Source organism: Clostridium sp. AF36-4 (assembly GCF_003435975.1).
GTDB lineage: Bacteria > Bacillota > Clostridia > Lachnospirales > Lachnospiraceae > Eubacterium_F.
Genome location: NZ_QTVH01000004.1, coordinates 2501 through 117843 on the forward strand (window position 1 = coordinate 2501; position 115343 = coordinate 117843).

The following is a 115343-nucleotide window of genomic DNA, read 5'->3' on the forward strand; positions in this document are numbered from 1 at the left end:
ACCTGATTGCCTTCCGGTGGCTGTTTACCCTCAGCTTCAAGCTGCTCTTTTACATCCTCATAATCCAGAGCATCTACCATAACACCAGGCTGGAAGTCAGAATCCCCATTATTCTCAATGCGAATCTTCTTCAGCATCTGACGTACAATAACCTCGATATGCTTATCATTAATTTCTACACCTTGCAGACGGTATACGCGCTGTACTTCACGGAGCATATAATCCTGAACCGCACGAACACCTTTAATTTTCAAGATGTCATGTGGATTTACACTACCTTCTGTCAACTCATCACCAGCCTCTAATTCCTGTCCTTCCAATACTTTAATACGGGAACCATATGGAATCAGATATGCTTTACTCTGTCCGGTTTCATCATTTGTAATAACCACTTCACGTTTCTTCTTGGTGTCACGAAGCTGAACTTTTCCTGCAAATTCGGAAATAATAGCAAGTCCCTTTGGCTTTCTTGCCTCAAAAAGCTCCTCGACACGAGGAAGACCCTGTGTGATATCGTCGCCGGCTACACCACCGGTATGGAACGTACGCATGGTAAGCTGTGTACCCGGCTCGCCGATGGACTGAGCAGCAATAATACCAACTGCTTCACCAACCTGTACCGGTTCTTTCGTTGCCATGTTTGAACCATAACATTTTGCACAAATACCAATGTGTGATTTACAAGTAAGAATCGTACGAATCTTGACCTGTGCCTTATCACCTGCATCGATAATTTTCTTTGTATTCACAATGCGTGCCGCACGTTTTGGCGTAATCATATGATTTGCCTTAACAATCACTTCACCATCGTCATCAAGAATTGTTTCACAGGAATAACGTCCTGTAATTCTCTCCTCAAGCGTCTCAATTACTTCTTTTCCATCCATGAATGCACTAATCCACATACCCGGAATTTCTGCACGGTTACGGCTCTCGCAGCAATCCGTCTCACGAATAATCAATTCCTGAGACACATCAACAAGACGTCTTGTCAAATATCCAGAATCGGCTGTACGAAGCGCTGTATCGGAAAGACCTTTACGAGCACCATGCGCAGAAATAAAGTACTCCAATACGTCAAGACCTTCACGGAAGTTTGACTTGATTGGAAGTTCGATGGTACGACCGGATGTATCTGCCATCAAACCACGCATTCCGGCAAGCTGTTTAATCTGCTTATCCGAACCACGGGCTCCGGAGTCCGCCATCATGTAGATGTTATTCAATTCATCCAAACCACTCAGCAGGTCATGTGTAATCTGGTCATCGGCAGTTTTCCATGTCTCAACAACAGATTTGTAACGCTCTTCCTCAGTCAACAGACCACGGCGGTATTTCTGGGAAATAACTTCAACCGTATTCTCTGCCTGCTTAAGCAAATCTTTCTTCGTTGCCGGCACTTCCATATCGGAAATGGAAACAGTCATTGCTGCCTTTGTCGAATATTTATAACCAAGTGCTTTAATTGCATCGAGCGTTTCCGCTGTCTTTGTTGCACCTTCATTGTTAATACATTTTTCCAGAATCTGTTTCAACTGCTTTTTGCCAACGTGGAAATCTACTTCCAGTTTAAGGAAGTTATCCGGATTGCTTCGGTCAACAAACCCAAGATTCTGGCTGATAATCTCATTGAAAATAAATCTTCCCAATGTCGATTCAATAATACGAGATTCTTCTTCACCTGCAGCATTTACGCCAAAACGACGAATTTTAATTTTGGCATGAAGTGTAATCTCATGGTTTTCATAGGCAATAATTGCCTCATTCATATCTTTAAAGAAACGTCCGGTTCCTTTTGCTCCCTGCTCCGGAGTTCTCTCCTGTGTCAAATAATAAATACCAAGTACCATATCCTGAGAAGGTACGGCTACGGCACCACCATCGGATGGTTTCAGCAGGTTGTTTGGTGACAACAGAAGGAAGCGGCACTCTGCCTGTGCTTCCACGGAAAGTGGCAAATGCACAGCCATCTGGTCTCCATCGAAGTCGGCGTTGAACGCTGTACATACGAGTGGATGAAGTTTGATTGCCTTACCTTCGACAAGGATTGGCTCAAATGCCTGAATACCCAGACGGTGAAGTGTAGGGGCACGGTTTAACATAACCGGATGCTCGCGAATTACTTCTTCAAGGATATCCCATACAGCAGGCTCTAACTTCTCTACCATTTTCTTTGCATTTTTAATATTATGAGCAGTTCCGTTTGCAACCAATTCTTTCATTACAAATGGTTTGAAAAGCTCAATTGCCATCTCTTTTGGCAGACCGCACTGATAAATCTTAAGTTCCGGTCCTACGACGATTACAGAACGTCCGGAATAGTCAACACGCTTACCAAGAAGGTTCTGACGAAAACGTCCCTGTTTACCTTTAAGCATATCAGACAATGATTTCAATGCACGGTTTCCAGGTCCTGTAACCGGACGGCCACGACGTCCATTATCAATCAATGCATCAACTGCTTCCTGCAGCATACGTTTTTCGTTTCGCACAATGATATCCGGAGCGCCAAGTTCCAAAAGTCTCTTCAAACGGTTGTTACGATTAATGATTCGACGATACAAATCGTTCAAATCGGAAGTTGCAAAACGTCCACCATCCAGCTGTACCATCGGACGAAGATCCGGTGGAATAACAGGAATCACCGTAAGAATCATCCAGTCCGGATGGTTTCCGGATTCACGGAATGCTTCTACAACTTCCAGACGCTTGATAATGCGGGCACGTTTCTGTCCGCTGGCATCCTTCAATTCATCTTTCAATGTTTTGGACTCTTCTTCCAAATCAATTCTCTGCAAAAGTTCCTGAATGGATTCTGCACCCATACCAACACGGAACGTATCACCAAAATCTTCTCTTGCTTTCTGGTATTCCTGCTCGGAAAGAACCTGTTTTACCTGAATTTCCGGTGTCTCAGATTCCAATACAATATAGGAAGCAAAATACAATACTTTTTCCAATACTTTTGGAGAAATATCCAAAATCAAGCCCATGCGGCTCGGAATTCCCTTGAAGTACCAAATATGGGATACCGGAGCAGCCAACTCAATGTGACCCATGCGCTCACGACGAACGCTGGATTTTGTGACTTCCACACCACATCGGTCGCAGACAACACCTTTATAACGTACTTTTTTGTACTTACCGCAATGACATTCCCAGTCTTTGCTCGGTCCAAAAATACGCTCGCAATACAAACCGTCTTTTTCCGGTTTCAGGGTACGATAATTGATGGTCTCCGGCTTCTTTACCTCACCTCTGGACCACTCACGGATTTTTTCCGGAGATGCCAGTCTGATTTTAATTTTATCGTAAGTCAATGTCTTTTCTTCTTCATTACCATACTGTGGCATATTTATAACCCGTCCTTTCTATCAATCTGCGCTGATGCTGCTATCGTCATCAATGCCCTGTACATCCGTTTCGCGGAAACCGGCATCTTCAAAGGATTCTTCTTTGAGTTCAAAGTTTTTGTCATTGATTAATTCATTCACATTTTCATGAGTTCCTTCTTCTATGGACTCATTCATCTGAACTTCGTTTCCTTCTTCATCCAGCACTGCAACATCCAATCCGAGAGCCTGTAACTCTTTCAGCAATACCTTAAAGGACTCAGGTATGCCAGGCTCAGAAATATTGTCGCCTTTGATAATTGCTTCGTATGTCTTAACACGTCCTACTACGTCATCCGACTTCACGGTCAGAATTTCCTGAAGAGTATAAGCTGCACCATACGCCTCAAGAGCCCATACCTCCATCTCTCCGAATCGCTGACCACCAAACTGCGCTTTACCACCAAGTGGCTGTTGGGTAACCAGTGAATAAGGACCAGTGGAACGAGCATGGATTTTATCATCAACCAAGTGATGGAGTTTCAGATAATGCATGAAACCAATCGTAACTTCGCCATCGAAATACTCTCCGGTACGTCCGTCACGAAGCTGAACCTTTCCATCTTCCTTAATCGGCACACCTGCCCATTCTTTTCTATAGTCCTGATTTGTCAGGAGATAATCCATCACTTCCGGATCAAGAACATCTTTGTATTTCTTCTCAAAATCCTCGAGTGGTGTATTTACATAATCATTTGCCAGTTTCAAGGTATCCATGATGTCAATCTCGTTTGCGCCATCAAATACCGGTGTTGCAACATTGAAACCAAGGACTTTCGCTGCCAGACTCAAATGAATCTCAAGCACCTGTCCGATATTCATTCGGGAAGGCACACCCAGAGGATTCAACACGATGTCAAGCGGACGTCCGTTTGGCAAAAATGGCATATCTTCAACCGGCAGTACACGGGAAACGACACCCTTGTTACCATGACGACCAGCCATCTTATCGCCGACCTGAATTTTTCTCTTCTGTGCAATATAAATGCGCACGGTCTGATTTACACCAGGTGACAATTCATCCCCATTTTCACGGGTAAATACTTTCGCATCCACAACGATACCAAATTCACCATGTGGAACGCGAAGAGATGTATCTCTTACTTCTCTTGCCTTCTCTCCGAAAATAGCACGAAGAAGTCTTTCTTCTGCAGTCAGTTCTGTCTCACCTTTTGGTGTTACTTTACCAACTAAGATGTCTCCGGCACGAACTTCTGCACCAATACGGATAATACCGCGCTCATCCAAATCTTTGAGAGCATCATCACCAACGCCCGGTACATCACGTGTAATTTCTTCCGGTCCGAGTTTTGTATCACGTGCTTCTGTCTCATATTCATTAATATGAACAGAAGTATACACATCTTCCTGCACCAGTCTCTCACTGAGCAGTACGGCATCCTCATAGTTATAACCTTCCCATGTCATAAATCCAATCAACGGGTTTTTACCAAGGGCGATTTCGCCGCCGGAAGTAGAAGGTCCATCAGCAATTACCTGACCAGTCTCAACTTCATCACCTTTTGTAACAATCGGTCTCTGGTTCATGCAGGTACCCTGGTTGCTTCGTACAAATTTAGACAATTTATACTCATCCAGATTTCCATCTTTTTTACGAATCAAAATGCGGTTTGTTTCGGCACGTTCTACCACACCGCCTTCTTTTGCTACCACACAGTTTCCGGAGTCAACAGCCGCTTTCATTTCCATACCTGTTCCGACAACCGGCGCCTCTGTTACCAGAAGCGGCACTGCCTGACGCTGCATGTTGGAACCCATCAGAGCACGGTTCGCATCATCATTTTCCAAGAACGGAATCATGGCTGTTGCCACAGAGAATACCATCTTTGGCGATACGTCCATGTAATCAATTTTATTTCTCTCAAACTCCGATGTCTCTTCACGGAAACGACCGGATACATTTTTACGAACGAAATGACCTTCTTCGTCCAGACGCTCATTCGCCTGTGCAACGTGATAACGGTCTTCTTCGTCTGCTGTCATATAAACAACTTCATCTGTTACACGTGGATTCTCCGCATCCGAATGGTCCACTTTACGATATGGAGCCTCAACAAATCCATACTCGTTAATTCTTGCGTAAGATGCCAGTGAGTTAATCAAACCGATGTTTGGTCCCTCAGGCGTCTCAATCGGACACATTCTTCCATAATGGGAATAGTGTACGTCACGCACCTCAAATCCGGCACGGTCACGGGACAAACCACCAGGTCCGAGGGCTGACAGACGACGTTTGTGTGTCAACTCAGAAAGCGGGTTGTTCTGATCCATAAACTGTGACAACTGGGAACTTCCGAAGAATTCCTTAACCGCTGCCGTTACCGGTTTAATATTAATCAACGACTGTGCAGAAATACCTTCGATATCCTGCGTTGTCATTCTTTCACGCACCACACGCTCCATACGGGACAAACCAATACGGTACTGGTTCTGAAGCAGCTCGCCTACTGCACGGATACGACGATTTCCCAAGTGATCGATATCGTCGTCATTTCCCAGACCATATTCCAAATGGATGTTGTAGTTAATGGAAGCAAAAATATCTTCCTTTGTAATATGTTTTGGAATTAACAATGCTACATTGCGGCGGATTGCGTCATAACGCTCTTCATCCGTCTCATTCTCTTCCAAAATCTTTTTCAATTCCGGATAGTAAACATCTTCTGTAATTCCCAATGCTTTTTTATCCGCCTGTGGCAAAAATGCATGTAAATCAACCATCATATTGGACAATACTTTTACAACATGTCCTTCTTCTGTCTGCATCATTACAAACGGAATGGCTGCGTTCTGAATTTCACGAGCAAGCTCTTCGGAAACCATCGTTCCGGCTTCTGCCACTACTTCACCGGTTTCCGGGCTGACTGCATCTTCTGCAAGTGCAAATCCGACAATACGATTTGTGAAGGATAATTTCTTATTAAATTTATAACGTCCAACCTTCGCCAAGTCATAACGTCTTACATCAAAGAACATATTGTTAATGAGGCTTTCCGCACTGTCAACAGCAAGCGGTTCACCCGGACGAAGTTTTTTATACAATTCAAGCAAACCGTCCTGATAGTTCTTGGAAACGTCCTTCTCAATACTTGCCAAAATTTTCGGCTCCTCGCCAAACATGTTCAAAATTTCCTGATCTGTCCCTACACCAAGTGCACGAATCAAAACCGTAATCGGAACTTTTCTATTTCTATCTACACGAACGTAAAATATATCATTGGAGTCTGTCTCATATTCCAACCACGCTCCACGGTTTGGAATAACAGTCGAAGAATACAACTCTTTACCGATTTTATCATGGGCGATACCATAATAAATGCCAGGGGAACGAACCAACTGACTTACAATAACACGCTCTGCTCCGTTAATAATAAACGTACCTGTCGCGGTCATAAGAGGAAGGTCTCCCATGAAAATATCATGTTCACTAATTTCCTCTGTTTCATTATTATGGAGTCTTACTTTAACTTTCAATGGTGCCGCATAAGTTGCATCCCGCTCCTTACACTCTTCGATGGAATATTTCACATCATCCCGGCACAGCTCAAAGCTAACAAATTCCAGACTTAAATTGCCGTTGTAATCCGCAATCGGCGAAATATCGCGGAATACTTCATTCAAGCCCTCTTCCAGAAACCATTTGTACGAATCTGTCTGAACCTCAATGAGGTTTGGCATCTCCAATACTTCTTTCTGTTTCGAGTAACTCATTCTCACACCTTTGCCCACATGGACAGGGCGTATTCTGTTTTTCTCCATTGATGATTTCACTCCTTGTCTTTTCTACAGAACTGTGATATACTACAAATTAGGTAGGGATATTGCGCCTACCATACCACAATAGTGCATTTTCTATCGTACCACAAATGTAGTAAGGTGTCAAGCGTTTATTTGGCACTTTTTTCTATTTTTTTAATATTTTTAAGGAGACGATGTATGGGGAATCAAATCATTATTTCAATCAGCCGTGAATACGGCAGCGAGGGACACACAATTGCGAAACAAATTGCGAAAGATATGGGGCTTCCTTTTTATAATCGCAATATGCTTGACGAAATTGCAAAAGAAAAGGGCTTTGACCCGGCTGCTTTTGCCGGTGTAGATGAAAAGCCGCGCAACAAACTGCTTTCGCGCCGGGTAAAAGGATATTCTAATGCAACCGAAGACAATTTGGCGCAGATGCAGTTCGAATTTCTTCGCAAAAAGGCCGCCTCTGGCGAATCTTTTGTCGTGCTTGGCCGTTGTTCCGAAACTATTCTAAAGGAATATGATAGCTTAGTTTCAATTTTTGTTACCGGAAACAAGGATCGCAAATTAAAACATGTTATGGAGAAGTTTTCACTTTCTGAAACTGCTGCCACAGCTAAAATCGCTAAACATGACGTATACCGCCGCCGATACCATAATCACTATTCGGATTTTAAATGGGGTGACTCGCGTAATTATGATGTTTGTATCAATAGCAGCCGGATTGGTGTAGAAAGAACGGCTAAGTTATTGGAGGAGTTTATTAACAATATCAAGGATGCATAAGCGGTGCCGCGCCGCACTTCGTGCGTCACTACGCGCGCACGCGCGCTTTGCACCTCTCTTTTACCATAAGCGGTGCCGCGCCGCACTTCGTGCGTCACTACGCGCGCACGCGCGCTATAAAATCAAAAATAGACTCAGGAACTCGCAAGCAAGCTTGCAGTTTCTGAGTCTATTTTCAATTTTGCACCGCTTATTGCGAACGCGATTATTTTAATGTTACTTTTGCGCCTTCGGCTTCGAGTTTCTCTTTGATTTCTTCAGCTTCTTCTTTTGTAGCGCCCTCTTTAACTACTTTAGGAGCTCCGTCTACAACTTCTTTAGCTTCTTTCAATCCAAGACCAGTTACTTCACGAACAACTTTGATAACTTTAACCTTAGCTGCTCCAACTTCTGTCAACTCTACGTCGAACTCGTCTTTCTCAGCTGCACCGCCTGCTGCGTCTCCGCCTGCTGCTGCAACGACTACACCTGCTGCTGCAGATACGCCGAACTCTTCCTCACATGCTTTTACTAAATCATTCAATTCCATAACGCTCATCTCTTTGATAGCATCGATAAATTCCTGTGTTGTCATTTTGTTTTCCTCCATTCAAATTTTAAAAAATAATAATAACTTATTCTGCTGCTGTTTCGCCCTGAGCTTCTGCAATCTGTTTTACGACACGAGCAAAGTTCGTGATTGGTGACTGCAGGCTTCCAAGCAACTTGGAAATAAGCTCGTCTTTTGACGGGATTGTAGCAAGAACTTTAACGCCAGCGGCATCATAATACTCACCATCTACAACTCCACTCTTAATCTCAAGAGCCTCTGCTTCTTTCGCAAAATTATTGATAATTCTTGCCGGAGCAGTCTCATCTTCGATACCGAATGCGATTGCTGTAGGACCTTCCAAGTCTTTGTCAAGCTGCGCAAAATCGGTTCCATCAAACGCCAAGTGAAGCATTGTATTTTTGTATACTTTGTATACAACACCAGCTTCTCTTAACTGTTTACGAAGTTTTGTATCCTGCTCAACTGTCAGTCCACGATAATCAACAAGAACTGCAGATTTAGCATCTGATACATAGCCTTTGATTTCATCAACGATAGGCGCTTTTAATTCGACTTTAGCCATGATTTGTTACCTCCTTATTATTGTCAGCTTATGCTGCCATATAATCTGCCGGAGATTTCATCAAAAATGTCATTGACATTTATAAAAAATCCTCTGCCCGCACACGCAGACAGAGGATATAATCTCACTATGATTGTATTCACAATCTTCCTCGGCAAGCGGCATCCGCACTTACATAGCATAACTATACTTGCTGTCTACGGCAGTTATAAACTTTAGTCAGTGTAGCATAGTGCTACACAATTGTCAAGTTTTTTAATTATCCAATTTTCAAAGTATTTACTTTGATTCCAGGACCCATTGTAGAAGTTACGGTAACACTCTTCATATAGGTTCCCTTTGCACTTGCTGGTTTTGCTTTAATAATAGCATCCATCAATGTGTTAAAGTTCTCAGTAAGCTGCTCTTCTGTGAAGGAAGCTTTACCAACTGGACAATGGATAATATTTGCTTTATCCAAACGATACTCGATTTTACCTGCTTTAATATCATTAACAGCCTTTGTAACATCCATTGTAACCGTACCGGCTTTTGGGTTTGGCATCAAGCCTTTTGGTCCGAGGACACGTCCCAAACGACCAACTACGCCCATCATGTCAGGTGTTGCTACTACAACGTCAAAATCGAACCATCCCTCATTCTGGATTCTTGGAATGAGTTCTTCGCCACCAACGAAATCTGCACCTGCTGCTTCTGCTTCTGCCACTTTATCACCTTTAGCGAATACAAGAACACGAACTGTTTTACCAGTACCGTGAGGCAGAACAACGGCACCACGTACCTGCTGGTCAGCATGACGGCCATCTACACCAAGACGGATATGAGCTTCTACGGTTTCATCAAATTTTGCAACTGCTGTTTTCTTAACAAGGCTAATTGCTTCAGCCACATCATACTGTGTTGCACGATCTACTAATTTTGCGGCCTCTGTATATTTTTTACCTCTTTTCATTTTTCAAACCTCCTAGTGGTATTAACGAACATTGTCTCCCACAACGTCCAAATGACATTAGTTCTTTTTTCTGCGATAAATTTTGACTACTCTTCTACTGTGATACCCATACTTCTTGCTGTACCAGCAATCATGCTCATAGCTGCTTCTAAGCTGCCGGCATTTAAGTCAGGCATTTTTGTTTCTGCAATTTTCTGGATATCTTCCTTAGAAATTGTAGCAACTTTCTTTTTGTTCGGCTCGCCGGAACCAGACTGAATCTTGCATGCTTTCTTCAAAAGAACAGCAGCCGGCGGAGTCTTTGTTACAAAACTAAAACTTCTATCTGCATAAACAGTAATTACAACAGGAATAATCATTCCATCCTGTCCCTGTGTTTTAGCGTTAAACTCTTTTGTAAACTGAGCAATATTGATTCCGTGCTGTCCAAGTGCAGGACCAACCGGTGGTGCCGGAGTTGCCTTTCCTGCCGGAATCTGTAATTTAATATATCCTTCGACTTTCTTAGCCATTTTCAATTCCTCCTAAACGATTAAACCAGTTTCAATTCTGAGAAGTCAATCTCAACCGGAGTATCACGGCCAAACATATCAATGACAATGACTGCCATCTGTTTTGCCGGGTGAACTTCCTGAACAACACCGTCAGTATCCTGCCATACTCCCTCTGTAACGATAACATGATCTCCAATGGAAAATGGAGAAGCCTCTGCCTCTGCCAAAAATCCCATGTTGGCAATTTCTTCTTCTGTCAACGGTACCGGTTTGGATCCCGGTCCAACAAATCCTGTTACGCCACGTGTGTTTCGCACAACATACCAAGTCTGGTCATTCATAATCATATTGATTAAAACGTACGCCGGAAACATTTTCTTCTGAACCTGTTTCTTTTCTCCGTTTTTCTCTTCTACGACCGTCTGCAGCGGAATCAGAACTTCTAAAATCTGATCCTGCAGATTACGATTCTCGATTGTTTTCTCAATATCTGCTTTTACCTTATTCTCATAACCGGAATAAGTATGAACTACATACCATTTTGCTTCTTCTGCCATGGCAACCTCCTACGAAACAATGTGAAGCGCAGTCAAGCCCAAACGAATCACCCAGTCAACACCTGCAATCAGTACGCCCAGCAATACGGACACTACAATTACTAATGCAGATTGTTTCACTAAGTCTTCTTTCTTCGGCCAGGTACACTTCTTGAATTCACTCTTTAGATTCTTAAAGAAGCCAGGTTTCGAAGTCTTTTCTGCTTCGCTCATGTGACACACATCCTTTCCGAAACATCACACGGACTACTTAGTCTCCTTGTGTAACGTGTGTTTCTTGCAAAATCTACAATATTTCTTTGTTTCCATTCTGTCCGGATGGTTCTTCTTATCTTTGGTCATGTTGTAATTACGCTGTTTGCATTCTGTACATTCCAAAGTAATTTTAGTACGCATCTTGTCACCTCCGTGAAATTATTTTTTCTGAACCCACGCAATCCTGCGCTTATTCAGCTCTTACACCGCAACTGCGGCTTGGTCAAAATTTTGGCATAAAAAAAAGACCTAATTCATCGCCTATCCACTATACCACAAGCCATAGGTCCACGTCAATAAGTTTTTTTCGCGAAAGCTACAAGCCATGCAAAAAATAAAATTCACGCTGCTTCGTTGGGAGCTTGCTCACATAAGAAGCAGTGGGATTTTTATTTTTTATAGGGCGACAGCCCGCGACCGAGGGAGCTTTGCTCACGAGGTTGGCATGGCTTGTAGCTTCACGAGTTTTTTCCAACATATTTTTTCACTTCATTAATCATCTGCACTGCTGTTTCAATTTGCTTAGCAGCCTCTTCTTTCCCTGCAATATAAAAATCATCATAATCGCTTTTTTCCCGCAACTGCTTCAACATCCCTATTCTTCTTCCTAATTCTTTTGAAAACTTTTCTGTTGCCACATAGGTTTTGTTAAAATATCCAATTGCATCTTTATGCCGTTTAAAATCAATTTCTTCCAACGCCAATACTGCCTTTATCGCGTAAAAAGTAGCATAATACGAACGATTAATGGAATCTTTAAATAACGCATTATCATAACTCATCTGTGCAACTTTAATACTGTCTTCCGCCTGCGAAAGTCGATAACTTGATAAGTCCTGCTTTCTATTATCCATCAATAACCACACCTTCCTTTACAACATTATCATAAAACGGTAAGGCTCCCAACCAATATTTAAAATGCTCTTCATTCTTTACAATAATGCTTATGTCAACTCCATACTCCATTAAAAAATCAAAAGCAACATCATACAATTTATATTCAACTGGTTTTATAACCTCATCAGTAAGCGACGTCAATACCATAACATCCACATCTGAGCCTTCCCTATAATCACCTCTGGCATAGGATCCATACACAATTACCTTTTTTAAATCTTCTCCCAAAACATTTCTTATCTCTTGCACAAACAAATCCACTACATTACGAATTGCCTCTGGCATAACCTCACCTCCTAGTTAATCTGCTCTTTTTTCAATCAAGTTATTTAATAATTATAGTATATCACACCATCCAACTAACATCCACTAATTTTATAACTTCTTTATATTTAGTATAACAGTCTGCAAAATTGGCATGGCTTGTAGCTTTCTATCGCCAACATTCTCTCCTAACAACAAAATAGAGGACAACTACGTGCCCTCTGCTCATAAATCGCTCATTTATAAGGCTGTGCATCACCTATTGTTAAAGCACAATGCTTTTCTTATGTATAGTATATTAATAATCACATGAAACGTCAACATGTTTTTTCAAATATTTTCTATCTCACATCTAGTCACCTTTATTCTTCTCCAAATAACAAACAGGGGCAAAACATATGCCCCTGCCGCAAAATCATGCAGAAAGATAAATTTTTGAAACCTTTCCTTTCACTATTTTAACCCATGTGGAAATACCAGCCCAATTTTTCGTACTTTTAATTCCACGTTGTTTTGTGAACTTTTTAATTGCATAGGAATACTCTTCATTTCCCTCGCATTCTACCACTTTGCAATTAGATGCAACCTTATACTTTCGTGTCTTTGCCTTGATTTTTTTACTTGTATCCCAATCAAACTTTTTCTTCACCTTGCTCATGCCACCCTTAATAATCAATTTTCCACCCCGATAATACATTTTAATACGACATCCAGCTTCGCCGCCCTGACTTTTTGTAAGCCCCGTTCCATAAAGCCAATATGAACTTGCCGCTTTAGCCTTACTTCCTCCGCTCCATTGACTCAATCCTCCAACCAAAAGGGATAACACCAATAACTTTACAATAATCTTCTTTCTCATTTTTCTACCTCCTAAAACATTCTTGATTTCGATATTATATCAAGAAAAAAAAGAAATTTCTTTGGAATTTTTCAATATAATTCTACCAAGCAACTCTTTAACTCATTTTTCCCTTTAATGGTTGCCTTTTTCTGAATTTTAGGAGTGTTCCTCGCCCTTTCGCGATGTTTTACGCCACAAAAACAACTCTTTTAGGTGTAATTTCAAATTAGCGTTGTTTTTGATAGCAAGTTCCATCATTCCGATGCAACGCTTTTCCGCTTTTCAGACAATTTGCGTTGTTTTTCACGTTTTCGTCTCTATCCACACGCAACGCACAACACAGTAACACACAGCACAGCCGCCACGCAACTTAGCCATCACACAACTTAACCGCCATACAACACGAATGCGTCAAATCCAATGATTATACGTTGCCACGGTTCCAATCAGATTAATCGCAAACCCAAACACCAAAATCACCGTATTCCACTGCACAAACTTTTCACCCTTTGGTTTCCAAAGTGCCAGACCAAAGAACAAATATGGCATCATATCAAGCAGGTACCGGTTGCCAAACTGCCAGCCGCCAAGCGTTTTATGGCAGCATATAATCAGCAGATGCAGCACTGCTAAAATCGGAAGCATAACAAGCAGCGTCAAATTTCCCTCTCTCTTTTTCACCAGCGCATATATCCAAACACCAATCATGGTAATAAAAATCGGCGCAATCAGCCAAAACGCCATTCCATCCGATGAGAAAAACGAAAGCGCACCACCGTTTCCCCCTGCTGCCGGCAGACGCAGATAATGCATTAAATTTTCTTTTAAATAAGAAAGATTAAACTGACCAGTCGTAGTTCTCGTAAACTCCGGCAGATAATTATGTCCAAATTCCGTGATATTGCCGAAGCGGGCATAATTAAGCGCCATATACGAAATTGCAATCGCACCACAGCCAATCGCCCAGTACCATTTATCTTTTACAAGCTGCCATACTGTTCCTTCCGGATTTTCCTTTTTGTACCCTTTCACCAAAAGATAACCTAAAAGAATTCCATAGAGTGCAAGCATCGGGCGACACCCAACGGCACACGCCCAAAACGCTAACGACAAACCACCTTTTTGACGCAGCGCATAATACAGTGCCATTAAACTAAGCGTAAAACTCATGCTCTGAGCAATAAACCAGACATAGCCGTTCATCCCGACAAAAAGATAACCGGACGCAAAATAGAGCATAAGCACCCAGAACAATGCATGCTGCTTTTCAAGAGAAACCTCTCGGTAAAGTTTAATCGCGTACACACATCCGGCAATAGTGACCAAAAGAGCAATCAAATGGTCCGGCGTATTGGTACCAAAAATCATAACAAAAGGAATCAACACATAAGAGGGAAATGGAGGAAAACTAACAAAATACTTTCCCTGATAAATAGCAAGTTCAAGCCATGGATAGTCCTGCCCTAAATCAAGCCTTCCTTTTAGCCACGAATCCGTTTGCAATGCATACGAATTGTACGGATTACTCTGCCATGGCCACTGTCCGGTAAATGCCGCAATCACCCAAAACGTACCAAGTAACGCAAGCGGCACAATGACATAAATCCAATCCACTTTTTCAAGCCATTTTTTCATACTCTCTCCTCCTATTTATCCTCGTAATGCTCCAGAAAATGATGTTTTACACCATCTTTTTTATAGGCAATTACCGTATCTAGATTTACATTTTCCACACTCTTAAAAATATTTCCCTCAATAAAAGGATTTGTCTTCTTCAAGTCATGAATCAGATTTTTAATTTCCAGTCGTTTCGAGCGGGTTTCCTCGTTATCGCATGTTGTACAAGTGTCCGTAAATTTGCACGCACACTGAATAAACTTCAAATCATTGTAGTCGCGCCATGCCTTAATGTCATCTTCACGAACAAGATACAACGGACGAATCAACTCCATCCCCTCAAAATTTGTGCTGTGGAGTTTCGGCATCATCGTCTGCACCTGCGCCCCATAGAGCATTCCCATCAAAATCGTTTCGATAACATCGTCGTAATGATGTCCAAGTGCAATCTTATTGCAGCCAAGTTCTCTCGCAAAATTATACAAATGGCCTCTCCGCATACGGGCACACAAATAACACGGCGATTTCTCAATATGATAAACCGAATCAAAAATATTCGATTCAAAAATCGTAATCGGCACATTCAGAATTTTCGCATTGTTCTCAATAACCTTGCGGTTTGCTTCGCTATAGCCGGGGTCCATAACAAGAAATTTTACATCAAATTCAAACTTGCTGAAACGTTTCAAGTCCTGAAAGCATTTCGCCATCAACATCGAATCTTTTCCGCCGGAAATGCAGACCGCAATTTTATCTCCCGGTTTTACCAATTCATACTGCGTAACCGCTTTCGTAAACTTCGACCAGATATTTTTCCGGAATTTTTTATGAAGACTCCGCTCCACTTCTTTCGCCTTGTCAACGGCAGCATCTTGTTCTTCCATTTGACGAAAACGCGCCAAAAGCCACGAAGTGTAACCGCCCTGAAGGCTCACGGCATCGAACCCTTCTTCACAAAGTTTTTCCGCAACACCTACACTGGTCTCGCCTCTGCTGCAGCAAATAACAAGTTTTTTTGTCTTATCCACCTCAGGACTTGCCGAAATTTCATCTTTATCTAAATGCAACGCTCCATCTATGGCACCTCTAGCCACTTCCTGCTCACCGCGAATATCAACAATCTGATAAGTTTCCGGGTTCATTGCAAATAATTCATCTACTGTAATACTCATATTAACGCCGCTCACTTTCCGTCTGACACAAGTCTTTAACCACCTCACCGGCAATAATAAGCCCCGCAGCCGAAGGTACAAATGCTGTACTTCCCGGAATATCCCGGCGCTCCGTGCACTTATGCTTTGCCCCCGGCGGACAGATGCAGTTTGTCCGCCAGCTGATTGCCATGTCCTCAATCGGGCGTTTTGGCTGTTCTTCCGAATACACCACCTTGAGTTTCTTCACACCGCGTTTCTTCAACTCGCGCCGCATTACTTTTGCCAGCGGACACACTTTTGTTTTATAAATATCCGCAACACGGAAACCGCTCGCATCTAACTTATTACCGGCACCCATACTGCTGATAATCGGTGTATTTGTCTCCTTCGCACGCAGGATTAACTCAATCTTTGCCGTCACCGTATCAACCGCATCAATCACGTAGTCATATTCCTCAAACGGAAATTCTGCTGCATTTTCCGGCAAAAAGAAGCACTTATGAACATTTACGACAGCATCCGGGTTGATATCTAAAATTCGTTCTTTCATGACATCCACCTTGTACTGTCCAACTGTTTTCCTCGTAGCAATAATCTGCCGGTTCAGATTCGTCAGACAGACTTTATCATCATCAATCAAATCAAATGTAAACACGCCGCTGCGAACAAGCGCTTCACATACATAGCCACCGACACCGCCAACTCCGAAAACTGCCACTCTGGCATTTTTCAAGCGTTCCATACCTTCTTTTCCCAACAATAATTCCGTTCTTGAAAACTGTGTCAACATCTTAGTTTCATCCTTTTCTTATCGCAACTGTTTCCGCATTTGTAAATACATTATATACCGGGTTAATTCGTACAAAATACTCCGAAAGTCCCAGTTTCTTTCCAATATTTGTTTTTAAATCTTCCTTGTTCTGATCTGTGAGATTATTATAGGTAATCGGGTAAACCGATCCAGGCCCGCTGTTTTTCCATGCAATGCACTGAATTGCGCGTCCCATGCCGCTGAGTGTGTTATTTTTAATCGAAACATTGACACCACCGCTCACCAAAATACCACGGGTATCACTTTTTCCTTTTTGTTTTACATTGGAAATAACATTGTTCTCCAACACAGAATCTGACCAGTTCATCACGCGTACCGGCGAATCCCAGAGCATATTTTCAATGCGGTTATTTCGCAAAACAATGTTCTTATGATAAATCTGCTCTTCACCATTCGCACTATATTTATGAGTTCCAATCGCACGTCCCAGATTCGAGAATTTGCAGTTTGCAATTGTCACATTCTGATTCGGTGTCTTGTCATACGTGGACCAGTCATTGTGGAATCCCTGCGTTTCGCGGTCAGGCGTATCCAGATTGATTGCCTCTTTTACATAATCTGAATTTTTCTTCACATTTTTAAAAGTACATCCGGTAACCGAAACATTTGCAGATGCATCCATTTCAATAAAATGTCCTACATTTACATTTTTAAAATTAATTTTTTCAATTGTCACGCCATCATTATGTGCCACATCAAAAGCAATGCCGTATTTCATGTATTTCATGTCAATTGAAACACCGCCTTTGCCGACAAAGTGAATGTTTTTCTCACCATTATAGGCACTGTAAACACCTTTCTTTTTCGCATTTGATGGGCGAATCAACTGGAACAGCGTAATCGCTGCCGGCATCTTTTTCTTATTCGTCTTCGTTCCTTTTACAATTTTAACGCCCTTTTCAAAAATAATCGTAACATTCGATGGCACATGAATGGTATTGGTAATGGTATACGTTCCCTTTTTCAAAATAAGTGTTCCTTTTCCTTTTTTCTGGAATTTCTCCATATAGGAACGAATGGTAAAATACATCCTTGTTTTTTTATTATATAAGGAAGATTTTGTAAACTTCGATGCTTTCAATGGCTTGCTTTTTGCTGTGATTTTATACACCTTTCCCTGTTTATAATCTTTCGCTTCCGTTTTTACTGCGCAGACGCTCATGGCAAGTACAAAAAAAAGTGCTGCCGTCAGCATATGAAGTCCCATCTTTTTCCCTTTTTGATTTCTCATGTAGTTCATCCTCTCTTTTTGACTTTTTATACAAAATCTGCTATCGTGTAAGATAGTTGCTTAATGTTTTTACGGTTGACAAGGAGATAACAATGTCAAATTTACGCTCACATCTTACCAAAAGCGATTTTATATTAATTTTATTTTTATTATTCATCGGCATCGGCATTACCGTCTGGATTTATTATCCAAAATCCACACCTGCCTCAACCGTTGAAGTTCGTGAAAATGGAAAATTGATTCTATCCTTACCCCTGTCAGAAAACACAAAACAAACGATTCGCTGTACAGACGGAGGAAGCAATCAATTCCTTATTCAGGATGGCGCCGTTACTATGACGGATGCAGACTGTGGTGACAAAACCTGTGTCAAAACCGGCTCAATTAAAGAAGCCGGACAGTCGATTGTCTGTCTGCCGCACCGTCTTGTCATAACCATTACGGATTCTTCTTCGGATTCTGCACCGGATGCTATTGTACGATAATACCAAACAGGAGGCTTATATGAAACCGCACATCCACACAATCACTGAACTTGCTATTTTTACCGCCATCGCTTTCATATTCAGTTATATTGAAAGTCTTTTTCCGCTTCCTATCCCATTTCCGGGAATCAAACTGGGGCTTGCTAATCTGGTTATTGTACTTGTTTTGTACAAAAACGGCTTCTACCAGGCGCTTACCGTAAGCATTGTACGAGGACTGTTAAACGCTTTTACCTTTGGCAGTCTGTTCGGATTTCTATACAGCCTCGCCGGAAGCATACTTAGTCTTATTATTATGAATTTGTTGAAAAATAAAACCCACTTACACATTTCCACTTTCGGAGTTAGTGTTGCAGGCGGAATTACACATAACATCGGGCAGTTTGCCGTAGCCGCATGGCTTGTGGGGCCTTCTGCCATCCTTCCTTATTTTCCTTTTTTGTATTTCTCCGGCTTAATTGCCGGCGGTCTGATTGGTGCCTTTGTTCTGCTTTGCCGACAAAGAATCCCTCTCTTTAACAGTACGAATTAAACAGCATACCGCTAAATGCAGATGCCTGATAAGCAGTTCCAATGTCGCTCTGATATAAATGTGCATAACTATAAACTTTCTTATCCACATACTCCATCGGATTCATACTCATCTGTTCTGCTTTCGATGCCAAATCCGTAATAAATTTCTCCGGTACTTTTATCTCTGCCTCATCTGAAAATGACAAGAAGCCATCAGAATCAATCGCAATTCCGGATTCAAACAATTCTGCCGTGTGTCCTTCTACGAGATAGCGCAGCTCACCACCCGGTCTCGACGGCTTATGATTTTCCTCGCCATACTCGTCACTGCGTTTGAGCAGACCATTGTACAACGACAAGACGCGGTTCATGTTATCCTCCACGTCCTCACTTCGCCCATTAAGCACATCCTGCGAAGCTTCCGAAAGTTCCATCGACATTTCCTTCACATTCAGCGCATACGCCTGCGTGTCCGCAGAAAGTTTCACCATAACAAGCGGATTTGCATTATTCAGGCTGACAATGCTTTTATATTTATTTTTTAATTCTCTTTTGTTGTGAATACTGTTTTTTGGTGACACTTCCGGCAGGAAGCCCCCAAGATATAAATTATATGCCGCTATCATAATCATCACGCCTTCCGTGGCTGTTCAAATTTCTCCTCTTATGTGTAATCATAAGTCTAATGATTCATTATCATTGTAAATCATTTTTCTGCAAAATGCAAATAAAATCTCCTTTTGTCCAAAAGCAGAAAAAGACACCGTTTCAGACCACGATGTCTTTTTCTTTTCGTATATTACACGATATTTGCTTTTTTGCCAAGTCCCTTTCCCTGAAACAATTTCCGGTATTTTTTTAGTTTTTTCTTTGGAACCTGAATTTTTAATTTAACATTTGTTTTTTTGAATGCCTGCTTACCGACCTTTGTTATCTTTGTTGACAAGACCTTTATTTTCTTTAATTTTGACATTTTGTAAAACGCTTTTTTGCAAATTCCGGTTACGGCATATTGATACCCTTTATAAGAAACTGTCTTGGCTATCGTAATACTTTTCTTTGTCTTGTTTGCCACTCCGAGAACGGATACCGTCTTTACCTTTCCGGAAGACGTTGTAATTACATATTTCACCCCACCTTTTTTGATTATGGTTCCTTTTTTCGGAAGTTTTGTCTTTGCGGCAGGTGTACCGGCAACCGGCTGACTGACACCTGGTTCTTCTGTCTGTTTTGGTTCTTCTGTCTGTTTCGGTGCTTCTGTTGGGGCAGCGGTTGGTGTTGCTGTCGGAAGCGGTGTTGGTGTTGCATCCGGCACTGACTTTTCAACAAGTGACGTTTGTGCTGTCATAAGTTCAACCGTACATTTTTGAACCTGTTCCCCAGTTACCGCCGGCGTAATTATCGCTTGTTCACCTGCCAAAATTGCATTTTTTAGTGCAGTTGCCGATACCTCTTCATACTTGGCTGCATCAATTTTTTTCGCCTTATCTAATTCATCCTTTAGAAAACCAACCAGCTCGTCTATTGTCACAAATTCTCCTGTCATAACGGCATTTTCCGCATGCATAACAAATGAAGAACCATCCAGTGCTTCCTGCTTTCCATTTACCTTAAAGGAACCTATTTTCAAATAGTATCCTTCATCTGCCTTTACACTTACCTTTACAATGTCACCAGCATGATATGTGGATTTTTCTCCACTTATCTGACCATGCTTCGTATTTGTATCCATGGAAACTTCATATGCTGTAATCATTTTATTATACACAACATCTGCCCAGCGTTTTCCGTGTTCAATCAAACCAAGTTTGCTCAGATGAAGATTATCCGTGTGTCGATACTCACCCTGTAAATCATCGGTCGTTGGTCCCACAAAAATAGTTTCATCGTTGCAGGCCGCACGCTGGGTCTCTTTCATGGATTCCATTTTCTTCGTATTATTGTAATTGCTCCATGCATAGGAAACCTGCGCAATGCACCAATTCAAATTATATCCGGCATCTTCTCTTGTCTGTGCAATTAACTGCTGTAAAGAAGCCAGATATTTTTCGCGCTTTGTTCCATCCGTATCAGCCTCTCCCTGGTGAAGCAAAAAAGCACGATACCCATATGGCTTCAAGTCATTAATTGCATTTTTAATTGCAAAATAATGTTTTGTACGAAGTTCCTCAATTTTAGCAGAACCAACACCCGTTGATACAAAGCCAACCGGAACACCAGTCTTCTGTGTCAGGGCGTCTCCCATGGAAGGCCATGCGGAGCCACCGCCATTACCGGTATTAAATCCACTTTCACTCGGCTGACTGTCCTCACAATGCTGCCACGTGTTAGTATTCGGATTATATGCTGATACTAAATCTGATTGAGCAGTTGTTTTTTCGCCTCCAAAGTTACAGGAATTTGACTGTCCACCGGTAATAAAAACTTCACCGACTCCAACTTTTTCTACTGTTTTACTCTCACTTCCCGCATTTACAATCAATGTATACCAGCCACCTCCGGGTACATTTGCAATACTTCCTTCATATGTATTACCTTCCCCTTTGGTTAAAACCGCCGTTTTTCCTAATTCTTTATCTCCGTCATAAAGTTTTGCCGACACCTCCCCGGTTCCACTGTACTCAATAGAAACCTTTACGTTGGCATAATTGTTATTGTCCCTTTGATAAATTGCGCGCTCGGTAGGAATTTTAACCTCCAATTTTTCCGCCGCTTTTCCCGACTGCGGCGCAAAACAAATCCCCGCCATCATTGCCATCGTAATCACCGACCATTTCATGATTTTTTTTAATTTCATTAATACTCTCGCTTTCCTTTGATAACGAAAGAGACCTGCAAAAAGAGCAGGTCTCTTTCATCGCAAATACTATTTTACAAATGTTATCTTAGTAATCGTCACAGAGCCTGCGTACCCTGCCTTTCCGGCATTGATTACAACAAACGGTTCTGTACCCTCTTCTTTTTTCACATTGGAAAGATTTACCTCAAAATATCCTTCTGATGTAACACCATACTTAGGATCTGTTACATCTTTACCATTCACTTTATGACCAACAATTCCGTGGAATTCGAAAGTCGGATCGGATGCTGTAAATTCAATCTGGCATTTTGAATATTGCTTAAAATCAATATCACTCGGAAGCATAACTTTTGCTGTTGGAGCCCACTGTGCCAGTCCGCTTTCCACATAACTTACAGCCTTTGGAAGTTCCGACACAAGACTATCTTCTCCTGCTGTTACCGACAGATACGTAAATGTTCCTTTAAATCCGGCAGTTCCTGTGCCTACATGAACATAAACCTTATCATCCGCACCGATTTTCTTCATGTCATCAGCAGTCAATGTTAGATTTACCTCGCCGCCTGTCTTGCCATAGTAATCTTTAATTGCCGGGGAATTCCATTTGTCACCGGTCTTTAATCCAATGTTAAATCTCTGTGTATCTTTTACGTCAGTATCTCCTTCCATCGCTGTGTACTTTATCGAAATAGTTGTTCCTTCTTTACTCAATTTTGACTTATCAATCTCAAAAATTCCCATAGAAGCATACAGAGCAAATCCATTAGGTACATACGTATAAGATGCACCTGCTCCTAAATCATCACCTTCTAAAACAAGGTCAGAAGCGACTACCGTAACATCATATTTGTCATATGTAACAATGCCGGTATCGGTTGTAATTGTTGCTTTAATCGTTGCCGTTCCTTCTCCAACCGCCGTTACTGTTGCCGATGCGCCACTTGCACTAACCGTTGCTACCTCTTCATTGGAGCTTGTCCAAACAATATCACCGGTTACCGCACATCCAGTAGTGCTTACACTGGCATTTAAATCAAGAGTATCTCCCTCTTCCAAATCAAGTCCTGCCGCACTTCCTGTCGCTGTTACCACAACCGCAGCACTTCCGCTTGCCACACCAGGTGTTGGTGTCGGTTCTTCTGTTGGTGTTGCTGTTGGCTCTGGCACATCATCTTTTCCCATAAGAATAATGGAATAAATATTAAAATTGCAATTTGGTAAATCGTCACCATCCGTATGATATGCATTGTATTTCAAGCGAATACCGTAAGCAAGTGTTCCCTCTGCCAAATCAGCTGCCAAATCATCACTAATCTGGAATTCAAACACTTGTGCTTTACCAGCTTCTGTAATAGCATTGTACTCACTGTAGCCATCAAATACGTCGATTCCACCACCCCATACATTTGCCGGATTGCTCTTCAGCAATTCACAAACAACAGGTGTATTTGCTGTATCTGATGACGCTACAATACGAATGGATTTGTATTTGGATAAATCAATTCCGGACTTGTCTGCATTGGTCCAGTATGCTACACCACCACCGCTAAATTCTCCGGTCGATGTATAGCTTACACCATTTCCTTCATAATAAGTAATGGTATCTTCCAATACTGAATTCTGCCCGTATTCGTTTTCTTTTGTCAGGTCAACTTTAACGTCGTTTTTACCAAGATCCGGAAGCGGCATTGGTGTTGGTGTCGCTGTTGGCTCTGCCGATGGTTCTTCTGTCGGCGTTGCTGTTGGCGTTACCGACGGTTCTGTTGTTGATGTTGCAGTCGGTGTCGCTGTTGGCTCTTTTACCGGTTCTTTTGTTGGACCATTCGTTGGACCGTTTGTCGGTTTGTTTGTAGTCTTAGCCGGTTCTGCGGTAACAACAACTTTTTTTGCACTGCTTACTTTCACCGTAAGCGTCTTTTTCACTTTTTTCTTTCCATTCTTCATTTGAACGGAAATTTTTGCAGTTCCTTTTTTTAAGCCTTTAATTGTTGCTCCCTTTTTGGATTTCTTTGTGAGTTTAACAATTTTGGCTGCTTTTTTTGTTACTTTCCAAGTAACTTTTTTTGCATTTTTTACTGTCACCTTTTTTGTTTTCCCCACTGTAACGGAAACCTTTGTTCTACTCAATTTTGGTTTTTTTGCTTTTGCATCAGCAGATACGCCCGACATCTGCGGCACAAGCAGGGCAGCTGTTAATAACAGTGCAAGCCCCTTTGCACGAAATACATTTTTTCTCATGCTCTGATTCCTCCTTTTTGACTTTTCCATCAAAACCCCAAAAAAGCAAAATACTGCCACTGTTTTCACAATGACAGTATTTTTAGTTATAAGAGTTTGTTTTGAGGGAAAGTAAATATTGATTTACTTGAGTATTAGTATAACTCACTTCCTGCAGCAAATCCATGATATATCTTGAACGAAAATTGATTTATCATGCACACTTTACGGCCGAACCAAATGTTCTTTACGATAATGGCTTGGAGAACATCCTTCATGCTTTTTAAATTGGCGGCAAAAATGCTCTACATTGCGATATCCACACTGCATACTAATTTCACCAACATCAAAGGCACTTCGAAGTAAAAGCATCTTTGCCCGAATCATCCGACTCTCAATCACTTCTGAAATACATGAAACATTTGCAAAATTTTTATACACTTTCTGAAGCGAGCGTGGACTTAGATTTATCCGCTCTGCCATCATTTCCAACGTCCAGTCATATTCCGGATGTGCATAAATATCCCCGCGCAGTTTTTCTAAGAGCGGCTGATACCTGGAGCCTTGCTTAGGAAATGCATAATCATGAAACCAGTGGAAAATAATATGCATCAAATTCGAAATAATATATTCTTCGCTTTTACTATGCCAATAATTCTCACAGGCAACCATATGCCAATAAACAAGAAAATAGTCATAATTTGAACAGAAAATAGGAACCCCAAATGGCACATAGCCTTCCGCAAACAATGGTTCATCACAATCAAATCGTATCCATGTGTATGTTAATCTTCCCTCTTTCGCATGATAATGAACTCTCTGTCCGGGCTTATAAATAATCCCGGTATGTGCCGGGTATGGACGCATTTCGCCATCCACTTCAATCATCGTATCGTTTTCAAACAACATCATCTCATACTCACCTTCAGCAAATACAAGATTATCCTCAAACCCCTCCGGCTTACATTCACGTTCGACTGCATATATAATTCGAAACATGTATTAAACACCTCCTCAACTATTAGTGCTATTATAACATGTCATTTTGAATTATAGCAACACAAAAAAGAACAACACACCACAATCTTCTATGGTATGCTGTCCTTTTATACATCTACAAAACAATACTATTACTTTTTAAAGCTCCAAGAATCCATACGAACATCCAGTGTATCAAACTCAAAATAAATGGTATGCTTTCCTGTCAGCTTTTTACCGAGTTTCTTTGTAACCGTCTGGTAAGAATCCGATGTGGAATCACCAAGTTTCATGGTAATTTCAGATGCTCCATCCGTTCCAAAATCAACATCCGCTACACCAATATAAGCACCAATCTTTCCATTGTATACGGAATAATTTACGGCCCAGTCTTCATTGGACGCTTTTTCATTATTAATAACAGTTCCTACCGTATCTGCCATCGCAAATGTTTCTGCCTCAACCGTCTCATAAGGATTGATTGTACCAATCGATGATACACCGGTCTTTGTCATCTTTGTATCGGCAATTGTTCCATCCGCATTTGTAAAATCTCCATTGTCACCAAGATTTAACTCATTTACATAAGTCGTACGGTAATCCTGTTTCGTACCGACTGCTATTGTGTCTTTCTTCGTATGATAAAATGCATACAGTTTACCATTAAACTGTGTAAAACAGTGATGGTTATTACCGGTTACTCCAAAATATGTACCCGGATTTTTCAAAACACAGCCAACATATTTAAAGTCACCCATTGGGCTGTCACTTACCATTACCGCAATGTTTGCCGTCGGGCAGTCTGCACGGTCAATGGTAACACCGTCAATGCTTCCGGTCCAGTTTGTGCAGTAACTGTAATAATACTTATCTCCGATTTTGTTAATACCGGAATCTTCAAACATGAATGGTGCATCAATCGTTTTTGCATCCCCATCTACACTAGTCATATCGTCACTAAGTTTTACAACTCGTGCACATTTAGGATTGCGGATAAAGTCTTCTTTCTTTCCATCGGTATTACCAATACCACCAAAATAAAGGTAGCCGGTTCCATCATCGTCAACCAAAACTGCCGGGTCAAAGAGCCATCCAATTTCAGATTCTGCACAGCCGGTAATAGAGCGGTCAATAATTGGTTTTCCAATCGGATCCGTCCAAGGACCGGTTGGGCTGTCTGCCGTCAATACACCAATACTGCTTGCGTTGTTCGCAAAATACAGGAAGAATTTCTCTTTGCCGTTAATCTTCTTATGACATACTGCAGGTGCCCATGAATTTGCCGACCATTTCGCAGCTCCTTTACTTCCGGATACTGCAATCGTTCCATGATCTGTCCAGTTCACCATATCGGCAGAAGAATAGCAGTTCAATGATTTAATTTTGCTGTAGTTATTATCTGCATTAGCTGCTGCCTCGTACTGCTGAGAATCATTTGTTCCATAAACATACACTCTTCCGTTGTATTCCATAGCCCACGGATCCGCTGTCAAACGGGAGGTCATAATCGGATTACCGATTTTCCCTTTAACAAGTCCTGTACTAAGATCCGGAACGCCTGCATCTTTATCCGCTGTTTTTGCAACTCCTGTCATGGTTACCTCATCCAGGTAAAAGTCCATATCATTATTGGATTGGTACACAGACTGCCAGTAAATCAAGATCGTTCCCGTGTGCTCCGGCACCTTCATAGTTGCCTCACATTTTGTCCATGTAGAATCCGAAAGTTCAACGGACGTAATTGAATCGTAATGAGTGGACTCATCATCCCCAACATACTGCATGGAAAGATCCAGTTTCTGATCCTCTCCTGTTTCCTGCTTTGCATAAAAAGAAATCGCATATTCATTGTCTGTTTCAACCAAAGAAGAAACATCAATTGAAGCACCATGCCAGTCTGCTGTACGTCCTGTTACTTTAGCACTTTTCTTTGTGTTATTTGCTCCATCATCAACGACTGAAATAGAAGCTGAACCACGAGAAGCGATTGGCTCATATTCGCCCTTTTCCATGTCCGCATTAACAAGCACTGCCGGTGTTGGTTCCGGTGTAGCATCTGCTGATTTTGTCGGTTCCGGTGTCGGCATATGTCCAAATCCGTCTGCCTCTGCAACCAAATTAGAATCCTTAATTTCGTCCGTATACACTTTTACCGATGTGCCTTTTACAACAGGTGTCGGTGTTGCTTTTGCCGGATTTGGCTTTTCTGTTGCTTTCGCTGTAGCCTTTGCCGTAGGTTTTGTCGTATTTACTACGTTTTTATCCGGTCCTTTTTTCCTCGTCACTGTTACCTTAACAGTTCCAAGTTTTCTCGTTTTTCCGTTCTTTTTAACTTCTTTTACCGTAATCTTGGCTGTCCCCTTCTTCTGACCGGTCACAACACCCTTTTTCGATACTTTGGCAACCTTTTTCTTGTTACTCTTAAATGTGTACTTGCAGGATTTTTTCTTGTTTGCAATTTTAATTGTTTTCTTCTTTCCTACCGTAACACTAATCTTTTTTGTCTTTAATTTTGCTTTTTTCGCTTTTGCCCCTGCATCCGGCGCTGTCATCCCGCCAAGTGTCATTGACAAAGCTAAAATCCCCGATAAAACAACTCCACTAACTCGTTTCCATTGTTTCATGGCAGTTCCTCCTTTACATTATATAGTTTTTATATTTTGTTTATAATAACACAAAAAGAAGTTCCCTGCCATGATGATAAACGTATTGTTTTTGATATATTCGGCACACTTATTTAAGCAGCAACATCGGATTTACCGTGGTTTTATTCTCCTTCACTTGAAAATAAAGGTTTGTTCCTTCTTCTTTATAATACTTTGTCGGCTCTGCAATTTTCCCGAGGACCTGTCCTTCCGAAACCATATCACCTTTACTTACAGAAACATCTTTTAACTGTCCATAAACAACTGTAAAACCATCACCAATTGATATCGAAACCGTACGACCGGTTTCTTCAGAAGTTTCCACCGATTCCACGATACCATCCGCACTCGCTTTTACATCCATTCCTTCTTTGGCTTCTATAAGAAGTGCCGGATTTGTGCGGTACTGTGCCAGTGTCTTAAAATATACCACTTTGTCTGCGCTGTACTCCATCAGCACATCGCCTTTTATTGGCCAGGAAAGGCCCTCTTCCTGATTAAACGATAATTGCTTTTTCGCAGGTTTTGCATTGGTCTGTACAGATTTTTTCTTACGTTTTTTTGTTTTCTTTTCTTTTACCTCGGAATTTGCATGATTGCTGGACGCTTCTTTCGTCTCCGGTGTTGCCGCCGCGGTCGCCTGCGGGGGATTACTCGCCGAAGCCACCGGCTCCTTTTGTTCACTGCGGTTCATATTGATGCATAACGCCGCAAAGGCGCCAATTGCAGCAATGCCACAGGCTAATGATATATAGAATCCTTTTTGTTTAAAAAACATACTATCACCTCACAAAAATTGTTTGATGATAGTATGTTCGATTTTAAAATAATTTATTCAATTTTATTACAAAGTAACTTTCTCCAAATGCCAAATCTCTTTCGCATATTCTTCGATGGTGCGGTCGGAAGAGAATTTACCGCATTTAGCAGTCTGGAGCATTGCCATCTTCGCCCATCGCTCCTCATCGCGGTATGCTTCTTCTACTTTCTTTTGTGCCGCCTCATAAGAACGGAAGTCTTTCAAAATAAAGTACTGGTCCGCACGCTCATAGCCGTTTGTCTCAAGCAGAGAATTGTAAATCTCACGGAACAAATCAAGATTTTCAGGGGAATATGTTCCATCAATCAACTGGGTAAGCACGGCACGGATATCCGAATCCATGTTGTAAATTTCTTTCGGATCATACTGGTTATTATGCTCGAAATCAATTACTTCCTGTGAGGAAAGGCCGAAGATGAAAGCATTTTCCTCGCCTACTTCTTCTACGATTTCAACATTGGCACCATCCATTGTTCCGAGGGTAGGTGCACCATTTAGCATAAATTTCATATTACCGGTACCGGATGCCTCTTTACTTGCAGTTGAAATCTGCTCTGATACATCAGCAGCAGCAAAAATGATTTCTGCATTGGACACACGGTAGTTTTCAATAAATACAACTTTGATTTTTCCTTCAATTGAAGCGTCATTGTTTACTACGTCAGCAACACTGTTAATCAGTTTGATAATTGCCTTTGCACGGCGGTATCCGGCAGAAGCTTTCGCACCAAAAATGAAAGTACGAGGATACATATCCATACCCGGATTTTTCTTCAACTGATTATACAAATACATAACATGCAAAATGTTAAGCAGCTGGCGTTTGTACTCATGCAGACGTTTTACCTGTACATCGAAAATCGAATGAGGGTCTACTTCAACACCATTGTGCTCCTTAATATACTTCGCAAGACGAACTTTATTCTGGAACTTGATATTCATAAATTCCTGCTGCGCTTTTTTATCATCCACAAAAACAGAAAGTTTATCAATTTTAGACAAGTCTGTAATCCACTCATCACCGATTTTGTCTGTTACCCATGCAGCAAGTTTCGGATTTCCATGAAGCAGGAAACGACGCTGTGTAATACCATTTGTCTTGTTATTAAATTTCTCCGGCATCATTTCATAGAAATCTTTTAATTCCTGATGTTTCAAAATTTCCGTATGAAGCCTTGCCACACCATTTACCGAAAATCCGGCAGCGATAGCAAGATGTGCCATCTTGACCTGACCATCATAAATAATTGCCATACTTTTTACTTTATCCTGATTATCCGGATACTTTGCCTGAATCTCATTCTGGAAACGACGGTTAATTTCCTCGGTAATCTGATAAATTCTAGGAAGCAGACGGGAGAATAACTCAAGCGGCCATTTCTCCAATGCTTCCGCCATAATTGTATGGTTTGTATAAGCACAGGTACGGGTTGTGATATCCCACGCATCATCCCACTCAAGACCATATTCATCTAACAAAATACGCATCAATTCAGGTACTGTTACCGTTGGATGGGTATCATTTAACTGGAAACATACTTTTTCCGGAAGACCATGAATATCATTGTGGTTTTCCATATACTTCATAATCGCACGCTGCACGCTTGCCGATACAAAGAAATACTGCTGTTTCAAGCGAAGCTCTTTTCCTGCCATATGGTTGTCATTTGGATACAGCACTTCACAAATAGTACGGGCAAGGTTCTGCTGCTCAACTGCCTTCTGATAATCACCTTTATCAAAAGAATCCAGATTGAACGTATCAATTGCCTCAGCATCCCAGATACGAAGTGTGTTTACAATGTGGTTTCCGTAACCGACAACCGGCAAATCATAAGGCACTGCCATTACGGACTGATAATTTTCCTGTACAAAACGATCCCTTCCGGTCTTTTCGTCTTTTCTTACCGCTACATAACCGCCAAAACGTACTTCAACGGCATATTCCGGACGCTTCATCTCAAATGGATTACCATCTTTTAACCAGTCATCCGGTGCTTCAATCTGGAAACCATTTTCGATTTTCTGCTTGAACATACCATATTTGTAGCGGATACCACAGCCATAAGCCGGATACCCAAGTGTAGATAAGGAATCCAAAAAGCAGGCTGCCAAACGTCCAAGACCACCATTACCAAGAGCTGCATCCGGCTCTTCATCCTCAAGCAAGTCTAAGTTTACACCCATCTCGTCAAGTACCTCGCGTACAACTTTGTCCTCTTTGAGGTTGATAATCATGTTACCAAGTGCACGACCCATCAAAAACTCCATGGACAAATAGTAAACTGTCTTCACATCCTTTTTCTCATAGGCTTTGTGCGTTGCCATCCAGTCATCAACTACGATATCTTTGACTGCATAAGAAACTGCCTGAAACAACTGCTGTGGAGTTGCCTCTTCAACCGAACGGCGGAACAACAATTTCATGTAGTTCGAAATGTTATTCTTCAATTCCTTTTTCTTTTCCTTTTCCGTTACAAATGCCATAAATTACCTCTCTTTCTGTAACAAACTCTTCGTTACGCTTCCACTTTTGTAACACCCAGTGTAACAGCCTCACCGTTAATTTTCCAATCTGCGGTGTAACCTTCTACTTTATCCAAAATAACCTCATCTGCCAAAACATCGGCTTTAATCTGAGATTCATTTGCTTTGATGATTTCTTTAATCTTATCATTTCCCTGCTCGTAAACACGGATATGGTCAACCACTTCAAAACCTGCATCTTTACGCATGGTCTGAATTTTACTGATAACCTCACGCACAAATCCTTCCTCGATTAACTCCGGTGTCAGGTTTGTATCCAATACAACGGTAATACCGTGATCTTCCTCGCTCACATAGCCATCCATCTGTGCCGTTTCTACCAGCAAATCCTCTGTTGCCAGCACTTCATCTACGCCGCCAACCGTAACAGTCACTTCACCGGAAGCATTCAACGCATCCATCGTAGCATTGCCATCTAATCCGGCAAGCACTTCTTTCAATTCGTTCAAACGGCTTCCGAAACGGCGTCCGAGAGTACGAAGCTGCGGCTTAAACTGATATGTCGTAAATTCTTTTGTATCATTGGTAAATACAACTTCTTTTACATTCAGCTCATCTGCAATGATTTCTTTATAGAAATCGGACAATTCGCCTTCTGCCTTTACATACATTTTTCCAATTGGCTGACGGTTTTTGATATTTGCTGTATTACGGCATGCACGGCCAAGAACAACAATGTCCAAAAGCTGTTTCATCTGTGTCTCAAGTTCTTTGTCAATCCATTCTTCCTTAACTTTCGGAAAATCACACAAATGAATACTTTCCGGTGCTTTTGAATCCAGATTGCACACAAGATTCTGATAAATGCTCTCGGTCATAAATGGAATCATCGGAGCTGCTGCCTTACTGATTGTTACAAGTGCCGTATACAAAGTCATGTAGGCATTCATTTTATCCTGCTCCATGCCTTTTGCCCAGAAACGATCACGACAGCGGCGCACATACCAGTTACTCATATCTTCCACAAAACTCTGCAATGCTTTTGCGGTCTCCGGAATTTTGTAGTTGTCAAGGTCCTCATCAACTTCTTTAACCGTCGAATACAGACGGGACAAAAGCCAGCGGTCCATAATCGAAAGTTTCTCATATTCTAATGTATGCTCGGTTGGATTAAACTGGTCAATCTCCGCATACAACACATAAAAGGCATATGTGTTCCACAGTGTACCCATGAATTTACGCTGTCCCTCGGTAACCGCTTTTCCATGGAAACGGTTCGGCAGCCATGGTGCACTGTTTACATAGAAATACCAGCGGATTGCGTCTGCTCCATAATTTTCCAGAGCATCAAACGGATCTACGGCATTTCCCTTACTCTTACTCATCTTCTGTCCATTTTCATCCTGCACATGTCCAAGAACAATTACATTTTCATAAGGCGCTTTGTTGAAAAGTAAAGTAGATTCTGCCATCAGCGAATGGAACCATCCACGTGTCTGGTCAACCGCCTCGGAGATAAACTGGGCCGGAAACTGTTTCTCAAACACGTCTTTATTTTCAAATGGATAGTGATACTGTGCAAATGGCATCGCACCGGAGTCAAACCAACAGTCGATTACTTCCGGTACACGGTGCATAACTTTTCCACAATCCGGACAGGTAAAGGTTACTTCATCAATGTATGGACGGTGGAGTTCTACCTCAGCGGCTTTTGGATCTCCGGCACGCTCTGCCAGTTCTTTTCTTCCGCCGATACATTCCTGATGTCCACATCCTTCACACTCCCAGATGTTTAATGGAGTTCCCCAATAACGGTTACGGGAAATTGCCCAGTCCTGAATATTCTCTAACCAGTTTCCAAAACGTCCTTTTCCAATTGACTCCGGAATCCAGTTTACAGTGTTATTATTTTTAATCAAATCGTCTTTTACTGCTGTTTCACGGATATACCAGGATTCTCTTGCATAGTAAATCAACGGTGTATCACAGCGCCAGCAGTGTGGATATTCATGCTCAAACTTCGGTGCATCAAACAACTGTCCTCTGGCATCTAAGTCTTTTAATACCTCAGGGTCCGCTTTCTTTACGAAAATACCTGCAAATGGAGTCTCTTCTGTCAACTCGCCTTTTTCATTTACAAACTGCACAAAAGGAAGGTCATAGTTTCTTCCCACATTGGCATCATCTTCACCAAATGCCGGTGCGATATGAACAATACCGGTACCATCGGTCATCGTAACGTAAGTATCACAGGTTACGAAAAATCCTTTTTTGTTCTGCTTATCAGCACACTCTTTCGCGCAGGCAAACAATGGCTCATATTCTTTATGCTCTAATGCGGTTCCCGGGAAACTCTCTAACACTTCATAAGCCGGCTCATCATCTTTTGCCAGTTTACCAAGTACCGTATCCAAAAGATCCTGCGCCATATAATAAGTATAGCCATCTGCTGCTTTTACTTTACAGTAAGTATCATTCGGGTTTACACAAAGAGCCACGTTACTTGGCAGGGTCCAAGGTGTTGTCGTCCATGCAAGGAAATAGGCATCCTCACCTGTCACCTTAAAGCGGACAATAGCAGAACGCTCTTTTACGGTTTTGTATCCCTGCGCAACCTCCTGTGCGGACAACGGTGTACCACAGCGAGGGCAGTAAGGCACGATTTTAAATCCTTTATACAAAAGGTCTTTATTCCAGATTTCCTTCAATGCCCACCACTCAGACTCAATATAATTGTCATCATATGTGACATATGGGTCATCCATGTCAGCCCAGAAACCTACGGTATCGGAAAAGTCTTCCCACATACCTTTGTATTTCCAGACAGATTCTTTACACTGATTAATAAATGGTTCCATACCATATTCTTCAATCTGCTCTTTTCCATCCAGACCTAACAGTTTTTCTACTTCCAGCTCAACCGGCAGACCATGCGTGTCCCATCCGGCTTTACGCGGCACACGATAGCCTTTCATTGTACGGTAACGCGGAATCATATCTTTAATAACACGGGTCAATACATGACCAATATGCGGTTTTCCATTCGCCGTTGGCGGTCCATCGTAAAACATATACGTTGGTGCCCCCTCACGCAGTTTAATACTTTTGCGAAAAATATCTTTGTCTTTCCAAAATTTTTCTACTTCTTTTTCTCTCTCGACAAAATTCATGCCTGTTGATACTTTGTTATACATAGTTACCTCCATTAAAAAAAATAAAAAAGCTCCCATCCAACTAGGATGAGAGCCTAAACTTTCATTATACCACCTGTCTTCTACGTCAGGACTGTGAGTGTTTCACAAACCGAACATATATCTCTATAACGGGAGATACCGGCGTAGTCTACTGGATAAATACCGTTCGACTTTGCAGCTAAGGAGTGATATTCGCCTATGCTTACTGGTGCCGGATTCTCACTATCGCCGGCTCACTGAAACACTTCCACACAGGGTACTGTCTCCGTCAACGCTTTTCTCTATGAGCATTTTCATGATAGTACGATTATTTGCAATTGTCAAGAGTTTGTTATTTCTTGCCATCCAAATCAAATTCACTGACAATCTGATTTAAATTGTTAGCACTTTCTTCGCTATCCTGCATAAATGTTCCGGTTGCCTCAATCTTCCGAACCATCTCAGAAGTTTTCTCTGCAATGTCTGAAACACCGGTTGCCGACTCATTTACCGTCAGATTAATCTCTTCGATTGAATGAGAAATATCAGTAATCGCATCAACCAACGTAACAATTGAATGATTAATTTTAGTCATGCCATCTTCAAAAGCAGCAGCATCTTCGGAATACTTCTCGCCGACTTCCATAAATCCTTTGTAATCGCCAAGAACCGTATTTTCCAAAAAGTCCATCGCATTCTGTAAACAATCTACCATACCGCTTACTGCGTTATGTACCTCGCCAATAATGCTGTCGATATCACCAACTGCATTCTGGGTCTGTGTAGCCAAAGCACCGATTTCGGTTGCTACAACGGCAAATCCTTTACCGGCCTCTCCTGCTCTTGCTGCTTCAATGGAAGCATTTAAGGCAAGGAGATTTGTCTGAGAAGAAATTTCCATAATATCATGCGTAAGTTCATTAATCTTCTCTACCGCTTCTGCCTGTTTCATCGCAACTTCCGTACGCTGTTTCACTTCTGCATACATTTCATCTGTACGTTTTCCGGCATTCTCCGTCGTTGTCTTTAACTGATTCGCACGCTCCATCACTTCCGTTGACAGTGCGGCACCTCTTCCCGAAAGTGCCTTAATACTTTCGGCATTTTCTTTTACGGTTGCAATCGTCTGATTTACTGTATCCGTTGCACTGGCTGCTTCTTCCATCGCTGCTGCGAGTTCTTCTGTCGTGGCCGAGTTATTATTACAGATATCATTGACCTCTGACATATTCACAGTCAAGTCGGTAACATTATCACCCATTTTAATTCCTGCCTGGTCAATTAACGCTACCATCGCACGAAGTTTACTTCGCATCTGCTGTACGGCACGTGCCATCGCACCGGTCTCGTCCTTCATACGGACTAATTTCTCACCCTTTTCACTTTTTACAAAATTAAGTTTCGCCGTATTCTCAATAATTCCTGTCAAATCCTTAATTGGACGAATCATCGAACCACTGAAGAAAAATCCTGTAATTGCTGCATATAAAGTTGCTGCAACAATCGCAATAATCATCATATACATCAAGCGGGTGGAATTGCTCTGCACTTCTTTATCTAAAACAGCCATTACCAATTTCATGCCATTCTTCAATGAAACAGCACTTACCATTTTCCTGTTTCCATTATAAGTGTACTCTTTTATTTCGCCCGTCTTTCCGGCCTTCACAAATGAGGCCAGTTCGCCATCCACTTTCTGCAAATCCGTTCCCTGTTTTATATCCTTATGTGACAAAACTTTATTCGATGAATCAACCAAGAAAACATATCCGGAATCAAAACATTTGGCTTTGTCGGCAAGTTGTTTTAACTGATTAAAGTTGATATCCATGCCAACAACTCCAATTGCTTCATTGTCAATCATAATCGGAACAACATAGGAAATCATATATACATTCACATTGGAATTTAAATACGGATCCATCCAAGTTGCCTTTCCATTTTTAACCGGAATATAATACCAGCCCACATGTTCTGCATCGTCTTTGTCAAAACTGCTGAAATCTGTCGGTGTCAATGACTTAAAATCTGCATTCTCACTCTCTTTCGAAGCAAAAATACCGGATGTTGCTTCTGTAAATTCCGGATTATAGCGGATATAATAAGTCATCGCGCCCTTCGTGTTATTCGCACACTGAAGAGCTGTAGTCTCTAACGCCTCCGTACAGGAATCCACGTAGCTGCTGCTGCTTTTGAACTTGTCTACATCCTGAATCTGATTTTTTGTTACATCTGCAAGAGTATTCACCGCAACTTCTACCTGTGAAAGCAGGTTATCGATATCTTTCCCATACCCTTCACTCACTGTCGTCAATTTTTCTTTTGCATCACTGTCGGCAACTGCTCTCGAATTATAATATCCTATAATTCCGCAAATTAAAGCAGCTATAGCCGTTGTCCCTACCAATAGTAACAATATGCGAAATCGCAATGATTTTGATTTCATACACACGCTCCTCCTATCTCATAAGTAAAATCAATGTTATATTTATTTTACTGCTGATAAGGAAAAAATGCAATTATAACTTTACATATTCTTATTTTTATTTTTATTTTTTCTTGTGCTCTCCGGTAATTGAAAAAATGACCCATTCCGCAATGTTGCAGGCATGGTCTCCGATTCGCTCAAAGTACTTTGCAATCATAAGTAAATCCGTCGCACAAGCCCCTTCTTCCGGATTACTGCGAATAAGAGAAATTACATCCTCTCTTGACTTAATAAATAAATCATCAATGATGTCATCATGTGCAATGACTTCTTTTGCTTTTTCCTCGTCTTTTTCTACGTATGCTTCCACACTCTGCACAACCATATAGGTCGTTTCTGCTGCCATCTTCCGAATATGCTCCATATCTCTTTTATACTTAGCATCAATTAAATGCAGCGTTACTTCCGAAATATCTGCTGCCTGATCACCAATTCTTTCCATGTCTGTAATCATTTTCAGTGCCGATGAAATTACGCGCAGATCCCTTGCCACAGGCTGCTGCTGCAGCAAAAGTTTCAGGCAGAGATTTTCTATAATCCGCTCTTCCTCATTAATTTCATCATCATAATCAATTACTTTTTCCGCCTGTTCTTTGTCACGGCTATTCAGTGCGCTGATTGCCATGCCGATTGCCTGGCCAATCATATGCCCCATCTGAATCATGTCCTGATTTAATTCTGTAAGCTGTCTGTCAAATCGATTTCTCATCATCCAAACCTCCCCGTAATATAATCTTCTGTACGTTTATCCGTTGGCATGGAAAATAATTTTTCCGTTTTGTCCATTTCAACTACTTCTCCAAGAAGGAAAAATACCGTGCGGTCAGATACACGCGTTGCCTGCTGCATATTATGCGTTACCATTACAATTGTGTATTTATCTTTTAATTCCAGTATCAAATCCTCAATTCTTGAAGTGGAAATCGGGTCTAAGGCACTTGTTGGTTCATCCATCAAAATCACTTCCGGCTCTATTGCAAGTGCTCTGGCAATACACAAACGCTGCTGCTGTCCGCCGGATAAACCAAGGGCACTTTTTTTCAAACGGTCTTTGAGTTCGTCCCAAATTGCTGCCTGTTTCAGCGACCGTTCAACTATTTCATCTAATTTTGCCTTGGAGTGAATTCCATGAGTTCGTGGACCATAAGCAATATTATCGTACACACTCATTGGAAATGGGTTCGGGTTCTGGAACACCATTCCAACCCGCTTGCGAAGAAGATTGACATCAATGTCACCGTAAATATCTTCGCCATCTAACTGAAGGGAACCAAAAATCCGACACCCTTCTACCAAATCATTCATCCGGTTTAGCGATTTTAAAAATGTGGATTTGCCGCAGCCGGAAGGTCCGATAAAAGCGGTAATCTCATTCGCCGGAATGTTCATACTGACATCTTTCAGTGCATGAAAATCTCCATAATAGAGATTCATGTTTTGTATGCAAAATTTATCTTCCATATTCATTCTCCATTCTAATTGCCATATTTGTTTTTCCCAACTTTTCGAGCGACAAAATTCGACAACATATTGATTGCAATTATAAGGACCAAAAGAACCACTGCCGTTGCATACGATTCATCCGTATGCAGTCCTTCTTTTGACAAATTGTACATATGAACCGATAACGTTCTTGCCGAATCAAAAATGCTATTTGGCACTTTTGCAATCGTTCCTGCCGTATAAATCAATGCTGCGGTCTCACCAACAATCCTCCCGGTAGCCAAAATAACACCGGATAAAATCCCCGGAACAGCACTCGGCAAAACTACGTGAAATACCGTTCGCAGTTTTCCGGCACCAAGTCCAAAGCTTCCTTCTCGGTAAGAATCCGGCACCGCCATAAGTGCTTCTTCGGTCGTTCGCATAATAACCGGAAGCACCATAATTGCTAAGGTGAGAGCTCCTGATAAAAGGGAAAATCCCCATTTGCAGTAACCGACGAAGAACAACATACCAAACAATCCATAAACAATCGATGGGATTCCGGTCAGTGTCTCTGCCGTCACGCGAATTATGCTCACCAGCTTGTTTCCTTTCTTCGCATATTCCACCAGATAAATGGCGGCGAAAATGCCAAGCGGAACCGCAACAATCAAGGTTGCCAGTGTCATAAGCACTGTATTAATCAGTGCCGGCATCATCGAAACATTGTCCGATGTATAAGTAAAAGCAAACAGTGACGGTTTCAAATGTGGAATACCATTTGCCAGAATATAAACAATCAGGTATCCTAACACAAATACCGTAATCGCTGCTGCCAAAATTGTAATCAGGTAAAGAACCAGAGAGGACTTATGATTTGCAAGTGCTTTCCATTTCTGCTTTTGTTTTTTCAAACCATTTGCCATCTAGTCCACCTTCTTTCTCTTTAAGAGTGAGAACAATAAATTGATAATCAGGATAAAGACAAACAGGACAACGCCCGTCGCAATTAACGCTTCGCGGTGTAAATCTGCCGCATATCCCATTTCAATTACTATGTTTGCTGTAAGTGTACGAACACCCTTTAACAAACCGGCAGGCATTCTTGCCTGATTTCCGGCAATCATAATGACTGCCATCGTCTCACCAATCGCACGTCCGACACCAAGAATGATTCCTGCTAAAATTCCGGATTTTGCTGCCGGTACAACCGTACGGTAAACACTTCTCTCATGCGTGGCACCAAGCGCCAGTGCCCCCTCATAATATTTATCCGGCACCGCCTGAATAGCTGCCTCTGATGTTTCAATAATCGTTGGCAGAATCATAATGCCAAGCAAAAGAGATGCCGTTAAAATACTGTTTCCATTTCCACCAAAGGTGTCGCGCACCATCGGAACCAGAACAACAAGTCCAAAAAATCCGTAGACAACGGATGGGATTCCGGCAAGCAAATCGACGCCACCTTTTAAGATTCGATACCATTTTTTCGGACAATACTTTGCTAAAAACACTGCTGTCAAAATGCCAATCGGAACTCCTACAATAAGAGCTCCGGCGGTCACATATATACTTCCTAATATCATCGGCAAAATCCCAAATTTGTGATTTCCCGGTTTCCACGCCGTTCCCGTCAGGAAATCGAACAAGCCGATTTCCTTAATTGCCGGGATACCATTTGCGAAGAGAAAGATACAAATTAATGCTACAGCAAGAATCGAAACACAAGCGGCAATCAGAAACACTACTTTCATTGCCTTTTCTTTCATGGCTGCCTCCTTTATTTGATGGCACTCCAGTCTGTGATTGTTCCGCGGAACACATCATTTACCTGTGCTTTTGTCATGTTATCTACTTTGTTTTCGTTATTTACGATTACTACGATTCCGTCTTTTGCAATTACTGTCGGTGTAAGTCCTGCACCTGTTTCACTGTCTTTTAAGTCACGGGATGCCATACCGATGTCACAAGTTCCTTCTGCTGCTGAGTTCATACCTGTTGTGGAATCACTTTCCTGAATTTCAATTTCTGCTCCACTGTTTACTGTCTTGTAACTTTCAGCAAGTTTTTCCATAACCGGCGTAACCGAAGAGGAACCGGCTACTACAATTTTACCTTTGGCACCGTTACTCTTGAAAGCACCGGCATCACTTGCTTTGATGTAACCGTTAGACTCAATTACTTTCTGTCCATCTTCACTCAGGATGTAGTTGATGAAATCCTGTGTTACTTCACTTTTCTTGTCCTTTGTTGCAATGTTAAACGGACGGGCAATTGCATAACTTCCATTGTTAATGTTGTCAACCGTTGGCTCTGCACCGTCAATCTTAAGTCCTTTCACGCTGTCATTTAAAGAACCGAGTGAGCAGTAACCAATTGCATTTTTATCACCGGATACGGTTGTCATTACGATTTCCGTGCTGTTTGCGATTGTTGCTTCTTCTGTCGTCTTGTCTACTTTTTCTCCGTTCTCCTCATCTTCAACACCAAAAAGTTCTATGAAAGCGCCTCGTGTACCGGAACCATCTTCACGTGATACAATGGAAATCTCCTGTGCTGCATCTGCTGATGTATTTCCTGCATCATTTGTTGTGCTGCTGTCAGAGCCGCCACAGCCGGTAATCATCCCCACTGTCATAACCCCGCATAAAACCATTCCTAATACTTTTTTTGTCATCTTCATTTTTGTTTTCTCCTTTCAATCTTTTCATCTTTCTTTTTCTTTCTTACAAGACCTAGTTTAGGGGGCGAATGTAAAATCTGAAATCATTTCTATGTAAAAAGTTCGTAAAAATTTGCAAAAAAATACACCCCCATTGACTGCACGCTCCCGCTTAACAGCCGCGCAAGGGTATGGGCATGCTAAATACGCATGTCTCATACCCGCGTGGCTGTATGCAGTCAATGGGTCGTGTTTTTTTGCTACGGAATGGATTGGGGATTAGGTTTGAGAAAAATAAGAAAAAGGGAAATTGCAAAATAGATAGAAATTAATATGTAGTAATATAGTTCTTCTTTTGGAATTTCCAGTCAATAAAAAGGTTATGTTGCGTGGGTACAAGCACGTGGGTATCCGGCATGCGTATTTAGCATGCCGATACCCCTACGCGCTTGTTAAGCGGAAGCGCCCACAAAACATAACCTTTCTTTATTGACTGGAAATTCCAAGAATATGTATATTGCTTTACATATTAAATTTTTCCATCGTCTCCCGCAAAGCATTTACGCTTTCCATCGCATTCTTCGTTTCCTTAGTCATGCTTTCACTTGAACTTGTCATGTTCTGCAAATTCTCATTTACGCTTTCTACTGCAGACGCAAGTTCCATCTGTGCTGAACTTGCATTTTCCAAAACATTTGAAATACTTTGAATTGCGTCCATTACTTCTTCTGCATTATGTTCCATGGAACCGCTTGTTTCCTCATAATAATTTGCGTCTTCTTTATACTGATTCGCAAGACTTGCAAATTTATCATAATCTGCCAAAACTGTCTCATCTAAAAAGACTAATAACTCGTTACTTTCAGTGGACAGTATCTTCACACTTTCAAATACTTTCTGCGTCAAGTCATTCACTTTACGAATTTCGTTTGATGTATCTTCACTCAATTGTTTGATTTCTTCCGCAACAACCGCAAATCCTTTTCCTGACTCTCCGGCTCTTGCCGCCTCAATCGAAGCATTTAATGCAAGAAGATTTGTCTGAGAAGCAATTTCTTCAATTGACGCTGAGACAGTTGCAATCTCGCCAATAATTCTTGTCTGCTGAATCGCCATTTGCATACGATTTCTGCTTTCGTCCGCCTTCACCACAGCACTGTCTTTATCTGTCATTAATTTCTGCACCGCTTCATTGACACGCTCACCAATCTCTTTCGCTTTATCAGACATTTCTTCTGCATGGGATACAAGAACATCCACTGCATGCGTTGTATCCTTGCAAGTTTTATCAATGTTTTGAATACTGGTTGTCTGGGAATCAATGTTTGCTCCGGTTTCTTCCATTGCTGCACTGATTTCCATAATATTCTGATTAATTAAGGAGACCTTGTCATTCGTATTTTCCACTCTGGTATGAATGACATTGGATTCATCTTTTGTTTTGCGAATCACACCAATAAAACGCTGTTCTAACTCCTGTAATAAATAAGAGATTTCCTCAACCTCATTTTTATGTACATTCTTTTGAGAATCACCGATGACTTTCTCCCGGATAAATGTCTTCATATTTTCAAGTGGCCTCAAATTTTTCTTCACACTGGCAATGGTAAGAAGAACTACGAGAATCAAAAGGACAACCCCGATTCCGACAACTAAAATCACACTCTTCACCACTTGTGTTGTTACTACTGATTCCCTCTCCGTCACACCAAATGTCCATCCGGTAGCTGTAATCTGCGCGGTATGAATAAATTTTGAATATCCATCATAATCTGTTATCTCAGAAACCTCTTTTACATTAACAGAAAGTACCTTAGCCAAAGAAGTATTTCCTTCCTCTTTCGGCAGATAATCCTTATTCTGATGCGAAACAACCATACCATCGGCATCTAACAAAAAGCCCTGAATGTTTTCATCCGTACTTACATTAGAAACAAGTTTAGTCAAAGTATCAATCGTAATATCCGCCAGCACAACCGCCTGTTCGCCTTTTATTTCCAGCGGTTCTGCAATGGTAACAATCATTTTCCCAGAAGCAAAATCTTTATATGGTGCCGTATAAATCAAACTATTTTTCTTAATGGCCTGCTTCCACCAGTCTCTTGTCGTTGGATCCAGATCTATTTTAGAATGGTTTGCAGGAAATACTCCTCCATCATATCCAAAACACAAATAATACATCAATGCCTCTTTATTCTCACTCAAGGCTTTTTCCAGGTAATCCATCACGTGATCCGTATCTTTTGTGTTCATAAAAGCAATCGTATTCGTAATTGTATGTACCGTGTTTGCCTGCCCCTGCAGCCATTCATTAACCACACGTGCATTGGTCTGTGCCTCTCTGCTGACATATTGTCTTGTCTGATTTGTCATGTTTGTTTTTAATGCATTCACACTGACAATTTCGCAGACAATAATTGCTGCAACAATAAAAATTGCTGTGTTTAGTGTAAGTTTCCCCTTAATTGTTTTTTTCATATTCCCCCTCCTTGACATATAAATAATTTACTCATTGTAAGATGTTTTCTCCATCTTCTCCATCAATTCAAGTATCCTTTCTGTCTGCTTATCTCTTATAGTCTAACATCATTTTCTACAACATGCAAGACAAAACATATCACATGCGTGCCCCTATTCATCCGTTTTCATCAGCCCTTTTAACAACTTCTTATCCGAAATCGTTTTTACTTGTTTTGCTGTAATTGTAAACCACTTTTCTTTCTTCTCAAGCGTTCTATACTTGCCAGTCACATCTTCAATCCGGCAATTTCCTTGTTCGTCTCCACAAAAAGTATACACTTTATCCGAGACTACCTTTTCCTGCTTGTCTTTTTGCGCCACACGCACAACTCTTTTATCCGGTGTCGCATTATCCTCATACATATAATCAATTGCCATTTCTACCATGTTCGTTTCCTTTTCAAGTGTAAGCCATTTTTCCCGATTTTTCATATATGTCTTTCCTTCCGCATAATCAAAATCTATATAGCTGACACCTGTATTCACTGTCTGCGTCTGCTTTGTTTCCACATCATAGCAGTAATAATTTTCATAATCCGGCATCGGCTTTCCATACCGGTTTTTCATCGGTTTCTCCGACAAATAAACGGATACCTTGTAAATAATTTTCCCCTTTTTTTCCTGCCTTACATTACTTAAATTTTCATACTTTAAATCTGCAATTTCACAATACCGCCCTACATGCTTTAACACCGTTTTTTTGTTGTCTTTCACCGAAATAGCGAGAAATTCTTTTTTCGATGCGGTGTAAATAACTCCATTTTCCACAGCTCCCGGAATCGCCTTGATTTTTTTCTTTTCATACGTTCCATCTTCATGGAATTTATAATACAATACCTCAGCATTTTTTTCGCCAATTTCAATTCCCGCTGCCACTTCTTTTGTATCCTTATCAAAAGAAAAGCCGGGCATTTCGTCCATGATTTTTTTCCACTCGCCATTTTTTAATGATATCTGCCACAACCAACTAAAACTATGATACTTAGCAGGCACAGTCATCAATACATAAACATAATCTCCACAGGAAAATAAAAATTCTAACGACCATCTATCCTCCTCAGCATTCTTCTTTTCCTCTTTGTCAGAATTGCTTCCCACCTTACGAAATCCCGACTGGATACTGCCGACATAAAGCGTCGATGATGTCAAAATGTATTGTTTCCCATCCTTTTCCATAATATCTGTTGGCCGGCCTTCTTCAATTGAAATCTCCTTCATGGCCTTTCCCAAAAAATTAAATACAATTAACTTTTCGGCAATCTGCGCAATCACATATTGTCCGCTCTCATTCGCTGCAAATAACGAATCATCATAATTTTCAACATTTTCACGATATGTATATACAGCCGGAACTTTCATTGTCTTTGGATTCCAAAAATAAATCTTTATTTTTGATTTTGTTCCCGAATCAAAAGACACAAACAAGTCCCCCACACGATAACACTCATCCATTGTATTGAATGGAATCGAAAAAGACTCCTGCGAAAGACTTTTCTTAAACTCCTGTTTTTCAATGGTAAATTCTTCCCCTCTTTTTAATCCCTCCCTTGATGTGGAAGAAAGGCTCGCCGTTTTCGCTGCATTTTCTTTTTTGGCAGTGTTCCCCATGTATTTCCCACCCGCACAAAAAATACCAATAACAGCAAGCACCTCCAAGAAAAAGATAACGGGAACCCCTACATAAAACTTTGGTTTACGTGTTTTGTGATGAAAAACATGCATTCCGGCAAAGGCACCTATTACACCAATAACAGCGATAACAAGAAGGGTAGTTTCCGGGATTCTCCACTTATTGTGAACTGCTTTATACTTGTCCACTCCGTAAATCAAAAATACAATTCCATTTAAAATCAAATATGCTGCCAAAAAATACGCTATCATACGTTCCTCCTATTTCTCAATCCGGCTGTCTCCCCGGTCAGTCACAATCCGGTAGCCAACCGATTCCACACGCCTGCTTAAACAATCTTTACACTGTGCCGACTCTTCCCCGGTACATATTTTATTATCATACAGCTCGTACTTTTTCCGCACAGAAACCGGTGATAAATTTGGCATTAATACATTCGCTCCTGCCAATAATCCCTGCTCTCGTCCATCCGGTGCAATTGTTCCAAGTGCTGTCGTCGCAGGAAGTAACACCCCCGGAAACATCAGACGAAGAATACTTAATAATAAAAGTGTCTGCTCATAGGAACCATTTTCTTCTGCACCAAATGGTGTATCCTGATGGGCAAGAAACGGTCCGATTCCAATCATATGGGGCTTCAGTTCCTGCAAAAATTCAAAATCTTCAACAAGACACTCCACCGTCTGTCCCGGCGAGCCTACCATAAAACCGGCACCTACTTCATATCCAAGTTCACGTAAGGTAAATAAACATTCTTTACGGTTTTTAAGTTTCATTTCCTGAGGATGCAGTTTTCTATAGTGAGCGTCGTCCGCCGTCTCGTGGCGCAGAAGGTAACGGTCTGCCCCCGCCTCACGAAAACATTCATATTCCTCTTTGGTGCGCTCTCCGATAGATAACGTCACTGCACAATCCGGAAATTGTTTCTTTAATTCCCGGACAATCGAAGCCACCCGCTCTTTCGTAAACCAGCCATCTTCGCCGCCTTGCAGCACAAAAGTGCGAAACCCCAATTCATATCCTTCTTTGGCACAGGACAAAATTTCTTCCGGCGTCAGGCGGTACCGCTCCACTTTTTCGTTACTTTTGCGTATCCCGCAGTAATAACAATCATTGCGGCAGATATTTGTAAATTCAATCAGCCCCCGTACAAATACGTCCTTCCCATAAATCTTCTCCCGAACCTCTCTCGCCTGTGCGGCAAGAAACTCTCGGTCCTCTCTATTTGCTGTTTCAAGAAGTTGTATCATTTCGTTCCTGTCTAATTTCTTCTCCTGTCGAAGACGCATAATCCTCTCGCGGTTGTTCATCTTCTGATTCCTCCATCTCTTCCGAGGAAGCGTGCAGACACACTTCACTCTGCCCGTGTAATTTTTTTGCTAAGTCAAACTTCAAAATCTGCTTTCGTCTTACATTATGTCCAACAACTTCCCGATATTTTGCATTTACAAATCCAAGAATCTTAGGAAGAGCCTCGCCGACACCCGGCACATCATAATACACCGCCACTACTACATAATTCATCGGCCCGGTCTGGTAAAGCTGCAAATCGGCAAAAAATTCACCACAATTCTCCTTCAGATATGCATCAAGATACTTTACCAGCGCACAATAACGCTCCTGCCATCCGGCATTTACATAGGACATACTGACATCATACAAAAAATTATTCTTTTCTGACATATAAATCCCCAAAGAAATATCTTCACACTTATTATATGAAACTCCTCTGTTTTTGTCATCCTTTTTTCAAATGTTTGTTGCTTTTAAAATTTTTAGGTTTCCGTAAATTAGCAGGAAAAGTTTGTGGTTCGTGAGCGCTCACGCTCAACAAACGCGTAGGGGTATCGGCATGCAAAATACGCAATGCCTGATACCCACGTGTTTGTACTCACTTACCACAAATCTTTTCCTGCTAATTTACGGAAACCTAAAAAGATAAACAACTAACATTTGCCCCTATGGAACAACTCTTTTCCATTTATTTTCTTCAAAAGGTTGCATTTTTTCGTCACATTCAACTTTCATCAAGAAAATATATAAGAAAAAAACAACCTAAACAGCGAAAATTACCACAAAGAGTTGCTTGTGCCATCTAATTTCTCCAGATGAAGCCTAACACATGCAACCCTATAGAGCAAATTGCAGGAAAAGCGTTGTTTCAAAACTGCGCACCTAATTCGTGCAGGAGAGATTCACTAACAAGTATCTGCTGGCAGCTTATTAGGCTTGCATTTAATCATCAAGAAAAGTTCGTGAAGAGCGGATACAAACACGTGGGTATCTGGCATTGCGTATTTTGCATGCCGATACCCCTACGCGTTTGTCAAACGAGAGTGCCCGCGAAGCACAAACTTTTCTTGATGATTTATGGAATCCTTAACAACTGCCAACCCCTTGATTTGTCAACACTTGACATCTATTTATGCTCTGTAGTAAAATATTGAGGTTATGAAAAAGGAAAGAGGAAGCGTTTTAATATGAAAGCAAAAATACGAATAGCACGACTTCTTCAGTACCTGCTGTTTTTTATTCCGGTCAAAAAAAACCGGATTATGTTTTATGCGAATAACCGCAAGGGCTATGTGTGCAACCCAAGTGTTCTTATGGAGTCGTTTTGGTTAAAACATCCGGGAGAATACGAACTTATCTGGGTCACCCGTTTTCCGGAAACCTGTACGATGCGGACCGGAATTACAGTCGTGCGCCAGCGAAGCTTAAGCTATTTTAAATTATTTCTGCGCTGTGGTATTTTTATCACTAACGATATGATTGATGAAGCACTTGTCAAAAAAAGAGGACAGACATTTTTGACAACCTGGCATGGTGGCGGCGCTTATAAAAAAGTCGGCAAAGAAACAATAAACGAAGATGAAACATTTGCCGCAAATTTTGATAAATGGTATAAGCGGTTAGATTACTTTGTGTCTTCCTGCCAAGCATGTACTGACATGTACGCCGAAGCATTTTCGTTAGACCGAAAAATCTTTTTGGAAACCGGAACACCACGAAACGATATTTTTTTCTCCAAGCATCCGGAAATCAAAAAACGTGTACAGGACTTTTATCATATAAGCGAGCAGACAAAAATTTTGCTTTTTGCGCCAAGTTTTCAGATGACTGCGCCGGAAAAAGAGCAGTACGATTTGCGCTATTTATCAGAAACAATTGACCGTTTAGAAGAAGCGACCAAAAGCAACTGGATTGTTCTTTACCGCTCACATTATTTTCGCGAGGAAACAAATGAATCCCTTGATGAGCGGATTCTTGATGGAAATTCCTATTACGAAATGCAGGACTTACTTTACACCAGTGATTTACTGGTAACCGATTTTTCTTCCTGCATCTGGGATTTTGCCCTGACCGGGCGCCCGGTTTTCTTATTGGAAAACCGCCTGAAAGAATACGAACAAATGGACCGCGGTTTCTTTGTTCCATATGACACATGGCCGTATTTGAAATGCAAAGACATTGCAGCACTTCCCGACATGGCAGTCAAATACCGGGACGAAGACTTCACAACTTTGTATAAACAACACTTTGAAACCATGGGTTCTTTTGAAAAAGGAACAGCATGTGAACAAATTCTTCATATATTAGAGAACTAAGAAGGAGTAATAAAATGAGCGAACAACGAGATAAAAATTTATGGCTTTTTAACGCCGGAAATAGCTTTGCCGGCAATCCAAAATGGATGTTTGAATATATCATAAGACATCACAAAGAAATCAAACCGGTCTGGATGTGCTACAATGCAGACACGATGAACTACGTGCATAAACTTGGTTACGAGGCAGAACTTTACCGCTCCTCCAAAGGAAAAGATGTCATGAAAAAAGCCGGTGTCTATGTCGTTGAAATGTGTAAAGAAGTATTTCAGCCGGAACTTTCCGGTATTACCGTTTTGAATCTGTGGCACGGCGTTGGCTGCAAGAGTATCGAAAGAAAGGTAACCGACGGATTTCTTCAGGAGCGCATTGCGAAAAAGTACATTCAAAACAACGATATTCTTCGCAACAACCAGCTCTTTTTAGTTACCTCGGAAATTATGGAAAAACATTTCAAAGAGCAGTGCGGCATTGATGATGACAAAGTAATCCGTGCAGGCTATCCACGCTGTGTTGTGAACGATAACATTCAAAGTTACGACCATGATATTCGCAAAAAGAAAGGGCTGTCTGCCGATACCAAGCTGGCAATATACTGCCCTACTTACCGCGATAATAATGGTGCTAATTTCATGAAGTCCGCTCTTCCGGATATGAAGCGTCTAGCAGAAGTCCTTCATGAAAACAACATTCTTTTGATATTAAAAATGCATCCTTTAGTGGAAAAAGACACTCAGTATCTCGCAATGAAAGAAGTATATCGTGAACATCCGAATTTTTATTTCTGGGAAAATGAAGATGATGTGTACGAAATCTTTTCCGATATCGACATTGCCATTGTTGATTACTCCTCCATTTTCTATGATTTATTAGCGCGTGGAGTAAAAACTTTTATTAGGTATTTTTATGATATTGATGACAAAGAAAATTTCCGCGATTTTGTTTTCGATGTACGAGAAATGACCTGCGGAACCGAGGCTTCAAATTTTGACGAATTATTAACTGCACTTTCTTCTTGCGAAGAAACAAAAAAAGAAGAACTTGACCGAATCAACCAGTTATTTTGGTCTTATTCGGATGAGAATGACTGCGAGCGGATTATCAACACCGCACTTTCTTTCACGCCGGAAAAACGAGAATTTCCGAAACTTTACAGTTTCGATATTTTTGATACCCTGTTTTCACGTCAGTGCTGTCATCCTTCCAGCGTTTTCGACAATGTCCGCAAAAAACTGGAGCAGTCTGACTGTGGCTACGACAGCTATTTTATCCGCAAATTTTCGCAGATTCGCCGCTGGTGTGAATCCAATGTGCGTGAGTTTTATAAAAAGTCGGTATTAATCCGAAATGACGACCATTTGGAAATCCAGTTGTCGGAAATTTATGACCACATGGCAACACTGTTTCCTCTCACCGATGAGCAGAAACAGCAGTTGATTACATGGGAGTGCGAGGAAGAAATCCGCTCCGTCATTCCTTTAACCGACCACATTGATATGCTCAAATCGTATCTTGCCGAAGGAAACGATGTTGTATTAATCAGTGATATGTATTTGCCGAAAGAAACGATTCAGAAAATGTTAGCAAAAGCGGACCCGCTTCTTGCCACACTTCCACTGTTTTTATCGAGCGATAAAGGTTATCAAAAAACAACCAGAAAATTATTTTTGGAAGTATATAGTTCTCTCGACTACCATTATTCGGAATGGATTCACATTGGCGATAATAAATTTGCCGATGACACCCAGCCATCCCGTCTTGGCATCCACACACAGCCGGTGTCGGTTCCGGAACTTGACAACTATGAAAAACATATGGCAGCCTACATTGAAGAATATGGTATGCACAGTGTTGTGAAATTGTTCCGCAACTTCCGTCTGGAGGAGCACACGGACAAAGAGACTTTTGCCTACAAATATGCCAGTCTTTATTTCGTTCCTTATGTTCACTGGGCAGTTCACGACGCCTTAAAACGAGGTTACAAAACCCTTTACTTTATTTCCCGTGACGGCTATTATTTGAAACTTATGGCGGATGCCGTAATTGAGAGCAAAGGACTTCCGCTGCGCACAAAATATATTTACGGTTCACGAAAAGCATGGCGTGTGCCATCGTTTATCGACAAAGTGGATGAAGAATTTTTCGAGCCTTACGGCAACTTCAGCGGCGTTCGCAATTTCAACAAATTGCTTTCCGCCCTTTTGATTGACGAAGCAACATTTGATAAGTTCTTCCCGGAGCTTGGTTACTTAAAAACAACGAAGCGTTATTCAGACCAGTTAATTTCTGATGTGAGCCAGAAATTAAAACGTTCCGATGCTTACAAAGAACATTTGCTTGCCGTTGCCAAAAAGCAGCGTGTCATCGTTTCCGACTATCTTCGTCAGGAAATTAACTTTGACGAGCCATTCGCCTTTGTGGAATACTGGGGACGCGGCTATACACAGGATTGTCTGACAAGACTCTTAGCAGATGCAGCCGGTCACGAAGTAGATGACCCGATGTATTATGTACGGAGCATTTACCCGACCATCGGCAAATCCATCCGCTACAACTACACCTGCAACACACATTCCGTTGTGTTTGCAGAATCCATTTTTGCAAATCTTCCGTATCGTACCATCGAAACCTACGAAGAGAAAAATGGACGCATCGAGCCGGTATTTAATTCCTGTGAAAATGACGAAGAAATGAATCAGGCATTGGAAACTTATCTGGTTCGCTTTGCAAAGGATTTCTGTGCACTCAACTTAGAGGATGAATTTACAACCGGCCATTACCTGTATGACTTTGGCATGGCAAACTTCAAGCAGACAACCGACGATCCGATTCTGCTGAATGTCTTTGGAAGCCTCAAGGATGCCGTGGCACTTGGCGAGCGTGCTGAGGAATACGCTCCACCGGTAACCTTCCATACAATTGTCGACTGGATGCATGGAAAGTCATACCATACAAAATCGTTTGAAATGTCGATGAAAAAATCGAAATTTATTTATCGGTGGATTTATAAGAGTTACTGTTATTACTGTGATAATATCAGGGGGAAAATATTTAAGAATAAATATTAAAACAGTTTACGAAAAAAGCAAGTTTGTGCACTCAAATGCACAAACTTGCTTTTTTCGACTTTTTTTGCACTCATCAATACCTTTTCCAAAAATCATACGAAATCAATTCCGCACCATTTTTCTGAAAGTCTTTCACGGTCTTTTTATACTTGCCTGCAAGCAGCCAGCCCATTTTGAAACATCTGCCAATCGTTACAAAGAAATCTTTTGCTTTTCGTTCCACATAAAAGCCCTTACTAGTATCTGGGTCAAACAAAAGAGCCGTTTTTCTGCGATACAAAGCATCCGGATGCGCGCCCATAGGAAGCACCGCCGTCTCTTTTTTCGCCGGAAGAAGCCATCCGTTCACAGACAGCAAATGTTTCTTTGCAAAACCACCGTCCTCATATAAATGCGAAGGCTGCGGCTTTGTCTTTTCCACATCAACGCCAAACTTGTGTAAATCATCGGAAACATCCTGCATGGCATAACCCATTTTCATGATTTCCGGATGAAGTTTTGTCGGGTCTAATTCCTTCAAAAATTCCGTTCCCTTACAGAAATCTTCGACGCCCTTCATCGTCAATTCCTGATCTTTCACGCGAAGATGAAGCATTTGTCCAATAAGATGTCTCGCAACACGTTTTATCATGTGCAGACGAGAATACTCCGGATGATGGATGGCACAGGCAATCAATGTGTTTCTCATATCGTAATATTCCATGGAAGATGCCTTTCTATTATCAAACGCATCATGCCACACACCAATTCCGTTCATTGTCATAATATTTCCATCGAAACGCAGACCATATTCGATATCGTCGCCATGAATAAAAACCGGAAGTGGAAAACCACGAAACTGTTCTGCTAACGGCACACAGCAGTACCACCAGCCATTATAATCCATCGGGAGATTATATTCATTGCGGACAACATCTGTCATTCTCCGCAAATCATAACCACGCTTGGTGAAACCAATGCGTCCACCCTGCCAGAGTTCACCATTCGCATGCTGAATGTAAGGGATGTCAAGGCGCAAAAGCCCACCGCCAAGCATAGCCCCTTTCCGCTCCTCTTTTAAGAAGTTAAGAAGTGTATACGTTCTGAAAAGTGACTCCGGTTCCAGCACAATATCATCATCCATCAATAAAATATGTGTAAGGCCATACTTTTCCCTGTCCTCATATGCTTCTTTCATGCAGCGTCCAAAACCGCCGGAGCCGCCGGTGTTTCGATTTGGCATCACAAAAATTCTGTCATTTGACAACTCTTCGTAAGGAAGCGTCTGTCCGTTATCCGACACATAAACATAAATATTCTGATAAAGCGGTGAATCCGGATTTTCCATCGTTTCACGCTTTAAAGTTTCCAGCGTTTTTTTCACAAATTCCTCGCGCCGGAAAGTACAAATTCCAATCGCTATTTTCGTTAACTGGATAGGTTCAAAAACCGTCTCAAAACATCCACCGAGAATCTCCGTATCACTGTCTGCCCTAACCGTTGCGTAAACAATTCCCTTTACGTCTGCCAGAGAAAAGGAAAGAGAAACCTCATCCGGATCTGCCTGCCTATGTCTCTCACTGGTAAAATTTTCAGTCAATGCCATTGTTCCATCCGTAACTCCGGCATCCCACAGTCGAACCATGCAGCTTCCCTTACAGCGCAGACGGAATCGAACCTCTTTTATTTTCGTATACATTTTCCATTTATATGCGGAAAAACTATTAAAATAAGTAAATAAATCCGCTTCATTTCCAGCCGGTATCTTACCGTCTGTCGTCCCATGGAAATAAAGCTCCGGCTCATTGCAAATATTTTCTTTTGGAAAAACTAAATTCTGTAATATCATTTTTATCCTCTATTTCTTCTGAGTTGCCATATAGGCATCACACACTTCGTTTACTTCGCCAATCTGCATAATCTGTCCCTTATTAATCCACACTGCATGGTCACAGAGTTTACGCACCTGGTCAATCGAATGTGATACAAACAAAAGCGTTGTTCCGCCGCCCATCATTTCATCCATTCGCTTCAAACACTTCTGCTGGAACGAATAGTCGCCAACCGCCAGAATCTCATCCACAATCAAAATGTCCGGACGCACAATCGTAGCAATCGAGAAGCCAAGCCTTGCACGCATACCGGATGAAAAGTTTTTCACCGGCGAATCCAAAAACTTATGAAGTTCTGAAAACTCCACAATTTCATCGAAATGCTCCTGCATATATTTCTTGGAATGTCCAAGCACTGTTCCATTCAAAAAAATATTTTCCCTTGCCGTCAGATTCATATCAAAACCGGCACCAAGCTCCAGTAGTGGAGAAATCGTTCCATTTACAATAATCTCTCCTTTGTACGGTTTCAAAATTCCACTGATTGCCTTCAAAAGTGTCGACTTGCCGGAACCATTGCTTCCCACAAGAGCCCACGCCTCTCCTTTACGGATTGTAAAAGAAGCATCCCGGACGGCAAGAAACTCTTGAAAGAGAAGTTCATGTTTGATTAATTTTACAAAATATTCTTTTAGATTATCGATTTTTTCCGATGCCAGATTAAACCGTATCGTCACATCTTTTACATCGATTGCAATATCATTCATGTCATTCTCCTCCTTAAATATACAAAATAAATTTGTCCTGCGTCTTTACAAATACCCACAGTCCGATGATGAGCATCAGAAATGCCGACACAATTCCAATTATAATAAGCCACATAATACTGATTCCCACCGGCACAAACCCCGGCAGTGTCAGCATACGAAACTGAGAAACATAGGAGTACATCGGATTCAGATGCGATACAATGTACTGAAGATTCTGTGGCAGTGCTTCAATTGGATAGAACATTGGCGTCAGATAAAGCCATGCCGTTGTAATCGCATTGTAAATATACTGGATATCTCGGAAAAATACATTGGTTGCCGCCAAGAAAAGTCCCAGCCCCATCGTAAATACAAAATTCTGTGCGAGCACAAGCGGGAACAGAAAAAGCCGCCACGTAAATTCTCCCCCGGTAAATAACATAACAATCAAAAGCGCTCCCATTGAAAATACACAGTCAATCAAACCACTGATAATTTTGGAAACGGTAAAAACGTATTTCGGTACATATGTTTTTTTGAGGAGCGATGCGCTTCCGTTAATCGACTGAATCGCCGATTTCGTGGACAGATTCATAAAGTTAAACATAACCTGGCCACTCATCAAATATACCGGGAAGTTAGTAATACTGGCTCTCGTAAACATTTTAGAAAATACAATCGCCATGATAATCATAATAAACAGCGGGTTTAATACACTCCACAAATAGCCCAGCACACTGCGGCGGTATTTCAATTTCAAATCCCTGCTCACAAGCTGTCCCATCAAATCTTTGAATCGGACAAAGCCCTTTATTCTGGCAACAAATAATGACATACACTACCTCCATTCTCTAGTCGCATCCGTATGCCTTCCGGCATAAATACGACGCCAAACGATACAATCCATACCCACTATGCCGCAGCATTTTCACGGCACGGTTTGTCACACTGTGATAAATATCCGGAAATTCTTTTTTAATCCGTTTATCCCAAGCCACAATTTGATTTTTGTGAACCGCCTCTGCCGGATAACTCAAATAAATTTTATACTGGCTTGTCAATATTTTCGCTACGCCTTCCGCCACATATGCTTTTTTCTCCGGCGTCAGACGCTCTGCTTCTTCCTTATAAAATTCCAGCAAATGTGTCAGCACCATCTCATGGTGTGCGCAGTTTTTCTGCATATTTCGGATGTTCATACTCTGCGTCTCCATCCCAAGTCTGTAACAGTACACCTGCTTTTCCAAAAACGCAATTGTTTTCACAAACGGAATCGGATACAAATTATACTCGGCGTCCACATAAAAACAATGTTCATCCAGACGTCTTCCCATTTTTTTCAGCAATTCCGTGCGGTAAGTAGCAGCATGCATATTAATGTAAACTTTGCCGCAGACTTCCTCAAATGCATATATTTTCCGATACTCTTTTCCCGGAAATTCATGGTGCATCTCACTCACCATTTCACCGGAAGCATCGTTAAAACTGTGGTAGTCATTCACCACCAAATCTGCCTCCGCCGTCTGAAGATATGAAAGCAACTCTTTCAAGCCATCTGCCGACACATAATCGTCCCCGTCAACGGTCTTAAAATATTTACCCGCTGCCTCTTCGATTCCGCGGTTTACCGTCGAACCATGACCGCCATTTTCTTTATCAATCAAACGGAATACATCCGGATAATTAGTCTGATACTCACGGGCAATTTCATTGACCCCTTCACCGGAACCATCATTTACAATCAAAACTTCTAACTGGTCCGTTACTTCCGGAATCAAAAAACTATCCAATGTTTCACGAAGATAATCCTCCACATGATAGGCGGCTATGGACACCGTCAAAAGTTTCATTTCAATTCCCCGCTTTCTGCCTCTGCATAAATTCTCCGCATTTTTTCTTCCACTAAATCAATCGAAAAATCCTGCACTCTTTTTTTGTTCCATTCACCCATCCGTTTTGCCTCTTCCGGGTAATCTAAGAAAAAGGAAAGACCTTTTACATAATCGGATGCATTTCCCTCTTCAAATAAAAATCCGCCTTCTCCATCGGAAATCAAATCATGGTTTCCACGGATATCTAAGGCAAGCACTGGGAGTCCGGCACGCATTGCCTCCATCATCGCTACCGGAAGTCCTTCACGCTTCGATGGAAAGGCAAAGCAGTCTGCCTGCAAAAGAACATCCGGAATTTTCTCACAGTAACCGGCAAATACCACCTGTTCATCAAGATGCATCTCCCGCACCACGGTGCGCAGATGTTCTTCCATCGCACCCGTACCACAAATAAGATACGTTAGTTTTTTTCTGCGGAAACGATCCATCGCCCGGAGCATAACTTCATTATTTTTCCCTTCGGTCAACTCGCCAACACTCACAACTACTTTGTGGTCAGCTGGGATTCCGTATGCTTTCCGCATATCAAAATCAGGGTCTTTTTCAGGTGCAGGTTTCAAGCCAACTCCCTGCACATATTCCACATTTCCGCGAATCGGGAATTTTTTTGCCCTCACATAATCTTCCTGATTAATCACCAAAAGTTTATCCGTATATCTCGCATAATGCTTTTCTGCCACATAATATTTCCAATTAGAAACCGGTGCGCCCTCATAAAAATGAAAGCCATGTGCGGTATAAATAACCGGAACTTTTCTTCCTGTCATTTTGTATACTTTCTCTGCCGCTTTGCGTGTGAGAACTCCTGTCATCGGCATATGGCAGTGAATCAAATCAAATTTTTCCTCAAACATCAGTTTTTTCAACGCCAGATAGCACGTCCGCACATCCCTGGAAAATGGCGAGCGTCCAAACGGAATATGATGTCGGTGGATTCCCGTGCCCATCAGCCGGGAATTGTCTTTTCCATACACAACAACATCAAAGTTTGCCGCATAATGAATTTCATATCCCATTTCCTGTAATATTTTCACGTTGTTCATTTCAAACTGTGGTACAAAGCCGCTGACTCTTGTTACCAGTAATGCTTTTTTACTCATGATGCGATTCCTCCCTGGATGTATATTCCTGGATCTTGCGTTCGACCTCTTCGTTGCCCTCGGTGTGTTCTTTCAATCCCGTTGTCTGGTCGGTATCCACGCCCTCTGTCGAGTCCTTTTTCAAAACGGTTTTTACTGTCATAAGAATCAGTTTCAAGTCCATCCACAGAGAGTAATTTTCAATATAAAACAAATCCAGTTTCAGTTTGTCATAGGGAACGGTGTTGTATTTTCCGTAAATCTGTGCAAATCCGGTCACTCCGGCTTTTACACGGGTGCGGAAAACAAACTCCGGCATTTCTTTCTGGTATTCTGCAATAATTTCCGGCCGCTCCGGTCTCGGTCCGACAAGCGACATATCCCCGGAAAGCACGTTAAAAAGCTGTGGCAGTTCATCTAACCGGACAGCACGCAAAAAACGGCCCACCGGCGTAATCCGCTCATCATGCTCTTTGGCAAGAACGGCTTCTCCCGACTTTTCGGCATCCACAATCATGCTGCGGAATTTTAAAATAGAAAATTCCCGATTGTCTTTCGTGCACCGCACCTGCCTGTAAAAAACCGGACCTCCGTCGCAGCATTTTATCGCAAATGCCACCAAGAGCATAATCGGCGACAATAAAATCGTAAGCGGCACCGCAATGAGCAAATCTACCGTACGCTTCCAAAACCGCTGGTCAAAACTCAAAGAATATCCCTTAGACAGCAAAAATGGGGTGTCAAACACATGAATTTCGTCGCCACCCATCAAAATAATATCGGAAATTTTCGGCATTACATACGCCCGGATTCCATTTCCATAACAATATTTTAAAATTTCATTTCTTGTTTCCGCCGCGATATCTCCAATCAAAACCGCCTGATAATCTTTCACCGTCTCGGCAATGCGGTCGATTCCAGCATGGGCATCAATTGCCCCGTAAATCGCATACTTATCACGTCTTGTCTCCAATTTATCGACTAACTCCGACGCCGGTCTGTCACCATAAATCAGAAGAATTTTCCACGGCTGGAAAATGCGGTTATACAATCGTCTCGTCACAACTGTCCAGACAACCGCAATCACGCAGTCAATTAACTGCATTAAAATCATGTATCCCGGATTGACAAGCCCAAAAGCCAGCAGACAAATCACGAAATACATCACAATATTTGCTAAAAATGTAGCTAAAAACTGCGACAACACCACTTCCATCCGCCGCAGCTGTCCAATTCTGAGTGCCCCATACATCGTCGAAAAAAAGTACACTAAAATTGCGTATAGCCCAATCAATGCCCAGTTACCTTTGCGGTAGAAATGGAAAAAGTACATCGTGTCCCAGTACACGCGGTACCAGAAATACGCAAAAACTGTCGCCATCAATGCCACGCTTATTAAGGAAAAGAAGAACAAAATCGTCTTCTTGTACGGGTCATAATTTTTATTCATGACAACCATCCACCTCCCATACTGTCTGTCATGCACAAGTATAGTAATTTTACCATAGATGGAAAGTTATTGTCAATGCAGGGGGGTGGTTGTGGCAGGGGGCGGTGTCGATTATTTAGGTTTCCATAAATCATCAAGAAAAGTTTGTACCCACTCTTCACAAATCTTTTCTTGATGCATTTACCGGAAACTAAAAAGATACGAGCACTTGACGCTAACCACTAACCAGCTAGTTGAGAGCAGCTTCTTGTGTTTTCAAAACAACGCTTTTTGCTTAAAATACTCTGTAGGGTTGCATTTTTGCGTCGCATTCAAAGCTAATCAAGAAAATTTATGAAGAAATTGCAACCTAAAAGGCGAAAATTAACAGAAAGAGTTGTTTTATCATCTAATTTCTCCAGATGAAACTTGATAAATGCATCCCTATGGGACAAATCAAGGGAAAAGAGTTGCATTGGAACCGCAGGTCTATTTTACAAAAGCTGCTCTCAATTATTTGGTGAATTGAAAAATTATACCCCTACGCGTTTGTTAAGCGGGAACACCCACGAAGCACAAACTTTTCTTGATAAATTACGAAAACCAAAAAGGCGCCAACGCCCCCTAACACAAACCAAAACTCAGTTTAACTTGAAAGATATCTCTTTTTCTACTAAAATAAGAATTACGATTGAAAAGCAAACGCGCACTTTTTGAGTTTTGCGCAGATTGAGAGGTTAGTATGGATAATCGAAATTTTACTCTGCTTACTGATTTTTACGAAATCACAATGATGCAGGGCTACTTTAAAAATCATGCATCAAATCGTGTTGTTTTTGATTTATTTTACCGTCAGAATCCGGATGATGGTGCGTATGCCGTATGTGCCGGACTGGCTCAGGTAATTGACTACATCAAAAGCCTTCACTTTGATTATGAGGATATTGATTACTTACGCGGTCTTGGCGTGTTTGATGAAGACTTTTTGAATTATCTTGCAAGTTTTCATTTTACGGGGGATATTTATGCGATTCCGGAAGGTACGGTGGTCTTCCCACGCGAACCGCTTTTGAAAGTTGTCGCGCCAATTTTAGAGGCGCAGTTAGTGGAAACAGCACTCTTAAATCTGATTAACCACCAAAGCCTGATTGCAACAAAAGCTTCCCGTGTCTGCTATGCAGCAAAGGGCGGTGGCGTTATGGAATTTGGTCTGCGGCGCGCACAGGGACCGGATGCCGGTACATTCGGGGCACGTGCGGCTGTCATTGGCGGATGTATTGGTACAAGCAACGTAATTTGCGCAAAAGAATATGATGTTCCCGCACTTGGCACGCACGCACACAGCTGGATTATGAGTTATGGGGATGAATTGACTGCATTCCGCAAATATGCCGAATTGTATCCGAATAACACGACACTTCTTGTTGACACCTACGATACCCTTCGTTCAGGCGTACCAAATGCCATCCGTGTATTTGAAGAATTGAGTGAGCAGAACCGCATGCCGAAAAAATATGGCATTCGTCTCGACAGCGGCGACCTCGCTTACCTTTCCAAGAAAGCAAGAAAAATGTTAGACGATGCGGGATTTTCGGATGCCGAAATCTGTGCTTCAAGTGATTTGGATGAATATCTGATTGACTCTCTGCTCTCACAGGGTGCCTGCATTGATTCCTGGGGCGTTGGCACAAACTTGATTACATCCAAAAACACACCTGCGTTTGGCGGTGTATACAAATTGGCTGCGGTAGAAATTGACGGAGAAATGATTCCAAAAATCAAATTATCTGAAAACCCGGCAAAAATCACAAATCCGGGCAATAAAACCGTTTACCGCATTTATGACAAAGAATCCGGAAAAATCCGTGCCGATTACATAACACTTGCGGACGAAACCTTTGACGAATCCGAAGATTTGCTTCTTTTTGACCCGAATGCTACTTGGAAAAAAACGCGTCTTGAAGGCGGCACCTACACGATGAAAGAAATTTTAGTTCCTATTTTCAAAAACGGACAGTGTGTTTACGACTCGCCATCCGTTATGGAAATTCAAAAACACTGCAAGGAGCAATTGGAAACGATGTGGGAAGAATCAAGACGTCTGGTTAATCCTCAGGAAGTATTTGTTGATTTGTCTGACAAATTGTATGAAATGAAAAAAGAATTATTAAATGAAGTAGGACGCTGAGTAAGCGTCCTACAAATTGTTATTTTCGTATACAAAGATACAAAACATTTCCATCCTTCTAACTCATCAAATAATAGCCATAGAAGGGCATAATGTTTCTTTCTCCCCCTTGTACTAATTATTCTTTGTTTTCTTAATAATTGTCTGCAACCACGGAATTCCAAAATAAGCTACACAAAAGCCAAAAATTCCCCCAATGGTATTTAACATTACATCATCAATATCAACACAACGGTAATTTACTTGTAACATAGCGTTAAATGCTCCCTGCCAAACTTCTACTAAAACTGTTACAAGAATAATGCAGCATAATACCTTGAAAAACTTTTTGCCTTCTTTAAAATAATAGCAAAGTGAAAAACCAAAAGGTATAAATAAAAGAATGTTTCCAAAAAATTGATAACACAAAGTGCCATATGTATGATATGTTATTGCTTCACCAAAAATAGATATTATTGTATGAAACGGAATAAAATTATTCCCCAGTCCTTCTCCATCCGTAATCATCGTCTGCAATAATTCATCTTGATACGGAAATGGAAAAAAGCATACACAAACAATCAACATAACAGACAAAAGACAACCCATTGTCGATAAATACCTTTTATCTCTCAAATCCCGGTTTAATGCTCCCATAACAAACATGCAAATTATAAGAAACGCAAAAAAGAATAAAATAAACTGTGCTGTAATCATATAAACTCCTTTCCCTCCAGCAATATTATCTCTTTTTCCATCAATTTCTAATTAAACCCATAAATCTTTTGCGACAAACTATAGCCCCACACGACAATCTTTCTGCCGGCTTTGCTGCGGAACTGCATCGGCTTACTCAGTGCCATTTTATTTATCATACGGTACATAATTTTATTTTTATTTTTCAGGTACTCCCATAATTCCTCGCGTTTCTGCAGGCTTTCTTCCGAGCCTTCTTTAATGAGAAATACAGAACTAACCGTCATCATCATTGTCAAATATTTTACCATGTAATCGCGCAGTTTTTTGTTCTTGATTTTTGTCAAATCATACGCATCAATCATCAATTTGTTTACTTTAATCTGCTGGTCGATACGTCCAATCATTACTTTTTCGTTTACCGACTGGTCATCCCTTCCGATAAAATAACGATACAAATCGGCATTCACATAATACATTTTTTTCACAAAAGGAAGCGGATTATAGACAAAAATGTTATCCACATAAAACGTATGTCGCGGCAATTCCAGCTGACAGTCACGAAGCATTTTAGTACGGTAAATAACCGAATGCATCAAAATATTCTGACTAATCTTAAAGCGTTTTACATCATTCCACGTAAATACCTGATTTTCCGGGAAAACGCCATCATAGCGAATCACTTTGTGTTTGTGAAGGCTTGGCTTTTCGTAAACATAATTAGCAAGCAGCATATCCACGCCGGAACCATCTTCCACAAAACTGCGAAGCACATCCAAAATCTTAAGGAATGCCCCTCTGTCAAACCAGTCATCACTGTCGAGCACCTTGTAATACAAACCACTTGCATTGGCAAGACCGGTATTTACTGCTGCCCCGTGACCCCCGTTTTCCTGGTGAATCGCCCGTACAATCGTCGGATGTTCTTTTTGCAGACGGTCGGCAATTTCAGCCGTTTTATCTGAAGAACCATCATTTACCAGAATAATTTCAACATCTTCGCCACCTACTAACGCGGTTTCTACTGCATGCTCCATGTAATCCTGCGAATTATAGCAAGGTATTGCAACCGTCAATAGTTTCATTCTCAAAACCCTTCTTTCTTAAATTTCCTCTGCCACCGTCAGTGCACGGTCCACAATCGCATCAATATTATAATACTTGTATTCAGCCAAACGTCCTAACAGATAGAAGTTTGGAATCTTATTAACAAGTTCTTTGTACTTCAAAAACAGAGCATCATTTTCAGCGTTATTAATTGCATAATAAGGGATTTCTCCATCTTTTCCCTGATATGGCATCGGATACTCTTTGACAATCGTCGTGTCCTTTGCATCCAACTGGCCGGACAAATACTTAAACTCTGTTATACGGGTAAAATCTTCCGACACCGTGTAGTTTACTACACCGTGGCTCTGATAAAATTTCTTGTCATAGTGCTCAAAATCAAACCGCAGCGAACGATACGGAAGTCTGCCAAAGCGGCATCCAAACAGCTCATCCAAAGCTCCGGTAAAAATCACATTGCCGGTAAATGGCTGCCCCTCGAAAAGGACTTTGTTTTCTGCCTCCGGGTCAATCGTAAGAACCGATGCCGCCTCACAATTTAAGCGCACTTCAATGCCCGGATAATCGAGCATTTTTTCAAAAATCGGCGTAAATCCTTCCTTCGGAAGTCCCTGATATTTATCCTGAAAATAACGGTTATCTCTGGATAAAAGAACCGGAACTCGGCCAGACACAGCCGGATCGATTTCCTTCGGCGATTTGCCCCACTGCTTCATCGTATATTTCAAGAAAACATTTTCATATACATACTGAGCAATCTCCTGTAACTCTTCATTTTCATGATTCATAAGTTCCAGAATCGGAACTCTGGCACCTTCGCCAAAATTATCAATTAAAAGCTTTTCCAAATGCGGTGCACGCTCGCCGTACACAAGCTCCAGCGTATTTAAGTTAAAAGGAATTGGCAATTCTCTGCCGTATACATTTCCAACAACTTCATGGCGGTAATTATACCAATCCGTAAAACGTGACAAATAGTCATATACTCTATCAATATTGGTATGAAAAATATGCGGTCCATACTGATGAATCAAAATGCCATAGTCATCTTTTTTGTCATAGCAGTTTCCGCCGACATGGTCTCTGGCGTCAATTACTAACACCTGCTGTCCTTTTTTCTCAGCCAGCTCTCTGGCTACCACAGCACCGGCAAAGCCGCTGCCAATCACAATACTATCGAACATATCTGTCCTCCCTCATTTATTCCTTATTATTCCTATTTTACCAAACCTAGCGAATAATATCCACTATTAATTTCGGAATCCTTGGAGCTTCTTTCGAATACCGGATACTGCTCTCAAACATTGCCATTCCACGGTTCAATTTTTCTTTTGTTCCTGCATAGCAGATGGCAATCGGTTCGCCTTTTTTCACGGTATCTCCAATTTTCTTTTCCAGGTAAATACCTGCGCTCATATCAATGACGCTGTCTTTGGTCTCCCTGCCGGCACCCAAAAGTCCTGCTGCCACACCAATCTTCTCGGTATCCATCCCAGATAAAAATCCATCTTCTGCGGCAAGCACTTCTCCCTCAAATGCGTCTCTCTCAAAAAATTCCGGATGCTCTACATAACGGATATCGCCGCCCTGCGCCTGTACCATTTCTTTGAATTTTTCAAATGCCTGTCCGGACGAAAGAGCTTTTTTCGCCATCCTTTTTCCCTGACTGTGGCTTACATTTTCCAGCCCAAGTGACAGCATCATACCGGCTAACGCCACGCTGACTTCTTTGACATCTTCCGGACCGTCTCCTTTTAACACCTCAATGGCTTCTTTCACTTCCATGTTATTGCCGATTGCAAATCCGAGTGGTTCCTCCATGCCGGTTAAAATCGCCACCGTCTCTTTGCCGGCATGATTTCCAATTGCCACCATATGTTTTGCAAGTTTTTTCGCATCTCTTGTATTTTTCATAAATGCTCCGCTGCCCGTCGTGACGTCCAAAACAATTTTGTCACTTCCTGCCGCCAGCTTCTTGCTCATAACTGACGCTGCAATCAACGGAATACTGTCCACTGTAGCTGTTACATCGCGGAGTGCATACAAAAGTTTGTCCGCCGGTGCCAGATTTCCGGTCTGTCCAATCACGCTGATTCCCGTTTTTTTCACCGTTTCAAAAAACTCCTCTGCCGAAAGGTCAATGCGAAAACCGGATATCGACTCCAGTTTATCTAGCGTTCCCCCGGTAAATCCAAGTCCGCGTCCACTCATTTTTGCCACCGGCACGCCACAAGCCGCCACAATCGGTCCAACAATCAGTGTTGTCTTGTCGCCAACACCGCCCGTCGAATGTTTGTCCACTTTAATTCCTTCAATCGGTGACAAATCGACCAAATCTCCGGAATCTCGCATTGCCAGAGTAAACGCCGCCAGTTCCTCATTTTCCATGCCATTAAAGTAAATTGCCATCAGCATGGCAGACATCTGATAATCCGGAATTTTCCCCGCCACATAATCCGTTATCATAAAATCAATTTCTTCTTTTGTCAGTGTCTCTCCATTCTTTTTTTTCTGAATTAAATCAACAAATCTCTCTTTTCCCATGTGAAATACCTCCTATATAATACGACCGTTCCCATAAACCCAATCGAAACGATTTCCGTTAGTTATAATGTAACATATTCTAGCCATTCCTGCCAGTAATTTACGGTTTTTTGCCCGCAAAATAATGAACCCATTCAAAATCCGAACACTCCGCATTTTTCCATGTCATCAAATAAAATTCTAAATCCCTACCAGGCACCTTTACCATGTTGGCAATCCCAAGAACCGGCGACGGAAAGTCCTTGCAGTAATAGAGTTCTTTCCCATCAATCTTCTTCTCCCATGCATTGGCATCCAATTTCCCACCATAGATGCCATTCCCCGTCAACAGATATCCGAAATCGTCATCAATCACAAGACCGGAAGTGCTGCTTTCCGATGTCATTCCCTCACATTTTATAACCTTTTTCGGCACACTTTCATAAAGTGATTTTTTCATAATCAACTGCTGTCTCGGTGCCACCACATAATAGTTTCCTTCCGTATCAAACCCTGCTGATATATCATCAATTTTTCCATCTTTGGCAAGAAATTTTTCTTCTACACTGTCGTACTCAATTGCCTGTCCGTCCGTGGCATCTTCCTCCAGGGAAAAGAAAAACACAAGACGTGATTCGTTAATCACACTAAACGATACAATCTTTTGCCCTTTTACACGTGACGTAATATCAGGGATATGAAGTTCCCGGATTTCCCTATTTTTCTTGATTTTATACAGCTGGCATTTTGTTTTACTATTATCACTATACATCACGTACAAATTCTGCTTTGTATCGGCTGCAATCTGAATTTCACCATTGCCGCAGTTTTTTGCAATAAAATCACTCCATGCCGTTTTTTTCATCACCCATTTCTTATCTTCCTCCCACCGGCACTCCATATAAGAATCTTTTCCGGAAGTCTGCATGCGAAAAATGAAATACGGCACCTCTTCACCTGCAATAAGATACATTTGTTTCATATCTTTTGAAAATGCAGGATCCGGCTTTTGTATCTTTTCATATTCGTATGACTTATCTCGTTTTAGAGAAACTTCCTCTCTCGGTTGCACCGCAGCTTCTTTATCGCAGGAAATAACAAACAGACTCAAGCAACAAATCAGAAAACACCGAACCCACTTCATAGTAACTCACGCCCTTTCCTAAACTATCAACACAAAACTATTACTTTGTATTTTACTACAACTGAGATATGATGTCCATCATACTTTCAGCCAAGTTTTTAGACCAAGTTTTTAGAAGAAAAGAACCACATGCAACCTTATCCTTCATATATACCAAGAATAGTTGCATAGATTTTGAGAAAATTCAGCCGAAAGCAACCAAAAAGCAAGAAATTAATATAAAGAGTTGCATGTGTCGTACAATTTTCCCGAATAAAACCGAATAATGAGGTGAAAATGCAACCCTCTAGGCAAAAATCAAGCAAAAGAGTTGTTCCGGAAGTGTTAACCTCAAATTTTAGCCACAAATCACCCCCAAATTTCAGCCACAAAAGATGTAGCAAATATTCGTTATAAGTTTATTTAGATTTCGGCAGCTCAGAAGAAAAATTTTTCTTCTGAGCTGCCGAAATCTAAAAACAAGTCCTAACCATTACTTGCCTACACCCCCTCAAATATGTTATACTTTTGACGATTATTACACTTTATGAAAGGGGATTTTTTATGTCCACAACTACCATTGCGGTGTTAATTGCCTTCGTGTGTTATTTAGCGATGATGATTGGCATCGGCATCTTTTCGATGAAAAAAACAAACAGTACCGAAGATTATTTTCTTGGCGGAAGAGGCTTAAACAGCTGGGTTGCCGCTCTTTCCGCACAGGCTTCCGATATGAGCGGATGGCTCTTGATGGGACTGCCGGGTTCGATTTACCTTGCCGGAACCGGAAAAGCCTGGATTGCCATCGGATTGTTTATCGGAACGGCGCTTAACTGGATTTGCATTTCCAAACGCCTGCGCCGTTACACAATTGTAGCAAACAACTCTTTAACCCTTCCGGAATTTTTCCAGAACCGTTTTCGCGATAAGAAAAAGATTCTTCTTGGAATTTCTTCCGTTGTAATCGTTATTTTCTTCTTAGTGTATACCGCATCGGCACTGGCATCCGGTGGAAAACTCTTCCAGACCGTATTTGGTCTTGATTACCACTACGCACTTTTAATTGGTGCAGCCGTTATTCTGGCATACACATTTATGGGAGGATTCCTCGCCGTATGTACCACCGATTTTGTGCAGGGAACCATGATGCTTATTGCACTTTTAACGGTGCCGATTATCGCTTATGCCGCTATCAGCGGCGACTTCACCGGCGCATTAACCGCTCACGGTGTAGCAGAAAATTCAGACTTCTTAAGTTTGTTCTATATGGATGGAAAACCATATCCGCTGATTTCCATCGTTTCTGACTTAGCCTGGGGACTTGGTTACTGCGGTATGCCACATATCTTAGTCCGTTTTATGGCTGTTAAGAGCGAAAAAGAATTGAAAAAATCCAGTGTAATCGCAATCGTATGGGTTGCCATTTCGCTGATTGCCGCATGCTTTATCGGAATCTTAGGACGCGGATTCTTAAATGAAACACTCGTAGAAACCGGTTCCGAAAATGTATTTATCAAAATGATTCAGCAGATTTTCGATGGCAACATCGTTTTAATCTTTATTGGCGGTTTGTTCCTTTGCGGAATCCTTGCTGCCATTATGTCAACAGCAGATTCCCAGCTTCTTGTCTGCGCCTCCTCCGCATCTAAAGATATTTTCAAAAATATTCTGAAACCGGAAGCAGAAGACAAAAAAGTATTAAATGTAAGCCGTATTACGGTTCTTGTAATTGCTGTCGTTGCCTGCATTATCGCATGGAACCCGGACAGCAGTATCATGGGACTTGTTTCTGACGCATGGGCCGGTCTTGGTTCTGCCTTTGGTCCACTCGTTGTGTGCTCCCTGTTCTGGAAACGTACCAACCTTCCGGGTGCGGTTGCCGGCATCATATCCGGTGGATTGTTCGTTATCATCTGGGATTACCTTCCAATTCTTGGCGGTCAGACACCTTACGCCGTAACCGGAATTTACTCCCTGTTATTAGGATTCTTTGTCAGCCTTTTGTGCATTGTCATTGTCAGCCTTTTGACAAAAGCACCATCCAAAGAAATTGTTGAAGAATTTGAATCTGTCAAAACTTATCAGGAATAAATCGTAGAACCTACGGAGGTTTTTATGGAGTTTAAAAGTTTAAAAAAAATTCATGACGGTCACTTTATCCACCGCTATGATATCACATATGAAACGGTCGATGGAAAAGAAAAAGTTTATGAAATGATTAGCCGAAATCCGGACATTTCCACACTTTCGGAGCTTCAGGCAAAAACACCGGACTCTGTTGTTTTAATCATGCATGATGAGAAGGACGAAAAAATACTGTTAAATAAAGAATTCCGCCTTGCTTTAGGCGACTGGGTATATAATTTCCCGGCAGGCCTGATTGATGAAGGCGAAGAGCCAATCGAAAGCGCAAGGCGCGAATTAAAAGAAGAAACCGGACTTGATTTACTGACGGTAAACGATATTCTTCCTTTAAGTTACAGTGCCATTGGCTTTGCCAATGAAACCAACCTCTGTATCGTCGGTGTTGCAGACGGCACCTTTTCCAAAAGCAGTTCCACTGTTGAGGAAATAAAAGCCGGCTGGTACACAAAAGACGAAGTCAAAAAACTTCTGAAAACGGAATTATTCGCCGCAAGAACGCAATCTTACTGTTACTTGTGGAGTAAATAAAAAAATGCTTAGAAGGCTAAAATCCTGACATCAGATTTCGCTTTCTAAGCATTTTATTTTCTAACATTTCTTACTTGGTTCCAAAGATTCGGTCTCCGGCATCTCCAAGCCCCGGACAAATATACGCATTTTCATTCAGACAGCGGTCTTTGCAGCCCACATAAAGCTGAATATCCGGATGTGCTTTCATCAGACGCTCAATTCCTTCCGGTGCAGCAATAATCGACATAAATTTAATGTTCTTTCCACCATGCGCTTTGATAAAATCTACTGCCGCTACTGCCGAACCACCGGTTGCCAACATCGGATCCACAACCACAATCGTTCTCTGGTCAATCGGTTCCGGAAGCTTACAGTAATACTCATGAGGTTCATGTGTTTCCTCATCACGGTACAAACCGATATGACCGACTTTCGCCGATGGCACCAGTGATAAAATACCGCTTACCATACCAAGTCCGGCACGAAGAATCGGCACAATAGCTAACTTCTTTCCGGCAATCATCGGTGTCCGGCACGTCTCGATTGGTGTCTTAATTTCCACATCTTCAACCGGCAGATCACGGAGTGCCTCATATCCCATAAGCATGGCAATCTCCTCAATCAGACGGCGGAACTCATTCGTTCCTGTTGCCTCATTTCGCAAAATCGAAATCTTATGCTGAATCAGCGGATGTTCCATTATAGTAATCTGTTTCATTTTCTTTCCTCCATTTTCTTTCGCGTTTTCTATTATTGTACCTTTTCTTGTAAAAAAATACAATCTCGCATTATCTCATTCTTCATTTTTTTGCTGATAATAGAACTGAATCAAGCCAATTCTCGATTTTGTACCCGTTTTCTCATTCAAGGAAGAAATATGCCGGTACAAAGCCGCTCTCGAAATAAATAATTGCTTTGCCAAATCTTTCGCACTGTCATCGAAATTTAACAATGCCTCCAAAACTTCCGTTTCTCTTTTTGTGAGGGAATATTTTTTCGCAAATGCTCCTAAGTCAAGTGCCTGTGCATCTTCTGTCTTTTTCTTTCCCTGCTGCCTCTCCGTCGCAAACATCGCAATGCTGATAAGTGCAAACAGCACCAGCACAACAGAAGAAATCAAAATTACATTCCCACCTTCTACTAAGGCTATCGATCCTCCGGTCACGACTGCCGCTCCCGCATTGTTTACCGCTCTTCCCATGCCTGCCCAAAGTGCAGGAATGGAACTCTGTACCGCATAATTCATAAACCTCGTTGTAAAATAGACAACGAAAAATCCGGACGACAAATAAAAAATAATAAGTCCAGCAAGCACCGAGCCGCCTGTCACAATAACAAGCACACAGAGTACGGATAAAAGCGTGACGCAGAACATCACAATCGACATATACCGGTGATTTTTTAAATCAAACAAAAAACCTGCCAAAATCCCGCTTACCGCCAATAGAAGCCTCGGCCACTGTCCAACATCCAAGCTTCCCTTTGCATGCTGTAATGTAACTGCATTATCCAATGCCGCAAAAATCATCGTCATACACAAAACACATAAAACCAATATAAACCCTGTTATTTTCTCCTGTTTCTCCCCCTTGTCCACAGGCTCTAACTCCACTGCTTCCTTTTGTATGAGCAGATAATAAACCGTGGCGGCAAAAAGAATAAATACAAAAATCAACTGTACCATCTGGCTGCGAACAAGATTGTTACATATAAACTGAAAAAGCAACCCCAGTGCATAAGCCACACCAATCAAAAGTGCCAGGTGCGAATCTCTGCCAACATAAAAAAGTGCATGATAATGCAGAGCACTGCCAAACAATCCAAGCAGCACAAATACAACACAGCCCACAAAAAGACAGATGGCGTAACTATCCGCTTCATATAAAAAGAACAAGCAGACCGCCATAATAAGTGGAAACATGACTGTCACCACTCTTTTTACAAAAGCAGATTTTATCCTGTGAAATAGAGCATATAAAACAAAACCAATGACGCTGACACCCAACACAATTCCCTGCGCACTCACTGCCTGCCGCGAATTCGAAAGCGTACCCATTATGTTCACAAATAAATATTCTGTCTCTAAAAATAAAAACGTAAAAATGGCTAATAAAACACCCGCCGTAAATCTCTTCTTCATCTTTGTTCACCTTTCTATTTCCTCCCTCATTTTACTATTCTTACGCCACAATTGCAACAATGCTTGTCAGATGAACTTTTTTTCTTTATAATAAAACCAATAACGATTATGAGGAGGTTTCTTATGGAAACAAAAAACAATGCAATCCGCGATGCCAGAACGCTTGGCATCCCCAAAATGCTGCTGTTGGGTCTACAGCATATGTTCGCCATGTTTGGTGCCACAATCTTAGTACCGATTCTGGTAAACAACTATTTTAAAGGAGAGGGGCTCTCCATTCAGGTTACATTATTCTGCGCCGGTGTCGGCACACTTTTCTTCCATTTGTGTACGAAATTAAAAGTTCCCGCTTTTCTTGGTTCTTCGTTCGCCTTTCTCGGCGGATTTGAAACCGTTTCCAAATTGGACACCGGAATTTTCAAAGATATGTCCATGGGCGAAAAACTGCCTTACGCCTGCGGTGGTATCGTAGTAGCCGGTGCTCTGTATCTGGTGCTTGCACTGATTATCAAACTAGTCGGTGTGAAACGTGCGATGCGTTTTCTTCCACCGGTTGTCACCGGTCCGATTATTATCTGCATCGGCTTAAGTTTAGCACCATCCGCAGTTAATAATGTTCAGACAAACTGGCTGTTAGCCATTATCGCATTTACCATCATTGTGATTTTCAACATCTGGGGAAAAGGTATGTGGAAAATCATTCCGATTCTTCTCGGCATCGCCGGTGCTTACGCTGTTGCCTTGATTCTGCACTTTTGCGGCATCACAAATCCGGATGGTTCCGCCATCTTTAATTTTGCAGAAATTGCCAAAGCTTCCTGGGTTAATGTTCCACCATTTGAGTTTTGTAAATTCGACTTAACTGCAATCCTTGCTATGGCTCCGATTGCCATTGCGTCCATGATGGAGCATATCGGCGATATTTCCGCCATTTCCGCAACCGTTGGCGAAAATTATGTAGAAGATCCCGGTCTTCACCGCACATTAATCGGTGATGGTCTGGCAACTTCCCTTTCTGCTTTGGTTGGCGGTCCTGCCAACACCACTTACGGTGAAAATACAGGTGTTTTGGAACTGAGCCGTGTACATGATCCGAAAGTAATCCGTCTGGCTGCTATTTACGCTGTCGTTTTAAGTTTCATCCCGAAATTTGCCGGTATCATCAGTACCCTACCGGCAGCTATCGTTGGCGGTGTCAGCTTTATTCTCTACGGTATGATTGCCGCCATCGGTGTTCGCAACGTCGTAGAAAACAAAGTTGATTTCACCAAATCAAGAAACTTAATTATTGCGGCTACCATTTTAGTATGCGGACTTGGTTTCTCTTCCGGACTTACCTTCCAGATTGCAGGAACAAGCATCACTTTAACCGGTCTTGCCATTGCCGCTATTATGGGCGTTTTGTTAAATGCCATTTTACCCGGACGAGAAGAAGATAAAGAATAAAAAATAATACTTGATTTATGACTAGACGTGTGTTATCTTGTATTTACCCTCTTATTGCTCCACAAAAGGAGGGTTTATCATGAAACACACGTCTATTTTTTTGAAAGCGGCTTGCCGGCGGAGCATTGCCCTTTTATGTACAGCGGTACTGTTTACCGCCTCTGTTTTTTCCGCACCTTTGACAGCAGATGCCGCCTCACCGGCTCTTGTAATTCTTTCCCGATATCGCGCCACATTAAAAATTGGCGATTCTTTTACTCTTGCGGGAATTGCAAGCAACGGCAAGTGGGTTCGATTTAAAAGCAGTAAAAGTGCTGTCGCCTCGGTAAATACATATGGCAGAGTCACCGCAAAAAAAGCGGGCACCTGCACGATTACGGGAAAAGTCGCAGGTGGGGAAGCCAGTTGTAAAATTACCGTCACAAAAACTATCATTACGTTATCAACTGCCTCCATTACAATGGAAAACGGAGCGCAGGTTACTCTGAAAGGGCAGACCTCAAATAGGTCACCTATCTCATGGAAATCTCAAAAATCAAGCGTTGCCGAAATTGACGAAAACGGTAAAATTTCAGCAAAGAAACCAGGAGAGACTACAATTACCGCAAAGGCAGACGGTACAAAAAAAACCTGTCATGTCACGGTAAAAAAACCTAAAGTTACACTTAATTATACTTCTGCATCTTTGTCCCGCAATCAGACACTTCTTCTGACAGCAAAAGTGTCCTCCGGGAAAAAAGTAACATGGAAGTCTCAGAAAAAAAGTGTAGCCACCGTCAACAGCCGCGGAAAAGTCACGGCAATAAAACGTGGCACAACAAAAATCCGGGCATCGATTGACGGTGTAACAAAGGAATGTACGATTACGGTTTTATAACGGCAAAGATTTTTTAATTTCATTACATTTAGGAGCAATAAGAGGGTATTTGCAAAATAATGCATTTGGATGTAAAATATCTCTGGTTGATTGGATAAAGAAAACAACGAGGAGAGAGTTTACCTATGAATAAATATCAACATACTTTGGAAAAATTGGAAAACAATACGGCAAAGCGAAGTATTACACTCGTTATAGAAGGTGCTTTAATCGGTGTCTTGGCCGGCTTGACTGCCGTTCTATACCGATACTGCCTAACTTATGCAGAGAGCGGATTATATGCGGTTCTGAATTTCATACGCGGAAATGCAGGTGTTACCGCCCTCTGGTTTGCCGCTCTTATTTTGATGGGATGTATTGTCGCAAAGATTGTGAAATGGGAGCCAATGGCTGCCGGTTCCGGGATCCCGCAGGTTTCAGGGGAGGTCCGCGGTTATTTGGACCAGAGTTTTTGGCGTGTCGTTTTAGCCAAATTCACCGGTGGTACACTTAGTATCTTCGGCGGTCTGTCCCTTGGAAGAGAGGGCCCGTCCATTCAGCTTGGTGCGATGGTGGCAAAAAGTTATTCCCGCCTTAGAAACTATGATAAAACAACAGAAATCGGTCTGTTATCGTGTGGCGCAGGTGCCGGACTTGCCGCCGCCTTTAATGCACCACTTGCCGGCATTATGTTTGTTCTTGAAGAAATCCACCACACCTTTGACCGCACAATGTTGGTCGCCGGTCTGATTGCCACGGTGTGCGCCGACTTCGTCGCAAAAATATTTTTTGGACAATCTGCTATTTTTTCGTTTACGACATCGACTCTTGCACTCCGCTATTATTGGCTGTTAGCATTGCTTGGTATTTTGCTTGGTCTTGCGGGTGCCGGATATAATTTTGTCATGTTAAAAATGCAGGCTTTTTTCCACCGTTTGAAAAAAATACCAAAAGAAATCCGGATTGCCTTTGTTTTTGTCATTTCCGGGATTCTTGGTCTCACCCTTCCGCAGGTATTAGCCGGCGGTCACAGCATGATTGCTTTGTTAGAGCATGGGAAACCGGAACTTTCCATGATTTGCATTTTACTTGTCGTTAAATTTTTATTTTCGGCAGTTAGTTTCGGATGCGGCGCACCCGGTGGAATCTTTTTCCCACTTCTGATTTTAGGCGCCTACATCGGGGCAATTTTCGGAAACCTTTCCATCCACGCTCTCTCCCTGCCAAACGATTTACTTCCCCAGTTTATCGTTATCAGCATGGCGGGATTATTTGCGGGCATCGTGCGTGCACCGATTACCGGTATTGTATTGATTACCGAAATGACCGGCAATATGCACCGGATGTTAGACATCGCTGTCGTGAGCAGTATTGCTTATATCATCGCAAACCTGCTTGGCAGCAAACCAATTTATACATCCCTTTTGGAAAATATTCTGAACAAACAGACTGAACTGGAAATTAAAGAGTCGGCAGAAAAAGTTTTGGTTACTTATGTCATTCCTTTTGACAGTCCGGTCTGCCATAAAAAAATCTGCCAGATTGACTGGCAGAAAAATACATTGGTTGCATCCATTGAGCGTGACGGTCACACGATTACGCCGAAAGGCGACACCGAAATTCTGCCCGGCGACTTGCTCATGGTGCTCATCGGCAGACAATACTACGCTGCCGATTATGCAGCTTATGAAAAGTTAATTAACGGCTGATATATCGATATATTTTTTTGTTGTCTGCAGTTCACCTTTCACCTGCAAATAAATTTTATATTTATCTTTTGGCAGATTGGTTAGCTGCATGGCAACTTTATAAACCATCGTGCGGAACACATCCATTGTCTGGTATGTGTCATCAAAGTCAACCTGATAGCCACCCTTGTCACCAATAAAATAAACTTTTTCCACTTCGTGGTCTACGTTATTCACAAAGAGTAAATCTTCCTGCATCTCATATTCGATAGCAGCACTCTTGATATGATGTTTCTTTTCCGACTTTAACTTGCAGTATTTGCTGCTTGATATCTCTTGCGGCTGTTTAATCTGACCGACCTGATAATCGCCGGTCACCTGCATCGGCTCTGCGAGTTCCTGCACATTCGGCTCAAACGGATACGCGCGGAAAAATCCCGGTTTTACACCAAACTCGGAAAGCACCTCGCCGGTCTCATAATCGTATTCAAAAATACCACCGCCATCACCGTCCACCGGTTCTGCATAAGAACCTGCCATATTATACACACGCTTTTTGTCAGGAACATAGATTCCATTTGCACGGATTCTTGTCTTTGGTCCGGCAAATCGTTTATACAGCGAAACGGTTTTATTTTCCTCATCAATATCATAAAAACTCACATAACTGAGCGGATCTTTATCAAAAGACTTCGCCTTTCGACGCTTTGCCCAGTGATTATCATAAACAATAATCCGTTTTTTCTGCGGATTCGATTCATCCGGGAGTGCAATTTCAAATGCCGCATGCTGCTGGTAACACCATTTGACATCACCTTCCGGCTGCAAAAGATATGATGTCATCTTTGTTCCCTCCCAGAATTTCGGGTCGGATAAAATCCAGCGGAGTTTTTTCGTATCGTAATCTACACAAATTACCGCATGCACATTTCTGAGGGAAATCAAAATCGTGCGGTCTTTTTCATAATACGCAGCGGAATTTACATGGCACCAGTCCATCATATTCTGATAGGTTTCATCAAAAATCTCTGCCATATTTAACTGCCACACAATTTCACCGGTCTGTCTGTCAATCTCAATAACGCAGTCCTCCGTATGCTCAAGCATTGAATTACTTCCGGTGAGAATGTTGCCGCCTGCCTTTTCTTCCGCCGTGTGGTGAACCCCTTTTTCCGTCAGATAGGTTCGAAACACACGACCGAAATAGTCCATATCATAAGACTCTACTGTCTGGGGATTGGAATAGGATGGCACGGAAATATATTTTTCCATGTAAAAAAAGTGACCATCCGATAATGGAAAAATACCATATCCTCTCGGTTTGCGGCTGAGATAATAACGTATTTTCCCTTCGATATCAAACACGCAGGTATGAATCTTGACACCGCCATTTATCATAATATTGGAATACGCCGGTTTGTCGGTCCGTTTTTTCACCGTAATCACGTTGCGCAGTGACTTCGGCAGTCTCTTCGTTCGTATCGTGAAAGTATGGCTTTTTACGCAGTTTCCCTCATCATCGAGAATCTCTATGACGATGTCATTTGCCTTTTCAGCATACATCCCTAAAATCGGCACTCGATGCTCTTTTTTCTTGGGAAGTTCTGTAACAAAATCCGTCTCCTTTAAATTTCCTTTTGTCGTAACACGGACACATGCCGGCTCTTCTAAAATGAACAAAGCAAGTGCAGTCAACGGTGCCTCTCCATATGGATCTTTTATAACGAGCATATGGTCAAACGTGTACTCACCACTGCTCAAAAGCTGCTTATACAAATAGTCTCTAGTCAGTGACTTTATGGAACAGGACTGCTCACGACGTATATTCGTGCGAAATCCTGCGATTTCTTTGCGGAGAAATAAATTCTCATACGACGCCGCTTCTTCACCTGCCCGTCCGGTTTCCCACACAATGACCTCACCGCCATCGGCAAATTTCTTGTGGTGAACCGTCTTTTTTTCCTTTTGCCCAAACTGCCTGCAAATCCAATCCTTCACCCTCTTACACGAAGACACAAAATAATTATCCATTTTTGTTCCTCCATGCACGTTTTGCTAATTGATTCTTTTTAAAATTTCCTGATATACAACTTTTGCACACTCCTGTGGTGTGAAATGTATGGTATCCAAAACAATTTCCGGATTCTCCGGCTTCTCATAACCGGAATCTTTTCCCGTAAAATTTTTAATATTCTTTTTGTACAAACCTTTTGGATCCCTCTTACAACAGGTCTCAAAATCCGTACTCACATATACCTCAAGAAATTGATTTTCCCCGACGCGCCCTCTCGCAAACCGGCGCATCTTACGAAACGGGGAAATAAAAGCAGCCAGTGTAATAACTCCTGCGTCGCAAAACAGGGCAGAAATTTCTCCAATCCGCCGTATGTTTTCATCACGGTCCTTATCCGTAAACTCCAAATCCGAATTGATTCCATGTCGAATGTTATCTCCGTCTAAAAGATAAACTGCTTTTTTTGCATCATTCAACATTTTCTCCAGTTCTACCGCAATTGTTGATTTTCCGGAACCGGACAGTCCCGTAAACCAAACAACAAGCCCCTTTTGTCCGAGCACACGATAACGATCTTTCGCCGAAACCTTATTCGGCTGCCAAATAACATTTTCCGTCATTTTCTTTTTCTCCTTTAATGAAATCGCATATCCACCCATATTCTGGAAGAAATCCTATCATAGGTTTTTGTCACAAAAAAGGCTTTTTTAATTTTTATTTCCAATGAGCTTTATCTTTTTTTCCTTCCGGTTTCATCACGTGTTTAATGTATGAAAACGTCTCTTTTTCCCCCCTATCGCGCAGCATAATCAGCAAATCCTCTAATTTCTGCGACGTTACCGGGTGCATCCAGCGTCGTTTTCTCCCTTTGTCAAAATAAAGAAACGGCTTCTCCGTATCATAGTCATCCCCATAATAAATTTTACTTGCCGCCACGCGGTCGCAAAACATTTCAATCAAATAACGGGTTGGCATCTCCACCGGTTCTTTCCGGTTTAACTTCGGATTGTAATCAACCCAGTATTCAAAATGGTGTTTATTGCGTCCCTGATGATGAAGCCACGCACGCGAAAAGCCGTACCGTTCCCTCTCTTTTTCATTTGGACTTTTATCACCGAGATAATTTTTTGCCCCCGGAATAAATTCCGCCGGACTGTATTTTGACAAATCGTGTCTAAGCCCCTGCCAGAAAATTCCTGCCATAAAGCAATGCACGATTACTTTATGACGGTGCCTTGTAATCGTAGAAAAATGTTTCCAGATATGCATAAGTATAACCTGCTTTCCTTTGTTTCTAAACTTCGAGCACATTGCACAGTAAAAAAGCAAGCACAAGCGATACGACAATGCGTCCGATGTTTTTCCATTTCCTATGATATAATATCAGATTTACGAAATAAAAGAAAGCAATCATTGTGGGAACCGCCAAACGCGGAATCTCAGGATTTGAATTAATCTCCATCTCGGACAACAAAAGCCCTGTCATCACGGTAAGCAAAAGTCCCGAAACAACAACGCGAATTGCCTTTTTGATTACCTTAAAAACGGCACATCCTTCCAGTCTGTCATACAAGTGGTAAACCAGATAAAAGACAAAACAGGAGCAGGCAACACTACAGGCAAATCCCGCCACCGCAAAGGCAAATCCACCGGCTATCGTTCCAACGACCGCCTCTCCGCACAAATAACCGATCCCTGCCAAAGTCTTGCACAAAATAGACCCCGGCAGCACATTTACGATTACAACCAGATGATTGTAAAAGTCACTTTCTGAAATATATTCCGGCACAAAAAGACCGTCGGCAATGGATAAATAGGCATCTCCGCCACCAAATGACAAAAAGGAAGACACAGCGCCCTGCCCTACAAAGCCCGCCGCTTCACGCCACATCATAAAAAGTGCCGGCAGACAAAACAAAAGCAGAAATAAAACCCATAACAAAAGTCTGCCCCCCAGTTTTCCGGCTGCCAGTTTTGGCTTTTTATCCTTCTTTTTCACCTTTTTCTGGTACAATAATCCTACAACAACACTTCCTAAAAGTGTAAGCAAAAGTATCTGGATTGTCGAGAATTTAGGAAGCCGGATTCCTAACCCAAAAATACGGCAAAGATAATTTCCACCCGTTGCAATAAACACAAATAGAATTACGAACCATGCGGCCACCCGGAATTTAGAGTGGCGGTACGACTTTAATGTCTGCACAATGTATTGCGTCAAAAGGCACAAAATAAACGCTGTAATGCCGATGGAAGCATACTGAATCTGCTGTAAAATATTAGAATCCGCACCGCTAAGCAGCATTAAATACAATACCGTAAACACAACTCCCGGAAGAGCCATCAATACACCGCCCGCGAGCATCCCACCGATGCCGCCGACATGCAGACCAATCCCCGATGCAATTTCAACCGGAAGTGCCCCCGGTGTCAGCGTTGCGGCAATAACCGACTTGTCATACTCATCTTTACTTACCAGTTTTTTTTCGTTTACCACTTCCTGCTCCAATACCGGAATCAGTGCATTTCCACCGCCGAAACCAATCACTCCCACCTTTATCATCGATTCGATGAATGTGAATTGTTTCTTCATAGCTTCCTCCAAATCTCATTTGTCAACGAGATTAGCAAACGGTCTTGTCAAAAGTATGACTTGCCAAAATTTTTCATACAATGAACTAAAGGAAACCAAAGGAGTCTGTGATTGAAACTTTTAATTGATGTAAATCAGCTTTTATGGAATGGTCCTATTCTTGTTATGCTTTTTGGCACACATGTTTACTTCACCCTGCGTTTACGGCTTGTGCAGCGAAAAATCGGATATGGCATCTCCCTTTCTCTTTCCGATGGCAGCAAAAACAAAAAGGGATTTGGGCGTTTTGGTTCGCTTACAACAACGCTCGCTGCTACGCTTGGAACCGGAAATATTATAGGCATTTCCACCGCCGTTTTCTTAGGCGGACCGGGTGCTGTATTTTGGTGCTGGCTCACCGGACTTTTAGGCATGGCAACCACTTACGCCGAAACGTTTTTGTGCCACCATTTCCGCTATCAGGGACACGGTGGACCCATGTATATTCTTCATTTTTTATTGCACAAAAAAACGCTTGCACTTCTTTACAGTGCCGCCCTCACGCTATCTGCATTTTTTATCGGATGCACCACACAAAGCAACGCAATAACCGAAACCTGTCATCAGGTCTTTTCGCTTCCGCCTGCCACTTGTGCGATTATAACCGCTTTTTTTGTGGGATTAATTTTAATGCAGGGACGCAAATGGATTGAAAATGTCTCCATCGCCATTGTGCCGACTATGGCTATTTTTTTCTTTGGCGGATGTCTTCTCTATCTCATTCTGCACGCAGATTATCTTCTGCCCTCTCTGAAATTAATTTTTTCCTCCGCTTTTGCACTGCCTCCCATCGGTGGCGGTTTTGCCGGATACACGATGGGAAAAGCCATCCGCTATGGCGTGGCAAGGGGGCTTTTTACAAACGAATCCGGGCTTGGCACAACCGGCCTGATTGCCGGCCACTGCTCGGAAGATGATTCCGTCAAACAGGCCGCCATTTCCATGTCCGCCACCTTTTGGGACACCGTCGTTCTCTGCGCCATCACCGGACTTGTACTTGTCTGCTATCAGTTGGAATTTCCGTCCGAATGGCAGACTCTTCCCGCCTCCGCCTTAACGACCGCCGCATTTGGAAAACTTCCATTTTTCGGTGATGAAATTTTATCCATTGCCATTATCAGTTTTGCACTTGCCACCTTAATTGGCTGGAGTTACCTTGGCAAGCAGGGATTTGACTATTTGTTTCAGGGAAAATATGAGCGTTTTTACCAGACTCTATACCTCATTATGATTTTTGCCGGAGGCATTATGCCGCTTGCTCTCGTCTGGGAAATGACCGATTTTATTAACCTTTTCCTCCTTCTTCCAAACATTTACCTGCTCGCCCGGTGCCGAAAATATGTAAAAAAAGAGTAATTTATACAAAAAAACATACTTTTTACATATTTTTTTTGCTATAATTACACTATATAGGTAAAATGGGTAAAAAGTACAAAGGAGATTTTATCTTATGCCAAACAAAATCACTTCATGGCTGAAAAGCCATGTCACACAATATAAAATTGATTTTATGAGCCTTAACCGTCTGCGCTTAAATCAAACGGTATCCGGCCAGATTCCGGTGACAATTTCTCTGACTGAGAAAACAAGGATGGCAGAAAATCTTTTATGGGCAAGAAGCCACGATGCCTCGACTTCATTTGAGTCGATGGAACTTTTGTTAAATCCCTATGGCATCACACCGCTCACTGCACTTTGCATGTTTCACACCGACACAAGATGCCGTTTATCTTACACGGTTGTGAGCGATTTTTGTATGCCCTGGCACTACGATTCCATGACGTACACAACCAATCACGTGCTTCCTGTTTTCGGCTTATGCGAGAACACGGATAATATCATTACTTTGACATTATATGACGAGTCAAACCAGCCTATTAAAAGCCGTGAAATCACATTGCATACCGGCACATTGAGCGAAACAAACCATTATCCATGCGTCCAGGACAAACAGGGGATGTATCGTTATTTCTTATCGCTTCCGGCAAAAGATGATAATTTAATTCCGCTCTCGGACGGACACTTTCTGATTGTCCATCCGGACTATCTGGTAAAAACAGAGCAGGGGCTTTTACCAACACACATATATGAGGTGGATTTGCTTGGCAGATGTTACCGCACCTACTATGTGGGTGATGGCATTTTTGACGTGTATGGCGAAATTTCTGCGGAAAACAAAAACTTATTAGTGCTTTCTTCGGATGCCAAAAAAGGAGATAAGTTATTATTCGAAATCAACCGGGAAACCGGTGCAATCCAGCATATCTACTCCCCTTATGAAAGAGAAGTAACATCTCCTGCCACACATCTGAAACAGGAATTTTTCAAATCCGTCATCAGCGACTCATTAGAGCAGTTTTCGCATTTTGGAGAATGTCTGGAAAAAATTGAATTTCCGGTCGTCGGCTGGCTCAAAGCACCGGTCTTTTACAAGGCAGCTTCGGTAGAAACATCTTCTGCTACCGATTTAGAATTTATGAAAAATACCTACGGCATTACATTTTCCATAAACGGCGACAGTTTGTTAGTAAACACAACCGGTGACTTGATTCAGGAAATTGTATTCAGTCATCCGGACCGCATTTACCAGCTTGATTTGACAAATCCGCCGCTTGACGAAGCTTTGTACGAAAAATACCGCTACACACTTACCGTTCCTTTAACGGAAATGTACAGCGGTACCTATTCTCTTGTTATCCGTTTTCGTGATGGCAAACAGGAAGTCTTACAGGATGCCCTGTCCCTCTCGCGGAGAAGAAATAACGAAAATTAGTTATCCTGTCCATAATAAGCATTGGCTCCGTGTTTGCGGAAATAATGCTTATCCATCAAATACTGCGGCGCGCGTTTTACACGAGGATTTAATGTCAGTGTATGGTGCGCCATTTCTGCTACTTTGTCCAAAACAACCGCATTGTAAACGGCATTTGCCGGGCTTGTTCCCCACGCAAATGGTCCGTGGTTCTTTACAACGATTCCCGGAACTTCCATCGGGTCTTTATCGCCAATTGTCTCGATAATGACAAGCCCCGTATTTCTCTCATAATCCAAGTTAATTTCCTCTGCGGTCAAATCTCTTGTACACGGAATATCTCCATAAAAATAATCCGCATGTGTCGTTCCCAGTGCCGGAATCGACATTCCTGCCTGCGCAAATGTTACCGCCCACGTTGAATGCGTGTGGACAACACCTGCTAAAGAAGGATATGCACGGTACAATTCAATATGTGTTGCCGTATCCGAAGACGGACGGTATTTTCCTTCGATTACATTCTGGTCAAAATCAACAACAACCATATCATCCGGCGTCAATTCATCGTATTCAACACCACTTGGCTTAATAACAACATAATTGTTTTCGCGGTCAATTCCGCTTACATTTCCCCAAGTGTAGATGACAAGTCCTTTTTTCTGAAGCTCCATGTTTGCTTCGTATACTTCTTTTTTTAACTGTTCTAACATACTTAATTACCTCCATCAAAATTTTTAAACTATGGATAGTCTTATCGTACCACAAAGACCGCCATTTGTCACGATACTCTTGACAGACATGGTAAAATAGTTTTGTAGGTCTACTCCAGAGATGGCCTAAGAAGGGAAATGATTATGTCAAACTTAATTTACAGTATTAACGCCACACTTCCTATTTTTTTACTTATCATCTTAGGAAAGGTTTTGAAAACAACAAAAATTATCAACGATGAATTTACCAAAACAGCGGACCGCTATGTATTCCGCATCGCACTGCCGGCTCTTTTATTTTCGGATTTGACAGAAAATAATGTCGGCTCTGCCTTTGACGGAAAATATGTGTTATTCTGTTTTTCTGTCACTATTTTTTCCATCGCCGTTTTGTGGGGGCTTACTGAGAAATTCATGAAAAATGAAGAGCAAAAAGGTGCCTTTATTCAGGGCTCTTACCGCAGCAGCGCCGCCATTTTAGGACTTGCTTTCATCAACAATATGTATGACAGTGTCGGCATGGCTCCTTTAATGATTATCGGCTGCGTTCCTTTGTATAATATTTTCGCCGTCATCATCCTTACGTTAAAAGGTGACAACGGCGGTAAAAAGCCAAATATGAAAGAAACTTTTATCAATGTGATGAAGAATCCGATTTTACTTAGTATTCTGATCGCACTTCCATTCGCTTTATTGAACCTGCACTTTCCATCCTTTGTCAATAAAGCCATTGGAAGTGTGGCAAACACTGCAACCCCTCTCGCATTGATTTCCATCGGTGCCAGCTTTGAAGGAAAAAAAGCATTGAAAAAAATGAAACCAACCCTTCTTGCTTCTTTTATCAAACTGATTCTGCTTGCCGGTCTGTTTTTACCGCTTGCCGTCTTCTTTGGCTACCGCAATCAGGAACTCATGGCACTGCTTGTTATGCTTGGCTCACCGACTACGGTTTCCAGCTACATTATGGCAAAAAACACCGGAAACGATGGCATATTAACATCCAGCATCATTGTCCTGACGACACTTTTGTCCTCACTGACTCTGACGCTTTGGATTTTTGTTTTAAAGAGTTTCGGAGTCCTGTAAACTACTGCCGCTTTGCTTCTCCGTTCTCATCTAAATACAGCACGCGAACCTGTCCGTCAGACATAATAACACGGCACATGTACCGCGAATCATTCAAAGAATAATACACTTTTTTATCCGCAATCGGATAGTCGGTAATAGTCTTGTCCGCAAATGATTTTAAACGGTGTCTTGCTGTCATAGGGTACAGCGGATTATGGAATAAAAGCAGATACGGCACAAGCGAAACAACCGCAAAGACTACGCCGATAACAATCTTTACCACTCTTTTTTTATTCTTCTTTCCTAATATGCGGGCAGCTGCCCCAAGTCCCAATCCGATAAACTGTGCGATCATAAGCACAAGCAGACATTCAAATAAAATAATTGCGATACTTCTTGCACTGGTCTGAAGCTCTGCTATCGCATTTTCACTTCCCGCCAAAATCTGATATGCACTCGCAAGTACAATCGTGCAGACCGGCACAAAAAAACTGTATTTTCCAAGTAAAAGCATGGCAATCACGGACACCACCGGAACGACTAACATCATCTGTGGTAAATCAAATGCCTGTACTAACTGCACATATTCAAGCATTCCAATCGCCGAAAAGGCAATAATCAATAGTCCGGTTCGCAATCTCTTCCATCGTTGTTCTCTCATTCGTTTACTCCTGTCTTCGTAATATTATCTATTGATATTGCCTTATTATAGCCTATCTGCGCCATTTCTGCAACCAAAGCCGCCAGCCGTTTTGAGGGGACATAAACGACTGGCGGCTCTTACTTTATTACTTCGTACTACTCCCGAGTCTCTTTATCCGATTTTACCAGCCTGCAACTGGTATGTCACCTTATCATCATCGTCCTGCTTTTCACTCATAAGATAAATCTCTTTTTCATTCTTCATTGCCAGACTAAAGGTTACTTCACTTTCCTGCATGCCATCAAAGTTACTGATTCCATAAAGCTGTGTAAATTTCTTAGCGGTCAGTTTTGCTTTGAAAAATCCTTCGCCGGAAATCACATAAATGTTCTGTCCGTAAATCTGTACCGCACTGCCGTACATACCATAGGATTCGCGAAGCGGAATACTCATAACGTGGCCGTTTGACAACAGACATTTTTCTACGTCTGTTTTTCCATCCGCTGCTTTCTGCACACCGGAAGAAACCAATTTGCTGACTACTACATCATGAAACTCAAATCCATCCTGTTCAACGCCGGCAATCACATCCCCCTCTGCTGTTTTCGGAATAAAACTGCAAACAGCCTCTTTTGTAATCGTCAATTTATCTAAGTCAACCGTTACAACACCATTATTTCCGGTAGTCAAAATACTGAGTACGGCAGTATTGTTCTGAACTGCCAAAAGTTCCATACTGTATTTTTCCTGAAGACCGGTCATATTTGGAATCAACTGGTCGTTGACTGCAAGTTCAGCCTCGATTTTACCCTGCGCATTCACCTTTACCAGATAATATGCCGTCTTGGCAACCATATCGCCATCTTTATCTGCTAAGAAGTAGAAGTTGCCTTTCGCATCTTTCCACTGTGCCGTAATCTGCTGCATGCCCTTTGCCTTTGCTGCAGCATCTGCATCTAAGGCTACCGGCTGGCTTGCCATAGCAGCACCGCTTACGGTTTTACGAAGGCAGTTCGAATGGTCTGCTGCCCACTCATATACACAGAATGTACCATCACCATCCATCTGTCCTGCTTTATTCAAATTGCTGAAATTTTCTTTTACTTTTGTTACCGCATATGGTGCATAATAATCTTCACCGTATACAACGGTTGCTTTGTTACGGTTGATTTTTACTTTCTTAACCATATGTCCCTGAATATTTACAATCAGTAATTTTTTACATTTGTTCATCTTGAGGGAAGAAATTTTGTTATACGCCAGATAGACATATTTCAATTTTTTGTTACTATTCAAATCAATCTTGCGCAGATTGCCATCCTGCATCTCAAGATATGTTAAGTTCTTGTTCTTCTTTAAGTTAATGGTTTTTACTGACGTCTCGTTCGCAACAAACTTCTGAAGATTTGTCAGTTTCTCGATTCCCTTAAAGTTCTTAATGTCCTTAATATACTTTTTGGTATACTTTCCATACTTGGACTTCTTAATCTTAATCGAGTTTTTGGTACTGGATGTACCAAACTTCTTTGCTTTCTTAATCTCGCCCTTTGAGAGCTTTTTGTCTTTGTTCTTGTCATAATTGGATTTTACAAGTTCACGAAAGACCTGATCCGGAAAATTCTTCTTGTTAATCGCAATCTTTTTCGGTGCTTTTGCTTCCGACTCATTTGATCCTGCCACTACGCCTGCGGTGAGCATCAATGCTGTCGCCGCAAATAAAATTTGTTTTTTCATAAAAAAACCTCCCTTTTACTAAGTTTATTGTTTTGGGCTTTTTCTTACCCCTTTATACCAATAAGACGATTCAAAGAGAGGAAAAGTTGCAAAAAATTTATTTTTTTTTATTTTTTTCGCTACGCCTCTTTTTTTCCGGCCTGTTTTTTGTTTTTTTACAGCGCAGCGTTTTATAGGATGGCTGTTCCGATGGCCCGACAGAATCCACGTGCAGAGCCACAATACGCCCCAACATGTCTCCTTCATAGTCTAGCATATAGGAACCATTTTCCAATACACGCATTAAATTTGCTGAGGTTTTCGGATTATACGAAAGCCCATTTACATCAACTCGTATTCCTTGTTTGTAAACCTGATTCATCTCGTCTACAATCCATTGATTCTGCTGCATAGTTTCCCCCTCATAATACTTTTCCGTGATATTATCATATGAAAGTGCCATTTTTCGTTCCATCCCGGCAAGTCATAGATTATTTTCCTGCACCTCCCATCGTATCGCTTTGACTTACCTGCTTCTATTATATAAGAGGTGATTTTGCCAAAACAAGTGTCGTCTATCCGTTTCAGCTCATCCCAAACGACTAAACGACTTTCCCCTTGTTTTTTTTCACTTAGTGTTGACTTTATAGATAAGATAACTTATACTTTTCTACAATAGAAAATATGAAAGGATGTGTGCTTGTGAAAATTGAACGAACGAGTGAAAATCAAATCCGTTGTACCTTAAACAAACATGATTTGATGGAACGTCAGCTCAAAATCAGTGAATTGGCTTACGGCTCCGATAAAGCTAAAGAACTTTTTCGTGATATAATGGAGCAAGCGAATATAGACTTAGGTTTTGATGCGGATGATATTCCACTTATGATTGAGGCAATCCCGACTTCACGGGATTCCATCATTCTGCTTATTAATAAAGTTGATAATCCAGATGAATTGGATGAGCGTTTCTCCATGTTTGGCCCATCGGATGATGCCGATTCCGATGACAATGATTTGTTAGAAGAAGATGCACCGGAGAATTCTGAGGATTTCATAAACTGCTTCGAGCAGCTCCATGAATTATTGGAAGAAGCCGAGGATAATGAAACAAAAGATTCTTCTGAATCATCAGGCGAATTTGTACCATTAAAGGATACTTTGCAGGGAAACAGACGCAACGCTAAGAAAAAAGAGGCAGAACCACTTGCTAACCGAATCAAAGTATTCTCCTTTGATTCCCTGAATACGCTGATAACACTTACCAGTCAGATTGACTGCGATTACCGTGGCAAAAACAGTTTGTGGAAAGACCCTGCTACTAAGCGGTATTTCTTGTTACTCCACCGCGGCAAAGGGAAAAATGCTTTCCGTCTGATGTGTTCTGCTTTGGCTGAATACGCAAAAGAGGAAAATGTTACTTATGCCACACAGGCATATTATAACGAGCATTTTCGTCTGATTTTGAAGGACAACGCATTAACTAAGCTTGCTGATATTTAAGGCTGCAATGAATTAAGAACATGAAAAAAGGACCACAAAAGCGGTCCTTTTTTAATACAATCTTATGCATTCTTTGTTGCCAGATACTCATTAATTTTCGTAACCAGTTCATCGCTGTCAATGCCGTGAACCATTGCTGCTTCCTCTAAACTTTCTCCCTGAGAAGCCGGGCAGCCAATGCAGTGCATACCGGACGCCATAAGAATCGGTGCAACCGTTGCGTCTGCCTGCAAAATTTCTCCAATCAGCATATCCTTTGTTACTTCCTTCAACATAGTATATATCCTCCTTTTGGCTTTCGTCATCGATAACTATCATATCATGCAATTTCGATTATAGTCACAAGTGTATTCTTTGTCAAGGAATGTTATTCGCATTTTGAGTCTGTAAAGTTTTTCCATTTTTAAGAAAGAATCTCAATTAATGGATGCTGATTAAATCTATCAATAATCCGGTTGACAGATTTCATAAAGTAAACTAGTATAAGCGTGAGTTAGATTTAACTAACTACATAAAGGAGGTTTAACTATGATATCGATTGTTTATTGGTCACAGACAGGAAACACGCAGGCTATGGCAGAAGCGATTAGCGAAGGCGTAACAGAAGCAGGCAAAGAAGCTAAAATTATTGATGTTACGGACGCTTCTCTGGATGCCTTGAAAGCAGAAAAAGTATTTGCACTCGGATGTCCGGCAATGGGCGCAGAGGTTTTGGAAGAAAGCGAAATGGAACCTTTTGTATCCGAGTTGGAAAGAAGCGTTGGTGGAAAGACCATTGCACTCTTTGGCTCATATGGCTGGGGTGACGGTCAGTGGATGCGTGACTGGGTAGAGCGTATGGAAGCAGCCGGCGCACGTGTATTAAACGGCGAGGGTCTGATTTGTCAGGAAGTCCCAAATGACGATGCTATTGCTGAATGTAAGGCACTTGGCAAACAGCTTGCCGCTCAGTAATGATATTTTTTATCAGTAACGCAAGTCGTGCTCCTTTTCCATTCTTTTCTAAGGGCTTATCGATAAATTTTCCCTTGTATTTTTGAGCAAATTGTATTATCATGTGAGTATGTTCAAAATATTTTTGAGAAAAGGAGGATTTAAAAATGGCTTATAAAATTTCTGATTCTTGCATCAGTTGTGGTTCATGTGCATCTGAGTGTCCAGTAGGCGCTATTTCAGAAGGCGATGCACATTACGAAATCGACGGCGGAGCTTGCTTGGATTGCGGTTCTTGCGCAGCAGCATGTCCTACCGGTGCGATTGAAGCTGAATAATTTTTATTAAAATTAAAAAGGGACTGTCATTTGACGGTCCCTTTTGTTTTGTCTTTTTCCTTACGATAATCTTGCAAGCAATTCTTTACTTAATTCCTCATAACCCGGTTTACCAAGCAGAGCAAACATGTTTTTCTTGTAACTCTCAACGCCTGGCTGATTAAATGGATTCACGCCAAGCAGATATCCACTGATACCGCAGGCATATTCAAAGAAGTAGAACAACTCACCAAGATAGAACTCGTTCTGCTCCGGAATACGAATCTGCAGATTTGGAACATTACCATCCGTATGAGCAAGCTGTGTTCCTTTCATCGCACTCTTATTTACAAAATCCAATGTTTTTCCGGCCAGATAATTCAAGCCGTCCAAATCATTTTCTTCTTTTTTCACGGTAAGGTCAAGTGCCGGTTTTTCCAGTTCCATTACGGTCTCATACATAATACGGGAACCGTCCTGAATAAACTGCCCCATTGAGTGAAGGTCGGTTGTCAAATCAACGGAAGCCGGGAAGATACCTTTCTGGTCTTTTCCTTCGCTCTCGCCATAAAGCTGCTTCCACCATTCACCTACATAATGGAAAATCGGTTCATAGTTTGCGAGTACCTCAACGGATTTGCCTTTACGGTACAAAAGGTTACGAACTGCTGCATATAAAATGGCATCGTTTTTCTCAATTGGTGTCTCTAAGCAAAGCTTACGCATGCTCTGTGCACCTTCCATAAGTTTTGTGATATCAGCACCGCTTGCTGCAATCGGAAGAAGACCAACAGCTGTTAATACGGAAAATCTTCCGCCTACATCATCCGGTACTACAAATGTTTCATATCCTTCTTCGGTTGCAAGACTCTTCAACGCACCTTTTGCTTTATCCGTCGTTGCATAAATTCGTTTTGCAGCCTCTTCTTTTCCATATTTATTCTCAAGAATCTCTTTCATCACGCGGAAAGCAATCGCAGGTTCCGTTGTGGTTCCCGATTTACTAATGACATTTACCGAGAAATCACGGTCGCCGATTGTCTCAATCAACTGTGCCAGATATGTACCACTGATATTATTACCTGCATAATAAATTTCCGGTGTCTTGCGTACAGACTTGTCCACACTGTTGTAGAAGCAGTGTCTCAAAAATTCGATTGCTGCACGGGCACCCAGATAAGAACCACCAATACCAATTACAACCAATACATCTGAATCTGACTGAATCTTTTTCGCTGCTGCCTGAATCCGCTCAAACTCAGCCTTGTCATAATCTTCCGGCAAATCAATCCAGCCAAGGAAATCATTTCCTGCCCCGCTTTTTGACTCCAAAGTCTCTCTTGCCGCATGAACCGAAGCCATCATCAATTCCACTTCATCCTCACGGATAAATTTATCCGCTAACGAATAATCAAACGTAACATGTTTTCCCATCAAATTGTTCCTCCTGTTGTGTTATTAGTCTATTAATCCACTTACCATAAATTATACTCTTTCCATTTTCTCTCTGTCAACTACTAACCGAGATATTCTTGAATGACTTCACGTATCACACTCTCTTCCTCTTTGGTAAACGTAAGGTCTTCTGATGTTAATTTCTTAGGTTCCGTTTTTTTCTTCGAAAAATCCAAATCCACAACTTTCTGCTCCGGTGTCTTATCAAAATATTCTCTTTGATATTCACTTAGATGCTCTGCATGAAACAGTTCATTTTCAAGGCGGGGTTTGCAGATATTTTCCAGATAATCCGTAATATCAACCTGCAGCATGTCAAAAAGATTCGATGTATTTGCTATGTATTCGATGAGTAATAAAACTCCGGTTGCAAAAACACCTGCTAACAGCTGTGAAAAAACAATTGCCGCAGACATTCCCTGCATCATGGCAAAAATACCGCTTGCCATACTTCCCGCCATTACGATTACAAGACAGAACCCATTGATATTTTCCCACGTTTTCATATAAAGCCCCATCATGCGGTAGTGCCACAAATATTTCTTCACAAAAAGAGAAACATTGGGAACTCCCATTTTTAACTTATAGCAGGCATCGAATTTCATCACCATTGACTTCACAAGTTTATGTTTGGAATGTCCCATATCCTGTACCTCCCTAAGCATCGCCCGGTATTTGTGGCGAATGAGGCACTTAACTAACATTGATACAAGACACACAGCAGCAATACCTGCCACAACATACTGTTTTTGAATCCACTCTGTCATATTCATCTTCCTTTCCTGTTTGATAAGACAAGTATAACAATGGGATATTCTTCTGCCTAGAAGGATATCCCATCAAATTCAAAAATCGTATGACATTATTTTGGATTATCTGCCAATTTTCGGCATCATCCAACTATTTACAAGCTTTTTCAATAATATCTGCAACTTTCACAACAGCATCCTGCTGATTGCTTTGACTCATTGCCTGTTTATAAGTTTCCTTATTCTCATCAACCGATGTAATGGCTGCCAACAATTTTTCGCTCGTTAATTCTTCTTCTTTAATCACATAGCTAAAGCCCTGTTTTTCAAAAGAAGCCGCATTCAAAATCTGGTCACCGCGGCTTGCTTCCAACGACAGCGGAATCAGAATGTTCGGTTTATGAAGGGCCAGCAATTCACAAATTGCATTTGCGCCGGCACGCGAAATCACCAAATCTGCTGCATCCAGCAAATCGCACAATTCTTTCTGAATATACTCAAACTGCACATAGCCTTCTGTCTGTTTCAGTGATTCGTCCACTTTGTCTTTTCCACACAGATGAATGACCTGATATTTTTCTAATAACTTTGGCAAAATCTCCCGGACTGCCTCATTCACACGAACGGAGCCAAGACTTCCGCCAATTACAAGAATAACCGGTTTGTTTGCCGTAAATCCACAAAAATCCAGTCCTTTGAGACGGTTTCCGGAAAACAGCTCACTTCGGATTGGCGTTCCTGTCAAGTATGCTTTATCCTCCGGCAGATTGGCAATCGTTTCCGGGAAGTTTGCACAAATTGCCGTAGCGGACGGAATACAGAGACGATTGGCAAGTCCCGGTGAAATATCGGATTCATGCAGCACACATGGAACTTTTTGTCTGCTCGCTGCTTTTACAACCGGCACCGTTACAAAACCGCCCTTTGAAAAGATAACATCCGGTTTGATTTTCTTAATCAGTTTCTTTGCCTCTGAATATCCCTTCAAAATACGGAATGGGTCCGTAAAGTTTTTTACGTCAAAATAGCGGCGCAGTTTACCGGAAGAAATTCCATAGTACGGAATATCAAAGTTTCCAATCAATTCTTTTTCAATTCCTGTTTTGGAACCAATGTAATGAATCTCAAATCCTCTTTTTTTAAGCTCCGGAATCAACGCGATATTCGGCGTTACATGTCCGGCGGTGCCGCCGCCCGTCAAAATAATTCGTTTCATAGGAAAGTCCTCTCCTTATAAATTTGCTTTAATTGCTTCTGCGATTTCCTGTAAATCAGCCGGTGTTTCACCCGGTTTCCAGCCAATGTTAATATGATCTGTGTCCCCCTCAAAACGAGGAATCACATGAACATGCAGATGGAATACGGTCTGTCCTGCTGCCTCACCGTTATTCTGCAAAATATTTACTCCATCGCAGTGATAAGTCTCTTTCAAAGCTTTCGCAATTTTGCGGGCTACAATCAAAATCTTCGATGCCTCTTCATCCGGCAGTTCAAATATGTTTGCCGCATGCTTCTTTGGCAAAATAATAACATGACCTTTCGCAGCCGGATTCACATCTAGTATGGCACGAAACATATCATCCTCATACACAACCGATGATGGAATCTCATCCGCAAGAATCTTACAAAAAATACAATTATCCACACTCATCCTTCATTTCCTCCATGTTATATATTCTGAAACCGGAAAATGGTGTCAAAATTGCGCAGGATTTTGAAATTTCCCTGTGCCGATAACTCGCCGGACATAAATGCACTCTGGAAAGTTTTTGTGCCATCAAGCACCTGCTTGAAGACTGCGGTCTTCACTTTCGCTGTAACATCTGCCTGCTCCACCGTTCCTCGGTAACAATTCAGTTTTGAATCATTAATATCAATAATAAGAGAAGATTTTTCTTCCACTAAATCAATACGAAAAACTGCTTTTAGTCCTTCCATCGGGAAAAAGTGGCTTTTCAGACGCTCTACATAATCGTCTTCATCTTTTTCCTCGCCAAGCATCCCTTTGAACAAACTTGCTAATTCCTCAATATCTTCTTTTTGTTTTTTTACATAGTTATCATTGGAAACATACTCTGATAACTGCTCGCTCTCCTGTGGCGTCAGGGAAAGATTGCTGGTTCTTAATACATTTCTCTTTACGGCAACGCTGCTGTTCGGAAAAGCAACCGCCTTTTTTGAAATCATGCGGTAAAAATTCTCTGTTTTCTTTTCAATCATTAGGCCAAACTGTGCATTCATTTCGAATTCCACATGATTATCTACATATGCACAGATACCTTCGCCCGGCACACCGCCAAGCATTTCCCATGCGCGAATCAGAGAATACTCTGCCTCTCTCTCCCCATACGTTGTCGCCATCACAACCGGCATCATATACATATGGGAAAGTTTTTCTTTGTCGCCATACAGCCAGCATGCATCCAAAAACTGATGCAGAAAACCGCCAAATCCAAACCACTCCAAAGAAGCCGCCAAAATCACACCGTCTGCCTCTTTTAACGTCTTTGGAAGTACGGTAATCGCACGCTTATCTTCATATAGATTATAGCGTTCCACAGTAACCCGCAATTCATCCAGCACTTTTGTAATTTTCTCTAACACATACAACGTCGGGTCGTCAATCAGACCTCGTCCACCATAATAAATATTAACTCTCATAAGAAACCTCCATTCGGATAAACCGCGTCATGCATAAACAAATGACAGCACCTGCTACAAAACCGCCAATATGGGCGGCATTATCTATCGTCGGATCCTGCATCCCGCTATACAGACTAATGGCAAGATACAAAATATATCGGGGTACTTCCGAAGACAACCTTCCCCGGTTCCCCACAACTAACATCACAAGCAGCGCACCCATCAAACCATATATGGCACCCGATGCACCACAAGATACACTTTCCTGTGCCATTGACAGATTGTACGCTAAGGAAACAATTCCCGCCAATATTCCGGACAAAAAGTATAAAATTAAAAATCTTATTTTCCCTGTTACTTTCTCCAGTGAATAACCAAGTATCAAAAGAGAAATCATATTGTTAAACAGGTGATCAAATCCAAAATGAAGGAAAAAATGCGTAATAAGCCGGTAATATTCATGTCTCTGTACAATATACGGCTCATACACAGCGCCCATTTTTATCATATATTCGGCATCATAACTGGAACCATGAATTTCCACATACAGATACACCACAACATTAATCAAAATCAGCAAAAGCGTCATCACCGGAATGCGGTTTTTAGTCTCCATATTTTTCTCCCTGTTCTTCCTCTTTTTTAAACTTTATGCTATGATGAATTGTAACACAGAATGAAAGGTCGGTCAATCTGCCGAGGAAAGGATTTCTTATGAACATTCACATTCATGCGGATGCGCAGAATACTAAAAATATATTGACTCTGATTGAGGAGCAGGGATTTTCACTTCCCTGTAACTGCCACGGTGCCCATCGCTGTAATGGTGCGCGGTATTCCTTTGACTGCTCCCTGATTCCAAAGAAGCCAATGGATGTATCCCTTCCGGATACTTCTGACAAAATTCAAAGTATCTCCTTAGAAAAAATGGAAACATCCGACGGCACTGCCGACACCCTTTTAATTGACCTTGGTACAACAACGATTGCCATGGCGTTTATTGATAAAGAGTCCGGTGCTCTGCGCCAGTGTAAAACTTCCGCAAATCCACAAGCTCATTTTGGTTCGGATGTCATTTCCCGAATTCAGGCTGCGACGCATGGAAATCTTTCCGATTTAACGGATTGCATCCGTAAACATATAAAAAAGGAAACCGCCCTCCTCTGCCAGATGACACATAATGACATTTCTGCCATTCGCTTCTGTTATATCGGCGGAAACACCACCATGATACATTTGCTGTTTGGCTATGACTGTACAAGCCTTGGTCACAGCCCTTTTACGATCAAGGTACCTTCCCCAGAACCACTTTCCATTGGAAACTGCACCGTCTACACCGCCCCTTGGATTTCTGCCTTTGTCGGCGGCGATATTACCGCAGGGCTTCTTTCCTGCCATTTACCGTCATCCGGTGAAAATGCTTTGTTTCTTGATTTGGGAACCAACGGTGAGATGGTTCTTAACCACAAAGGAAAACTCTATACCGCTGCAACTGCGGCAGGTCCCGCCTTTGAGGGAAACGGCCTCTCCTGTGGATGTCCCGGCATTTCGGGGGCTATCTCACATGTCGTTTTAAGAACTCTTTTCCCTTCCCTTACGACAATAAACAATGCCCATCCAATCGGAATCTGCGGTTCCGGTGCCATCAGCCTGTGTGCCGAATTACTTCGTAAACACTATGTGACAAGTGACGGTGTTCTAACTGAAAAATTTAAGACAGACGGTATTGTTTTGTCAAAAAGTCCTGATGGAAAATCAATCACCTTCCTTCCCGAAGATTTACGCAGTATCCAGCTCGCCATTGCTGCCATTGCTGCCGGTATCGATATTCTCCTAGCGGAATCCGGTGTATCAAAAAAGGAATCGTTCACACTATATCTTGGCGGCGGTTTTGGATTCCATCTGTCAATTGAAGACTGTCAGTGCATCGGCTTGTTTTCAGACCTTTGCATTTCTGAAATAAAAGTAATGGGAAACACTTGTCTTCAGGGATTGTATCAATGGGCTGTCTATGAACGGACACCGGCGATTCAAAACGACTGCGTCCCTTTGAATTTAGGGGAACACCCGGATTTTCAGAAAACCTATCTGCACCACATGACTTTTCCGGACATCCGCTAATTTTGTGTCGTTATTTTAAGTGATTTCCACCACATACTCGCCAGTCCCAAACCGCAGGATATCTCCGTCCTTTACCTTTGTTTTCTGCCACGGAACTAATCGTGTATCATTATAAAAAGTTCCCTGCCCGGACTCTTCATCCAGCAGATATACCACATCTCCTTCCCGGACAAACTGTGCATGAATGGCACTCACTCCTTTGGCGCACAGCACGCCATCGACCCGTTCTCTCTCACTTCCTATCAAAAACGGAAAATGCGAAAGCGGAACCGGTTCTTCTTTTCCCTGACAGGGAATCAAACAGACCGATAGCAAATCCGTCTCATCCCAAGAAGCAACAATCTCCTTTTGCGGCCACAATTTCCAAGCCCCATATACAGAAACGCCAAGAAAAAATATAAATGCTCCGGCTGCTTTTACCCAGTCTGTTCCACCGGAAACCGCCAGTCGAAACCATCCGCCTGCATACAAAACAACCGGCACCAGAACTCCTAAAATTAAAACTCCAATCGGAACCGCATGCCGCAAAACTTCTGTGTCCATCTGCCCTTTTTTAAACGGTAAAAATTCTTTATCCGGAGTTGACTTTGCCTGATAAATCAAAGAATCTTTTTTCTCTTCCTCTTTTGCAAAATCTGTTTCCACATGAGAATCCGAATCCATATATTCCCGCAAAGCAACAAGTGTCATCCCTTCTTCAAGAAACCTTTTGTGCAGTCCATACACGAAAAATGCCAGTTCAGTATCCTTTTGATTCATATGGTCAATTATAAACTCGGCAACTGCCGCATAAGCAGTCATTCCATAACAATCATTCCCCGGATAATATATGCCATACACTTCTTCCGAATGTTTATCCACAAAAATACAATCCGGCAGTATCCTCACATCATTTCCATCCAGTAAATATGACTCTAACCGTTCCGGCAGGGATAACAAACATTCCATAACCTTTTTCACTTTATGTTTTCCTATACCATCCTTTTCCAGATATTGTTTCAAATTCAACTTACCGGTCACATCATACACATATTGTTTTTTCTCATCCACCCATTCAATCTCCATCGGCACAAAACCGGGAATCGTCTGATAAGAAAACATTTTATCCCCGACATTTTCCAAATCATCTCCCTCAATTTTTAAATAGGTTCTCATGCCCTCCTGAACAAATTCCTGCTTCATTTTCCCCCTCCTTTTCCTTTCAGCAAATCATAATCCCACTTCATTTCCATGGGACGAATCAGTTCCTTTGTAAATACAAAATTCTGCCCGGTTTCCCTCGTTACAAAAAGTGCCTTTATTTCGGATAAAGAAATCGGCAGTGAATACCGGACATCCGCACGCACAGATGCTATCTTTTTGGTAAGTGACACCTGATTGATTTTCATTAAAAATAATTTCTCATTGAGCAGACGACAAAGATTATTTTCTTCTTTTTCAGAAACGGACAATTCTCCCCGCTCACTGCCACATTCTATCCGGTTTCCAATTTCAGAGCCTAATATCATGCGGTCATGGATATAAAAACTGCTGTACAGAAGCGCCAGTATGACCCATATCGTAATGCAGCCGACAAACACCGCCTCTACCGTATAACTTGCTTCTTTCATAAAACCATCACCACCCCGTAAGCGATTGCCGTAAAAGGAACAAACGGAATCCGTTTCTTTTTCCCTACTTTACGGAAAACAAGGAGAAACACCGAAACAATAGCAGAAAAAAACAAACTTAATGTCAAAAGTTCTATGTTGCCAAAAAAGCCAAGCGTTACTCCTGTCATCAGATAAACAAGGGCATCTCCTTCTCCGACGGCACCCCTTGTCGCTTTGCTCATCAAATATAAAAAAACACCCACTGCCACTCCCGGCATCCACTTCCAAAAATCGCCATCTACCACTCTCGCCAGCACTATGACAAGAATACCAATCACGCCGGGAAGTACCGGAATCTTTTGAAGTCTATGGTCAATTACCGCCATCACGGATAAATAAATACCGGTGATTAAAAAAATAAATACATTCATCTTATCACTTCTCCTTTCCGCCACATTTGCTGCACGGCGCACGGTTTCCCACCTGCGAAAGCATAATTTCCCGAATTGTCCGCTTAAGCCCACTGCATGTTCGCGATTTATGGTAACGGTCTCCATAAATCGTGATGTAAACTTCCTCTCCATCCTGCGGCGTTATGCCATGGTAGCATCTTTCGCATATCTTATACTTTCCACCACTGCTGTTTCTAAGATTCACTAAATCACGATACAAAACCTTTGAAATCGTAAGTTTTAAATAACTGCAATCCAGCGAGCGGTGATAAACTGTTCCGGTCTCCGTTAGATAAACAACACAGTCTTTTTCATTTTCCTTTTCCCGCCGCTCCACACCGGTAAAAGCCCTTGTATGTACGCGCTGGCGAAATTGGTAACTGCCCAGAGAAAAAATAGAAAATGGTGTTTTCACCCGGAAACCGGCAATCAAATCGATCTCGTCATTTTCTTTTAAAAGACGGGATTGAAAAAAAGTAATTTTCCCCGCCGAACCTTCTAAATACAAACTCATTTTCGCTAAATAATACGCCTGGCTTTTTATCGTATTACTTTTTGACATGCCATACTCTGCGGCGGCTTCTTTTGCCACCCGCGAAAGCGCAGACTGTACCTCATCCTGACACCGGATCATCTGCCCCAGATAACCAATTAAAATCATAGCAAACAGAAATACAGGTAAACAAATTGACGCTTCTACCGTCATAGAGCCATTTTCTTTTTTCTTCACATTCCATCCTCCCCATGCATAAACTCGAGGCGAGAAAGGGTATCCTATTGTTACACGGTTTTCATTATAATAATGTTTTATATTTTTGTTTTAGGTAAAATTTGGTTCATTCCTCAATTAAATTTTTCATAGAATACCCTTTCTCGCCTCGATTCTTTTTTAATACCCCGCACAGATTTCAACATTGATGCGGCAGTTTTTCACATCTCGTCCAAGGACGCTTTCAAGAGGTGCCATACGAAAGAAATGACTGGGGAATAAAAAACCGCCACATACTTTCATTTCGTAAACACAGCTACCCAGTTTAAATCCCTTGTAACCGTTTTTTTGCATTGCATTCTGAATCAAATCCATCACACGGTATCTTCTCGTACTCTGTTTTGTCATTGCCAGAAACAACATCAGATACTGCTGATAACCGAAACTGCTTTTTTTACTCTTCGGAAATCTTTTTGCTCTTTTTTGCAGTGAATCATGATTCATCAAAACAATTTCCGTAAAATTTGTTACAAACCTTTTCGGCGTTTTCCAAAGTGGCACATCTCTTCCATCCAAAAGAGCCGCAACATCCGTTAAGCTTTCCGATATACTCCACGTAATAAGAATTAACGTCTGCGTCAATGTAATTAACGGAGCAAGCCCGGTAAACCCAACCGCCGCAATGGCGGCTGCTCGAGCCTCACCTCGTCTTTTGGAGTCACTCTCAAGCGCCACAAAATTTGTTACTGTCCGAATCAGCAAAATACGATTTAGCACAGATTCCAGATTTTCCTCATCCGATGCCTTTCCGGCAGCCAGATATTCAAGTCCGTAATCTAATGCCTGTTTCCACTTGGCGTCCGTTTTTTCTCCGTATGCCAAAAACTTATGTTGTATGTACTCATCGAGGCAAAATTCATCCATCCCATAATCTGCCATGTCACCAAGAATCCCTGTAAGCGACACCGTATCACTCGAGATAAAATCCGATATTCTCTTTTCGTAATCTTCCTTATCTTTTTCCTGTTCTTTGTAATACTCAGCAAAAGAATCCGGCGACTGAATGGACTTTTTCGACAACTTGGACGGCGACTTTACAACAAGAGAAAGAATCCCTTTTGAAAAAGAACCCTCCAAAGAATCTTTTGGATTTTCGCCTCCCCCATCTTCTTCCACTCCGGTATAATCAAAAACAATGGATGAAGTATCATAATCCTGCCACAGCTTTTCCAGCCGTTTTTTACAGTTTTTAACACTATCCTTTTGCAGTATTTCTTCCGTTTTTGTAAGAATATCCAGGTTTGTCTTAAGTACCGGAAGAGCAGCAATCACACGCGAAATGGTATCATCTTTTGACGCTGACCCATTTTTTAGTTTCTCACCAATTTTCTGTGCCTGTTTAATACGTCCTTTAACCTTCGATACCTTTGCCAAAAACTTTAGCTTATTTTTTATATTCCAATCTTTCGTTGATTGATCCAGATTTTTCTTCATCTGTTTCCACACGGCGCCTTCAGTGACACCAAAATTCTGCCCCTTGCACTCTCCGGTAACGAACATCTTTACAAATTCCTGCTCGCAGATTATCGTACCGCCCGTCACCGTAATGCCATCCACCAACCGCATCAACTCAAGTAAATCCGTATAACATTCTGCAGCCTTTTTTTGATTTTCCACCGTCGTCTCGATATTTTTTGCGGACTTTTCCACTTTTTTCAAATCGTTTGATGAATGTAACACCTTTTGTAACTGTTCCTTCGTGACAACACGTCCCATGTAAGAGCGAATCTGCTTTTGCAGTGCCTCTGCGTGATTATCCCCCAGATACACTTTGTTTTTCACCTGAATGTCATCAATTCCGCCATCTAAAAAATCCATTTCACCTTTGTCCGCCGCAGAAATTGTATCTCCTGCATAACGCCCAATCACCTGCTCATATGGGGTACCGCCTTTCTCAATAAAAAACAATCCGTAATGCTCATAGAGTGGTCTATTGTACTCGGATAAAAGCCCTTCTGCTCCTGTCCGCAGTGTTCTCGCCGCATGGTTTTTACATACCGTATAGCGTGCCGTTTCCAACAGTGTGCCAAACAAGGCAAAAACCAAGAGAAAAACCAACGAGAGAAACACCGTGATGGAGCCCGTCAGCCTACGCAAGAATTTTCCCCGTATCTCTGGTAAAATTCGTAAACGCCTTCGTTACAACACTGGTAATTTTCGTTTTGAATATCAGCACTAAAGCAATCAAAATTACCAGAATCAAAATAATTTCAACAACACCAATCGCATCCTCTTCTAAAAAATAATTTTTCATTACATTTCTCATAGCTGTACCTTCCTTTCCATCCGCCGGCACTCACATTGTCATAAATGCCGGAACCATAATAATTCCCATAACAATCAATAACATCAACATCATCGGGAAAAGCAGTCTCGTACCTGCCTTTTCCCCCAGCTGCAGTGCGTGTTCTTTGCGCCTTTCTAAAGAATCCATCGCCTCCGTCTCTAAAATTGCGAGCATTCCTTCCGCTCCCTTTTTCATATTCTGCGTAATCAGAGAACAAAATCGCAAATACTGCTGTAACAGACAGCGCCTGCCAAAACACTCCACTGCTTTCGTCTCCGATACGCCATCGTGCATCTGACGCATCGCAACACCAAGTTCCTCATACACATACCTTTTTTTACCTCCCCTTTGGCACTTTTTCTCATACTCGCTAACCAGTCGTTCAATCACTTTTCTCACGCTTAACCCGGCACCTAAAAGCAGCATAAACTGATTTACCACCGCCGGATGGTCAAGTAAGAGCTGCTCCCTGCGAAGCGTCTGCTCCTTCTTTTGCTGCATTCTCCAAAATACCGGCAGGCAAATTATCAGAGCAAGAACCAGATACACAAGTGCATAACTTTTTTCGTCCGACTTCAAAATATAGCGCACCTTCTTACCGTCAATGGTTTCCGGCAGTTTTACAACTTCTTTTTCTGCCTGCTCTTCCATTTGCTTTGCCACTGCCTGTTCCACATTTTTCTCCCACAAACTCTTTTCACTCCACTTGACAGGCGCAATGTGAATGGGAAATGAATATATTTTCTTCCAGTTTTTCCATGAAGCCTCTGCCGTCACCTCCGTATCGACACCAGACTTTGGAATCTGCTCTTTGCAAAGGCTTCCATCTTCATTTAAATAAGTGTCTTCTACCGTCCAGTGAATCTCCATCTGCGTAGAGGGCATGGAATCCGGCAAATGCAGCGGTTTATCCACATGCTGAAGCGATTGATTTTCTCCCAGAAGTTCAGACTCCAGATACTTCTTTGTCTTGCCATCCAGATTTTCCTTCTCCTTCTCCGTAAAATCGCGGTCTGACACGATAAGTTCTAACTCCTTCTTCCAGAGTTTCTGTCCATCATTACTCTCAGCCGTAACCGCCAAAGACTGCTCTTGTTCCTGCCGTCTCACCACATAGCCATCCAAAATTTCCTGCGTATCTGACGGCTGAAATAAACAATACAAAAAACTGAGTAATAGAGCGGCCATTAACACCCCTGCTGTTTTTATCCTTTTTGTCCAAATCCGCTTCTCAACTTCTTCGGTCGGTTCTCTCACATAAATGCTTCTGGCATACTCCCTCGTAGACGAAAACATGCCAAACCAGTCTTTTTTAATTTTCATGATTTTCTACCTCCTAACATTCAATTTTCATCAAGTGTCTGCTCCATGCTGCGGCACCCAAATACACAAAAAATGCACCGGTCATAAAAAGCCGTCCAAAAAATCCCTCATATAAAGGATCCAAAAAACCGGGAGAACAAATCTGCAAATACAGGATAATAAAAAGGGGAATCGCCGTCATACAATTAGCTTCCATCTTTTTTCCGGCAATCATCGTTTGAATTTCTCTCTGTATCTCCATCTTCTCGCTGATATTCTGTGCCGTCCGCTTCATCACTTTTACCAAATTCCCTCCGCTTTTTCTTGCCGTCGCATAAATTTGTGCGAAAGTGATAATATCTTCCACACCACTTTTTGATGCGAATGCGGACAACACTTCATCCAATGGCTGATGCAGAGAAATTTTTTGCTGTATGTCCCAAAGTTCTCTCATCATCCTCGTATCCTCCGAATGCAGCAACTTCATATCGCGATACGCTTCTGTGATGGCGTTTTCCATAGAGTATCCTGCTGCCAGTGCAGAAACCATGCTATCCATTGCCTCCTTAAATTCCACCATCAACTGCCACTTCTCCTGCTCCTTTTGAACTTTTATCCGGTATCTTACATAACAAACGCTTCCTAAAACCGCACCCAAAAAACACAATGCTGCCTGGCGGTAAAATAAAAACAGCAGGAAAAAACTTCCGATAAACCCAACTGCCATTGTTTTCAAATACCACTTTCGTTCTCTCATCCATTTCACAAAATCACCCCTGCTCTCTCCGCTTTTTCTGTTGTCGAAAAAACGGTCTTTGTCCTCACAAGATGCCCCTTCACCCTTCCATTCATTTCCCCCTGTTCCTCAAAAACAAATAACGGATGAAGTTCTATCTTACCGTCCACCACACTTCCTACCTCGCTGATTTCCAGCACACGCCGCGACTTATCTCTAAGTCTCCCAAGATGAATCATAATATCAATCCCGGAAGCAATCTGCTGTCGAATCGCTGCCAACGGAATTTCTAAACCCATCAGAAAGAGCGTCTCCAAACGATTCAGCATATCTTTCGGACTGTTTGCATGACCGGTAGACAAGCTTCCGTCATGTCCGGTATTCATCGCTGTCAACAAATCAATTGCCGCAGAATCTCGAATCTCCCCAACAATAATCCGGTCGGGACGCATACGCAATGCACTCTTAACCAAATCGCGGATGGTAACTTCATTCTTCCCCTCTACATTGCGGTTTCTGGCTTCCAGACGAACCAGATTTGCGATGTTTTGAATCTGCAATTCCGCAGAATCCTCAATCGTAATCACACGCTCTTCTTTCGGAATGAAATTAGACAGCACATTTAAAAATGTGGTTTTTCCGGCACCGGTTCCTCCGGAAATAAAAATATTGTATTTGGCAATCACAAGCTTCTGTAAAAACTCACATGCCTCCTTTGTCAACGCACCAAGAGAAAGAAGTTTCTCCATCGTCATTGCTTCTTTTGGAAACTTACGAATGGTAATCACCGGTCCTTCCAGTGCAATCGGCGGCACAACAATATTTACGCGGGAACCATCTTCCAAACGGGCATCCAAAATCGGGTTTGACTCATTCACAATGCGGTTTCCCCGGGAAGCAATCTGCTGAACAATGTTTTCCAGCCTCGTTTGATGCTCAAACGAAAGTCCCGTCTCATACAAACGCCCCGCCTGCTCAACGAAAATGTGATGCGGTCCGTTTACCATAATTTCCGTAATCGTCTCATCCTCTAACACATCCTGCAAAACATCCATGCGGCGAATTGAATTAAAGACCATGTGGCGCAGTTTTCGCTTTTCTTCCAGCCGGATATACTCATCCGGAAAAAGCTCCGTTATCGTCCGGTCAATCATCGCCTGCAGGGTTTCATCCTCAAGTTCTGCACCGGGTGGAACCTCCTCCAGTACCCGTTCCCGAATTACCATCCGTCTTTCATTCCATATCTTCCCATACACATCCATCCTCCGGGCCTCCTTCTTTTTCCAGTAAGTGCTCCATACGTGACATCAACTGATTATTTTGTGACCACTCGACAAGTGGCAGAGTGCAAAGATTTTCCCGCCAGTTTTGTATCTCTTCCCATTCCGGAATAAACTCAGCAAGTGCTAATAAATCATTCTTTTTCTCCATCTCACAATAATGCAAAAAAACCTTCTTACGCACATCACCGAAACCATCTCTTTTATCTACAACAAACAGCCTGTCGGCACACACCATAAACTCCATCAAAGACTCCGACAAAGCCCCCATCTCGACAACCAGCGAATCATATTCACCTATTGTCAAGAGCCTCTCAAATAACTTTTTCAAGTCTTCGATTCCACAGTCTAACAAATCCTTATAATGGGCAAACGGAGTCAGCATATCAGCACTGCCAAACGGATAAACATACTGCGGTAACTGCGCTGAAAACAACTTCTCCGATGGACACAAAAGAAGCTCGCCAATATCTCTTTTTTGCCAATGCGGATCTTTCGAAAATTCACCGTCAAAATATACCGGAAATCCGCTTAAGCTGACAAACAGACACCGCCCTTTTGTCCCCAGATACTGTGCCGTCATCACCGCAGGCTCCGTAACAATCATTCCCTCCGGCGAAAAAAACATAATCACACCTTTTTGTATTTTTTTCTGTTCTTCCAAAGGCCTATAACCAAGAATTTTCAATAAATCCTCGTAAATGCCCTCGGCACGCTGATACTGTAAAATCTTCTTCTGCTGCCTGTCATCTGCCTTTCCTAACAGAATCACCTCTTTTTTTGCCTCTGCATAAAGTCCCTCATCATCGGTCAAAACAACAATCCGCTGGTTCTCTGTCTCCGTCCGCCACATCACTCGTTCTCTCTCTGTCATTAACTCCAATCGTATCTGTTTATTCTTTTTCCTTGTCAAAAAGCGGAGCAGCCGCCTTCCATAATCTGCCTGCAAAAAATATAAAAGTATTATCGTTTCTTTCATCCGAATCCTCCTTTTTCCGTTGCCTTCCATTTACATAAAAGGGCACTTTCCCTAAAATATCTCCCATAAGGCAGCGATGGATATGGCAATACAAAAAGGAATGACACCATCTTCACCATCTCGTCTCATGTCATAATAGGGATTTTTATTTCGTGTTTTTTTATCACTTTTTATAAATTGAAATAAATAGCGAAACCGGCGAAACATATTCTTCCGCCAAATCATCTTAAACAGCGCCATAATGGCACCAACAAAAATAGAATAAACAAGGATACGGAGTGCAGCCCTAAAACCAAGGAATGCTCCTATAACAGAAATTAATTTACTATCGGATGCCCCGAATACGTGGCAAACGTAAAATATAAAACTGACAGAAAACGGAATGATTATCCCTGCAAGCCAGAAAGAAATCCCGCCTGCCGATATCCTGTCCAGATGGCCGATAAGGCTTATCACAAGAGCGGCAAAACATAGTGCATTCGGCACACGGTACTGCCATAAATCGAAGAGGGATGCCGGTACGAGAACAAGAAAAATCAACTCGTAAACTAAGGTCATCACTCACCTCCTATCTGTGATGTGCTACAAATTTAACACGCCACATACCTCCTTGTCAACAACTTTCGAAAGCGTTTTACGACACAAGATAATATGCATAACCTTTCCATTTTTTGACTATACTGTTACTAAATATTTGTGATTTTTCATCGTAAAGGAGAGTGTGAAATGAAGAATAAAAAAAATCCTGCATGCCAGACAAAAGCCGAGCTTATGCAGGAAATTGAGGCCTTACAACAGGCGCTTGAAACCGCCCATTCCAATTTTGAAAATGTATGTGACCCGGATTTAATTGACAGCTATATCTATGAAATCAATGCGCTGTCTTTCCGTTATAAATATTTACTGCGCCAAGTGCAGAGTATTCAGACAAACGCCGAATTTACGCCTCAAATCCGCGATTTGCATCAGCCCCGCTATCAATCGTCTCATTGAGCGTTCCACGCCCATATGTGAGGCCGGCATAAATTGTCTGCACGTTTTTCATAACGGCTTCGGAGTCATCCTGTTTTGCAACTTCTTTAAAAGAAGGAAGAAGTGCTTCAAAAATATCCGTTGCATGATTTAACTGCTCCGGGTCTCTGTTTGCGATGCCCTGACAAAGTTCCCGGTACGCAAACACATATAACTGGCGAAGATAATGGGAAATCTCATACTGCAAATCTAAACTTGCCATCAACTCCGTAATCATACTGCGCGCACGTTCAATTTCATGGCGCGCCGCTTCAATTTCTCCCTGTTTTAAATATTTTTTTCCCTCTTCTATACTGGCAAGTGTTGCCTCATAAATAATCACAACAAGTTCACTTCGGTTTGCCTGTGTCACACGCGCTGCATATTCCTGTAACCGTTCTTTTTCCATGCCATCTTCCTCCTATTCGCGGGATTTTTTATCCCTGAAGAATCTGTAAAATCGTCTGTGGCTGGTTGTTCGCCTGTGCTAACATCGAAGTACCTGCCTGTACCAACACGCTGTACTGTGTATATTTTGTCATTTCTTCCGACATATCCACATCTTCAATACGAGAGCATGCCTCCGTCAAGTTCTGTGAAGTCTCATCAAGACTTGATATTGCAGAATCCAAGCGATTCTGGTAGGCACCAAGTTTAGCACGAATGGAAGAAACCTGCTGAATCGCATCATCAAAAGCTGAAATTGAGGAAGAAGCTCCTGCCACGGTACATACGTTACAGTTTTCAATATCCAGCGTTTTTGTATTCACACAAGGAATTGAAATGTTAATGCTCTGTCCCTCATTAGCTCCAATTTGGATTGCAACATAACCGGCATCCAACATGGTAACAGTAGCGTCTGAACCGGCTTTCGCATTTGAAATATCAAATAACATGCGGAATCCGTCGCGGTCCGACACTTCCATCTGTCCGCCATTGATAAATACTGTTGCCGTATTTGAAAATCCGGAAGTAGTATCAAGTGTTACTTTTGCATCGGTACCCTCTGTAGTCTGCACACCGTTAATACCAAGTTTCTGTGCCAGATTTGCATTATCCGTTGTAATATTTAACTTCTGGGATGCACCGTAAATAACTGAGGTAAAGGAAAGATTTGTCGCCGCAGCCAGTTCACACTCCACACCGGCGGCATTTACCGGAACCACATCGACATTCATCATTTCACAGTAATCACGAATGTTTGCATAAACATCTTCAAAAGTCTGACCTTCCTTAATATCAATCACTTCACCATTAATCTGAATCTGTCCTGCAGTCGCCTTATCAACTACATCTGTTGGTGCAAATCCAAGTGCACCTGTTTTTGCAGTTGCCTGTGTTGCCTCTGATACAATCTTAAATTTATAACCGGTTAATGCCACATCATCACTGGCATCAATCAATTTCACACCAACATTGTTGGATGAGGACTGACGGCAGCAGGAACCATCTAACACACTCATCGTATTATACTCAGTATCTTTTGACAAACGGTCGATTTCCGCCATCAAAGAATCAATCTCATTTTGCAGTGCCTGTTTATCTTCAATCGTTGTCACACTGCCGTTTGCCGCCTGTACCGAAAGTTCACGGCAGCGCTGTAACATATTTTCAATCTCAGAGAGAACACCTTCTGTCGTCTGAATAAAAGAAACACCATCTGAACCGTTTTTGGACGCTCTCTGAAGTCCTCGAATCTGTGCGTGCATTTTCTGGGAAATTGCCATTCCTGCCGCATCATCTGCCGCTTTTGTAATCCGGTAGCCGGAAGATAATTTGTTTGTACTTGCTGTCAACTGTGACTGTACACTGTTCAAGTTAAAATTTGCGCGAAGCGCCGAAATATTTGTATTAATTTTCATTGTCATCGTCCTTTCTGTTCATGGTTACCACAAATAATCTGGCAATCCGGTACAAATCCTGATTTTTTGCACCTTCTTTTTTATTTCCTACGGAAAGAGACGTCCTTTGCCCCGTAATCAGGGTATTACCATCCATTGTAAAACCAATCTCTTCCAATTCCTTTTCAAATGCATCCATGCGCTCTTGGCAGGAGGAAACACTCGTTTCATCCTCTACGGTAACAAAGCCGTTTACCTTTTTCTCTTTTACCTTAAAACTAGCCTGCAACCTGCCAAATTCCTTAGAATTCATAGCAATCTCAATACTGCCCTTTTCTTTTTCCACGCCTTCCCTAATTGTAATATTGCAAGTCGTAATTCCAAATTCCGTCAATATCGGCACTTCATAAACCTGACAGCGGCGCATTGCGCCATGGAACGTAAACAAGCGGGACATCTGATTCTGCCATGTAATTTCATCATATGTTATATCGTCTGATTCCCGTCTTTCCACTAGTTCTTTTTGCATGTTTTCTTCAATTTCTGTAAATACATCATCCAAAGAGTCCGGCTCTTCCATCGCATCAAGAACCGCATCGGTATCCTCTTCTTTCCACAAATCACGCCATTTACCGGCACCCATCTGCCGAAACTCCTGCACCAGTGAAAGATTGGAAAGTGTCGCCGGTAAATCCAGCGCCTCTAAGAAATTTATCACCTCTGACTCACTCTTTGCAGCCGCCTCACGCACAGAGCGCACTTCATTCTCATAAAAGGTATTTTCCTCTGCAATTGCTGCCTCTTCACACCGCTCCAATAATGCCTCTGCTGAAATTTCCTCATTTCCACCCATTGCCTCTTTTAATACCTGTGGTGACAATTTTTCCGTTAAATCTGCCGCAATATTTTGTCCATATGCCGCATAAATCTGCTCGGAAATGGAATTTTTCGAAGCGATTACTTCTTTTTCCATGCCAAACGAATCATCCACCGAGACATCCATTCCGGCTTTTTTTCGTGTGCGAACTGCCGACAGAAGGGAAGAAAGCGATAATTCTTTTCCCTCATTTAATACCTGAGCGGCTGCCGCTCCGTCACTTTTTTCAATCTGGTGAAGAAGGCGGTAAACGCCAATCATCGTTTCACGCTCATCTTCCGTAAGACCATCCGTGTGGTCCATCTTCCACAAATACTTTCGGAAAGAAATATCTTCTATATCATTTTGGGCTAAAATCTCATTCACATCATTCTGCAATTCGTCTAATGTCTTTTCTAACGGATTCTCGCCCTTGCGTATGAGCTCACAGACAACTTCCGGTTTCATACTTTTCATCAGCGTCGTAACACGCTCGTCATACTCTTTAACAGAAACCAGATTTTCCTTGGTTAAAGGCATCTGATTATAAGCAAGAGCGCGAACCGCCCGCTCATTTCTCGCTGTTGTCTCGAAACCTGCTTCCTCAAGCAGCGTATCGATATTGGAAAATGCTTTTGTGAGCGAATCCCCTAAATCTCTGCGGACTTCTGTTCCCACCGACTCATAACGATTTTCTACCATATCAAACGAAGCGGTGAACGCCTCTGCCTTAGAAGACAGGGAAGAAAGTGTATCCTCTACTCCCTGAGTAAATGCATATCCCATAAACTCAACCGGTGCAGACAACACTTGTTTTACCGCCTGAGAAGTTTCTTTCAGCGTATTGATATTTTCTTCTGTCACCGGCAAATCCGCATTGAAAAGTTCCGACTGATAAGCCTCTTTTTCCGCTGCTCTAAGTTTCTCAACCACATCTTCCAATTTCGTGACATCAATTGAAATTCCTTTTTCTGACATCGTGCGGATGGCATCCGCCGTCATCGTAAGCTGGGTTTCCGCCAGTCTTCTCTTAAAACGAACAGCCTCTGCCACCGATAATTTCACTAAATTCGCTTTTTCCGGCTGCACACCTTCCGCCATCTGGTCGGCAATTCGTGCCGCCAAAACCGAATCTTTAGTTTCTTTTAATTCTTTTACCTGCGAAGAAAGTGCCACATTTTCTGCCGTTACCGGTAAATCTTCTTCATACAGCCACTTCGCTGCTGCCATGTTTTCGTCATCTGCTTCCATCCCGCTCTCTTCTAAGCGGCTGCGAACCTGATTCTCCACAAGTGAAAAATCATTTTCCTCGGACAATGGATTCTCTTCACCTTCCACGGCCCCATGAACACCGGCATTAACACTTTCCGGTGTAAGAATTGTATTTTCATTGTCAATAAAAAACTTCATCGCAGCGTCCGAAAAAGAGCGGATTTCCGATGCCATATCTACGGCATGCGAAAGCTTCGCCACATTTTCTTCCGTCACCGGCAGGTCACTGTCCAATAACCGGTCAATCACAGCGTCCGGGACGTTACCGTCCACGGCTAACTGAACGGCATTTTTACTTACCGCCTCATCTTTTTCCCGCTGTTTTGTCACTTCACGCTCGACAGCCTCCTGCTTCTCATGACGTTCTTTCTTAATTCTTGTGACCGCCCGCTCAAGCTGAGATGAAGTATATTCTTCTAACGGTGTCCCATCTTCCGAAACCGCTTTTGCATCTTTCCCGGTCATACAGCGGCTGATAAAATCCGCCGGTGACATCTGCGCATCGTCTAAAGGCACCATATTTTGTTTCTGTAATTGTTTTGCTTCTGCTTCCGTATACACAATGTGGTGTTTCCCCGCCTCTTGTACGGAACAATCCATTGTCGCTCCCACCTGAATCTGGGAGATGCCGCCATCCTTGGCGTCTTGTACAGACACGTTTTTTTTCTCCATTCTTTCCGTGTCATCAAAGGTAAGGGAAATCCGATTGGTCGAAATATCCATAGATTTCACGCTCACTTTCTAAATCCTTATACTTATATCTCGGACAATCCGGCGGAAATCTTTAGTATCTCTTCCTAATTTGCCTGATACTCTTCTAACAGACTTTTATCCAGTTTAATTCGGTTATCCATCGTTTTCATGACATCGGCAATTTCAACCGTCTGTTTCACGGATGGATCCGACAAATCGTACAAATTATTATTACGGAAATCAAGGACAGTCGGCTCGAAAATATTTTCCTCATTTCCTGTGATAACCAATCCTTTTTCTCCATTTGACAATTCAACACATACACCCGGATACAAAATAGAAATACCATGAATCAAAGCATTTACTATTTTCTTATTGTAACGCTCCTCATCCGCAAGAAGTTCTCGCACCGCTTTCACTTCCGAAGTCGGCTCCTCAAAAGACTTCATTGCTGTCATACGGTCATACGCATCCGCCACATAGAGGATATTTGCATTCACGCTCTCTTTTAACCCTGCCGGAATTTCTGCATCGCTCTCTCTTGTATAAAGCTCCTGCATCTGGGCAATGAGGCGCAGAACTTCCTCATCCAAATCACCATATCGAGCTAATGTCTCCTGTGTGTTTTTCTTAACGACTTCTTTCGTGCCATCATCTAAATCTTCCGCATCCGGTAACTGCTGTAATTTCAGTGCACCGATATCATGCAGAATAGCAGACTTCACAAGGAGATTAATCCGTCCAACCGGGAAGCCCATCTGACCGGCAATAATGGCGGACAAAATAGCAACATTCAAAACATGTTTATAAATATAATCTTCACTGCTTCGCAGACTCTGCACAAAATTAATCTTATGGTTTAAGTCTCCATAATTCTTTATGATAAGACTGCACAGCCAGTCAAGCCCCTTGTCTTTTTTCCCGGAATCAATCAAATCCAAATCTTCACGGATACTAAAAACTGCCATCGTCTGGAAACGCTCAAAGTTAATATCATCTTCCGACATCGGCGGAACCGGTTCTGCCGGTTCAAGTATGTACAGACCTAAAAGCCTAAAATTTTTAATTCCGTAAATCGCCTGCATCGTAAGTTTTGTATCACGGTCATACAACAAAACTCCATTTTTATTGTAGATTGGTTTTCCTAAGCGCATTCCGGGCTTGAGTTCATCTACTTTCACAAATAACATGCTGCTACCTCCTCGACTTAATTTTTTCACATTTTTTTCGTATACTTATCATCATAAATCGTTATTTCTATCATAGCAGTTATTGCCATTTGACGCAATGATTATTTGAGAAAGGAGCGTGAAATTATGCGAAAAAGAGGACTGATTTCAGTTTTGATTTTATCTCTTTTGCTTAGCAGCATCATACCGCATAAAATTCAGGCTGTAACTGAACAAGCTAAGACCGCTAAAACTTCTGATAACTATGTCGAGGGCGAAGCCATTGTAACACTTAACGCTTCTTCCGAAACCGGACTTGCCAAAGAGGGAACCGCATCATTTGATTCCGATATTGAAGTGGAAAACAGCTGGGATTTTGGTCCTGCCAAAAAGAAAAAGGGGAAAAATCTCTATCTTTCAGAGGTTCACTCTGATACTTATTCAACGAAAGAACTTATTGAAAAACTGAAAAAACAGGATAATGTAGTTGCTGCCGAGCCAAATTACTACCGCTATAAATTAGCCACGACAAACGATACTTATGCCGATGAACAGTGGTATTTAGACGGCACCGGAGCCTATCAGACTACTTCCTCCGGTATTCAGTACAAAAACCGGATTCAAACAAGTAACGACAGCGATACCATTGTTGCAGTCGTTGATACCGGTATTGACTACACCCACGAAGATTTAACCGCTCACATGTGGAAAAATCCTTACGACCAGTTAGAACTTCCGGGTACATATGGCTATGATTTCGGAGATTACGACAGTGATCCTATGGACGAAGATGAGGACGGACACGGTACTCACTGCGCCGGTGTCATCAGTGCCGTATCGGACAATAACAAAGGAATCTGCGGCATCAGCAATGCAAAACTAATGGCGTTGAAAGTTTTTAATTCTGCCGGCACATCATACGATTCCGCTATCATCGCGGCTTTTAATTACATCTATAAAGCGCAGACTCTTGGCGCAAATATTGCCGCCATCAACTGTTCCTGGGGTGGCGGTGGAAGTAGTTCAACCTCTATGAAAACGCTGATTAACCAGATTGGGCAAAATGGCAGTCTGTTTCTTTTTGCTGCCGGAAACGAGGGCGAAGACCACGATAATGCCATCTCCGACGGATGCCCCTATGACTTGGACAGCCCTTATGTGGTAACCGTTGGTGCCTCCACCCTGACCGATAAAAAAGCATCTTTTTCCGATTACGGAAATAAGACTGTCCACCTTTTTGCACCGGGCCGGAATATTTTTTCCACAATAAATTCCAGCATTTTTTACCCTTCCGTTTACACAGACAGTATGCGAAGTTCACGGTGTTCGTATTTCACCTCTTTTGACTCTAACGATGCCGTTTTATACCACCCATCGGAAATCGGCAAATTAGATGGCAGCATTTTATACAATGAAAAGTCTTACTCAGCAGAAGATTCGCACAATCAGGCAGGCAGCGGCTCTTACTGCATTTCCATTGATGCTGCACAAAGTTCTGCAACTTTGGCACTTTACATGGATATAGACGACATGAACTTAGCCGATGGCACATATCAGGTATCTTATGATATGGGCATCGAAGAAAATGGTGAAATTTCATGGTCCCACTACAGCAGTAAATTGTATTTTATAAAACGAAACAACACTATTTACGCAGAAATTGTTTCCTTAACAGGCAACTTTACTTCCGTACATAAAATTTACTTTGATAACATCGGCATTTCAAAAGCAAATCCGACAAATGCCCTTTATATCAAGTACAATTCGATGAGCGGCACTTCTATGGCTGCCCCTCAGGTATCAGCTGCCACAGCACTTCTTGCCGCCGCATATCCAAACGATTCCGCAGTGCAAAGGCGCAACCGTCTGCTGAACTGTGTGCGTGAGGTTTCAGGGCTTTCTTCCTACTGCATGACCGGCGGCATTTTGGATTTAAGTAAAATCAGTTCCGCCTCATCCGGTCTCCCTGCCTGTCTACAGACCACAACAAAGACACACACCACTGCCACTGCGGCACAAGGTACAAGCAGTACAAAGAAAACAACCAAACTGGTGACAAAAATAACATTAAATAAAAAGAAAGCAAAACTCCGTTATAAAAAGAAACTCAAATTAAAGGCCACCGTAAAACCAAAAAATGCAACAAACAAAAAAGTCAAATGGTATGTCTCCAATAAAAAATATGCCAAAGTAACGCAAAAAGGTGTTGTCCGTGCAAAGAAAAAGGGAATCGGCCATACCGTTAAGGTTTATGCAAAGGCAAAAGATAAATCCAAAAAGAAGGCTTATTGCAAAGTGCGCATTTATAAATAAAGATACCCTTGACTTTTTCTACACAAATCAACTACACTTAAGGACGAAACGGATTGTTTTACTATGAGGAGGCATTATGAAAAAAATTGGATTAATCGGAGCCATGGATGAAGAAGTGGCTATCATAAAAGAAGAAATGACAAATACAAACGAAGTGACAAAAGCAGGCATGACTTTTGTGGAAGGAGATTTTTACGGAATCAAAACCGTTGCCGTTGTAAGTGGCATTGGCAAGGTTAATATGGCAGTCTGCACCCAGATTCTCTGTGATGATTTTCATGTAACCATGGTTATCAACACCGGCGTTGCCGGCTCCTTGAATAACGCCCTTGATATTGGTGACATTGTTTTATCGAGCTGTGCGCAGGAACACGATATGGACGTCTCGCCACTCGGAGACCCGGTCGGCATCATCCCACGCATGGAACAGTCGATTTTTACAGCAGATGAGACACTGGTTTCTTTGGCAAAATCCGCCTGCGAAAAAGCAAATCCGGACATTCACTGCCACATTGGAAAAGTGGTGAGCGGAGACCAGTTTATCG

At 41.9% G+C, this 115343-nt stretch carries 98 protein-coding genes and 1 other annotated feature (2 of these 99 running past the window's edge); of the genes, 21 read left to right on the forward strand and 77 right to left on the reverse strand.

Features of this window, described 5'->3' with window-relative positions; genetic code table 11:
• Positions 1 to 3353, reverse strand: partial view of a DNA-directed RNA polymerase subunit beta' gene (gene rpoC, locus DW005_RS03080; RefSeq protein WP_117478115.1) — the 5' portion only. Its footprint begins 388 nt before the window's first position; 3353 of the gene's 3741 nt are visible here — the first part of the coding sequence; its start codon is at positions 3351 to 3353; its stop codon lies off the left edge, out of view.
• Between the two features lie 21 nt (positions 3354 to 3374).
• Entirely contained in the window at positions 3375 to 7172 is a 3798-nt protein-coding gene (locus DW005_RS03085; RefSeq protein WP_117478116.1) for a DNA-directed RNA polymerase subunit beta, read from the reverse strand.
• 177 nt (positions 7173 to 7349) lie between these two features.
• Here DW005_RS03085 and DW005_RS03090 point away from each other — a divergent pair, with 177 nt between their 5' ends.
• Positions 7350 to 7946, forward strand: a complete 597-nt coding sequence (locus DW005_RS03090) for a cytidylate kinase-like family protein (RefSeq protein WP_117478117.1) — start codon at positions 7350 to 7352, stop codon at positions 7944 to 7946.
• 205 nt (positions 7947 to 8151) lie between these two features.
• Here DW005_RS03090 and rplL read toward each other — a convergent pair whose 3' ends face one another.
• The 14 genes from rplL to DW005_RS03160 form a co-directional block, all read right to left on the reverse strand.
• Positions 8152 to 8520 carry a 50S ribosomal protein L7/L12 gene (rplL, locus tag DW005_RS03095; RefSeq protein ID WP_022376028.1) on the reverse strand — a complete coding sequence of 123 codons (369 nt, stop codon included), beginning with the start codon at positions 8518 to 8520 and terminating at the stop codon, positions 8152 to 8154.
• A gap of 40 nt (positions 8521 to 8560) precedes the next feature.
• Positions 8561 to 9061, reverse strand: a complete 501-nt coding sequence (gene rplJ, locus DW005_RS03100) for a 50S ribosomal protein L10 (RefSeq protein WP_022376029.1) — start codon at positions 9059 to 9061, stop codon at positions 8561 to 8563.
• Positions 9062 to 9136: 75 nt separating this feature from the next.
• Positions 9137 to 9282 (reverse strand) — a sequence feature (ribosomal protein L10 leader region).
• Between the two features lie 38 nt (positions 9283 to 9320).
• Positions 9321 to 10013 (reverse strand): 50S ribosomal protein L1, encoded by a 693-nt coding sequence (gene rplA / locus DW005_RS03105; protein WP_022376030.1) that lies wholly within the window; start codon positions 10011 to 10013, stop codon positions 9321 to 9323.
• 86 nt (positions 10014 to 10099) lie between these two features.
• Positions 10100 to 10525 carry a 50S ribosomal protein L11 gene (gene rplK, locus DW005_RS03110; RefSeq protein WP_022376031.1) on the reverse strand — a complete coding sequence of 142 codons (426 nt, stop codon included), beginning with the start codon at positions 10523 to 10525 and terminating at the stop codon, positions 10100 to 10102.
• 20 nt (positions 10526 to 10545) lie between these two features.
• On the reverse strand, positions 10546 to 11064 hold the full coding sequence (gene nusG, locus DW005_RS03115) for a transcription termination/antitermination protein NusG (RefSeq protein ID WP_022376032.1): 519 nt from the start codon (positions 11062 to 11064) through the stop codon (positions 10546 to 10548).
• Between the two features lie 9 nt (positions 11065 to 11073).
• On the reverse strand, positions 11074 to 11277 hold the full coding sequence (gene secE / locus DW005_RS03120) for a preprotein translocase subunit SecE (RefSeq protein WP_117478118.1): 204 nt from the start codon (positions 11275 to 11277) through the stop codon (positions 11074 to 11076).
• A 33-nt stretch (positions 11278 to 11310) separates the two neighbouring features.
• Positions 11311 to 11460 (reverse strand): 50S ribosomal protein L33, encoded by a 150-nt coding sequence (rpmG, locus tag DW005_RS03125; RefSeq protein ID WP_022376034.1) that lies wholly within the window; start codon positions 11458 to 11460, stop codon positions 11311 to 11313.
• A 317-nt stretch (positions 11461 to 11777) separates the two neighbouring features.
• Complete coding sequence (locus tag DW005_RS03130; protein ID WP_117478119.1) at positions 11778 to 12173, reverse strand: HEPN domain-containing protein; 396 nt, start codon at positions 12171 to 12173, stop codon at positions 11778 to 11780.
• Positions 12166 to 12501, reverse strand: a complete 336-nt coding sequence (locus DW005_RS03135) for a nucleotidyltransferase domain-containing protein (protein ID WP_117478120.1) — start codon at positions 12499 to 12501, stop codon at positions 12166 to 12168. The genes DW005_RS03130 and DW005_RS03135 overlap by 8 nt, the downstream gene beginning before the upstream one ends.
• A gap of 394 nt (positions 12502 to 12895) precedes the next feature.
• The gene (locus DW005_RS03140) at positions 12896 to 13339 is read right to left on the reverse strand and encodes a hypothetical protein (RefSeq protein WP_117478121.1); all 444 of its coding nucleotides are present in this window, start codon (positions 13337 to 13339) and stop codon (positions 12896 to 12898) included.
• Between the two features lie 393 nt (positions 13340 to 13732).
• Positions 13733 to 14956, reverse strand: coding sequence for a hypothetical protein (locus DW005_RS03145; protein WP_117478122.1), 1224 nt, complete (start codon positions 14954 to 14956; stop codon positions 13733 to 13735).
• An 11-nt stretch (positions 14957 to 14967) separates the two neighbouring features.
• Entirely contained in the window at positions 14968 to 16110 is a 1143-nt protein-coding gene (locus tag DW005_RS03150) for an ATP-binding protein (protein ID WP_117478123.1), read from the reverse strand.
• Between the two features lies 1 nt (position 16111).
• A complete protein-coding gene (locus DW005_RS03155; RefSeq protein ID WP_117478124.1) occupies positions 16112 to 16882 on the reverse strand; it encodes a tRNA threonylcarbamoyladenosine dehydratase in 771 nt (256 codons plus the stop codon).
• Positions 16883 to 16889: 7 nt separating this feature from the next.
• Positions 16890 to 18155, reverse strand: a complete 1266-nt coding sequence (locus DW005_RS03160) for a right-handed parallel beta-helix repeat-containing protein (RefSeq protein ID WP_117478125.1) — start codon at positions 18153 to 18155, stop codon at positions 16890 to 16892.
• A gap of 92 nt (positions 18156 to 18247) precedes the next feature.
• On the opposite strand from DW005_RS03160, the gene DW005_RS03165 reads away from it, so the two are divergent.
• Together DW005_RS03165 and DW005_RS03170 are read left to right on the forward strand one after the other, a co-directional pair.
• Positions 18248 to 18640 carry a NusG domain II-containing protein gene (locus DW005_RS03165; protein WP_117478126.1) on the forward strand — a complete coding sequence of 131 codons (393 nt, stop codon included), beginning with the start codon at positions 18248 to 18250 and terminating at the stop codon, positions 18638 to 18640.
• A 19-nt stretch (positions 18641 to 18659) separates the two neighbouring features.
• On the forward strand, positions 18660 to 19172 hold the full coding sequence (locus tag DW005_RS03170; protein WP_117478127.1) for a Gx transporter family protein: 513 nt from the start codon (positions 18660 to 18662) through the stop codon (positions 19170 to 19172).
• On the opposite strand, the gene DW005_RS03175 is transcribed toward DW005_RS03170, so the two are convergent.
• The 18 genes from DW005_RS03175 to DW005_RS03260 all read right to left on the reverse strand — a co-directional run bounded on the left by DW005_RS03175 (position 19156) and on the right by DW005_RS03260 (position 46681).
• Positions 19156 to 19779: a hypothetical protein gene (locus DW005_RS03175; protein ID WP_147324408.1), complete on the reverse strand. Its 624-nt coding sequence runs from the start codon at positions 19777 to 19779 to the stop codon at positions 19156 to 19158. The genes DW005_RS03170 and DW005_RS03175 overlap by 17 nt on opposite strands.
• A 173-nt stretch (positions 19780 to 19952) precedes the next feature.
• Positions 19953 to 21950 carry a sialate O-acetylesterase gene (locus tag DW005_RS03180; RefSeq protein ID WP_117478128.1) on the reverse strand — a complete coding sequence of 666 codons (1998 nt, stop codon included), beginning with the start codon at positions 21948 to 21950 and terminating at the stop codon, positions 19953 to 19955.
• A gap of 69 nt (positions 21951 to 22019) precedes the next feature.
• Complete coding sequence (locus DW005_RS03185; protein WP_242989348.1) at positions 22020 to 24191, reverse strand: PT domain-containing protein; 2172 nt, start codon at positions 24189 to 24191, stop codon at positions 22020 to 22022.
• Positions 24192 to 24395: 204 nt separating this feature from the next.
• Positions 24396 to 25169 (reverse strand): helix-turn-helix transcriptional regulator, encoded by a 774-nt coding sequence (locus tag DW005_RS03190; protein WP_117478130.1) that lies wholly within the window; start codon positions 25167 to 25169, stop codon positions 24396 to 24398.
• 131 nt (positions 25170 to 25300) lie between these two features.
• Positions 25301 to 27772, reverse strand: a complete 2472-nt coding sequence (locus DW005_RS03195) for a family 43 glycosylhydrolase (protein ID WP_117478131.1) — start codon at positions 27770 to 27772, stop codon at positions 25301 to 25303.
• Positions 27773 to 27881: 109 nt separating this feature from the next.
• Positions 27882 to 28571, reverse strand: coding sequence for a M23 family metallopeptidase (locus tag DW005_RS03200; protein ID WP_117478132.1), 690 nt, complete (start codon positions 28569 to 28571; stop codon positions 27882 to 27884).
• 66 nt (positions 28572 to 28637) lie between these two features.
• Complete coding sequence (locus tag DW005_RS03205; protein WP_117478133.1) at positions 28638 to 31100, reverse strand: glycogen/starch/alpha-glucan phosphorylase; 2463 nt, start codon at positions 31098 to 31100, stop codon at positions 28638 to 28640.
• Positions 31101 to 31132: 32 nt separating this feature from the next.
• Positions 31133 to 34294 carry an isoleucine--tRNA ligase gene (gene ileS / locus DW005_RS03210; protein ID WP_117478134.1) on the reverse strand — a complete coding sequence of 1054 codons (3162 nt, stop codon included), beginning with the start codon at positions 34292 to 34294 and terminating at the stop codon, positions 31133 to 31135.
• A gap of 331 nt (positions 34295 to 34625) precedes the next feature.
• Positions 34626 to 36719 carry a methyl-accepting chemotaxis protein gene (locus DW005_RS03215; RefSeq protein ID WP_117478135.1) on the reverse strand — a complete coding sequence of 698 codons (2094 nt, stop codon included), beginning with the start codon at positions 36717 to 36719 and terminating at the stop codon, positions 34626 to 34628.
• 103 nt (positions 36720 to 36822) lie between these two features.
• A complete protein-coding gene (gene phoU / locus DW005_RS03220; RefSeq protein ID WP_117478136.1) occupies positions 36823 to 37470 on the reverse strand; it encodes a phosphate signaling complex protein PhoU in 648 nt (215 codons plus the stop codon).
• Entirely contained in the window at positions 37470 to 38222 is a 753-nt protein-coding gene (gene pstB, locus DW005_RS03225; protein ID WP_117478137.1) for a phosphate ABC transporter ATP-binding protein PstB, read from the reverse strand. The genes phoU and pstB overlap by 1 nt, the downstream gene beginning before the upstream one ends.
• A 14-nt stretch (positions 38223 to 38236) precedes the next feature.
• Positions 38237 to 39112, reverse strand: a complete 876-nt coding sequence (gene pstA / locus DW005_RS03230) for a phosphate ABC transporter permease PstA (RefSeq protein ID WP_117478138.1) — start codon at positions 39110 to 39112, stop codon at positions 38237 to 38239.
• Positions 39113 to 39955, reverse strand: a complete 843-nt coding sequence (pstC, locus tag DW005_RS03235) for a phosphate ABC transporter permease subunit PstC (RefSeq protein ID WP_022376056.1) — start codon at positions 39953 to 39955, stop codon at positions 39113 to 39115.
• Between the two features lie 11 nt (positions 39956 to 39966).
• A complete protein-coding gene (locus tag DW005_RS03240; RefSeq protein WP_117478139.1) occupies positions 39967 to 40869 on the reverse strand; it encodes a substrate-binding domain-containing protein in 903 nt (300 codons plus the stop codon).
• Between the two features lie 501 nt (positions 40870 to 41370).
• Positions 41371 to 43326: a methyl-accepting chemotaxis protein gene (locus tag DW005_RS03245; RefSeq protein WP_181974924.1), complete on the reverse strand. Its 1956-nt coding sequence runs from the start codon at positions 43324 to 43326 to the stop codon at positions 41371 to 41373.
• A gap of 153 nt (positions 43327 to 43479) precedes the next feature.
• Positions 43480 to 45249, reverse strand: coding sequence for a DUF1294 domain-containing protein (locus DW005_RS14390; RefSeq protein ID WP_117478141.1), 1770 nt, complete (start codon positions 45247 to 45249; stop codon positions 43480 to 43482).
• Between the two features lie 9 nt (positions 45250 to 45258).
• Positions 45259 to 46308, reverse strand: a complete 1050-nt coding sequence (hydE, locus tag DW005_RS03255; RefSeq protein WP_117478142.1) for a [FeFe] hydrogenase H-cluster radical SAM maturase HydE — start codon at positions 46306 to 46308, stop codon at positions 45259 to 45261.
• Positions 46232 to 46681, reverse strand: coding sequence for a hypothetical protein (locus DW005_RS03260; RefSeq protein WP_022376064.1), 450 nt, complete (start codon positions 46679 to 46681; stop codon positions 46232 to 46234). Before DW005_RS03260 ends, hydE begins: the two co-directional genes overlap by 77 nt.
• A 797-nt stretch (positions 46682 to 47478) precedes the next feature.
• Between DW005_RS03260 and DW005_RS03265 the strand changes: the two genes are divergently transcribed.
• Positions 47479 to 48606 (forward strand): CDP-glycerol glycerophosphotransferase family protein, encoded by a 1128-nt coding sequence (locus tag DW005_RS03265; RefSeq protein WP_117478143.1) that lies wholly within the window; start codon positions 47479 to 47481, stop codon positions 48604 to 48606.
• Between the two features lie 14 nt (positions 48607 to 48620).
• Positions 48621 to 51674 (forward strand): CDP-glycerol glycerophosphotransferase family protein, encoded by a 3054-nt coding sequence (locus DW005_RS03270; protein ID WP_117478144.1) that lies wholly within the window; start codon positions 48621 to 48623, stop codon positions 51672 to 51674.
• Between the two features lie 73 nt (positions 51675 to 51747).
• Here the strand turns inward: DW005_RS03270 and DW005_RS03275 are convergent, their stop codons facing one another.
• Genes DW005_RS03275 through DW005_RS03300 form a run of 6 tightly spaced genes read right to left on the reverse strand, consistent with a single transcriptional unit; the run spans position 51748 to position 58655 of the window.
• Positions 51748 to 53502 carry a glycosyltransferase gene (locus DW005_RS03275; protein WP_117478145.1) on the reverse strand — a complete coding sequence of 585 codons (1755 nt, stop codon included), beginning with the start codon at positions 53500 to 53502 and terminating at the stop codon, positions 51748 to 51750.
• A gap of 9 nt (positions 53503 to 53511) precedes the next feature.
• Positions 53512 to 54252: an ABC transporter ATP-binding protein gene (locus tag DW005_RS03280; RefSeq protein WP_117478146.1), complete on the reverse strand. Its 741-nt coding sequence runs from the start codon at positions 54250 to 54252 to the stop codon at positions 53512 to 53514.
• 13 nt (positions 54253 to 54265) lie between these two features.
• Entirely contained in the window at positions 54266 to 55069 is an 804-nt protein-coding gene (locus DW005_RS03285; RefSeq protein ID WP_117478147.1) for an ABC transporter permease, read from the reverse strand.
• A gap of 16 nt (positions 55070 to 55085) precedes the next feature.
• Positions 55086 to 56084, reverse strand: coding sequence for a glycosyltransferase family 2 protein (locus DW005_RS03290; RefSeq protein ID WP_117478148.1), 999 nt, complete (start codon positions 56082 to 56084; stop codon positions 55086 to 55088).
• On the reverse strand, positions 56081 to 57226 hold the full coding sequence (locus tag DW005_RS03295; RefSeq protein WP_117478149.1) for a glycosyltransferase: 1146 nt from the start codon (positions 57224 to 57226) through the stop codon (positions 56081 to 56083). The genes DW005_RS03290 and DW005_RS03295 overlap by 4 nt, the downstream gene beginning before the upstream one ends.
• A complete protein-coding gene (locus tag DW005_RS03300) occupies positions 57219 to 58655 on the reverse strand; it encodes a sugar transferase (RefSeq protein ID WP_117478150.1) in 1437 nt (478 codons plus the stop codon). Before DW005_RS03300 ends, DW005_RS03295 begins: the two co-directional genes overlap by 8 nt.
• Positions 58656 to 59376: 721 nt before the next feature.
• Here DW005_RS03300 and DW005_RS03305 point away from each other — a divergent pair.
• Positions 59377 to 60822: a nicotinate phosphoribosyltransferase gene (locus DW005_RS03305; protein WP_117478151.1), complete on the forward strand. Its 1446-nt coding sequence runs from the start codon at positions 59377 to 59379 to the stop codon at positions 60820 to 60822.
• Between the two features lie 114 nt (positions 60823 to 60936).
• Here the strand turns inward: DW005_RS03305 and DW005_RS03310 are convergent, their stop codons facing one another.
• The 5 genes from DW005_RS03310 to DW005_RS03330 all read right to left on the reverse strand — a co-directional run bounded on the left by DW005_RS03310 (position 60937) and on the right by DW005_RS03330 (position 66232).
• Positions 60937 to 61518 (reverse strand): VanZ family protein, encoded by a 582-nt coding sequence (locus tag DW005_RS03310; RefSeq protein ID WP_117478152.1) that lies wholly within the window; start codon positions 61516 to 61518, stop codon positions 60937 to 60939.
• A 47-nt stretch (positions 61519 to 61565) separates the two neighbouring features.
• Positions 61566 to 62582 (reverse strand): glycosyltransferase family A protein, encoded by a 1017-nt coding sequence (locus tag DW005_RS03315; protein WP_022376709.1) that lies wholly within the window; start codon positions 62580 to 62582, stop codon positions 61566 to 61568.
• An 18-nt stretch (positions 62583 to 62600) separates the two neighbouring features.
• Positions 62601 to 63749 carry a UDP-galactopyranose mutase gene (gene glf, locus DW005_RS03320; RefSeq protein WP_117478153.1) on the reverse strand — a complete coding sequence of 383 codons (1149 nt, stop codon included), beginning with the start codon at positions 63747 to 63749 and terminating at the stop codon, positions 62601 to 62603.
• A gap of 46 nt (positions 63750 to 63795) precedes the next feature.
• A complete protein-coding gene (locus DW005_RS03325; RefSeq protein WP_117478154.1) occupies positions 63796 to 65109 on the reverse strand; it encodes a pyrimidine-nucleoside phosphorylase in 1314 nt (437 codons plus the stop codon).
• A gap of 100 nt (positions 65110 to 65209) precedes the next feature.
• On the reverse strand, positions 65210 to 66232 hold the full coding sequence (locus DW005_RS03330; RefSeq protein ID WP_117478155.1) for a hypothetical protein: 1023 nt from the start codon (positions 66230 to 66232) through the stop codon (positions 65210 to 65212).
• A 543-nt stretch (positions 66233 to 66775) separates the two neighbouring features.
• Here DW005_RS03330 and putP point away from each other — a divergent pair.
• Together putP and DW005_RS03340 are read left to right on the forward strand one after the other, a co-directional pair.
• The gene (gene putP / locus DW005_RS03335) at positions 66776 to 68302 is read left to right on the forward strand and encodes a sodium/proline symporter PutP (protein WP_117478156.1); all 1527 of its coding nucleotides are present in this window, start codon (positions 66776 to 66778) and stop codon (positions 68300 to 68302) included.
• A 24-nt stretch (positions 68303 to 68326) separates the two neighbouring features.
• The gene (locus DW005_RS03340) at positions 68327 to 68884 is read left to right on the forward strand and encodes an NUDIX hydrolase (protein ID WP_117478157.1); all 558 of its coding nucleotides are present in this window, start codon (positions 68327 to 68329) and stop codon (positions 68882 to 68884) included.
• 70 nt (positions 68885 to 68954) lie between these two features.
• Here DW005_RS03340 and upp read toward each other — a convergent pair whose 3' ends face one another.
• Both upp and DW005_RS03350 read right to left on the reverse strand, forming a co-directional pair.
• Positions 68955 to 69584 carry a uracil phosphoribosyltransferase gene (upp, locus tag DW005_RS03345; protein ID WP_117478158.1) on the reverse strand — a complete coding sequence of 210 codons (630 nt, stop codon included), beginning with the start codon at positions 69582 to 69584 and terminating at the stop codon, positions 68955 to 68957.
• 75 nt (positions 69585 to 69659) lie between these two features.
• Entirely contained in the window at positions 69660 to 71006 is a 1347-nt protein-coding gene (locus DW005_RS03350; protein WP_117478159.1) for a LuxR C-terminal-related transcriptional regulator, read from the reverse strand.
• A gap of 123 nt (positions 71007 to 71129) precedes the next feature.
• On the opposite strand from DW005_RS03350, the gene DW005_RS03355 reads away from it, so the two are divergent.
• The 3 genes from DW005_RS03355 to DW005_RS03365 all read left to right on the forward strand — a co-directional run bounded on the left by DW005_RS03355 (position 71130) and on the right by DW005_RS03365 (position 75017).
• The gene (locus tag DW005_RS03355) at positions 71130 to 72452 is read left to right on the forward strand and encodes a uracil-xanthine permease family protein (protein WP_117478160.1); all 1323 of its coding nucleotides are present in this window, start codon (positions 71130 to 71132) and stop codon (positions 72450 to 72452) included.
• A 79-nt stretch (positions 72453 to 72531) separates the two neighbouring features.
• The gene (locus DW005_RS03360) at positions 72532 to 73329 is read left to right on the forward strand and encodes an Ig-like domain-containing protein (RefSeq protein ID WP_117478161.1); all 798 of its coding nucleotides are present in this window, start codon (positions 72532 to 72534) and stop codon (positions 73327 to 73329) included.
• 125 nt (positions 73330 to 73454) lie between these two features.
• Positions 73455 to 75017 carry a ClC family H(+)/Cl(-) exchange transporter gene (locus DW005_RS03365; protein ID WP_117478162.1) on the forward strand — a complete coding sequence of 521 codons (1563 nt, stop codon included), beginning with the start codon at positions 73455 to 73457 and terminating at the stop codon, positions 75015 to 75017.
• On the opposite strand, the gene DW005_RS03370 is transcribed toward DW005_RS03365, so the two are convergent.
• The 4 genes from DW005_RS03370 to DW005_RS03385 form a co-directional block, all read right to left on the reverse strand.
• Positions 75003 to 77027 carry an aryl-sulfate sulfotransferase gene (locus tag DW005_RS03370; RefSeq protein WP_117478163.1) on the reverse strand — a complete coding sequence of 675 codons (2025 nt, stop codon included), beginning with the start codon at positions 77025 to 77027 and terminating at the stop codon, positions 75003 to 75005. The two genes, DW005_RS03365 and DW005_RS03370, sit on opposite strands and share 15 nt — an antisense overlap.
• A gap of 24 nt (positions 77028 to 77051) precedes the next feature.
• Positions 77052 to 77630: an adenylyl-sulfate kinase gene (cysC, locus tag DW005_RS03375; protein ID WP_022377821.1), complete on the reverse strand. Its 579-nt coding sequence runs from the start codon at positions 77628 to 77630 to the stop codon at positions 77052 to 77054.
• Between the two features lie 94 nt (positions 77631 to 77724).
• Positions 77725 to 78279 carry a DUF5662 family protein gene (locus DW005_RS03380; RefSeq protein ID WP_117478164.1) on the reverse strand — a complete coding sequence of 185 codons (555 nt, stop codon included), beginning with the start codon at positions 78277 to 78279 and terminating at the stop codon, positions 77725 to 77727.
• A 25-nt stretch (positions 78280 to 78304) separates the two neighbouring features.
• Complete coding sequence (locus DW005_RS03385) at positions 78305 to 79600, reverse strand: chromate transporter (protein WP_117478165.1); 1296 nt, start codon at positions 79598 to 79600, stop codon at positions 78305 to 78307.
• Between the two features lie 111 nt (positions 79601 to 79711).
• Here DW005_RS03385 and DW005_RS03390 point away from each other — a divergent pair, with 111 nt between their 5' ends.
• Both DW005_RS03390 and DW005_RS03395 read left to right on the forward strand, forming a co-directional pair.
• Complete coding sequence (locus DW005_RS03390; RefSeq protein ID WP_117478166.1) at positions 79712 to 80995, forward strand: amino acid carrier protein; 1284 nt, start codon at positions 79712 to 79714, stop codon at positions 80993 to 80995.
• Between the two features lie 94 nt (positions 80996 to 81089).
• Positions 81090 to 82412 (forward strand): aryl-sulfate sulfotransferase, encoded by a 1323-nt coding sequence (locus DW005_RS03395; RefSeq protein WP_117478167.1) that lies wholly within the window; start codon positions 81090 to 81092, stop codon positions 82410 to 82412.
• On the opposite strand, the gene DW005_RS03400 is transcribed toward DW005_RS03395, so the two are convergent.
• Complete coding sequence (locus DW005_RS03400) at positions 82409 to 83101, reverse strand: L-ribulose-5-phosphate 4-epimerase (protein WP_022377816.1); 693 nt, start codon at positions 83099 to 83101, stop codon at positions 82409 to 82411. The two genes, DW005_RS03395 and DW005_RS03400, sit on opposite strands and share 4 nt — an antisense overlap.
• 144 nt (positions 83102 to 83245) lie before the next feature.
• Here DW005_RS03400 and DW005_RS03405 point away from each other — a divergent pair, with 144 nt between their 5' ends.
• Positions 83246 to 84187, forward strand: a complete 942-nt coding sequence (locus tag DW005_RS03405; RefSeq protein ID WP_117478168.1) for an AEC family transporter — start codon at positions 83246 to 83248, stop codon at positions 84185 to 84187.
• 1 nt (position 84188) lies between these two features.
• Here the strand turns inward: DW005_RS03405 and DW005_RS03410 are convergent, their stop codons facing one another.
• The 3 genes from DW005_RS03410 to DW005_RS03420 all read right to left on the reverse strand — a co-directional run bounded on the left by DW005_RS03410 (position 84189) and on the right by DW005_RS03420 (position 86988).
• Positions 84189 to 84830: a hypothetical protein gene (locus DW005_RS03410; RefSeq protein WP_117478169.1), complete on the reverse strand. Its 642-nt coding sequence runs from the start codon at positions 84828 to 84830 to the stop codon at positions 84189 to 84191.
• 153 nt (positions 84831 to 84983) lie between these two features.
• Positions 84984 to 86546, reverse strand: coding sequence for a hypothetical protein (locus DW005_RS03415; protein WP_117478170.1), 1563 nt, complete (start codon positions 86544 to 86546; stop codon positions 84984 to 84986).
• Between the two features lie 97 nt (positions 86547 to 86643).
• Positions 86644 to 86988 (reverse strand): hypothetical protein, encoded by a 345-nt coding sequence (locus tag DW005_RS03420; RefSeq protein ID WP_022377812.1) that lies wholly within the window; start codon positions 86986 to 86988, stop codon positions 86644 to 86646.
• Positions 86989 to 87227: 239 nt separating this feature from the next.
• On the opposite strand from DW005_RS03420, the gene DW005_RS03425 reads away from it, so the two are divergent.
• A complete protein-coding gene (locus tag DW005_RS03425) occupies positions 87228 to 88028 on the forward strand; it encodes an adaptor protein MecA (RefSeq protein WP_181974925.1) in 801 nt (266 codons plus the stop codon).
• Between the two features lie 62 nt (positions 88029 to 88090).
• Here the strand turns inward: DW005_RS03425 and DW005_RS03430 are convergent, their stop codons facing one another.
• Positions 88091 to 88300: a DUF1858 domain-containing protein gene (locus DW005_RS03430; RefSeq protein ID WP_347461394.1), complete on the reverse strand. Its 210-nt coding sequence runs from the start codon at positions 88298 to 88300 to the stop codon at positions 88091 to 88093.
• A 256-nt stretch (positions 88301 to 88556) separates the two neighbouring features.
• Between DW005_RS03430 and DW005_RS03435 the strand changes: the two genes are divergently transcribed.
• Positions 88557 to 88982, forward strand: coding sequence for a flavodoxin (locus DW005_RS03435; RefSeq protein WP_117478173.1), 426 nt, complete (start codon positions 88557 to 88559; stop codon positions 88980 to 88982).
• 146 nt (positions 88983 to 89128) lie between these two features.
• Positions 89129 to 89299 carry a 4Fe-4S binding protein gene (locus DW005_RS03440; protein WP_022377808.1) on the forward strand — a complete coding sequence of 57 codons (171 nt, stop codon included), beginning with the start codon at positions 89129 to 89131 and terminating at the stop codon, positions 89297 to 89299.
• A gap of 60 nt (positions 89300 to 89359) precedes the next feature.
• On the opposite strand, the gene DW005_RS03445 is transcribed toward DW005_RS03440, so the two are convergent.
• The 6 genes from DW005_RS03445 to DW005_RS03470 form a co-directional block, all read right to left on the reverse strand.
• Positions 89360 to 90712: a glucose-6-phosphate isomerase gene (locus DW005_RS03445; RefSeq protein ID WP_117478174.1), complete on the reverse strand. Its 1353-nt coding sequence runs from the start codon at positions 90710 to 90712 to the stop codon at positions 89360 to 89362.
• Positions 90713 to 90795: 83 nt separating this feature from the next.
• On the reverse strand, positions 90796 to 91500 hold the full coding sequence (locus DW005_RS03450) for a hypothetical protein (protein WP_117478175.1): 705 nt from the start codon (positions 91498 to 91500) through the stop codon (positions 90796 to 90798).
• Between the two features lie 133 nt (positions 91501 to 91633).
• The gene (locus tag DW005_RS03455) at positions 91634 to 92698 is read right to left on the reverse strand and encodes an undecaprenyldiphospho-muramoylpentapeptide beta-N-acetylglucosaminyltransferase (protein ID WP_022377805.1); all 1065 of its coding nucleotides are present in this window, start codon (positions 92696 to 92698) and stop codon (positions 91634 to 91636) included.
• Positions 92699 to 92713: 15 nt separating this feature from the next.
• The gene (locus tag DW005_RS03460) at positions 92714 to 93133 is read right to left on the reverse strand and encodes an HIT family protein (protein WP_022377804.1); all 420 of its coding nucleotides are present in this window, start codon (positions 93131 to 93133) and stop codon (positions 92714 to 92716) included.
• Between the two features lie 17 nt (positions 93134 to 93150).
• Positions 93151 to 94143, reverse strand: coding sequence for an SCP2 sterol-binding domain-containing protein (locus DW005_RS03465; protein ID WP_117478176.1), 993 nt, complete (start codon positions 94141 to 94143; stop codon positions 93151 to 93153).
• Positions 94133 to 94741 (reverse strand): rhomboid family intramembrane serine protease, encoded by a 609-nt coding sequence (locus DW005_RS03470; protein WP_117478177.1) that lies wholly within the window; start codon positions 94739 to 94741, stop codon positions 94133 to 94135. The genes DW005_RS03465 and DW005_RS03470 overlap by 11 nt, the downstream gene beginning before the upstream one ends.
• Positions 94742 to 94839: 98 nt before the next feature.
• Between DW005_RS03470 and DW005_RS03475 the strand changes: the two genes are divergently transcribed.
• Positions 94840 to 96246 carry an ASKHA domain-containing protein gene (locus DW005_RS03475; RefSeq protein ID WP_117478178.1) on the forward strand — a complete coding sequence of 469 codons (1407 nt, stop codon included), beginning with the start codon at positions 94840 to 94842 and terminating at the stop codon, positions 96244 to 96246.
• A 15-nt stretch (positions 96247 to 96261) separates the two neighbouring features.
• Here the strand turns inward: DW005_RS03475 and DW005_RS03480 are convergent, their stop codons facing one another.
• The 11 genes from DW005_RS03480 to DW005_RS03530 form a co-directional block, all read right to left on the reverse strand.
• Positions 96262 to 97428, reverse strand: a complete 1167-nt coding sequence (locus DW005_RS03480; protein ID WP_022377800.1) for a DUF6382 domain-containing protein — start codon at positions 97426 to 97428, stop codon at positions 96262 to 96264.
• Positions 97425 to 97856, reverse strand: a complete 432-nt coding sequence (locus tag DW005_RS03485; protein WP_022377799.1) for a hypothetical protein — start codon at positions 97854 to 97856, stop codon at positions 97425 to 97427. The genes DW005_RS03480 and DW005_RS03485 overlap by 4 nt, the downstream gene beginning before the upstream one ends.
• Positions 97853 to 98269 (reverse strand): prepilin peptidase, encoded by a 417-nt coding sequence (locus tag DW005_RS03490; protein ID WP_022377798.1) that lies wholly within the window; start codon positions 98267 to 98269, stop codon positions 97853 to 97855. Before DW005_RS03490 ends, DW005_RS03485 begins: the two co-directional genes overlap by 4 nt.
• A gap of 4 nt (positions 98270 to 98273) precedes the next feature.
• On the reverse strand, positions 98274 to 99020 hold the full coding sequence (locus DW005_RS03495; protein WP_117478179.1) for a TadE family protein: 747 nt from the start codon (positions 99018 to 99020) through the stop codon (positions 98274 to 98276).
• Positions 99021 to 99179: 159 nt separating this feature from the next.
• Entirely contained in the window at positions 99180 to 101156 is a 1977-nt protein-coding gene (locus DW005_RS03500) for a DUF5702 domain-containing protein (protein ID WP_117478180.1), read from the reverse strand.
• A complete protein-coding gene (locus tag DW005_RS03505) occupies positions 101149 to 101325 on the reverse strand; it encodes a Flp1 family type IVb pilin (protein ID WP_117478181.1) in 177 nt (58 codons plus the stop codon). Before DW005_RS03505 ends, DW005_RS03500 begins: the two co-directional genes overlap by 8 nt.
• A gap of 30 nt (positions 101326 to 101355) precedes the next feature.
• Entirely contained in the window at positions 101356 to 102669 is a 1314-nt protein-coding gene (locus DW005_RS03510) for a hypothetical protein (protein WP_117478182.1), read from the reverse strand.
• A 13-nt stretch (positions 102670 to 102682) separates the two neighbouring features.
• The gene (locus DW005_RS03515; RefSeq protein WP_242989352.1) at positions 102683 to 103405 is read right to left on the reverse strand and encodes a type II secretion system F family protein; all 723 of its coding nucleotides are present in this window, start codon (positions 103403 to 103405) and stop codon (positions 102683 to 102685) included.
• A 5-nt stretch (positions 103406 to 103410) separates the two neighbouring features.
• On the reverse strand, positions 103411 to 104646 hold the full coding sequence (locus DW005_RS03520; RefSeq protein WP_242989349.1) for a CpaF family protein: 1236 nt from the start codon (positions 104644 to 104646) through the stop codon (positions 103411 to 103413).
• Positions 104618 to 105643, reverse strand: a complete 1026-nt coding sequence (locus DW005_RS03525) for a hypothetical protein (RefSeq protein ID WP_117478184.1) — start codon at positions 105641 to 105643, stop codon at positions 104618 to 104620. The genes DW005_RS03520 and DW005_RS03525 overlap by 29 nt, the downstream gene beginning before the upstream one ends.
• Before the next feature lie 51 nt (positions 105644 to 105694).
• Entirely contained in the window at positions 105695 to 106201 is a 507-nt protein-coding gene (locus tag DW005_RS03530; protein ID WP_117478185.1) for a prepilin peptidase, read from the reverse strand.
• Between the two features lie 168 nt (positions 106202 to 106369).
• Between DW005_RS03530 and DW005_RS03535 the strand changes: the two genes are divergently transcribed.
• The gene (locus tag DW005_RS03535) at positions 106370 to 106636 is read left to right on the forward strand and encodes a YaaL family protein (RefSeq protein WP_117478186.1); all 267 of its coding nucleotides are present in this window, start codon (positions 106370 to 106372) and stop codon (positions 106634 to 106636) included.
• Here the strand turns inward: DW005_RS03535 and DW005_RS03540 are convergent.
• The 4 genes from DW005_RS03540 to DW005_RS03555 all read right to left on the reverse strand — a co-directional run bounded on the left by DW005_RS03540 (position 106584) and on the right by DW005_RS03555 (position 112506).
• Complete coding sequence (locus DW005_RS03540; RefSeq protein ID WP_117478187.1) at positions 106584 to 107063, reverse strand: flagellar protein FliS; 480 nt, start codon at positions 107061 to 107063, stop codon at positions 106584 to 106586. The two genes, DW005_RS03535 and DW005_RS03540, sit on opposite strands and share 53 nt — an antisense overlap.
• A 28-nt stretch (positions 107064 to 107091) precedes the next feature.
• Positions 107092 to 108516, reverse strand: coding sequence for a flagellin (locus tag DW005_RS03545; RefSeq protein ID WP_181974926.1), 1425 nt, complete (start codon positions 108514 to 108516; stop codon positions 107092 to 107094).
• A complete protein-coding gene (locus DW005_RS03550; RefSeq protein ID WP_147324409.1) occupies positions 108506 to 111280 on the reverse strand; it encodes a DUF6240 domain-containing protein in 2775 nt (924 codons plus the stop codon). Before DW005_RS03550 ends, DW005_RS03545 begins: the two co-directional genes overlap by 11 nt.
• Before the next feature lie 140 nt (positions 111281 to 111420).
• Positions 111421 to 112506 carry an HD domain-containing protein gene (locus DW005_RS03555; protein ID WP_117478190.1) on the reverse strand — a complete coding sequence of 362 codons (1086 nt, stop codon included), beginning with the start codon at positions 112504 to 112506 and terminating at the stop codon, positions 111421 to 111423.
• Between the two features lie 126 nt (positions 112507 to 112632).
• Here DW005_RS03555 and DW005_RS03560 point away from each other — a divergent pair, with 126 nt between their 5' ends.
• Both DW005_RS03560 and DW005_RS03565 read left to right on the forward strand, forming a co-directional pair.
• Positions 112633 to 114798 carry a S8 family serine peptidase gene (locus DW005_RS03560; RefSeq protein WP_117478191.1) on the forward strand — a complete coding sequence of 722 codons (2166 nt, stop codon included), beginning with the start codon at positions 112633 to 112635 and terminating at the stop codon, positions 114796 to 114798.
• Positions 114799 to 114874: 76 nt separating this feature from the next.
• Positions 114875 to 115343 carry the 5' portion of a 5'-methylthioadenosine/adenosylhomocysteine nucleosidase gene (locus DW005_RS03565; RefSeq protein WP_117478192.1) on the forward strand. 230 nt of this gene lie beyond the right edge of the window, so the window shows 469 of its 699 coding nt (coding positions 1-469); the start codon lies at positions 114875 to 114877; its stop codon lies beyond the right edge, outside the window.

Bases quoted from the DNA above. Each gene is read 5' to 3' on its own strand.
- DW005_RS03085 (WP_117478116.1), bottom strand. From the start codon at position 7,172: ATGGAGAAAAACAGAATACGCCCTGTCCATGTGGGCAAAGGTGTGAGA.
- DW005_RS03465 (WP_117478176.1), bottom strand. From the start codon at position 94,143: ATGAGAGTTAATATTTATTATGGTGGACGAGGTCTGATTGACGACCCG.
- DW005_RS03420 (WP_022377812.1), bottom strand. From the start codon at position 86,988: ATGGCACTTTCATATGATAATATCACGGAAAAGTATTATGAGGGGGAA.
- DW005_RS03385 (WP_117478165.1), bottom strand. From the start codon at position 79,600: ATGAAGAAACAATTCACATTCATCGAATCGATGATAAAGGTGGGAGTG.
- DW005_RS03215 (WP_117478135.1), bottom strand. From the start codon at position 36,719: ATGAAATCAAAATCATTGCGATTTCGCATATTGTTACTATTGGTAGGG.
- DW005_RS03130 (WP_117478119.1), bottom strand. From the start codon at position 12,173: ATGGATAATAGAAAGCAGGACTTATCAAGTTATCGACTTTCGCAGGCG.
- DW005_RS03330 (WP_117478155.1), bottom strand. From the start codon at position 66,232: ATGAAGTGGGTTCGGTGTTTTCTGATTTGTTGCTTGAGTCTGTTTGTT.
- pstA (WP_117478138.1), bottom strand. From the start codon at position 39,112: ATGGCAAATGGTTTGAAAAAACAAAAGCAGAAATGGAAAGCACTTGCA.
- DW005_RS03555 (WP_117478190.1), bottom strand. From the start codon at position 112,506: ATGTTATTTGTGAAAGTAGATGAACTCAAGCCCGGAATGCGCTTAGGA.
- DW005_RS03455 (WP_022377805.1), bottom strand. From the start codon at position 92,698: ATGAAACGAATTATTTTGACGGGCGGCGGCACCGCCGGACATGTAACG.
- pstB (WP_117478137.1), bottom strand. From the start codon at position 38,222: ATGGAAGATAAATTTTGCATACAAAACATGAATCTCTATTATGGAGAT.
- DW005_RS03435 (WP_117478173.1), top strand. From the start codon at position 88,557: ATGATATCGATTGTTTATTGGTCACAGACAGGAAACACGCAGGCTATG.
- DW005_RS03485 (WP_022377799.1), bottom strand. From the start codon at position 97,856: ATGAAAGAAGCAAGTTATACGGTAGAGGCGGTGTTTGTCGGCTGCATT.
- DW005_RS03515 (WP_242989352.1), bottom strand. From the start codon at position 103,405: ATGAGAGAACGAAAGTGGTATTTGAAAACAATGGCAGTTGGGTTTATC.
- pstC (WP_022376056.1), bottom strand. From the start codon at position 39,955: ATGAAAGAAAAGGCAATGAAAGTAGTGTTTCTGATTGCCGCTTGTGTT.
- DW005_RS03310 (WP_117478152.1), bottom strand. From the start codon at position 61,518: ATGATTACAGCACAGTTTATTTTATTCTTTTTTGCGTTTCTTATAATT.
- DW005_RS03175 (WP_147324408.1), bottom strand. From the start codon at position 19,779: ATGATAGCGGCATATAATTTATATCTTGGGGGCTTCCTGCCGGAAGTG.
- DW005_RS03540 (WP_117478187.1), bottom strand. From the start codon at position 107,063: ATGGAAAAAGAACGGTTACAGGAATATGCAGCGCGTGTGACACAGGCA.
- DW005_RS03415 (WP_117478170.1), bottom strand. From the start codon at position 86,546: ATGAAAAAACAAATTTTATTTGCGGCGACAGCATTGATGCTCACCGCA.
- DW005_RS03285 (WP_117478147.1), bottom strand. From the start codon at position 55,069: ATGTCATTATTTGTTGCCAGAATAAAGGGCTTTGTCCGATTCAAAGAT.
- DW005_RS03155 (WP_117478124.1), bottom strand. From the start codon at position 16,882: ATGTTGACACAGTTTTCAAGAACGGAATTATTGTTGGGAAAAGAAGGT.
- DW005_RS03505 (WP_117478181.1), bottom strand. From the start codon at position 101,325: ATGAGAAATGTAATGAAAAATTATTTTTTAGAAGAGGATGCGATTGGT.
- DW005_RS03300 (WP_117478150.1), bottom strand. From the start codon at position 58,655: ATGAATAAAAATTATGACCCGTACAAGAAGACGATTTTGTTCTTCTTT.
- DW005_RS03460 (WP_022377804.1), bottom strand. From the start codon at position 93,133: ATGAGTGTGGATAATTGTATTTTTTGTAAGATTCTTGCGGATGAGATT.
- DW005_RS03280 (WP_117478146.1), bottom strand. From the start codon at position 54,252: ATGAATGATATTGCAATCGATGTAAAAGATGTGACGATACGGTTTAAT.
- DW005_RS03165 (WP_117478126.1), top strand. From the start codon at position 18,248: ATGTCAAATTTACGCTCACATCTTACCAAAAGCGATTTTATATTAATT.
- DW005_RS03170 (WP_117478127.1), top strand. From the start codon at position 18,660: ATGAAACCGCACATCCACACAATCACTGAACTTGCTATTTTTACCGCC.
- DW005_RS03200 (WP_117478132.1), bottom strand. From the start codon at position 28,571: ATGTTTTTTAAACAAAAAGGATTCTATATATCATTAGCCTGTGGCATT.
- DW005_RS03380 (WP_117478164.1), bottom strand. From the start codon at position 78,279: ATGCATATCTGGAAACATTTTTCTACGATTACAAGGCACCGTCATAAA.
- DW005_RS14390 (WP_117478141.1), bottom strand. From the start codon at position 45,249: ATGATAGCGTATTTTTTGGCAGCATATTTGATTTTAAATGGAATTGTA.
- DW005_RS03145 (WP_117478122.1), bottom strand. From the start codon at position 14,956: ATGAAAAAATGGCTTGAAAAAGTGGATTGGATTTATGTCATTGTGCCG.
- DW005_RS03360 (WP_117478161.1), top strand. From the start codon at position 72,532: ATGAAACACACGTCTATTTTTTTGAAAGCGGCTTGCCGGCGGAGCATT.
- ileS (WP_117478134.1), bottom strand. From the start codon at position 34,294: ATGTATAACAAAGTATCAACAGGCATGAATTTTGTCGAGAGAGAAAAA.
- DW005_RS03560 (WP_117478191.1), top strand. From the start codon at position 112,633: ATGCGAAAAAGAGGACTGATTTCAGTTTTGATTTTATCTCTTTTGCTT.
- DW005_RS03440 (WP_022377808.1), top strand. From the start codon at position 89,129: ATGGCTTATAAAATTTCTGATTCTTGCATCAGTTGTGGTTCATGTGCA.
- DW005_RS03475 (WP_117478178.1), top strand. From the start codon at position 94,840: ATGAACATTCACATTCATGCGGATGCGCAGAATACTAAAAATATATTG.
- DW005_RS03305 (WP_117478151.1), top strand. From the start codon at position 59,377: ATGGATAATCGAAATTTTACTCTGCTTACTGATTTTTACGAAATCACA.
- DW005_RS03090 (WP_117478117.1), top strand. From the start codon at position 7,350: ATGGGGAATCAAATCATTATTTCAATCAGCCGTGAATACGGCAGCGAG.
- rplA (WP_022376030.1), bottom strand. From the start codon at position 10,013: ATGAAAAGAGGTAAAAAATATACAGAGGCCGCAAAATTAGTAGATCGT.
- DW005_RS03180 (WP_117478128.1), bottom strand. From the start codon at position 21,950: ATGAAATTAAAAAAAATCATGAAATGGTCGGTGATTACGATGGCAATG.
- DW005_RS03535 (WP_117478186.1), top strand. From the start codon at position 106,370: ATGAAGAATAAAAAAAATCCTGCATGCCAGACAAAAGCCGAGCTTATG.
- DW005_RS03490 (WP_022377798.1), bottom strand. From the start codon at position 98,269: ATGAATGTATTTATTTTTTTAATCACCGGTATTTATTTATCCGTGATG.
- DW005_RS03150 (WP_117478123.1), bottom strand. From the start codon at position 16,110: ATGAGTATTACAGTAGATGAATTATTTGCAATGAACCCGGAAACTTAT.
- DW005_RS03185 (WP_242989348.1), bottom strand. From the start codon at position 24,191: ATGAGAAAAAATGTATTTCGTGCAAAGGGGCTTGCACTGTTATTAACA.
- hydE (WP_117478142.1), bottom strand. From the start codon at position 46,308: ATGAACAACCGCGAGAGGATTATGCGTCTTCGACAGGAGAAGAAATTA.
- DW005_RS03450 (WP_117478175.1), bottom strand. From the start codon at position 91,500: ATGACAGAGTGGATTCAAAAACAGTATGTTGTGGCAGGTATTGCTGCT.
- DW005_RS03395 (WP_117478167.1), top strand. From the start codon at position 81,090: ATGCCAAACAAAATCACTTCATGGCTGAAAAGCCATGTCACACAATAT.
- DW005_RS03315 (WP_022376709.1), bottom strand. From the start codon at position 62,582: ATGAAACTATTGACGGTTGCAATACCTTGCTATAATTCGCAGGATTAC.
- DW005_RS03160 (WP_117478125.1), bottom strand. From the start codon at position 18,155: ATGAGAAATCAAAAAGGGAAAAAGATGGGACTTCATATGCTGACGGCA.
- DW005_RS03205 (WP_117478133.1), bottom strand. From the start codon at position 31,100: ATGGCATTTGTAACGGAAAAGGAAAAGAAAAAGGAATTGAAGAATAAC.
- DW005_RS03410 (WP_117478169.1), bottom strand. From the start codon at position 84,830: ATGAGAGAACAACGATGGAAGAGATTGCGAACCGGACTATTGATTATT.
- DW005_RS03405 (WP_117478168.1), top strand. From the start codon at position 83,246: ATGTCAAACTTAATTTACAGTATTAACGCCACACTTCCTATTTTTTTA.
- DW005_RS03340 (WP_117478157.1), top strand. From the start codon at position 68,327: ATGGAGTTTAAAAGTTTAAAAAAAATTCATGACGGTCACTTTATCCAC.
- DW005_RS03530 (WP_117478185.1), bottom strand. From the start codon at position 106,201: ATGACCTTAGTTTACGAGTTGATTTTTCTTGTTCTCGTACCGGCATCC.
- DW005_RS03190 (WP_117478130.1), bottom strand. From the start codon at position 25,169: ATGTTTCGAATTATATATGCAGTCGAACGTGAATGTAAGCCGGAGGGG.
- DW005_RS03270 (WP_117478144.1), top strand. From the start codon at position 48,621: ATGAGCGAACAACGAGATAAAAATTTATGGCTTTTTAACGCCGGAAAT.
- DW005_RS03355 (WP_117478160.1), top strand. From the start codon at position 71,130: ATGGAAACAAAAAACAATGCAATCCGCGATGCCAGAACGCTTGGCATC.
- rplK (WP_022376031.1), bottom strand. From the start codon at position 10,525: ATGGCTAAGAAAGTCGAAGGATATATTAAATTACAGATTCCGGCAGGA.
- DW005_RS03325 (WP_117478154.1), bottom strand. From the start codon at position 65,109: ATGGGAAAAGAGAGATTTGTTGATTTAATTCAGAAAAAAAAGAATGGA.
- glf (WP_117478153.1), bottom strand. From the start codon at position 63,749: ATGTTCGATAGTATTGTGATTGGCAGCGGCTTTGCCGGTGCTGTGGTA.
- DW005_RS03140 (WP_117478121.1), bottom strand. From the start codon at position 13,339: ATGAGAAAGAAGATTATTGTAAAGTTATTGGTGTTATCCCTTTTGGTT.
- DW005_RS03260 (WP_022376064.1), bottom strand. From the start codon at position 46,681: ATGTCAGAAAAGAATAATTTTTTGTATGATGTCAGTATGTCCTATGTA.
- secE (WP_117478118.1), bottom strand. From the start codon at position 11,277: ATGAGCGAAGCAGAAAAGACTTCGAAACCTGGCTTCTTTAAGAATCTA.
- nusG (WP_022376032.1), bottom strand. From the start codon at position 11,064: ATGGCAGAAGAAGCAAAATGGTATGTAGTTCATACTTATTCCGGTTAT.
- DW005_RS03445 (WP_117478174.1), bottom strand. From the start codon at position 90,712: ATGGGAAAACATGTTACGTTTGATTATTCGTTAGCGGATAAATTTATC.
- rpmG (WP_022376034.1), bottom strand. From the start codon at position 11,460: ATGCGTACTAAAATTACTTTGGAATGTACAGAATGCAAACAGCGTAAT.
- DW005_RS03295 (WP_117478149.1), bottom strand. From the start codon at position 57,226: ATGAGTAAAAAAGCATTACTGGTAACAAGAGTCAGCGGCTTTGTACCA.
- rplJ (WP_022376029.1), bottom strand. From the start codon at position 9,061: ATGGCTAAAGTCGAATTAAAAGCGCCTATCGTTGATGAAATCAAAGGC.
- DW005_RS03240 (WP_117478139.1), bottom strand. From the start codon at position 40,869: ATGAAGATGACAAAAAAAGTATTAGGAATGGTTTTATGCGGGGTTATG.
- DW005_RS03510 (WP_117478182.1), bottom strand. From the start codon at position 102,669: ATGAAAATTAAAAAAGACTGGTTTGGCATGTTTTCGTCTACGAGGGAG.
- DW005_RS03195 (WP_117478131.1), bottom strand. From the start codon at position 27,772: ATGAAACAATGGAAACGAGTTAGTGGAGTTGTTTTATCGGGGATTTTA.
- cysC (WP_022377821.1), bottom strand. From the start codon at position 77,630: ATGACGGAAAATGTTATTTGGCAGCCGAATAAGGTTTCGGCGAAAGAT.
- DW005_RS03245 (WP_181974924.1), bottom strand. From the start codon at position 43,326: ATGAAAAAAACAATTAAGGGGAAACTTACACTAAACACAGCAATTTTT.
- upp (WP_117478158.1), bottom strand. From the start codon at position 69,584: ATGAAACAGATTACTATAATGGAACATCCGCTGATTCAGCATAAGATT.
- DW005_RS03525 (WP_117478184.1), bottom strand. From the start codon at position 105,643: ATGAAAGAAACGATAATACTTTTATATTTTTTGCAGGCAGATTATGGA.
- DW005_RS03400 (WP_022377816.1), bottom strand. From the start codon at position 83,101: ATGTTAGAACAGTTAAAAAAAGAAGTATACGAAGCAAACATGGAGCTT.
- DW005_RS03370 (WP_117478163.1), bottom strand. From the start codon at position 77,027: ATGGATAATTATTTTGTGTCTTCGTGTAAGAGGGTGAAGGATTGGATT.
- DW005_RS03470 (WP_117478177.1), bottom strand. From the start codon at position 94,741: ATGGAGACTAAAAACCGCATTCCGGTGATGACGCTTTTGCTGATTTTG.
- DW005_RS03480 (WP_022377800.1), bottom strand. From the start codon at position 97,428: ATGAAGCAGGAATTTGTTCAGGAGGGCATGAGAACCTATTTAAAAATT.
- rplL (WP_022376028.1), bottom strand. From the start codon at position 8,520: ATGACAACACAGGAATTTATCGATGCTATCAAAGAGATGAGCGTTATG.
- DW005_RS03135 (WP_117478120.1), bottom strand. From the start codon at position 12,501: ATGCCAGAGGCAATTCGTAATGTAGTGGATTTGTTTGTGCAAGAGATA.
- DW005_RS03290 (WP_117478148.1), bottom strand. From the start codon at position 56,084: ATGAAACTTTTGACGGTGTCCATAGCCGCCTATCATGTGGAGGATTAT.
- DW005_RS03365 (WP_117478162.1), top strand. From the start codon at position 73,455: ATGAATAAATATCAACATACTTTGGAAAAATTGGAAAACAATACGGCA.
- DW005_RS03350 (WP_117478159.1), bottom strand. From the start codon at position 71,006: ATGAAGAAGAGATTTACGGCGGGTGTTTTATTAGCCATTTTTACGTTT.
- putP (WP_117478156.1), top strand. From the start codon at position 66,776: ATGTCCACAACTACCATTGCGGTGTTAATTGCCTTCGTGTGTTATTTA.
- DW005_RS03275 (WP_117478145.1), bottom strand. From the start codon at position 53,502: ATGATATTACAGAATTTAGTTTTTCCAAAAGAAAATATTTGCAATGAG.
- phoU (WP_117478136.1), bottom strand. From the start codon at position 37,470: ATGAGAAATCGATTTGACAGACAGCTTACAGAATTAAATCAGGACATG.
- DW005_RS03520 (WP_242989349.1), bottom strand. From the start codon at position 104,646: ATGGATGTGTATGGGAAGATATGGAATGAAAGACGGATGGTAATTCGG.
- DW005_RS03265 (WP_117478143.1), top strand. From the start codon at position 47,479: ATGAAAGCAAAAATACGAATAGCACGACTTCTTCAGTACCTGCTGTTT.
- DW005_RS03545 (WP_181974926.1), bottom strand. From the start codon at position 108,516: ATGAAAATTAATACAAATATTTCGGCGCTTCGCGCAAATTTTAACTTG.